This window comes from Nocardia sp. NBC_01503, assembly GCF_036327755.1.
Classification (GTDB): domain Bacteria; phylum Actinomycetota; class Actinomycetes; order Mycobacteriales; family Mycobacteriaceae; genus Nocardia.
This window is the reverse complement of record NZ_CP109596.1, coordinates 1,658,365-1,773,707: the sequence shown is the minus strand read 5'-3', so window position 1 is coordinate 1,773,707 and position 115,343 is coordinate 1,658,365. Positions and strand designations below refer to the sequence as shown.

At 67.1% G+C, this 115,343-nt stretch carries 76 protein-coding genes, 1 tRNA gene and 2 pseudogenes (1 of these 79 running past the window's edge); 44 read left to right on the top strand and 35 right to left on the bottom strand.

The genetic code is table 11. The annotated features are described in order from the left end of the window. Positions 1-89: 89 nt before the first annotated feature. The 6 genes from OHB26_RS07850 to OHB26_RS07825 all read right to left on the bottom strand — a co-directional run bounded on the left by OHB26_RS07850 (position 90) and on the right by OHB26_RS07825 (position 6,529). Entirely contained in the window at positions 90-374 is a 285-nt protein-coding gene (locus OHB26_RS07850; protein ID WP_330185534.1) for a hypothetical protein, read from the bottom strand. 153 nt (positions 375-527) lie between these two features. Then, positions 528-1,685 carry a YhgE/Pip domain-containing protein gene (locus OHB26_RS07845; RefSeq protein ID WP_330183543.1) on the bottom strand — a complete coding sequence of 386 codons (1,158 nt, stop codon included), beginning with the start codon at positions 1,683-1,685 and terminating at the stop codon, positions 528-530. 29 nt (positions 1,686-1,714) lie between these two features. Further along, on the bottom strand, positions 1,715-3,088 hold the full coding sequence (locus tag OHB26_RS07840) for a sensor histidine kinase (RefSeq protein ID WP_330183542.1): 1,374 nt from the start codon (positions 3,086-3,088) through the stop codon (positions 1,715-1,717). Between the two features lie 4 nt (positions 3,089-3,092). Continuing rightward, a complete protein-coding gene (locus OHB26_RS07835; protein WP_330183541.1) occupies positions 3,093-3,794 on the bottom strand; it encodes a response regulator transcription factor in 702 nt (233 codons plus the stop codon). A gap of 153 nt (positions 3,795-3,947) precedes the next feature. Further along, entirely contained in the window at positions 3,948-4,334 is a 387-nt protein-coding gene (locus OHB26_RS07830) for a hemophore-related protein (RefSeq protein WP_330183540.1), read from the bottom strand. A gap of 80 nt (positions 4,335-4,414) precedes the next feature. Next, complete coding sequence (locus tag OHB26_RS07825; protein ID WP_330183539.1) at positions 4,415-6,529, bottom strand: AMP-binding protein; 2,115 nt, start codon at positions 6,527-6,529, stop codon at positions 4,415-4,417. A 337-nt stretch (positions 6,530-6,866) separates the two neighbouring features. On the opposite strand from OHB26_RS07825, the gene OHB26_RS07820 reads away from it, so the two are divergent. The 7 genes from OHB26_RS07820 (at position 6,867) to OHB26_RS07790 (ending at position 15,590) form a co-directional block, all read left to right on the top strand. Further along, positions 6,867-11,111: an ATP-binding protein gene (locus OHB26_RS07820; protein ID WP_330183538.1), complete on the top strand. Its 4,245-nt coding sequence runs from the start codon at positions 6,867-6,869 to the stop codon at positions 11,109-11,111. After that, complete coding sequence (locus tag OHB26_RS07815; protein WP_029930951.1) at positions 11,108-11,521, top strand: roadblock/LC7 domain-containing protein; 414 nt, start codon at positions 11,108-11,110, stop codon at positions 11,519-11,521. The genes OHB26_RS07820 and OHB26_RS07815 overlap by 4 nt, the downstream gene beginning before the upstream one ends. Before the next feature lie 7 nt (positions 11,522-11,528). Next, positions 11,529-11,903, top strand: a complete 375-nt coding sequence (locus OHB26_RS07810) for a DUF742 domain-containing protein (protein ID WP_067531005.1) — start codon at positions 11,529-11,531, stop codon at positions 11,901-11,903. Continuing rightward, positions 11,884-12,486, top strand: a complete 603-nt coding sequence (locus tag OHB26_RS07805; protein ID WP_174562575.1) for a GTP-binding protein — start codon at positions 11,884-11,886, stop codon at positions 12,484-12,486. Before OHB26_RS07810 ends, OHB26_RS07805 begins: the two co-directional genes overlap by 20 nt. A gap of 139 nt (positions 12,487-12,625) precedes the next feature. After that, the gene (locus OHB26_RS07800; RefSeq protein ID WP_442942874.1) at positions 12,626-14,173 is read left to right on the top strand and encodes a carboxyl transferase domain-containing protein; all 1,548 of its coding nucleotides are present in this window, start codon (positions 12,626-12,628) and stop codon (positions 14,171-14,173) included. A 138-nt stretch (positions 14,174-14,311) separates the two neighbouring features. Next, positions 14,312-14,626: a hypothetical protein gene (locus OHB26_RS07795; RefSeq protein WP_330183536.1), complete on the top strand. Its 315-nt coding sequence runs from the start codon at positions 14,312-14,314 to the stop codon at positions 14,624-14,626. Positions 14,627-14,729: 103 nt separating this feature from the next. Continuing rightward, positions 14,730-15,590 carry an aldo/keto reductase gene (locus OHB26_RS07790; RefSeq protein WP_442942873.1) on the top strand — a complete coding sequence of 287 codons (861 nt, stop codon included), beginning with the start codon at positions 14,730-14,732 and terminating at the stop codon, positions 15,588-15,590. A gap of 13 nt (positions 15,591-15,603) precedes the next feature. Here OHB26_RS07790 and OHB26_RS07785 read toward each other — a convergent pair whose 3' ends face one another. After that, the gene (locus tag OHB26_RS07785) at positions 15,604-16,233 is read right to left on the bottom strand and encodes a TetR/AcrR family transcriptional regulator (RefSeq protein ID WP_330183535.1); all 630 of its coding nucleotides are present in this window, start codon (positions 16,231-16,233) and stop codon (positions 15,604-15,606) included. Between the two features lie 87 nt (positions 16,234-16,320). Here OHB26_RS07785 and OHB26_RS07780 point away from each other — a divergent pair, with 87 nt between their 5' ends. Beyond that, positions 16,321-17,346 (top strand): NAD-dependent epimerase/dehydratase family protein, encoded by a 1,026-nt coding sequence (locus OHB26_RS07780; RefSeq protein ID WP_330183534.1) that lies wholly within the window; start codon positions 16,321-16,323, stop codon positions 17,344-17,346. Between the two features lie 103 nt (positions 17,347-17,449). Here the strand turns inward: OHB26_RS07780 and OHB26_RS07775 are convergent, their stop codons facing one another. After that, positions 17,450-18,649, bottom strand: coding sequence for an FAD-dependent oxidoreductase (locus OHB26_RS07775; protein ID WP_442942872.1), 1,200 nt, complete (start codon positions 18,647-18,649; stop codon positions 17,450-17,452). Between the two features lie 34 nt (positions 18,650-18,683). Here OHB26_RS07775 and OHB26_RS07770 point away from each other — a divergent pair, with 34 nt between their 5' ends. The 4 genes from OHB26_RS07770 (at position 18,684) to OHB26_RS07755 (ending at position 23,334) form a co-directional block, all read left to right on the top strand. Continuing rightward, positions 18,684-19,409 (top strand): enoyl-CoA hydratase, encoded by a 726-nt coding sequence (locus tag OHB26_RS07770; RefSeq protein WP_330183532.1) that lies wholly within the window; start codon positions 18,684-18,686, stop codon positions 19,407-19,409. A 41-nt stretch (positions 19,410-19,450) separates the two neighbouring features. Next, positions 19,451-20,572: an MBL fold metallo-hydrolase gene (locus OHB26_RS07765; protein ID WP_330183531.1), complete on the top strand. Its 1,122-nt coding sequence runs from the start codon at positions 19,451-19,453 to the stop codon at positions 20,570-20,572. Positions 20,573-20,611: 39 nt separating this feature from the next. Beyond that, the gene (locus tag OHB26_RS39690; protein WP_442942988.1) at positions 20,612-20,929 is read left to right on the top strand and encodes an antitoxin; all 318 of its coding nucleotides are present in this window, start codon (positions 20,612-20,614) and stop codon (positions 20,927-20,929) included. Positions 20,930-21,057: 128 nt separating this feature from the next. Beyond that, positions 21,058-23,334: an ATP-dependent DNA ligase gene (locus tag OHB26_RS07755; RefSeq protein ID WP_330183530.1), complete on the top strand. Its 2,277-nt coding sequence runs from the start codon at positions 21,058-21,060 to the stop codon at positions 23,332-23,334. Here the strand turns inward: OHB26_RS07755 and yczE are convergent. Further along, positions 23,273-23,944, bottom strand: coding sequence for a membrane protein YczE (gene yczE / locus OHB26_RS07750; protein WP_330183529.1), 672 nt, complete (start codon positions 23,942-23,944; stop codon positions 23,273-23,275). The genes OHB26_RS07755 and yczE overlap by 62 nt on opposite strands. Before the next feature lie 306 nt (positions 23,945-24,250). On the opposite strand from yczE, the gene OHB26_RS07745 reads away from it, so the two are divergent. Next, positions 24,251-25,528, top strand: a complete 1,278-nt coding sequence (locus OHB26_RS07745; RefSeq protein ID WP_330183528.1) for a lipase family protein — start codon at positions 24,251-24,253, stop codon at positions 25,526-25,528. A 47-nt stretch (positions 25,529-25,575) separates the two neighbouring features. Here the strand turns inward: OHB26_RS07745 and OHB26_RS07740 are convergent, their stop codons facing one another. From OHB26_RS07740 to OHB26_RS07730, 3 genes are all read right to left on the bottom strand, one after another. Further along, the gene (locus OHB26_RS07740; RefSeq protein ID WP_330183527.1) at positions 25,576-26,208 is read right to left on the bottom strand and encodes an ammonium transporter; all 633 of its coding nucleotides are present in this window, start codon (positions 26,206-26,208) and stop codon (positions 25,576-25,578) included. A 167-nt stretch (positions 26,209-26,375) separates the two neighbouring features. Then, positions 26,376-27,140 (bottom strand): energy-coupling factor transporter transmembrane component T family protein, encoded by a 765-nt coding sequence (locus tag OHB26_RS07735; RefSeq protein ID WP_330183526.1) that lies wholly within the window; start codon positions 27,138-27,140, stop codon positions 26,376-26,378. Beyond that, positions 27,137-29,212 (bottom strand): ABC transporter ATP-binding protein, encoded by a 2,076-nt coding sequence (locus OHB26_RS07730; protein ID WP_330185532.1) that lies wholly within the window; start codon positions 29,210-29,212, stop codon positions 27,137-27,139. Before OHB26_RS07730 ends, OHB26_RS07735 begins: the two co-directional genes overlap by 4 nt. A 130-nt stretch (positions 29,213-29,342) precedes the next feature. Between OHB26_RS07730 and OHB26_RS07725 the strand changes: the two genes are divergently transcribed. Beyond that, positions 29,343-30,257 (top strand): cation diffusion facilitator family transporter, encoded by a 915-nt coding sequence (locus OHB26_RS07725; protein WP_330183525.1) that lies wholly within the window; start codon positions 29,343-29,345, stop codon positions 30,255-30,257. Positions 30,258-30,267: 10 nt separating this feature from the next. Here OHB26_RS07725 and OHB26_RS07720 read toward each other — a convergent pair whose 3' ends face one another. Further along, positions 30,268-30,498: a DUF397 domain-containing protein gene (locus OHB26_RS07720; RefSeq protein WP_330183524.1), complete on the bottom strand. Its 231-nt coding sequence runs from the start codon at positions 30,496-30,498 to the stop codon at positions 30,268-30,270. 4 nt (positions 30,499-30,502) lie between these two features. Beyond that, the gene (locus OHB26_RS07715) at positions 30,503-31,387 is read right to left on the bottom strand and encodes a helix-turn-helix domain-containing protein (protein ID WP_330183523.1); all 885 of its coding nucleotides are present in this window, start codon (positions 31,385-31,387) and stop codon (positions 30,503-30,505) included. A gap of 205 nt (positions 31,388-31,592) precedes the next feature. Between OHB26_RS07715 and OHB26_RS07710 the strand changes: the two genes are divergently transcribed. Then, on the top strand, positions 31,593-32,069 hold the full coding sequence (locus OHB26_RS07710) for a hypothetical protein (RefSeq protein WP_330183522.1): 477 nt from the start codon (positions 31,593-31,595) through the stop codon (positions 32,067-32,069). A gap of 361 nt (positions 32,070-32,430) precedes the next feature. On the opposite strand, the gene OHB26_RS07705 is transcribed toward OHB26_RS07710, so the two are convergent. Beyond that, positions 32,431-33,882, bottom strand: a complete 1,452-nt coding sequence (locus tag OHB26_RS07705; RefSeq protein ID WP_330183521.1) for a flavin-containing monooxygenase — start codon at positions 33,880-33,882, stop codon at positions 32,431-32,433. Between the two features lie 98 nt (positions 33,883-33,980). After that, the gene (locus tag OHB26_RS07700; protein WP_330183520.1) at positions 33,981-34,580 is read right to left on the bottom strand and encodes a Uma2 family endonuclease; all 600 of its coding nucleotides are present in this window, start codon (positions 34,578-34,580) and stop codon (positions 33,981-33,983) included. 125 nt (positions 34,581-34,705) lie between these two features. Between OHB26_RS07700 and OHB26_RS07695 the strand changes: the two genes are divergently transcribed. After that, positions 34,706-35,773 carry an AraC family transcriptional regulator gene (locus OHB26_RS07695; RefSeq protein WP_330183519.1) on the top strand — a complete coding sequence of 356 codons (1,068 nt, stop codon included), beginning with the start codon at positions 34,706-34,708 and terminating at the stop codon, positions 35,771-35,773. On the opposite strand, the gene OHB26_RS07690 is transcribed toward OHB26_RS07695, so the two are convergent. The 4 genes from OHB26_RS07690 to OHB26_RS07675 all read right to left on the bottom strand — a co-directional run bounded on the left by OHB26_RS07690 (position 35,754) and on the right by OHB26_RS07675 (position 39,856). Further along, the gene (locus tag OHB26_RS07690; protein WP_330183518.1) at positions 35,754-36,533 is read right to left on the bottom strand and encodes a metallophosphoesterase; all 780 of its coding nucleotides are present in this window, start codon (positions 36,531-36,533) and stop codon (positions 35,754-35,756) included. The two genes, OHB26_RS07695 and OHB26_RS07690, sit on opposite strands and share 20 nt — an antisense overlap. A 298-nt stretch (positions 36,534-36,831) precedes the next feature. Beyond that, a complete protein-coding gene (locus OHB26_RS07685) occupies positions 36,832-37,602 on the bottom strand; it encodes an RluA family pseudouridine synthase (protein WP_330183517.1) in 771 nt (256 codons plus the stop codon). A gap of 39 nt (positions 37,603-37,641) precedes the next feature. After that, entirely contained in the window at positions 37,642-38,997 is a 1,356-nt protein-coding gene (locus OHB26_RS07680) for a WS/DGAT/MGAT family O-acyltransferase (protein ID WP_330183516.1), read from the bottom strand. A 112-nt stretch (positions 38,998-39,109) separates the two neighbouring features. Next, positions 39,110-39,856 (bottom strand): HalD/BesD family halogenase, encoded by a 747-nt coding sequence (locus OHB26_RS07675; RefSeq protein WP_330183515.1) that lies wholly within the window; start codon positions 39,854-39,856, stop codon positions 39,110-39,112. Between the two features lie 151 nt (positions 39,857-40,007). Here OHB26_RS07675 and OHB26_RS07670 point away from each other — a divergent pair, with 151 nt between their 5' ends. Further along, positions 40,008-40,859, top strand: coding sequence for an LLM class flavin-dependent oxidoreductase (locus OHB26_RS07670; protein WP_330183514.1), 852 nt, complete (start codon positions 40,008-40,010; stop codon positions 40,857-40,859). Between the two features lies 1 nt (position 40,860). Here OHB26_RS07670 and OHB26_RS07665 read toward each other — a convergent pair whose 3' ends face one another. Further along, positions 40,861-41,259 carry a hypothetical protein gene (locus OHB26_RS07665; protein WP_330183513.1) on the bottom strand — a complete coding sequence of 133 codons (399 nt, stop codon included), beginning with the start codon at positions 41,257-41,259 and terminating at the stop codon, positions 40,861-40,863. Positions 41,260-41,374: 115 nt separating this feature from the next. Between OHB26_RS07665 and OHB26_RS07660 the strand changes: the two genes are divergently transcribed. From OHB26_RS07660 to OHB26_RS07650, 3 genes are all read left to right on the top strand, one after another. Beyond that, a complete protein-coding gene (locus OHB26_RS07660) occupies positions 41,375-42,784 on the top strand; it encodes a DUF1254 domain-containing protein (protein WP_330183512.1) in 1,410 nt (469 codons plus the stop codon). A 117-nt stretch (positions 42,785-42,901) separates the two neighbouring features. Beyond that, positions 42,902-44,638, top strand: coding sequence for an aa3-type cytochrome oxidase subunit I (gene ctaD, locus OHB26_RS07655; RefSeq protein WP_330183511.1), 1,737 nt, complete (start codon positions 42,902-42,904; stop codon positions 44,636-44,638). Between the two features lie 78 nt (positions 44,639-44,716). Beyond that, positions 44,717-45,619 carry a quinone oxidoreductase family protein gene (locus OHB26_RS07650; RefSeq protein WP_330183510.1) on the top strand — a complete coding sequence of 301 codons (903 nt, stop codon included), beginning with the start codon at positions 44,717-44,719 and terminating at the stop codon, positions 45,617-45,619. A 6-nt stretch (positions 45,620-45,625) separates the two neighbouring features. Here the strand turns inward: OHB26_RS07650 and OHB26_RS07645 are convergent, their stop codons facing one another. Further along, positions 45,626-46,075, bottom strand: a complete 450-nt coding sequence (locus OHB26_RS07645; RefSeq protein ID WP_330183509.1) for a MarR family winged helix-turn-helix transcriptional regulator — start codon at positions 46,073-46,075, stop codon at positions 45,626-45,628. Positions 46,076-46,150: 75 nt separating this feature from the next. On the opposite strand from OHB26_RS07645, the pseudogene OHB26_RS07640 reads away from it, so the two are divergent. The 3 genes and pseudogenes from OHB26_RS07640 to OHB26_RS07630 all read left to right on the top strand — a co-directional run. Beyond that, a pseudogene (locus OHB26_RS07640) lies at positions 46,151-46,738 on the top strand (MFS transporter); the annotation flags it as partial. Positions 46,739-46,872: 134 nt separating this feature from the next. Next, positions 46,873-60,303 (top strand): non-ribosomal peptide synthetase, encoded by a 13,431-nt coding sequence (locus tag OHB26_RS07635; protein WP_330183508.1) that lies wholly within the window; start codon positions 46,873-46,875, stop codon positions 60,301-60,303. A 15-nt stretch (positions 60,304-60,318) separates the two neighbouring features. Beyond that, complete coding sequence (locus OHB26_RS07630) at positions 60,319-60,747, top strand: hypothetical protein (RefSeq protein ID WP_330183507.1); 429 nt, start codon at positions 60,319-60,321, stop codon at positions 60,745-60,747. Here OHB26_RS07630 and OHB26_RS07625 read toward each other — a convergent pair. After that, complete coding sequence (locus tag OHB26_RS07625; protein ID WP_330183506.1) at positions 60,702-62,960, bottom strand: M28 family peptidase; 2,259 nt, start codon at positions 62,958-62,960, stop codon at positions 60,702-60,704. The genes OHB26_RS07630 and OHB26_RS07625 overlap by 46 nt on opposite strands. A 182-nt stretch (positions 62,961-63,142) precedes the next feature. Beyond that, positions 63,143-63,904, bottom strand: a complete 762-nt coding sequence (locus OHB26_RS07620; RefSeq protein WP_330183505.1) for an SDR family oxidoreductase — start codon at positions 63,902-63,904, stop codon at positions 63,143-63,145. 117 nt (positions 63,905-64,021) lie between these two features. On the opposite strand from OHB26_RS07620, the gene OHB26_RS07615 reads away from it, so the two are divergent. From OHB26_RS07615 to OHB26_RS07595, 5 genes are all read left to right on the top strand, one after another. Next, positions 64,022-64,858, top strand: coding sequence for a helix-turn-helix transcriptional regulator (locus OHB26_RS07615; protein ID WP_330183504.1), 837 nt, complete (start codon positions 64,022-64,024; stop codon positions 64,856-64,858). Between the two features lie 14 nt (positions 64,859-64,872). Beyond that, entirely contained in the window at positions 64,873-66,453 is a 1,581-nt protein-coding gene (gene hutH, locus OHB26_RS07610; RefSeq protein ID WP_330183503.1) for a histidine ammonia-lyase, read from the top strand. 112 nt (positions 66,454-66,565) lie between these two features. After that, positions 66,566-67,222, top strand: coding sequence for a hypothetical protein (locus OHB26_RS07605; protein ID WP_330183502.1), 657 nt, complete (start codon positions 66,566-66,568; stop codon positions 67,220-67,222). A 79-nt stretch (positions 67,223-67,301) separates the two neighbouring features. Then, a complete protein-coding gene (locus OHB26_RS07600; RefSeq protein WP_330183501.1) occupies positions 67,302-67,733 on the top strand; it encodes a DUF6636 domain-containing protein in 432 nt (143 codons plus the stop codon). 198 nt (positions 67,734-67,931) lie between these two features. Beyond that, positions 67,932-69,014, top strand: a complete 1,083-nt coding sequence (locus OHB26_RS07595; RefSeq protein ID WP_330183500.1) for an ATP-grasp domain-containing protein — start codon at positions 67,932-67,934, stop codon at positions 69,012-69,014. A gap of 151 nt (positions 69,015-69,165) precedes the next feature. On the opposite strand, the gene OHB26_RS07590 is transcribed toward OHB26_RS07595, so the two are convergent. After that, on the bottom strand, positions 69,166-69,738 hold the full coding sequence (locus OHB26_RS07590; RefSeq protein WP_330183499.1) for a TetR/AcrR family transcriptional regulator: 573 nt from the start codon (positions 69,736-69,738) through the stop codon (positions 69,166-69,168). A gap of 72 nt (positions 69,739-69,810) precedes the next feature. Here OHB26_RS07590 and OHB26_RS07585 point away from each other — a divergent pair, with 72 nt between their 5' ends. The 3 genes from OHB26_RS07585 (at position 69,811) to OHB26_RS07575 (ending at position 72,234) form a co-directional block, all read left to right on the top strand. Next, positions 69,811-70,386 carry a dihydrofolate reductase family protein gene (locus tag OHB26_RS07585; RefSeq protein ID WP_330183498.1) on the top strand — a complete coding sequence of 192 codons (576 nt, stop codon included), beginning with the start codon at positions 69,811-69,813 and terminating at the stop codon, positions 70,384-70,386. Positions 70,387-70,513: 127 nt separating this feature from the next. After that, positions 70,514-70,933, top strand: a complete 420-nt coding sequence (locus OHB26_RS07580; protein WP_330183497.1) for a YciI family protein — start codon at positions 70,514-70,516, stop codon at positions 70,931-70,933. Positions 70,934-70,944: 11 nt separating this feature from the next. Then, on the top strand, positions 70,945-72,234 hold the full coding sequence (locus OHB26_RS07575) for an RNA polymerase sigma factor (RefSeq protein WP_330183496.1): 1,290 nt from the start codon (positions 70,945-70,947) through the stop codon (positions 72,232-72,234). A gap of 22 nt (positions 72,235-72,256) precedes the next feature. Here the strand turns inward: OHB26_RS07575 and OHB26_RS07570 are convergent, their stop codons facing one another. From OHB26_RS07570 to OHB26_RS07555, 4 genes are all read right to left on the bottom strand, one after another. Further along, positions 72,257-72,541 (bottom strand): hypothetical protein, encoded by a 285-nt coding sequence (locus OHB26_RS07570; RefSeq protein WP_330183495.1) that lies wholly within the window; start codon positions 72,539-72,541, stop codon positions 72,257-72,259. Between the two features lie 184 nt (positions 72,542-72,725). After that, positions 72,726-74,165 carry a short-chain fatty acid transporter gene (locus tag OHB26_RS07565; protein ID WP_330183494.1) on the bottom strand — a complete coding sequence of 480 codons (1,440 nt, stop codon included), beginning with the start codon at positions 74,163-74,165 and terminating at the stop codon, positions 72,726-72,728. Between the two features lie 92 nt (positions 74,166-74,257). After that, on the bottom strand, positions 74,258-75,202 hold the full coding sequence (locus OHB26_RS07560; RefSeq protein WP_330183493.1) for a serine/threonine dehydratase: 945 nt from the start codon (positions 75,200-75,202) through the stop codon (positions 74,258-74,260). 69 nt (positions 75,203-75,271) lie between these two features. Further along, positions 75,272-75,850, bottom strand: a complete 579-nt coding sequence (locus OHB26_RS07555) for a carboxymuconolactone decarboxylase family protein (protein ID WP_330183492.1) — start codon at positions 75,848-75,850, stop codon at positions 75,272-75,274. A 71-nt stretch (positions 75,851-75,921) separates the two neighbouring features. Here OHB26_RS07555 and OHB26_RS07550 point away from each other — a divergent pair, with 71 nt between their 5' ends. The 5 genes from OHB26_RS07550 (at position 75,922) to OHB26_RS07530 (ending at position 82,254) form a co-directional block, all read left to right on the top strand. Further along, a complete protein-coding gene (locus OHB26_RS07550) occupies positions 75,922-78,855 on the top strand; it encodes an AfsR/SARP family transcriptional regulator (RefSeq protein ID WP_330183491.1) in 2,934 nt (977 codons plus the stop codon). Positions 78,856-79,061: 206 nt separating this feature from the next. Beyond that, entirely contained in the window at positions 79,062-79,580 is a 519-nt protein-coding gene (locus OHB26_RS07545; protein WP_330183490.1) for a carboxymuconolactone decarboxylase family protein, read from the top strand. A gap of 146 nt (positions 79,581-79,726) precedes the next feature. After that, entirely contained in the window at positions 79,727-80,074 is a 348-nt protein-coding gene (locus tag OHB26_RS07540) for a DoxX family protein (protein WP_330183489.1), read from the top strand. Between the two features lie 130 nt (positions 80,075-80,204). Beyond that, entirely contained in the window at positions 80,205-81,140 is a 936-nt protein-coding gene (locus OHB26_RS07535) for a hypothetical protein (protein ID WP_330183488.1), read from the top strand. A gap of 10 nt (positions 81,141-81,150) precedes the next feature. Continuing rightward, positions 81,151-82,254, top strand: coding sequence for an FAD-dependent monooxygenase (locus tag OHB26_RS07530; protein ID WP_330183487.1), 1,104 nt, complete (start codon positions 81,151-81,153; stop codon positions 82,252-82,254). 87 nt (positions 82,255-82,341) lie between these two features. On the opposite strand, the gene OHB26_RS07525 is transcribed toward OHB26_RS07530, so the two are convergent. From OHB26_RS07525 to OHB26_RS07515, 3 genes are all read right to left on the bottom strand, one after another. After that, positions 82,342-82,414 (bottom strand) — tRNA-Arg (locus tag OHB26_RS07525). Between the two features lie 73 nt (positions 82,415-82,487). Continuing rightward, positions 82,488-82,871, bottom strand: a complete 384-nt coding sequence (locus OHB26_RS07520) for a DUF5313 family protein (protein ID WP_330183486.1) — start codon at positions 82,869-82,871, stop codon at positions 82,488-82,490. A 201-nt stretch (positions 82,872-83,072) separates the two neighbouring features. Further along, positions 83,073-84,542 carry a flavin-containing monooxygenase gene (locus tag OHB26_RS07515; protein WP_330183485.1) on the bottom strand — a complete coding sequence of 490 codons (1,470 nt, stop codon included), beginning with the start codon at positions 84,540-84,542 and terminating at the stop codon, positions 83,073-83,075. A 511-nt stretch (positions 84,543-85,053) separates the two neighbouring features. Here OHB26_RS07515 and OHB26_RS07510 point away from each other — a divergent pair. The 3 genes from OHB26_RS07510 to OHB26_RS07500 all read left to right on the top strand — a co-directional run bounded on the left by OHB26_RS07510 (position 85,054) and on the right by OHB26_RS07500 (position 90,309). Then, positions 85,054-86,691, top strand: coding sequence for a long-chain fatty acid--CoA ligase (locus OHB26_RS07510; protein WP_330183484.1), 1,638 nt, complete (start codon positions 85,054-85,056; stop codon positions 86,689-86,691). Between the two features lie 237 nt (positions 86,692-86,928). Beyond that, positions 86,929-88,548, top strand: coding sequence for an acyl-CoA synthetase (locus tag OHB26_RS07505; RefSeq protein ID WP_330183483.1), 1,620 nt, complete (start codon positions 86,929-86,931; stop codon positions 88,546-88,548). 84 nt (positions 88,549-88,632) lie between these two features. Continuing rightward, a complete protein-coding gene (locus tag OHB26_RS07500) occupies positions 88,633-90,309 on the top strand; it encodes an HNH endonuclease signature motif containing protein (protein ID WP_330183482.1) in 1,677 nt (558 codons plus the stop codon). Between the two features lie 1,135 nt (positions 90,310-91,444). Here OHB26_RS07500 and OHB26_RS07495 read toward each other — a convergent pair. Next, a complete protein-coding gene (locus OHB26_RS07495; protein ID WP_330183481.1) occupies positions 91,445-91,867 on the bottom strand; it encodes an EF-hand domain-containing protein in 423 nt (140 codons plus the stop codon). A gap of 143 nt (positions 91,868-92,010) precedes the next feature. Here OHB26_RS07495 and OHB26_RS07490 point away from each other — a divergent pair, with 143 nt between their 5' ends. Further along, the gene (locus tag OHB26_RS07490) at positions 92,011-93,369 is read left to right on the top strand and encodes a serine/threonine-protein kinase (protein ID WP_330183480.1); all 1,359 of its coding nucleotides are present in this window, start codon (positions 92,011-92,013) and stop codon (positions 93,367-93,369) included. 56 nt (positions 93,370-93,425) lie between these two features. Here the strand turns inward: OHB26_RS07490 and OHB26_RS07485 are convergent, their stop codons facing one another. Together OHB26_RS07485 and OHB26_RS07480 are read right to left on the bottom strand one after the other, a co-directional pair. Further along, the gene (locus tag OHB26_RS07485) at positions 93,426-93,818 is read right to left on the bottom strand and encodes an SCO5389 family protein (RefSeq protein ID WP_330183479.1); all 393 of its coding nucleotides are present in this window, start codon (positions 93,816-93,818) and stop codon (positions 93,426-93,428) included. A gap of 57 nt (positions 93,819-93,875) precedes the next feature. After that, positions 93,876-94,919: a nitronate monooxygenase gene (locus tag OHB26_RS07480; protein ID WP_330183478.1), complete on the bottom strand. Its 1,044-nt coding sequence runs from the start codon at positions 94,917-94,919 to the stop codon at positions 93,876-93,878. 285 nt (positions 94,920-95,204) lie between these two features. On the opposite strand from OHB26_RS07480, the gene OHB26_RS07475 reads away from it, so the two are divergent. From OHB26_RS07475 to OHB26_RS07460, 4 genes and pseudogenes are all read left to right on the top strand, one after another. Continuing rightward, positions 95,205-95,963 (top strand): M23 family metallopeptidase, encoded by a 759-nt coding sequence (locus OHB26_RS07475; protein WP_330183477.1) that lies wholly within the window; start codon positions 95,205-95,207, stop codon positions 95,961-95,963. A 50-nt stretch (positions 95,964-96,013) separates the two neighbouring features. Then, positions 96,014-97,003: a helix-turn-helix transcriptional regulator gene (locus tag OHB26_RS07470; protein ID WP_067571801.1), complete on the top strand. Its 990-nt coding sequence runs from the start codon at positions 96,014-96,016 to the stop codon at positions 97,001-97,003. Positions 97,004-97,204: 201 nt separating this feature from the next. Continuing rightward, positions 97,205-104,575 (top strand): amino acid adenylation domain-containing protein, encoded by a 7,371-nt coding sequence (locus tag OHB26_RS07465; protein ID WP_330183476.1) that lies wholly within the window; start codon positions 97,205-97,207, stop codon positions 104,573-104,575. A gap of 232 nt (positions 104,576-104,807) precedes the next feature. Then, a pseudogene (locus OHB26_RS07460) lies at positions 104,808-115,343 on the top strand (amino acid adenylation domain-containing protein) (its annotated part continues 3,147 nt past the right edge of the window); the annotation flags it as partial.

Here is a 115,343-nt window from a genome sequence, read left to right as displayed (position 1 = left end):
CCGGGATGCGTGGGTGCGGCTGTGCCCGCCCTGCGGAAGTAAGGCGGGCACCTGCCGGGCAGAGCTGCTTCGAGGAGTCCGGTTCGGCGCTAGGAGCCGACGATGGTGTTCATGATGGTGCCCGCGCTGGTGGCGGTGGCGCCGCCGAGCATGGCGTTGGCGACCATCTTGGGCGAGCCCGCTCCGCCGCCCCACTTCTCCCAGGCGAATTTGCCGCCGCCGTAGGTGATGGCGGCAATGCCGGACATCTGGGTGAACCAGGTGAAGTAGCGGAACATCTTCATCATCTTGTCGGCCATGGGTGGGGTTTCGGCCGTGGGATTGCCCATCTGGGCCAGGACTGTGCCGTACATGTCGTGCGCGGCCAGCAGCATGCTCACGATCGTTTCCTCTCCGGTACCGGGGGCGCTGAGGGGTGGAGCCGTGGCGCGGGTCAGGCGGGAGCGTCAAAACAGATCGATTAGAACAATTCGGTCATCATCTTAGCCTGGCAAATCGCCGAATGGTTGCCGATTGTTTGCCAACTTTTACTTGCGCACGATATCCACCGGATCCGACAGCGCCGACGCGATCGCCGACTGCTGCGGTACCCCGCGCTGCGGCAGCGCGTTCAAGGCCGCGGTGGCCTGATTACCCAGTGTGGTGGTGACGCTCTGCAACTGGGTCACCCCCGAGCTGAGCGCGTTCAACGCGCCCAGCAGCTGGGTCTTGCCCTGATCGGCCAGGGCCGGAATGCTCGCGGCCAACTGCCCGCCCTGATTCAACTGCGCGCTCGCGTCGCCCAGTCGGGTCGCGCCCGACCGCAGCAACTGACCGAGCTGGGTCTCGGGGGTGACGGTGGTGCCGACCAGCTCGCCCACCCCATTGAGCTGTGTCCCGGCCTGATTCGCGACGGTCTGCAACCCCTGCAACTGACCGATGATGCTCGCCAACTGCGGATCATTCGCGAACGGCAGCCCCTGCAGCAGCGGCACGATGGCATTGATCCCGGTGCTCAGCTGATCCGCCGCCTGCGAGACCTGCCCGACGGTGACCCCGGTCGAATCCAGTGCCGTGGCAAGGTCGTTGGCCTGTGTGGTCGCCGCCGACACGGTGCTGTTCAGCTCGGTGATGGCAGAAGTGATCTGTCCCGCACCGACTTTGGCCTGATCGAGGAAGGCCAGCATCTCATCGGCCCCGGAGCCGAACTGCTGGGAGGCGTCGGCGGCGGCCTGGACACCCGCGTTCAACAGCGTGCTGGTGAAGGCGACCTGCTGCATCTGCCCGCGCGCGTTGTTCATGGAGGCGAACAGGGTGTCCATGCCGGAGGCGCTGATCCGCTTGGTGACGTCATTGACCGCGTCGTTCACCGTCTCGGCGTCGGCCCGATCATTGGTGGTCACGGTGACCTGCGCCTTCTTCGGTTTATCGGTACCGAGGGAGGCGATATCGGCGGAGAGGTCGGTGGGCAGGGTGATGATCACCGCGTAATCGTCGGTACTGGCCGAGTCGACCACATCCCATTCACGAGTTCCGCTGTCCTGCAACGCCCTTGCGATTTTCGCGCCGGTCGGCCCGGTATCGCCGTTGATCAGCGCCACTCCACTCGGAGCGGACTGCGGGCGGAAGTAGGCGACCGCACCGGCCGCGACCGCGGCCGCGATCAGCACGACTAACAGGACCGAGGCGCGACGTTTTCCCAACACTGTTCAGACCGTACTGGTATCAATTGCGGTCAGCTCTGGCGTTTGTCTGAGAGTTCGGTAAAGACCGGATTATCGGGCAACTCCAGTACCAGGCGTACCCCGCCGAGTAGTCCATCGTCGAAATAGGCTCGCCCGCCGTGCAATTGGGCCTGCTGCGCCACCAATGCCAGGCCGAGTCCGGATCCGCCCTTGGCGGCCTGACTGCCCCGCGCGAATCGCTCGAATACCGCGACGCGCTCGGCGGTGGGAATGCCGTGCCCATTGTCGTCGACCGAAATGACGATGTGCCCGTAAGGATCTCGATGTGCGGAGACCAGCGCCTCGGTCGCGCCGCCGTGCCGGGCGGAGTTGGCGAGCGCGTTGTCTATGGCCAGGCGCATACCGGTCGGCAGTCCACGCGTGACGAGTTCGGCATCGGTATCGATGCGCACCTTCAGATTCGGGAAATGCCGATTCGCGTCATGCGCGGCGGCGTCGATCAATTCGGCCACATCGGTGGCGACATGATCGCGGGCATTGGTCAGATCGCCCGCGGCGAGCCGCTCCAGCGCGGCCAGGGTGGACTCCACCCGATTCTGGCCGCGGTGCAGATCGGTGAGGATCTCCGCGCGCTGGGCCTCGTCGAGGTCGAGGGTGCGCAGCACCTCCAGATCGGTGCGCATGGCGGTGAGCGGGGTGCGCAGTTCATGTGCGGAGACGGCGGCGAAATCGCGCGCGGTCTCCAGTGCGGCCGCGGTCTCGGCCTGGGCCCGGTCGATACGCTCCAGCATGGTGTTGACCGCATCGGCGAGCTGTTCGGATTCGCGCACACCGTGCCCGTCGACCGGTAGCGGCCCGCCGGGTTCGCCGTGCCGGTCCAGCTGCCGGGTCAGATTCTCGATGGGCCGGACCGCGCGGCCGCCGAAGAGCCAGCCCAGTCCGGCCGCCGCGGCGACGGCGATCAGCGCCGCCCACAGCACCCAGCGGCGTTGCGCGGCCGTGGTCTTCTCGTTCTCTGTGGTCGGAATACCAAGGGAGACAACGCGTCCCGAGGGCTGATTCTGTGTGGTGGTGAGTACCCGATAGGTATTGCCGTCCACCGTCACGGTGTGATTGCCGACCGGCAGCGATGGCAGCTGCACCGAGGTGCTGGCCAGCGACCCGTCCGCGTTTCGCACGGTGAGCGCCATATCGTTGGTGGGACCGAGTACGCCGAGCACGGTCACCGCGAGCACCGGTTCGATGAGCACCACCCGCGAGGTGACAGCCAACTGCTGGTCGGCTTGCGCGAGATTGTTGCGCTCGATGGCGTAGACGGTGAACCAACTCAGCGCCGCCACAATGATTGTCGCGCCGAGTGCGGCAGCGCCCGCGACGCGCGCTCGCAGTGAGTACGAGCGTCGGCGGCGTCGGCGGCGGTTCATGGCGTCATTTCGGTGCGCGTAAGACGAATCCGACGCCGCGAATGGTGTGCAGCAGTCGGGGGGTGCCGTCGATCTCCATCTTGCGCCGTAGATAACCGACGAAGACATCGACGACATTGGTATCGGCGGCGAAGTCGTAGCCCCACACCAACTCCAGGAGTCGTTCCCGGCTCAAAACCACTCCGGCACTGCGGGCCAGGGTGGAGAGCAGTTCGAATTCCCTTTTGGTGAGCTCGATTTCATCGCCGTGCAGCAGTGCGCGATATCCGGCGACATCAACCTCCAAGGGCCCCACGGTGATTGCGCCGGGGACCGAAGAAGCGGGGGTATCGCTGCGCCGCCGCAGCAGCGCCTTGATGCGCGCCACGAGTTCGGCCAGGACGAATGGTTTCACCAGGTAGTCGTCGGCCCCGGATTCGAGTCCGGCGATGCGATCGTCGACGGAGTTGCGCGCGGACAGCACGCAGATCGGCACCTCATTGCCCATGGCCCGCAGCGCGGTGACCACACCGGCGCCGTCCAGGATGGGCATATTCATATCGAGTACGACGGCATCGGGCGCGGTCTCGTTCACCGCGCGCAGCGCCTGCGCTCCGTCCCGGGCGATGACGACCCGGAAGCCGGAGAGCCGGAGCCCGCGTTCGACCGAGACGAGAACGTCCTCATCGTCGTCGACGACCAGGACAGTCGGTAACGCTGTGTCCAATATGCCCTCCGCTTCGCTCCGGGCGGGTTCGCGGCCCGGGAGTCTCGATTCTTCCCTCCCTCCGCTCCTCCGCTACGCTCCCCCGCTCCGCTCAGTCCAGAACCGAGACGGCCGCGAACCGGGGGCGCGCACCCTCAGTATGTCCGGCGATCGTCAGTAGTTGTGGCAGGTGTCGGCGACGGTCTGAATGGTGGCGGCGATACCACCCGCGCGCGGGTCGCTGGCGGCGTTGTTCGCGGCATCCGGGTTGTCGCGAACGTAGGCGTCGAATTCGGCCTGACGCTGGGCGGGGGACTGGTTGAACTTGGCCTCGAGTTCGGCCTTCTGCGAGGGGTTCTGATCCAGCAGCGAGGCCAGGGCCGGGGCCTTGTCGTGCAGTGCGGCGTCGACCTGGGCGAAGGTGCAGGTCGAATTGAGTAGGGGTGCGGCCAGATCCAGCGGGCTCGCGGAGGCGGTGGCGGGTGCCAGTGCGATCGCCACCGTGGCGAGGGCACCGGCTCCGAGGGCTGCGGCGAACCGGGGATTACGGACGAGACTCATGCCACGGACGCTAGGGCATGGGGATGGGAGTCGCGTGAACGATCTCTGAGAAAACCTTGAGGGTGCCGGATTCGCCCCGGTCAGCTGGTGGATGCCGGGTCTGCGGAGGGCTCGTTGGGGTCGATCCGCCGGAAGGGGGTGGTGGCGGCGACCGCGGCATCGGCGGCGGCGATGCTCTCCTTGTCCTCCATGAGGGTCACCGCATCGCGGATCTGCTTCTCCAGCGTTGGCAGCATGGCGGCGTCCTCGATGGTGGGCGGTACCTCGAAGTTCTCGCCCGCCGCGATCTGACGCATGGTGCGACGCAGGATCTTTCCCGACCGTGTCTTGGGCAGCGCGGTCACGACCACCACGTCGTAGAGGGTGGCGATGGCGCCCACGCGGTCGCGTACCCGCTCGATGATCTGCGCGCGCAGCTGTTCGGCCTCGATATCGACCCCGGCCTTGAGCACCACGTATCCGATGGGCCGCTGGCCCTTCAGCTCATCGGGCACCCCGACCACGGCGGTCTCGGCGACCAGCGGATGTCCGGCGATGGCGGCCTCGATCCCGCCCGCGGAGAGGCGGTGCCCGGCCATATTGATCACATCGTCGCTGCGACCCAGCACGAACAGATAGCCGTCCTCGTCGAAGAAGCCGGAGTCGCCGGTCAGGTAGTGCCCGGGATAGGCGGAGAGATAGGAGCGCTCGAACCGCGCGTCGTCGCGCCACAGCGTGGTCAGTGTCCCCGGGGGCAGCGGCAGCCCGATGACGATATTGCCCTCGGTATTCGGCGGCACCGCATTGCCTTCGGAGTCCAGCACCCGCAGCCGATATCCGGGCACCGGCACCGAGGCCGAGCCCGCCTTGATCGGAAGCTGTTGCAATCCGAGCGGATTGGCGCAAATCGGCCAGCCGGTCTCGGTCTGCCACCAGTGGTCCACCACCGGGCAGTCGGGGCGATCGGCGAGCAGGGTGTCCACGGACCATTCGTAGGTGGCCGGATCCAGCCGCTCACCCGCGCAGAAGAGCGCGCGCAGCGAGGAGAGATCATGCCGCCGAGCCAGTGCGGCCTCCGGATCGGCGCGGCGGATGGCGCGCAGAGCCGTTGGCGCGGTGAACATCACATGCACGTTGTATTCGTCGATGAGCCGCCAGAAGGTGCCCGCGTCGGGGGTTCCGATGGGCTTGCCCTCATAGAGAATGGTGGTCGCGCCGACCAGCAGGGGTGCGTAGACGATGTAGGAGTGCCCGACGACCCAGCCGATATCGGAGGTCGTGAGCATGACCTGTCCGGCGTCGACGTCGTAGATATTGCGCATGGACCAGGCCAGCGAGACCGCGTGCCCGCCGTTGTCGCGCACCACGCCCTTGGGCTTTCCGGTGGTGCCGGAGGTGTAGAGGATGTACAGCGGATCGGTCGCGGCGAGCGAAACCGGCGCGGCCGGTTCGGCATCGCGCATGGCCTCGTCCCAGTCCAGCCAGTGCGCGGCCACCGTCTGCGAGGAGTCCGGCAGATATTCGGTGGCGGCCTGTGCGGCGGGAAAGCGCAGCTCCGGGAAGCCGTCACGCTGTTTGACCAGCACATTGCGGGGTGCGGTGGTCTCCGCGATATCCAGGGCCTGCAACACGATCGGCGGGTACTCGATGCGGCGGCCGGGTTCGAGTCCCCCGGAGGCTGTGATGATCAGCACAGGCTCGGCATCGTCGATGCGGGCGGCCAGTTCGTGTGCGGCGAAGCCGCCGAAGACCACCGAATGCACCGCACCGATTCGGGCGCAGGCGAGCATTGCGATGACGGATTCGGGAATCATCGGCATATATATGACGACTCGGTCGCCGGTACGCACCCCGAGTCGCAGCATGGATCCGGCAAATCGGGCGACTTCGTCCAGGAGTTGTGCGTATGTGTAAACACGCCTGGTGCCCGTCATAGCGGAGTCGTATATTAGGGCGGGCTGATCAGCGCGACCCCCCTCTTGACCGCCGGAAGTGCCCTCCGAGGGTGTGATCTCGCGCACATGCCGATCGAGAGCGTTGTAGGAGGTGTTGAGGCGAGCGTCCGGAAACCAGCGGGCCGTCGGGCGCGCATTCGAGTCGAGAATCTGGGTGGGCGGCACATCCCAGCTGATGGATTCGGCCGCGGTGCGCCAGAACTCCGAGGGATCGACCAGGCTCAATTGATACGCCGGTCGGTACTCCTGCTTCGCGTTCAACCCGGTGACTCCCTAGCTCCGCAGCACGCATGTGAAGGGCATGGATGCCCGCCTCGATAGATCAGCCTGATTGTGGCAGACTTCACGCGACGTCCGGGCGGACGCCGCGACCTTTGATTTTGCCTGCAAACGGCTGGTCAGAGACCGGTGGTTGCCAAGAGGTCACACAAGAAGTTATTGATCCGTTAGAATCGCATGTCACATATTTCGGCCGTCATGGACGCAATTTCTCGGCCAGCCGCAGTTCTCGGCCAGTTCCGTCTGTCGAGCCCAGCGTGCGATCGCGGAGGCTCGCCGATGGCGCGTGGCTTGGGCCAGTTTGGAAAGTGAGTGGGAGATGCGTGACCCCGCAAGGTCCGGCAGCAATAAGCGCTGGGCGCTGAGCAACTGGGACCTGCGATGGAAGGTGACGGCGGTCCTCGCCGTCCCGCTTTTGGTCGCTGTCGTGCTCGGCGCCTCCAGGATCTCGGCCGAGTTCGCCGATGCGAGCCGGCAGTCGACTGCCGTCGATCACGTCGGGGTCATCCCGGCGATCACGGGTCTGAGTGCCGCCGCCGGTCAGGTCGCCTCCGGCCAGGCCATCATGATCTCTCCGACGCAGTCCATGACCTCGGATCCCGAGCTCGCCAAGTTGGACACCGCGATTCAGTTCGCCGAGAAGGCCGCACCGCGGCTGAGTGATATTCCGACCGCGCGGGCCGCGCTGGACGAGATGATCGTGGGCGCCAAGGCCATTCGCGCCAATGGTTTGAATCCGACCAAAACCGTCGCCGACGCCACCAATGCCACCGAGAAGATTCGCGGTAACAGCGTCCGGACCGTGGAGAGCATTGTCGCCTCGGTCGCCGACAAGAATGTCGACCAGTCCAAACTGCGTCTGGTCGATTCGCTCAATACCCGCGCCATCATGGTCGGTGAGATCGCGGGTATCGCCGAGGCGCTACGCGGCAATGCCAAAGACGGCATGCGCGATTTCACCGTCAGCGCGAACACCGAGCGCCAGATGCTCGCGGTGCTCGGGCACCGCTTCGCCGATGGTGACGCCAGCATCGCGGATCTGAACCGACTGGTCGACACCCGCCTGCAGCTCACCACCGGCGCTCAGGCCAGTGCGGGTTCGCTGCCGATCGCGGAGTTGAAGGACTCGCTCGAACAGAGCATCAACCTGTACCAAACGATCGTGAACAACTCCACCAAGGACATTGTGTCCCGGGTGGATACGCTGGCGAGCACCGCGCGCACCGATGCCATCCGCTACTCGGTGATCGTCATCGCCACCATCCTCGGCGCGCTCGCGCTGGCCGTGCTGATCGCGCGCGCGATGATCGTGCCGCTGCGCCGACTGCGCCTGGCCGCGCTCCGAGTCGCCGAATACGACCTGGCGCAGGAGGTCTCGCAGCTGCGAGAGGGCGCCGATCCGGAAGACGTGCCGCTCGAGCCGATGCCGGTGCACACCGATGAGGAGATCGGCCAGCTGGCTCGCGCCGTCGACGATATCCACGGGCAGGCGCTGCGCCTGGCCGCCGACCAGGCCGCCATGCGTACCCAGGTCAACGATATGTTCGAGACCCTGGCGCGGCGCTCCAAGTCGCTTGTCGATCACCAGCTCTCGCTCATCGAGGCGATGGAGTACGACGAGAAGGACCCGCGCCTGCTCGAGAACCTCTTCCGCCTGGACCACCTCGCCGCGCGTATGCGCCGTAACGGTGACAACCTGCTGATTCTGGCCGGTACCAAACAGCGTCGCACCAAATCGGCTCCGGTCGAGATCGCCGACGTGCTGCGCGCCGCCATCTCCGAGGTCGAGGACTACGAGCGCGTCAAGCTCGGCGCGACCCCGCGCGGTGCGCTCACCGAACCGGCCGCCTCCGATATGGCGCATCTGTTCGCCGAGTTGCTCGACAATGCCCTGCGCGCCTCGCCGCCGGAGACGGATGTGAAGTTCACCTTCGCGCAGGCGCACGATCAGGGTCTGCTCATCGAGGTCGCGGACCGCGGTATCGGTATGCCCCCGGCCGAAATGGCCGAGATCAACCGGCGTTTGGAGTCCACGGCCGAGGTCGGCCCGGATACCGCGCGTCATATGGGTCTGTTCGTGGTGGGCCGCCTGGCCGAGCGCCACGGTCTCAGCGTGCGACTGCGCCCGACCTTCGATACCGCTCGCGATCCCGGCGTCACCGTGACGGTGCATGTGCCCAAGCCGCTCATCGTGGCGGCGGGCGGGGCCATTTCGGTACCGCCGCAGGGTAATCCGCAGCAGCCGGGCCCGGCCCAGCAGCAGGGTGCGGGCAATCAGGCCGGTACGCCCTCCTCCATGCAGATGCGCGCGGTCACCCGTACCGCGACCGGCAATGTCATGGTCACGGTGGATCCCGGTGTGAGCGGGCCGATTCCGGCGGGAGCGCCCGGCGCGCCCGCTCCGGCCGCCGCCTCGGGTGCCCCGTCGACCGGTCTGCCGCAGCGCCAGCCCGGTACCGCCGTTCCGGGCGGACTGCCCGGCAACGGTGGTGGCCTCAACGGTGGTGGGCTCGGCGGTGGTCTGCCGCAGCGTCAGCCGGGTGTGAACGGTCCGACCCTCAAGCACACCGTTGCCACGCCTTCGGTGGACAGACCCGGTGGCCTACCCCAGCGCGACCCCGGTGCGAACAGCCCCTCGGGGCCGGGTGCGCAGCCGGGCGCGAATCTTCCGCAACGTCAGCCGGGCGAGGGTCCGGCACGACCGGGCGGCGGTCTCGCCGCCAATATGCTTCGCCGTCAAGGCGGTCCGGGTGCACCGGGCGGATTGCCGCAGCGTCCGGGTGGCCCCGGCGCGCCGGGCGGTCCGGGTGCACCGGGTGGTCTCGGTAATTCGGGTGGTCCCGGTAAGCCCGGGCTGGGTGGCCCCAATGGTCTCGGCCAGGGTGGTCCGGGTGAGTCGGGTCTGGCGCAGCGCGGTCCGGTACCGCCGCAGCGAGATGGCTTGGCGCCGCGCGACCCGTCGACCGGTCTTCCCCAGCGCGGCGGAGCGGATTCCTCCAACGGCTCTGCCTCCGGCGGTCTCCCGCAGCGTGATTCGTCCGGTGGCTCGGCCCCCGGTGGGCTGCCTACCCGTCAGCCGGGTGCCAATGGCGCATCGGGGCGTGAGCCCAGCGTCGGTCTGCCGCCGCAGCGTTCCGCTCAGGGTGGTCTGCCGACTCGTGAGCCGGGTGCCAATGGTGCGCCTTCTCGTGAGGGTCTACCGCAGCAAGCGCGGGGAGGCGGAGCGGGCGAGGCTGCTTCGGGTGGCTTGCCGCAGCGGGATTCGGGTCCGACCAATCGGCCGCAGCCGCCGCAGCGCGGTGGAGTGGACGCCGGTTCGGGTCTGCCGCAGCGCGGCGGAGCCGATGCACTCTCCGGTGGGTTGCCGCAGCAAGCGCGGGGTGGCGGAGCGGATTCCGGTCCCGCGAACCGGCCGCAGCCGCCGCAGCGTGGTGGAGTGGACGCCGGTTCGGGTCTGCCGCAGCGGGGTGGAGCCGATGCACTCTCCGGTGGGTTGCCGCAGCGTGATGCGGGTCCCGCGAACCGGCCGCAGCCGCCGCAGCGTCCGGGTGCCGACCCGCTCTCGGGTGGTCTGACCCAGCAAGCGCAGAGAGGTGGAGCGGATCCGGCCGCGGGCGGTTTGCCGCAGCGGGATGCGGGTCCGACCGGTCTGCCGCAGCGGGATACCGGTCGCCATGGCCTACCGCAGCGTGACTCGGGTCAAGCGCTGGGAGGTGGAGCGGCGCAACGGGATTCCGCCGCCGGTGGTCTGCCGACGCGTGAGCCGGGCGCGAACGGTCTGCCGCAGCGCGGTGGGGCCGATCGGTCCGGTGGGCAAGCGCTGGGAGGTGGAGCGGCGCGTCGTTCGCCCGGTGGCAATGGCGCACCGCAGCAGGAGGCCGGGTTCGGCGGACTTCCGCAGCGGGCTCCCGGCGGTCTCCCGCAGCGGGATCCGTCCGGTGCGCTTCCGCGGCAAGCGCGGGGTGGCGGAGTGGACGGTGGTCTGCCGCAACGAGATGCCGGTGCCACGGGCCTCCCGCAGCGTGGCCCGAACGGCCTGCCGCAGCGTGATCCGGGTGCGGGTTTGCCGCAGCGTCCGGCTCCGCTGCCGGGGCTCGGTTTGCCGCAGGGTGATTCGGGCGATCCGAAGGACCGTGGGCGGCACAGCTTCCGTTCGAATCCGCAGAAGGCGGCCTCGTTCTTCCAGACCCGGTTGCAACCCGCCGGTGAGTCCGAGCCGTCTACGGGTACACCGATCTTCGCTGAGATGATGTCGGCGTGGCTGTCCGATCCGAGTGCGGAGCGATCCCATGTGGCCTCGTCCTTCGAGTCACCGGGTGACGAGGGTTGGCAGGCCGCGCAGCGTGCCGTCGAGGCGGAACCGCAGCGGCGTACCGCGGTGGGTCTGCCGCAACGTGATCCGGGTAACCGACTCGTGCCGGGCGGTGTGAACGGAAACGCTGACAAGGCGGCCCATCGCGACCCAGAATCCATCAGGTCGAGTTTGAGCAGGCATCAGCAGGGTGTCCGGGATGGCCGCGCGATGAAAGAAATGAACCTAACCGGAGATAAAGGAGACCGATGAACCCCGATCTAGGTGGTACGAAGCGTCAGCTGGATTGGCTGGTTTCGAATTTCGCCAATGAGGTTCCGGGCGTTGCACATGCGGTTCTAGTTTCGGCCGACGGCCTGCTGATGGCCGCGAGCGCGCAGCTGCCCGTGGATCGTGCCGAGCAGCTGTCGGCTGTGACCGCGGGCCTCGCGAGCCTGTCGGTGGGTGTGTCGAACCTGTTCGAGGGTGGCACCGTCTTGCAGTCGGTGGTCGAGATGGAGCACGGCTACCTGCTCCTGATGGCCGTCGGCGACGGTTCCTACCTCGCGGTGCTCACGAATACCTCGTGCGACATCGGACAGGTTGGATACGAGATGGCGTTGTTGGTCGAGCGAGTGGGCCAGACAGTCCAGGCCACACCTCGCGTCACGATGGGTTCCTGATGGCGGGATGGACATAGACAACGAACGCGTCGGTAGCGCCGAGCCGAGCCTCGTCCGCCCGTATTCCCTGACCGCCGGTCGTACCCGGCCGAAGGTGGAATTGGCGTTGGAGGCGCTCGTCGCATCGCATCCGGTCGCCCTCGAGCGGCAGTTCGAACTCACCAACATCGAGACGTCAATCGTGGAGTTGTGCAGAGAATCGCCGTCTGTCGCCGAGGTCGCCGCGCGCCTGGGTATCCCCATCGGGGTTGCCCGGGTGCTGGTCGCTGATCTGATCGAAGCCGGCCATGTACGGGTTTCGGCGACATTGAAAGACGATTCCAGCGACGATGAACGTCGCGAGCTGATCGAAAGGGTTCTCAGTGGACTCCGGCGTATTTGATTCGACGACACAGGTCGATACGCGCACCAGCAAGCCCACGTCGGCCAAGATCGTGGTCGCCGGTGGCTTCGGTGTGGGTAAGACGACCCTGGTAGGTGCCGTCTCGGAGATCGTTCCGCTGCGCACCGAAGCTCTGGTGACCAATGCCAGTGTCGGCGTGGACTCCCTCACGGGCGTTCCGTCGAAGGCCACCACCACGGTGGCCATGGACTTCGGCCGTATCAGCCTGGCCGACGACCTGGTGCTGTACCTGTTCGGCACGCCCGGCCAGTACCGCTTCTGGTTCATGTGGGACGACCTGATCCGCGGCGCCATCGGCGCGGTGGTTTTGGTCGACACTCGCCGCCTCGAGGACAGTTTCGCCGCCGTCGATTACTTCGAGGCGCGGAACCTACCCTTCCTGGTGGCGATCAATGAATTCGATGATGCCCCACGGTATCCGGTGGAGGACATTCGTCAGGCGCTCGCGGTGCCGGCCGATGTCCCGATCCTGTCGATGGACGCTCGTCGCCGGGAACCGGTGAAGCAGGCGCTGGTCGCCGTGACGGAGTACGCACTCCGCAAGGTTGTGCAGGGCTATTAGTTCGCGGCCCGGCTCGAATCTGGACTGACCGGAGGGTGCGACGAAGGAGCGCCCGTAGGGAGGGAAGATTCGAGCCTCCCGGGGCCGCGAACACGCGTCGCCGCAGGCGGCGCGAATAGACAGAGTTATGCTCGCGCGCGTGACGATCTCGGCGCGGGAATTGCTCGGCGAGTTGCTCGATCCCGGTTCCTTCGAGAGCTGGGATCGACCGCCGGTCGCTGTGGCGACCTCCGCTGCCTATCGGGCGGAGTTGGACGCGGCCGAGCTGGTGTCGGGCACCGATGAGTCGGTGCTGACCGGTGTCGGGCTGCTGCGTGGGCGGCGGGTGGCCGTGATCGCGTGTGAATTCTCTTTTCTCGCAGGGTCTGTCGGGGTGGCGGCGGCCGAGCGCATTGTGTGCGCGGTGGAGCGGGCGACCGAACTGGGTCTGCCGCTGCTGGCCTCACCGACCTCGGGTGGTACCCGAATGCAAGAGGGCACAGTGGCTTTCACGCAGATGGTGAAGATCGCGGGTGCGATCGCGGTGCACCGATCCGCCGGGTTTCCCTATCTGGTGTATCTCCGCAATCCGACCATGGGTGGCGTCTTCGCCTCGTGGGGATCGTTGGGGCACATGACATTTGCCGAACCCGGCGCGTTGATCGGATTCCTCGGACCGCGTGTCTACAAGGCGCTGTACGGGCGCAGCTTCCCCGAGGGCGTGCAGACCGCGGAAAACCTGTATCGCAATGGGGTTATCGACGGTGTGGTGCCGGTATCGGTGTTTCGCCGGATCGCGCACCGGGCTTTGAACGTACTGTGCGACGGCCCGCAGCCGCTGCCCGAAATGGACGGCGATACACGCGATTTCGACAATGGGGTGGGGATACTCCAGGCCGGGCACGAACTGCGTGGTCCGGCACTGCAGGTGGGGAACGATGTGCCCGCCTGGCAGTCGGTGCTCATCTCCCGGCGTGCTGATCGGCCGGGTATTCGGGAGTTGCTCCGGCACGCCACCGATCGAGTTCCCTTGTCCGGCACCGGACAGGGGGAAGCGGACCGCACGGTCGTGCACGCGCTGTCCCGGCTGCGCGGTCAGCCCTGCGTTCTGTTCGGCCATGACCGCGCGGGCCGGTCGCCGGAGCAGGCCATGGGCCCGGCCGCCCTGCGCGAGGCCCGCCGCGCCATGCACCTGGCCGCCGAACTGCGTGTACCGCTGGTCCTGGTGATCGACACCATCGGCGCATCGCTCTCCCGCGAGGCCGAGGAGCGCGGTCTGGCCCCCGAAATCGCCCGCTGCATCGCCGATCTCGTCACCCTGGACACCCCGACGGTTTCGGTCCTGCTCGGTCAGGGCAGCGGTGGCGGTGCGCTCGCGCTGCTCCCCGCCGACCGGGTGCTGTGCGCCGCCAACGGCTGGCTGGCCCCGCTGCCGCCCGAGGGTGCGAGCGCCATCGTCTACCGGGACACCCTGAATGCCTCGAAAATGGCTGCCGCGCAGGGCATTCGTGCCACGGAACTGAAGTCGAACGGCATAGTCGACAGTATTGTCCCCGAGTATCCCGACGCCGCCGACGAACCCGTGGACTTCGCGCTGCGGATGGTCGCGGCCATCGCCGCCGAGGTTGCCGAGCTCACCGCCGAGCCGCCGGCGGAGCTGCGGTCCGCGCGCCATCTCCGCTACCGCCGCCTGGGTCTGCCGGACTGAGTACCCGCCGATCTTGCTGCCGTAGAGATTGGGGTCTCACCGGAATTCCCGCCCATAACTAGCGTACCGAAGCGAAATATATGAAAATGCTTGCGGCGTAATGCTATTGCCTCGCGAGTACTGATCGCGGAGGTAATCATGCGTCGTACTGCTCGTCTCGTCATGATCGGAGCGGTCGCGGCCGCGGCGTTGACCACCGGCGCCGCGGCCGCCTCGGCGGATACCGGTTCGGCCAATCCCGGTTCGATCGGCACGCTTTCGGCGAATACGGGTTCGAGCCCCGGGCTGGGCCTGAGTCTGCTGACGGCGGGCTCGTCGGGGACGGGTTCGTCGATCGGCGGCAACTCACTGCCGTACCTGATCGAGCAGCTGCTGATCAACAGCGGTTCGTTCACGCGCTGCCAGCTCGTCACCACCGACGATCCGTCCTGCTTCTTCCCGGTCCCGCACTGATCTTCGCCCGCTGCTGGAAGTTAGCCCGCTCACATATCGGATATCGGGGCTGACACGCGCGGGCGCGTGGTTGACGCCCCGGTGCGGCGCTCCTACGGTCGGAATGGTGACTTACCGGAGCGAGACCAGCGCAGTCCCCTCGATCGTCCTCAATGACGGCCATGTGATGCCCAAACTCGGCTTCGGCGTGTTCAAGGTCGAGGCGGGCAGCACGGTCGACACCGTAGCCACCGCATTGCGGGTCGGGTACCGGAGTATCGATACCGCGGCCATCTACGGCAATGAAGCGGAGGTGGGCCGGGCCATCGCCGAATCCGGCCTGCCCCGCGACGAACTCTTCATCACCACCAAGCTGTGGAATCGCTTCCAGGGTTACGACTCCACCCTGCGTGCCTTCGACGAGAGCATGAAGCGGCTGGAGCTGGATGTTCTGGATCTCTATTTGATTCACTGGCCGATTGCCGACTCCGGTTTGTATGTCGACACCTTCCGGGCGCTGCAGGCGCTCAAGGCGCAGGGGCGGATCACCTCGATCGGCGTCTCGAACTTCACCCGGGCGCATCTCGAGCGCGTCATCGAGGAGACCGGCGAAACGCCGACGGTGAATCAGATCGAGCTGCACCCCTACCTGACGCAGAACGAGCTACGCGCCTTCCATGCCGAGCACGGCATCATCACCGAGGCGTGGAGCCCGTTGGGTCGGGGTGCGGAGCTGGAGGATTCCACCATTGTCGCCATCGCCGAGGAGACCTCTCGCACGCCCGCCCAGGTGATCCTGCGCTGGCATATGCAGCTCGGCAATGTGGCGATCCCGAAGTCGGTGACGCCCGATCGAATCGCCGAGAACTTCGAGGTCTTCGACTTCGAGCTGAATCAGGATCAGGTCGCGCGCATCTCGGCGCTGGACAGCGGTACCCGTATCGGCCCCAACCCCGACGAGTTCCAGGTCGACGCCCCCGAGTAACCCGAGGTTCGGCCTACTCGGAGCGGGGCCACCGGCTGTCGATCAGATCGGTGAACAGCCGGGTGACCCGATCGGAGAGCTCGACCGCGGTGGTTCCCATTTGCGCGGAGCGCAATTCGAGCTTGCCGTCCAGGGTCAGCGAGGCCAGGCCGTGTGCCAGGCTCCACAGCGCCAGGGCCAGCGTATCGGCCTCTTCGGAGGGCAGTCCGCCGCTGCCGGTGGCGTCCGCCACCGCCTGTTCGAGCACCGCGTAGGCGGCATCTCCGGCCGTGGCCGTGGCCGGATGTTTGTCCGGTTCATAGAGTTCGGGGCGGAACATGAGCCGGAAGTAGGCGGGGGAGTCGCGCGCGAATTCGACGTACGCGACGGTCATGGCGATGAGCGCCTCGCGTGGTCCGGACGCGCCCTCGCGGACTGAAATCATCCGTGCGCCAAGCTGTTCGAAGCCGCGTGCCGATATGGCGGCGAGCAGGGCCGCGCGGTCGGTGAAGTGGTGGTACGGCGCGCCCGGGCTGACCCCGGCCTCGCGGGCGACCCGTCGGAGGCTTACCGCGGTCAGGCCCTCGGTTTCGATGAGTCGCACCGAGGCGCGCAGCAACTCCTCGCGGAGGTCTCCGTGGTGGTAGCGGTCCTTGGTCGGCATGGGATGAGCGTAAGGGGTTGACTTCGGCGCGCCCTTGAATCTATACATTGTTCAGATTCTAAACACTGCTCAGATTGGGGCCAGCTCATGTCGGATCTCGTTCTCGTCACCGGTGCCTCGGGTTACCTCGCGGGGCATGTCATCGAGGAATTGCAAGGTCAGGGCTATCGCGTACGCGGCACGGTGCGCTCGCTCGCCCGCGCCGCCGAACTCACCCACCTGTCCGGGGTCGAGTTCGTCCAGGCCGATCTCGACTCCGATGCCGGCTGGGCCGAGGCCGTGGCGGAGTGCCGGTTCGTCCTGCACACCGCATCGCCGTTCCCGGTCGCCGAACCCGAGAGCGATGACGAACTGGTCCGCCCGGCCGTGGACGGCGCACTGCGGGTGCTGCGCGCCGCGGCGGCCGCCGGTGTCGAGCGGGTGGTGCTGACCTCGTCGGTGGCGGCCGTCATGATCGGCAATCAGGGGCGGCTCAATACCGAGGCCGATTGGTCGGATATCAACGCCTGCAATGCCTATGAGAAGAGCAAGACCCTGGCCGAGCGCGCCGCATGGGATTTCGCCGCCGCGCATCCGGAACTCGAACTGGCCGTGATCAATCCGGGCATGATCCTGGGCCCGATCCAGCGCGCGGCCTTCGGTACCTCGGTCGATGCCGTGCGTATTCTGCTCGCTCGCGAAATGCCGGGCATTCCCGACTTCGGTTTCGCCACGGTCGATGTCCGGGATGTGGCGATCGCGCATCGGCTCGCCATGGAGCTGCCGCAGGCCGTGGGCAACCGCTATATCTGTGCGGGAGAACAGGTTTCGCTACCGGAGATGACGCGCGTCCTCGCCGCCTCCTACCGTGTCCCGACCCTGGTGCTCCCGGATTGGCTGGTACGCCTGAGCGCCCGTTTCAACCCCGCCGCCCGTACCGCCGCCCGCTACCTGGGCCGTACCGAGCGGGTCAGCGCCGCCCGAGCCACCGCGGATCTGGGCTGGACCATGCGTCCGGTCCGGCAATCCCTCCTGGACACCGCCGCGAGCCTGATCCACTACGGCATCGTCCTCGACCCGGGAGCCCCGCGCGGCACGGCCGCCCGGTCCGCACCCCGCCCGGCAATCGCCTGACCCTCGCCGAACCCGCATCGCCTGGTCCCGTCGCGTCGAGTCGGGATCGCGTGGCCCCCGTCATCCCGGCACGCTTTTGGCCGGGATCCACCCCTTCGAACGGTCAATCAGTGTGCAGCCCAAGATATTTGGTGAGCTCGACCGCAGCGGCCCGCCCCGCGCGATTCGCCCCGATGGTGCTGGCCGACGGCCCGTATCCGATCAGGTGAATGCGCGGATCGGCCGCCACCTGGGTCGCGAGCTGTCCGGTCATGGTGATGCCACCGCCGGGCCCGCGCAGCCGCAGCGGCGCGAGGTGGTCCAGGGAACTTCGGAAACCGGTGGCCCACAGAATGACATCTGCCCGCCGGAAGGTGCCGTCGGCCCAGCGGATTCCGTCGGGTTCGATGTGATCGAACATGGGATGCCGGTTCAGTACTCCGCGAGCGCGGGCAGTCCGCACGCGGTCGTCCTCGGGCAACCCCGTCACCGAGACCACCGAGCCGGGTGGGAGTCCGCGCCGAACCCGATCCTCCACCATGGCCACGGCGGCGCGTCCGGCATCCGGGCCGAATTGGACATTGCGGAATACCGGTTCGCGCCGGGTGACCCAGGTGGTGTCGGCGACTCGCGAAATCTCGTCCAGGAGTTGGATTGCGGTGATACCGCCGCCGACCACGACCACCCGCTTGCCGGCGAATTCGTCGGCGGTCCGGTAGTCGTGCGCGTGCAGTTGCCGTCCCGTGAATTCGCCGGCCCCGCGATAGAACGGAATGAACGGCTTATCCCAGGTCCCGGTGGCATTGATGAGCCCCCGGGCGCGAATCCCGCTCTCCACGACCGGATTGACGACCGCCCGGTCCGCGTAGTCGAGCCCCATCGGCCGCACCTCCGCGTGCAGCAACCCGTCCACCTCGGCATCCGGACAGGTGGCCGCCGTCGCCCGATCGCACACCACACTCACCGAGACCGGCCGATGCACCCGCAGATCGAACCGCTTCTCGTACAACTCGAAGTAGTGCGGCACCGCCGAAGCCGCCTGGGCGTTCTCCGAGCCCTCCGGCAGTGTCTCCTCGAAGGACATTCCGGGCAGATCGTGCACCCGGTTCACTGTGCTCAATGTCAAAGAGGGCCAGCGGAACTGCCACGCACCGCCCGCCGCGGGGGAGTGGTCGACAATCAGAAAGTCCTGTTCGGGCCGTAATCCGAGCCTGCGCAGGTGGTACCCGACCGACAACCCGGCCTGGCCCGCACCGATCACCAGGATCTCGACATCGGGTGTTGCTGTCACGGACCCGACGGTACGCCCGCTTACAGTGAACATGTCCATGGGTACGCAGCACAGTGGGGAAGGACAAATGCTCGGAGTCAGCCGAGATGGCGACGTCGTCACCATCGAATTGCAGCGTCCACAACGACGGAACGCGCTCAACGAGGAACTCGTGGGGCTGTTGCGCGACGCGATCGAGGAGGCCGCGGGGTCGGCTCGAGTGATCGTGCTGACCGGGCAGGGCCCGCTGTTCAGCGCGGGCGCGGATCTGGACGGGGTGTACTCGGACAGCTTCCTGCACGCACTGCTCGCCATGCTGCGCAGCATCGAGACCGCGCCGGTGCCGGTGATCTCCGCCATCAACGGCGGTGCGCTGGGCGCGGGTGTACAGCTGGCCATCGCCTCGGACCTGCGGGTCATGACCCCGGAGTCGTTCATCGCCATTCCGGCCGCGAAACTCGGTATCTCCGTGGATCGTTGGACGGTGAAGCGACTATCGACGCTGATCGGTCCGGGTCCGGCGCGCACGATTCTGTTGGGCGCGGAGCGCGTCAGTGCCGAGGATGCCTACAACTTCGGCTTCGCCAACAAGATCGGCACACTCGCCGACGCGCAGATGTGGGCCAAACAGATCGCCGAGCTCGCGCCGCTGTCACTGCGGCATATGAAGCTGGTCTTCAATGACGACGGCACGCGCGGTGACGACACCGCCGAGCAGACCGCGGCGCTGGCCGCGGCCTGGGCCAGCGCGGATGCGCAGGAGGCGCGCGCGGCCCGCCTGGAGAAGCGCGTCGCGAGGTTCGTGGGCCGATGAAGGGGGAGCGCGTGGGCGCGAATGCGCGGAGACTGGCCGGTATGGCTGCGGGTGCATTCGGAATCTCCTGGGTGGTGCGGGCGGCGTGGGGTATCCCCACCGCCATGGGCGCGTCGATCAATACGATCGCGTCGACCGCCACCGGGGCGACAACCTATCGGAACAAGCAATTCCACAACACCGAACCGAGTTCACAGCTCACCGGTTCCGGGCTGGAGCTGTTGTATCAGCTTCTGACACAACGCAATACGGGCAGGCCGCCGGGGCGGATCCCGCTGGAGACACCGGTGGTGCCCGAGCAGGCCGCCGATCTCGCGGTCACCTGGTACGGACATGCCAGCTGTCTGGTCGAGGTGGACGGCTACCGGGTGCTCACCGATCCGGTCTGGAGCGAACGGGTTTCCCCGTCGCCGCTGGTCGGCCCGGCCCGGTTGCATCCGGTGCCGACGCCGCTGGAGGCGCTGCCGCCGGTGGACGCGGTGCTCATCTCGCACGATCACTATGACCATCTGGACCGTGAGACGGTCGACGCACTGGTCAAGACCCAGGACGCGGTGTTCATCGTGCCGATCGGCATCGGCGCACATCTGCGGCACTGGGAGGTGCCGACCGCGCGCATTGTCGAATTGGATTGGGGCTCTTCGGTTTCCCTCTCCGAACTGGAGCGCGCGCACGCCGACGGCACCGATCTGGTCATCACCTGCTCCGAGGCCAGGCACTTCTCCGGTCGCGGCCTGGTACGCAACACCACGCTGTGGGCGTCCTGGTCCATCGCCGGTCCGACCCGCCGGGTCTACTTCGGCGGCGATACCGGTTACACCAAGGCGTTCGCGGAGGCGGGCGCGCGTTTGGGCCCGTTCGATCTGACCCTGCTCCCCATCGGGGCGTATGACCGGCACTGGCCGGACGTGCATATGAATCCCGAGGAGGCGGTGCGCGCACACGCCGATCTGTGTGTCGGCGATCCCGGATACGGGGTTTTGGTCCCCATCCATTGGGCAACCTTCAATCTGGCCTTCCACGGCTGGTCGGAGCCGGTTCGCCGGATGGTCACGGCGGCGCATGAGGCCGCAACCACGGTCGCCGTGCCGAAGCCGGGACAGCGGATCGACCCGATTGGCCTCCCAGCAGGAGATACGTGGTGGGAAGATGTGCGCGAATGACCGAAGACCGAGAGTGAAGGAGCAGGGACTGTGAGTCTGATGGACACGCTCAAGGGACTGGTCGGCAAGGGCAAGGAAGTGGCGGCCCAGAACGCCGAGAAGATCGAGAACGCGGTCGACAAGGCCGGCGGTGTGATCAATGACAAGACCGGGGGCAAGTACTCGTCGCAGATCGACAAGGGTGCCGCCGCGGTGAAGAACGCGATTCCGACCGATGCTCCGGCGGAGGGTGCGTCCGCGCCCGCCGCCGCGCCCGCACCGGCCGAAGCCGCAGCCGAACCCGCACCGGAGCCCGCTCCGGAGCCGGCGCCCGCGCCTGCTCCGGAACCCGCGCCGGGGGATCAGCCGCCCGCGTAGTTCCGATAGGTCGATGCGGGCCGTTCGGTTCCGGGGCAGCGCTCCGGTGACCCGAACGGCCCGTTGGCTTTTGGTATGCGAGCAGCGGGGTGCCGGAGATTACCGGTATTCGGCTCTAGACTGCTGGCATGGGGTCCCGGCGGGATTTCGGGGGTATCGAGGTTGGGCTCACCAACCTCGACAAGGTGCTGTATCCGGCCACCGGGACCACCAAAGGGCAGGTCATCGATTACTTCACCGCCGTCGCCCCGGCGCTGCTACCGCATATCGCACTGCGCCCGGTGACGCGTAAACGCTGGCCCAATGGTGTGGAGGCGGGCTCGTTCTTCGAGAAGAATCTGGCCGAGCACGCACCCAAATGGCTGGCGCGGCGCACCGTAGAACATTCGGACCGGCCGGTTGTGTATCCGCTCATCGATTCGGTGGCGGGTATGGCCTGGCTCGGACAGCAGGCCGCACTGGAATTGCATGTGCCGCAATGGCGTTTCGACGGAGCCGAGCGCGGGCCCATCACGCGACTGGTCTTCGATCTGGACCCCGGACCGGGCGCGGGATTGTCCCAATGCGCGGAGGTGGCGCTGATCCTGCGCGATGTGGTGCGCGAGGTCGGGTTGGACGCGTACCCCGTGACCAGCGGTTCCAAGGGAATTCACGTCTACGTGCCGCTGGATCGCAAGATCGGGCCGACCGGCGCGTCCGCCATCGCGAAACAGGTGGCGACCAATCTGCAACAGCTGCGGCCGAAACTGGTGACCGCGAATATGGCCAAGTCCGAGCGCGCGGGGAAGGTGCTGCTGGACTGGAGCCAGAACAATATGGCCAAGACCACGATCGCGCCGTACTCGCTGCGCGGGCGCACCGAGCCGTGGGTGGCCGCGCCGCGAAGCTGGGATGAGATCGAACAGCGGAAGAAGTTGCGGCACTTACGCTTCGAGGAGGTGCTCGAGCGCTGGCAGCGGGACGGGGATCTGCTCGCCGGGCTCGACGAGCCCATGCCCGAACCGGTGGCCGGACCCGATCGGTTGCGGACCTATCGATCCAAGCGTGACGCGGAGCGCACACCCGAGCCGGTGCCCGCTACCGCTCCCGCGCCCAGCGCCGGGAATCGCTATGTGATTCAACAGCATCGGGCGCGGCGACTGCACTGGGATGTGCGGCTCGAACGCGACGGGGTGCTGGTGTCGTGGGCGGTGCCGAAGGGGCCGCCGGTCGATACCCATGAGAATCGGCTGGCGGTGCGTACCGAGGATCATCCGCTGGAGTATCTGGAGTTCCACGGCTCGATTCCCCAGGGGGAGTACGGGGCCGGGGAGATGACCATCTGGGATTCCGGGACGTACGAGACCGAGAAGTGGCGCGATGACGAGGTCATCGTCCGGCTGCACGGTGAGCGGTTGGATGGGCGCTACGCGCTCATCCGGACCGATGGGAACCAGTGGCTCATGCACCTGATGAAGGATCAGGGCGGTGCTGGAGTAGAAAACGCTGTCGCACACCAGGTTTCCACTCCACGCGATCCGGTGCCGCTACCGCACGGGATCACTCCCATGCTCGCCACCCAGGGTGATGTCGCGACGCTCGACGCCGAGCACTGGGCCTTCGAAACCAAATGGGACGGTTTCCGGCTGCTGGCCGAAATCGATGACGGTGCGGTGATTCTGCGCAGTCGCACCGGGCATGTGGTCACCAAACGCTATCCCGGATTGGCCGTACTGGGCGATGAACTCGCCGAGCATCGGGCGCTGCTGGACGGTGAGGCCGTGGTCTTCGACGACCGGGGCATAGCCAATCTGGGTCTGCTGCGCTCCGATCCGGGGCGCGCGGTATTCGTGGCCTTCGACGTCCTGCATCTGGACGGCACCTCGCTGCTGCGTAAACGCTATGCGGATCGGCGCCTGGTATTGGAGGCGCTGGCCAAACAGGTTCCCTCCCTCATGGTTCCGCCGCCGCTCGGTGGATCGGGTGCGCAGGCGCTGCGCGAGAGTCAGGACCGCGGGATGGAGGGTGTGGTCGCCAAACGCCGCGATTCGGTCTACCTGCCCGGTAAACGCGGACACTCCTGGATCAAGACGCGCAATTGGCGCACGCTGCCGGTGGTGATCGGCGGGTTCCGGCGTTCGGAGAACCGGCAATTCGCCTCGCTACTGGTGGGGGTATGGCATGCGGGCGAGCTGCACTACCTGGGCCGGGTCGGCACCGGATTCAGTGAGCGGGAGTTGAGCGAACTATCGGCTCAGCTCAATCGCCTGGAGCGCAAGAGCAGTCCGTTCGTCAATGAACTCAGTGCCGAGGAGCGCAAGGAGGCTGCGTGGGTGACCCCGAAGCTCACCGGCACGGTCCGCTTCATGAACTGGACAGAGGCCGGGCGACTATGGCATCCGGCATGGATTCCGGAGCCGGACTGAGGGTTTCGGGTCCGTGCACATCTTTGAAGCCGGGTAGACAGCGGTCGACAGAGGGGATGAGCACATGAATGAGCGGTCCGATTCCGAAGGCGTACACCAGGGTTCCGATCCCGACGCTGCCGCCGAGTGTCCAGCCGATCGCCAGTACGGTGACCTCGAGCGAAGTCCGCACAATCCAGACCGGTCGGCCCGTCCGCCGGACCAGTCCAGTCATCAGGCCATCGCGCGGCCCCGGCCCCATTCCGGCCCCGATATACAGCACACTGGCCACCGCGTTGAGCAGTACCGCCGCCAACATGGCCCCGATCCGCACCGGCAGCGAGTCCAGCTGCGGCAGCACATTCAGCCCCACATCGACGGCGACACTGATGACCACCACATTGCTGACCGTCCCCAGGCCCGGCCGCTGCCGCAGGGGAATCCAGGCCAGCAGCACCACGGCCCCGGTAATGGCCACCACGGTTCCGAAGCTCAACGGCACATTCCGGGCGACCCCCTGATGAAAGACATCCCAGGGATCCAACCCGAGCGCCGCCCGCAGCATGACCGCCATCGACCACCCGTACAACCACAACCCGACATAGAGGGCGATCAGCCTGCGAACCAACATGGACCCATAGTCCAGCCCACTGGCCCGCGAATACATATCCAGTCAGCTAATCCTGGACCCTTCGCTGTCGAGCCATCTTCGCCCGCCCCTCCCGGCGTCATCACCGCCCGTCATCCCGGCATGCTTTCGGCCGGGATCCACCTCGAACGAATTAGCGCAACGCCTTGGCTACGACGCGCGGACACCGTTGACCTGGCGGTCTGTACGGAAGTAACTTGGGGACTCCGATGCGCCGGAGTAGCAGGTCGGCGTGGTGTGCGAAGCCCTCGGGCCGGGAGCGTCGGCGATTCGACGCTGGAGGCAGCAATGGCGCGATATTGCGCGGCCGGGCACGCGGAATCCTCGCGAGCGAACGTGATTCGCCGACGACTGTCCGGGCGGGTACGTGCGGGATTGGCCGGGCTGGTCGGGGTTTTGATTGCCGTGCTGGTCATGCCGGGGGCATGGGCCGAGGGCGTGCCCGTCCCGGATGAGGATCCGTTCTACGTAGCTCCGTCAGGGCTCGAAGCCAATGTCAATGGGGCGGTGCTGAATTCGCGTCCCATCTCGGTGCTGGGGTTGGGGCTGCCGGTGGCCGGATGGCAATTGCAGTATCGGAGTACGGATTCGGCGGGCGGGGCGGTCGCGGATGTGGCCACCGTGATGACACCGCTGCTGCCCTGGCTGGGCGGGGGTGGGCGGCCGCTGCTGTCGTATCAGGTGGCGGAGGACAGTCTGGGGACACGGTGCGCGCCGTCGTTCGCACTGCGGGGCGGGCGCGATTTCTCGATCGTCAATACCGCCCTGGACATTCCATTCCTCACCGCCATGCTGCTGCGCGGATGGGCGGTGGTGGTCTCCGATTACGAGGGTCCACAGTCGCGCTTCTTCGACGGGGTGAACTCCGGGCGCGGTGTACTCGACGGCGTACGCGCGGCCAGATCGTTTGCGCCGGTGGGAATTACCGCCGACAGTCCGATCGGCGCCTGGGGCTATTCGGGTGGCGCCTTCGCCACCCTCTGGGCCATGCAGCAGCGTGCGAGCTACGCCCCGGAGCTGTGGTTCTCGGGGGTCGCCGCGGGTGGTGTCCCCGCCGATATCGCCGCCATATCCCGAAAGGTGGACGGCGGTATCCAGGCCGGACTCGCGGTGCTGATGGTCGTGGCCTTCGCGCGCATCGACCCGGACTCGGGTCTGGCGGAGGATCTCAACGATCGGGGCCGGGAGCTACTGGTGCGGGAATCCGCTGCCTGCGGTGCGGATATGGTGCTGCGGCATCTCAACCGGCAGTTGGACGAGTACTCCGATACGCCGAATCTGCTGTGGCATCCGCAGTTTCAGGCCGCCACCGATCGGCAGGAGTTGGGCGCGGTCGCCCCGGACATGCCGCTGTACATGTATCACAGCAATGCCGATGACGTAATCCCCGTCGGGGGTTTCACGGCCCTGGTGCATCGCTATTGCGCTCTGGGGGCGAATATTTCGGTCGTGCACTCCGGAATTCCGGGCCATAACCCGGCGGCCGCGGTCGAATCCATCGGAGCCATGAACTATCTCGGTGATCGATTCGCGGGTATCCCGGCGGCCGCCGGTTGTACGGGCTGAAACCGGTTGGGGCACACGCCGCGCGCCCCAACGGATTTCGTACCGGTTTACTTCTCGTTGTACTTCGTGGTGCCGGGCGGCGCGGTGAGCGTGTTGATCAGGTCGATACCGGCAATGAGCAGCGTGGGGCCGCCGACCACCAGGGTGCCGATTATGCCGCCGACCGCGGCGCCGGCGATAACGCTGGCGACAACGCCGGGCCCGGCGACAATGCCGGTGAGACCGACGAGCGCGCCCAGCGCGGTGCCGATGAAGGCGCCGATGGCGGTGGCGATGCCGAACTGGCTGCTGAAAGTCTGCATGGCCAGCGCGTTCTCGGTGGGCGAGGCCACCGGCTTCACCGCGGCCGGACGGGCCGAGGCGACGTCCTTGATCGCGTTGATGGTGAGGGTGTGCTCGCTGTCCGCCAGGCTGGCGGGCATCGAGTACTCGACGCCGTCCTGCTGGAAGGTGAGCGGCAGGCTGACCACCGTATTACCGGCGACATCCTTGACGTTCACGCTCTGCCCGGAGATCTCGAAGGCGCCGTTGGTCAGGGTGGTGACCACGTTGTTGCCGACCAGGTTGGCGGAGTATTCGATCTCGGGAACAGCAGGATCGGCGTGCGCCACCCCGGAACTCGCGATGGCGACGGCGGTGGCGATGGGTGCGGCAACTGCCGTGAACTTGCGCAGCTTCATTGAATGTCCAATCTTCATCAGGTGATCGGGGCAACGCACACCCAACACGAACGATTCCCTACCAACCGGAATCGTGTTGAGCCCCCGTGCGTTTGCGCTGCCCACTGCTACCGACCACGGTAGCTCGCCCCACCGACACGTCGAACCATTATTGACTCGAGTGTCGCTCAAAACAGCAGATCGCTCACGATACCCATCGCACACACAACTGCCAACAAAATCATTGCGACCGCATCCGCGCGCCCCGGCGCCCCGGGTCGCGCTGTCAGTTCGCCGGTACCACCGCGGGTGGTGATGGCCTCGCCGAGCTCGCCCGCCCGGCGGCTGGACACGGCCATACTGGCGGTCAGGATGTCGACCAGTGGGTTCTGCGCGGCCTGATGCAGCAGCGAATCCTTGGGCCGCAGTTTGCGCGCGGCGCGCAGAATCCGGAGCTCCTCGAGCAGTAGCGGCAGGCCGCGCAGGGTCAATGCGACCACCACCGCCCACTCGTCCACCGGAATGTGATGCCGCACCCCCTTTCGGGTCCAGCCGATACGGCGCAGGGGCGCACCGAGTTTCGCGAGGGCGGGTGCGACCTCGCCCATCGGTGTCGTCCAGGCGACCACGAAGGTCGCGCCCAGCAGCAGGAAGCCGAAGAGCACGATCTGCGTGTATCGGAGCAGGGCGTCCAGGCCGACGGGTGCGTTGATGGCGGCGCCGATGAGGATGCCGATCCAGAACCACCACGGGAATCGCGGGAGTGTGCCCAGTGGTAGCCGGGCAGCCAGTCCGATACCGATCAGCGTCACCGTGCCGAGGCCGAGCAGGGTCCAGGAAGGGGTGAACATGAGTAGGACGCTGAAGACGAAGACCCAGATCATCTTGGTGCCCGCCCAGAGTCGATGCACCGGGCTGTCGAGGGGCACCTCGCGCAGAATGACGCTGCTCATCGCCTGCCTCCGATGCGATTCTGTACCGAGTTGGCAGCGGAATAACCTGGGGGAGAGCCGTTTTCGACAATCCTTCCGTCGCGCAGGTGCACGATGCGATCGCAGACGGGGGCGGTATCGGCGACATCGTGCGAGATGATGATCAAGGTGAGCCCCGAATCGCGAAGGCGGGCAAGCAATTCCACTACGCCCGCGCGGCCCTCCGGATCGAGTCCGGCGAGCGGTTCGTCCAGTACCACCACCTGCGGCCGGCTGGCCACGATGGCGGCGAGCACCACGCGTTTGGCCTGTCCGCCGCTGAGGGATTCGATGGAGCGTGAGGCCAGGGCGCGATCCAGGCCGACCGCGTCCAGGGCGCGGGCGACGGCGGCGGTACCGCGACCACCCCAATCCTCTATCTCCCCGCCGACGGTCTGCCGCTGCAACTGCAGCCGGGAGTGCTGAAATGCTAACTGCACCACGCCGATTCGCTTGTGCGCGGGCTTCGCGCCGGTGTACTCGCGCAGTTCGCAGCTGCCGCCACTGGGGATGGTGAGTCCGGCCATGATCCAGGCGAGGGTGGATTTACCCGAGCCGTTGCCGCCGACGACGAGTAGCGCCTCACCGCGCCGCACCGCCAGGTCGATGCCGTGCAGGGCCGGTGCCTCCCAAGGGGTTCCGCGATTGTAGGTGTGCCGCACGTCCTTCAATTCGAGCACGGTGTCACCCATGGGGCGGCGGCGCTGATCGCGGACGGGTCGCGGCCAGGTGGGTAGCTGCTGGACCGAGCGCCCGCGTTGCAGATGCACCACGCGGTCGGCGGCGGCCGCATCCGCCTCGTGATGGGTGACCAGTACGACCGCCATCGGATGCCGTCGCGGCAAGTCCGCCAGCAGGGCGACCAGATCGCGCCGCCCCTCCGGATCGATCATCGAGGTGGCTTCGTCCGCGAGCAGCAGGGTGGGTTTGCGCGCCAAAGCCGCTGCCACCGCGAGTCTTTGCTGTTGTCCGCCGGACAGGGTCGCGGTTTCGCGCCTGCCCATACCCGCGAGGCCGACCTCGCCCAGTAGCGCGTCGACATCGACGGCCGCGGCGGTCTCGGTGGGCAGGCCCCACACCACGTCGTCGGCGACGAGTACCCCGAGGGTTTGGCTCTCGGGGCGCTGCAAAACCATTGCGGTGCCGCCGCTTACGCCGAGTCCGGCCGCGCCCGGGCGGGTGACGGTGCCGCCGGTGGGCGGCCTGCCCGCGAGAATCCGGGTGAGCGTGGACTTTCCGGAGCCGTTATGCCCGACCACGGCCACGAATTCGCCGATGTCCACGGTGAGGTCGATGCCCTGGAGGGCGTCGGTGTGGGTGTCCGGATAGCGGAAGGTGACCTGCCGCAGGGTAATCGGCAGCGGGGCCACCGGCCGGTCGTCGGCGGGTGCGTCGAGTAGATCATCGCGGCCGGGCAGCCAGGCGAGTCGATCCAGGACGGTGCCGAGGACGAACCACGAGACGATTCCGCTGACGAGCATGGCTGCGATGATGCCGCCGCCGATCCAGGCCCACCACCAATGCAGGATCGATTCGGTGTAGCTGGCGATATGCCGGCCGAGTGGTTCCAGCACCGCTTGGCGCGCCGCCAGATTTTCCACGCCCTCGGCGGTGTTGCGGATACTGTCGAACAGCAGGTGGCGTGTCCGGGAGAACAGCAGCAGCATTCCGACGGAGAACGATGCGAAAACCAGACCGGCCAGCATGGACAGTCCGAGTACCGCGGGGAGGCCGCCGTGCCGCCGCTTGACGACTCCGATGATTCCGCCCACCACCGCCACCCCGACCAGATTGGTCGCGGGCACCAGTCCGGCGGCGACGAAGGTGACCAGCGTTCCGGCGATGGTGGCGGTGAAGATGGCGCGCAGCCGATAGCGGTGGGCGAGCAGACCGATGGGTACGGCTGCCACCAATTGCAGGGCGGCGGCGAACGGCACCAGCGAGCCGACCGTCACGAGTCCGACGGTCGCGCCGCCCAGGACCGCGCCGGTGGCGAGTTCGATAGGCCGCAGCGGACCGTGCGGGAGTGCGGACCCGTGCGGCCGGTCCGGCATGGCGCGGCGAGTCTGGGACGAATCGGTCACGCCCACCAGTCTGCCTTCTACCTGGGAGTGCCCAGGCAGACCTGCGTGACATCCACACAATTTCTGCATACATGCGCAACTACGCATATATTGGGGCGCTATGGGGCATGATCATTCGCACGGCGTCGCACCCGAGTCGGCCTCGGGCAAATACCTGAGTCGCCTGGTTCTGGCGCTCGCCATCGCACTGGTCTTCATGCTGGTGGAGTTCATCGTCGCCGTCGCGACGTCTTCCCTGGCCCTGCTCTCCGATGCCGCCCACATGCTCACCGACGTCGTCGGCATCGCCATGGCCCTGTCGGCGATCCTGCTGGCCAAGCGCAGCCGCCCCACCTACACCCGCACCTTCGGCTACTACCGCGCCGAAGTCCTGGCGGCCCTGGCCAATGCCGTCCTGCTCTTCGGCGTGGCCATCTACGTCCTGTACGAGGCGATCAGCCGACTGGGCGAGCCACCGGCGGTCCCCGGCGTTCCGGTGCTGGTGGTCGGCGCCCTCGGCCTGGTCGCCAATATCGTCTCCTTCCTGCTGCTGCGCTCCGGAGCCCAGGAGAGCCTGAATGTCCGCGGCGCCTACCTGGAAGTCTTCGCCGACATGATCGGCTCGATCGGCGTACTGCTCTCCGCGCTGATCACCATCACCACCGGCTGGCGCTACGCCGACATGATCATCGGCGTAGCCATCGGCTTCTGGGTCCTCCCGCGCACCTACCTCCTGGCCAAACGCTCGCTGCGAATCCTGTTCCAGCACAGCCCCGAAGACTTGGACGTCGAGCAGGTGGCGACGGCTTTACAAGCGGTCCCCGGCGTAGCGAACATCCACGACCTGCACGTCTGGACCCTCACCTCCGGCATGGAAGTAGCCTCCGCCCACATAACGGTCACCACGGGCCATTCGGGCGACGAAGTCCTGCGAGCCTCCCAACAGGTCCTGGCCCACGACTTCCACATAGAGCACGCCACCCTCCAAGTCGAAGGCGAGGACTCGGCCCGCCGCTGCTCCGAATTGTCTTGGTAGACAACAATCTCTAGGCATTCGGGCGGTCGAACTCGCCGTCCTTGACACCGCCTGCGAAGGCGTCCCATTCGCTGGGGGAGAAGATCAGAACATGCCCGCCGGGCATCTTCGAGTGGCGGACGGCGACATTCCCATTGCCCAGGAACGCGGCCTCGACACAGTCGGCGTTTCCGCCGCTGCGGTCGCTCTTGAAGAAGCGGGCCTTCGCTAGGTGCGGGTCTTTGCCGGAAGCGTTGTACATGGGGCTATCCCTTCTTGTGTACCTGCCGAAGCAGCGTACGAGTACTGATCTCATCCAACGACTGTCGCCGGATCGCCGCCATCGCGGCGCGATGTTTGGACACATCCTCGATGTCCTCGAGACATGCTGCACCGCTCAAGGATTCGAAATAGACGACCGGCGGCTGACTGCCGCAGCCCATATCCTTCAGATCGAGGATGGTGTACGAGCTCATCGCGACACCCGTGGGAATTCCGGCGGTGAACGGAAGGATGCGCAGGCTGACGTTTGGTTGCTTACTGACCTCGATCAGGTGCCCGAGCTGTGACTCCATCACCACAGGTCCGCCCACCATCGTGTGCGCGACCGCCTCATGAAGCACGGCTGTCAGCTGGACGGGCCGCGTTTTGCGGGTGACTGCTTTCTGCCGTTCAAGCTTCAGCTTCAGCCTTCGGTCCAGCTCGGCCTCGGACTCGTTCGGGAAGTAGAGCCGGTCCAATACTTTCGCGTATTCCACGGTTTGCAGGAGGCCGGGAACGATGTTGTTGTGGTACATCGTCAGTTCCTTCGCACTGGATTCCAGATCCACGTACATCCGGAAGCCACCGGAGATGATGTCGCGCTCCGAATACCACCATGACTTTGCCGCCGCGAGCCCTGCCAACTCGATGAGGTGCGCGGTGGCTGCGTCGTCGATCTCGAGGATCTCGGCTAGCCGCTTGATCTCCGGCTCGCTGACACTGCCTGTTTCGCCGCGTTCGATGCGACCGAGTTTGCTGATGCTCCAACGGATGCCCATCTCTTCGGCGACATCCTTCAAGTCCAGATTCTGCTTCTGCCGGGCATCGCGCAGCGTCAAGCCGAACTGCCGCCGCGCTACTGATCCGGGCACCCGAACTGGTTTCGCCACGATTTCACGCTCCCCGTGTTCACGAGAACTGGCAACGATGTAAAGCCATTTTGGCAATGAACCAGCGGTTTTGCGGCAGTTTCGTGGTTTTGCCACAAGTGCGTTGCCGACATGTCTTGCCGATGGTGTGCTTGTGGTGCGCCCCGAGTGGGTATCGGAATCCTGAAGTAGCAGTAGCGATTCCAGATCCAGTCCGAATGGTTGAGTGGCGACACCGACCCAGGCGCAAGTCATTGGTGTCAGGTCGATCTGGAAGGTTGCGATAGCGATGACGTATCCGGCGAAGCTGTTCCTGGACTGCGATACCGGCGAACCGACGCGCCGGCAGGCGGTGATGTTCGTGTCGGACTCGACCACGGCTCATGCGGCGATCTTTGATTGGCGGGTATCGGTGCGCGCGCGGCATTTCGCTCGGAAACTCTTCGAGCAGTGCGTATTCGGCCCTGATGACCGGGGGTCCCTGGAGTGCTCGCATACTGTGCTGCGGTACCGGGAGGCGGCCGCAGCGGAGGCGGCCTCGTACGATGCGATGAGCGAGGTTGTCTTCGATCTGATTGATCGAGGCGCATTCGAGTGGTCCGAGTTGGCTGGTGAGTTCGGCCTGACCGCTGCGGTCGTGTCGAATCTGCGTGCGCGCCATGCCCTGCTGATTCGAGGTACCGGCGTATCGGAGGCGTCGTAATGCCTTGGGACATATGGATGTTGGTCGCGATTCTTGCGTTGTGTGTAACCGTCATCGGGTGGAGCTGCTGGGGTTTCCGCTGTGAGAATCGCTCGGAGGTTACGCGCTCCGCCGGTTCGCACCCCGTCCTGCTCGCGATGACGACCGGCAGCTATCTGTATATCCCAAGTGCGAGTGGGTATTCCGCTCGCGCACATCGGGCCTGTCACTATCAAGTAAGTCCACTGATCGCTCGGGAGAGTGGTGTTGTCGTCACCGATTCGAATGGTGACCCGCACAGCCTTATCGCCGCGCGTACCGTCGCGGCGGCTGCGGGCATAGCGGCTGACCTGCTGACTCTGGTCGAAGAAGGCGTTGGCGGCTAGGCGACCGGGGTGAGGTTGAAGTCGTAGCGGTGGAGTTTGCCGGTGCGGCGGCGGTAGCTGCGGGTGGTGCCGGGCCAGTTGTTGGTTATGCGGCCGGATTTGGTGCGGTACCAGCTGGTGCAGAAGTTCCAGGGGGTGCGGGCCAGACGGTGTTGTAGGGCGCTGTTGTAGGCGTATTCGTTGTCGGACTTCACTTCCAGGGTGTGGCCCGGGTTTTCGGCCAGGAGTTGGATGGCCTGGCGGATGTAGTGGGCTTGGGATTCGATCATGTAGATGATGGAGCCGACGCCCAGGTTCGTATTCGGGCCGTAGACCAGGAACATATTGGGGAATTCGGGGACCGTTATGCCCAGGAAGGCGTGCGCGCCCTCGGACCAGACGTCGGCGAGATCGCGGCCGCCGCGGCCGCGAATCTTCATGGGCCACAGGAACTCCGTGCCCTTGAACCCGGTGCCGTAGATGATCACATCGGCGGGGTGAACCACGCCGTCGGCGGTGCGGATGCCCTCGGGGACGACTTCGCTGATGGCGGTTGTCTCGACACGCACATTGGGTTGGGTGAGCGCCGGGTAGTAGTCGTTGGAGAAGAGTCCGCGTTTACAGCCGATCGGGTAGTCGGGGGTCAGCTTGGCTCGCAGTTCCGGGTCGGTGACCTGTTCTTCGAGGTGTTTTCGCGCGATGCGGGAGACCCCGCGCACGATCCCGGGGAACTCGACCAGCCCCAGCGCCACGAACTCGGCGATGGCCCACCAGTAGAAGCGTTCCGCCACGGGCAATCCCGGCACATGCAACAGCACCCGCTGATGCACCGGCTTGTAATCGGTGTCGAACTTGGGCAGCACCCAGGCGGCGGTCCGCTGGAACAGCGTCAGCTCGGCCACCTCCGGCTGAATCTCCGGAATGTATTGAATGGCACTGGCCCCGGTCCCTATGCAGGCCACCCGTTTTCCCGCCAGCTTCACCTCGTGATCCCACTGCGCCGAGTGGAAGGATTCGCCCGCGAAGCTCCCGATCCCCGGAATATCGGGCATGGCGGGCCGCGACAACTGCCCCACCGCCGACACCAGAATGTCCGCGGTGCGCGCCGCCCCATCGGCCGTCATTACCGTCCACCGCCCGGTGGTCTCATCGAACTCGGCCTCGGTCACCTCGGCCCCGAACACGATCGACTCCAGCAGCCCATGCCGCTCCGCCACCCCGCGCGCATAGGCGAGAATGTCATCCCGCCCCGAATATCGTTGCCGCCACTTGGGTTTCGGCTCAGTCGAGTACGAGTACAACGGCGAAGGCACATCACAGGCCGCCCCCGGATAGGTATTCTCCCGCCACACCCCACCCAAATCCCCGGCCCGCTCCAGAATGGTCGCCTCCCGAAACCCATTCCGCTGCAGTTCCAAGGCCATCCCCAGCCCCCCGAACCCCGCACCGATGACAATCACCGAAGGCATAAGCCCTCCTCATTCGAAGACCCTCCCACTGTAGGAGTCGCCTCCGCGCCGTGTAGCGGACTCGGTTGGGAGTTCCGGCCAACATCGGCAGCTCGGGGTCAGGCCTGATACAGCGCTTCGAACGTAATCGCCAGTGTCACAGGTGTATCGAGTACCAATTCGCCCCGATGAACCTTGTGTGGCATGTACCGCACCCCGGACCAGTCCAGTCGATACTCCTCGATCCGGTCGATAGCTTCCCAGCTCTTGTCGAAATGCACGATCAGATAGACCGGAATCTCCGCCCGCGCGTACACCAGAGGCTTGATCCCGGTATCGGTGTCCGCGGTCTCCTTCGATACGACTTCGGCGACCAGCAGAATATGGTCCCGGACGGTATTGACATCGTATGGTTCGCAGTCGCTGACGAAGATATCCGGATATCGAACGTTGAGCCGCCGCTCCGGCCGTTTGCTCTCTGCGTCCGGAAACCGCACTGCGACATCGGATTCCACTCGCATACAGATCCCACTGGATCCTCTGGCGCCCTCCAGAGCCGCCGCCAGACGGCGAGTCACCCGGCTATGGGCACGGCTCTGCGCCATCATCCGGACGATCCGGCCATCCTCGATCTCCACATCGCCGAATGCATCCGGCTCCGCACCGAGGAACTCCTCGGCAGTCAGCCGCTCCGCGCCACTGGCATGCGTCGAAGTCATCGTCGGTCTCCTCCTGAAGACATCGCGTGCTGCACTGAGCCTACCGTCGCCGATCGTCCAGGCTCCATGATCGGCGATCGCTCGCCGGGGCTGGTTCAATCGAGAATTTCGGCCATACTCTGAGGATGAGCACGGTGGCGGAGGCGGGGGTCAAGGATTGGGATTTTCCGCGCGGAGTGGCGAGTGTCGCGTTGATGGTGGGGTTCGCCCGGGAGCAGGGGGTGGCGGCCGGGCGGATGTTGCAGGGGAGCGGGCTCACCGAGAAGACGCTCGCCGATCCTGACGCGCAGATCGATGCGCATACCGAGCTGGCGGTGATCAGGAATTTGGTTCGGGAGTTGGGGGATCGGCCGAGTTTGGGGATCGAGGTGGGGCGGCGATATCGGATCACCACCTTCGGGATCTTCGGGTTCGCGTGCGTCAGTTCGCCGACACTGGGGGAGGCGATCGCGTTCGCGCTGCGGTATCTGGAGTTGAGTTTCACGTTCTGTATCCCGGCGACGCGGTGGCAGCCGGGGGAGTTCGTGGCCCGGATTCACGATGAGCGGGTGCCCGCCGATGTGCGGCGATTCCTGGTGGAGCGGGATGTGACCGCCATGCATCAGATGCTGTGCGATCTGCTCGGTCATCAGGTGGAGTTGGTGCGAGCGGAGTTCGACTTCCCGGCGCCGGCGGATATCACGCCATATGTCGAAACCTATGGGCTGCTACCGGGTTTCGATCGGCCGCACACTCTGTTCACGATGGACCCGGCGGTGCTGGAGCGGCCGTTGCCGCAGGCCAATGAGCACACCCTGGCCATGTGCCTGGCGCAGTGCCGGGATTTGGTGTCGCGCAGGCGGGCTCGGACCGGCATCGCGGCGGACGTGCGCGAACTGCTGGTGCCGCGCGGTGGGGCGGACGGGTTCGCCGCGCCACCCGGAATCGACTCGGTGGCAAGGGATCTCAATATGTCGACGCGGACGCTCAGAAGGCATTTGGATACCGTGGGCACCAGCTATCGGCAGCTGCTCGATGAGGTGCGGCGCGCACTCGCCGAGGAGATGCTCACCGCCACACCGCTTTCGGTGAGTGATGTGGCGATCCGGCTCGGCTACGCGGAGGCGTCGACCTTCATCCACGCCTTCAAAAGGTGGACGGGCACAACACCTTCCGCCTACCGCAGAGGTGCGGTCAATCCAGTGGTTCGCTGAGCCAGCCGCCCATGGCGATGGGGCGGAACATGGTCAGCAGGCGGCCGTCCCGAATGGAGTGGAACAGCAGCGTCGGGTCCGGCGCGAAGTCGATCGGCACGTGACCCGGTGCGGCCACCTCCCATTCACAGCCGATGGTGGAGGAGACGCTGGGCGCGACGATCAGCGGCTTACCCGCGAACGTGGTGATCAGCCCGGCATGCACATGTCCGGTCAGCACACCCAGAATGCGGTCGTCACCGGCGACGATCTCGGCCAGCCGGTCCGGATTGGTGAGCCGAATGGGATCGCAGACCGTGCTCTGCACCGGCACCGGCGGATGATGCATGGCGATCAGCACCCGCTCATCGGCGGGCGCGGCGGCGAGTAGCTCGGTCAGGAAGTCGAAGGTCGAATCCTCCAGCAGCCCCTCGGGCTTACCGGGAATGCTGGAGTCGAGCAGTGCGAGGGTGACCCCATCCACGCTGTGCGACTGGTTGATCGGCGCATAGCTCGCGTCCTGGCCGAACAGCACGCTGCGCATATTGCCGCGGTCATCGTGATTGCCGGGCAGCAGAATCACCGGCACATCGGCGACCAGCGCCGCGCGCGCCTGCTGATACTCCTCGATATCGCCCTCATCGGCGATATCGCCGGTCACGATAATGACGTCGGGGCGCTGCGGCAGCTCGGCCAGAAAGGCCATCACCCGTTCGGCGCGTTCATTGTTCCGGGCGCCCATGTTGAAGTGGGTGTCACTGAGCTGAGCCAGCAGAACCATCGGCGTTCGCTTTCTGTGAAGGGCAGCACCATTGCGCCCGCAGCGCCGCGACGACGCGACACTCAATCAGGCTAGATGAGCAGCCACTATGCGGTCTCGGTGAGACTCGCCACCGTATCTATTTGCCCTCCGCTTCGCTCCGGGCGGGGTTCGCGGCCCTGAAGTCCCGGTTCTTCCCTCCCTACGCTCCGCCGCTTCGCTCCCCCGCTCCACTCAGTCCAGAACCGGGACGGCCGCGAACTTGCCGGGTTTTCCATGTTCTCCCGCTGCCGCGTTCTCCTGCTGCCGCTTGCACCGCTCAGTCCAGAAACGGGACGGCCGCGAAACTTGATAGCTGATCCGGATCGAATGTTACGGGCGTCTCTCCGAATTGCCAGAAGTCCGCGCCGGGATCGGCCTCCAGTTCGAGTCGCGGGGGTGTGCGCCAGGAGGCGTCCAATCCGAGTCGCCACGAATGCAGGTAGGTCCGCTCGTGCGTACCGGACCTGTCGAACAGCGGATCGCCGACAATCGCGTGCCCGATCCATGCCAGATGCACGCGGATCTGATGACGTCGCCCGGTGATCGGCCGCAAGGCCAGCACCGTATGCGTCTCGGTGGCGGCGATCGTCGCGAATTCGGTGATCGACGGATAGTTCTTGCCCGCCAGCACATCCCGCTGATCCACGACCCAGGTATCGGCGTCCCGGCGAATGCTCTCGCGGGGCGCGGCGATCCGCACCCGGTTCTTGCGCCCCACACCCAAGGGCAGGTCGATGACCCCGCGCTCGGGGAGTCCGGTGGACTCCACCACCGCCAGATACGCCTTGGCGGCGGTGCGCTTGTTGAACTGCCGCGTCAATTCCCCGTGCGCGGGCAGCTCTTTGGCGAGCAGCACCAGCCCGGAGGTCACCTTGTCGATGCGATGCACCGGGTACAGCGTCTCCCCGGCCGCGGCGGCGAGCTCCACGATGTCGGTGTCGTGGCGCTCGCCGGTGACCGAGATCCCGGCGGGTTTATTGAGCGCGAGGACATTCTCGTCCTCACTGATCAGGCACTGTTTCCGCAGTTCCGGCCAACGCGTATCCACCGTGCCCAGAGTAGAGATCGGGGTGGGGCACTCGTCCACTCAGGCCAGGGCCCGCTCCAACTCGGCCAGTCCGGCCTCCATATGCGCGGGCATCCGGTCGAGGTCGGGCACGGTGCGCCGGCAGCCGACGAATCCGAAATCGAGATTGTCGCCATTGGTGGTGAGCGTGATGTTCATGCCCTGCGATTCGAACGGAATCGACAGCGGATAGTTGCTGTCCAATCGCGCACCCTGCATATAGACGGGTTTACGTGGCCCGGGCACATTCGAGATGACGAGATTGAACGGCATCCGCGGCAGCGCCTCGAACCCGGGCAGCAGCGAAACCCCGAGCGGGGTCATGAGCAGTGCGGACAAGGCCATGGCTTCCAGCTTGGGCAGCTGGGTGAAGACCTGTTTGGCCTCGCGCATGGAGGTGCTGATGGCGCTCAGCCGCTCCAGCGGATCATCCAGGTGGGTGGCCAGATTCGCCAGGCAGGCGGCGACCATATTGCCCTCGGAGGCATCGGCCTCGGCGGCGCTGCGAATATTCACCGGCACCATGGCGATCAATGGTTCGGCGGGCAGTCCGTCATGTTCGATGAGGTATGCCCGCAGCGCGGCCGAACTCATGGCCAGCACCACGTCATTGACGGTGGCGCCGGTGGCGAGCCGGATGGCGTTGATGCGCTCCAGCGGCCAGGACCGTACGGCGATCCGCCGTGCCCCGCCGATGGAGACATTGAACATGGTGCGCGGTGCGGTCATCGGCATGGTGAGGCGTCCGTCGATGGCTCCGCGCAGCGGCGCGCCGATATAGGCGGTGCTTCTGATCATGCGCGGCAAGGCTTTTCGCAGTTGCGACCAGGCGCTCTCGGATTCGGCCGCATCCTTGACGACCGGCGCGGCGCCCCACGGCACCCGCATACGCGAGTCGAAGGGATCGTCGGTGAGGGTGCGCTGCAGTAGCCGCATGGCGGAGACGCCGTCGATGAGCGCGTGGTGCATTTTGACGTAGACGGCGAATCGCCCGTCGTCGAGACCCTCGATGACGCGCGCCTCCCAGAGCGGCCGGTGCCGGTCCAGCAGTTGGCCGTGTAGTCGCTCGGTGAGATCGATCAGATCGTCCATACCGCCGGGCGCGGGCAGCGCACTGCGCCGCAGGTGGTAGCCGAGATCCACATTCTCGGCGTGGGACCAGGTCAGGCTGGAGAAGCCGCCGAGCACGCGACTGGGTTTGCGGCGGAAGCGGGGGCGTACATCGGTGGCGCTCGCCATGGCCGCGAAGGCGTCGCGAATGAATTCGGGTCCGGCGTCGGCGGGCGGTTCGAACAGTTGCAGACCGCCCACATGCATGGGGTGTTCGCGGGATTCGATCGCGAGGAAGATCGCGTCGAGCGGGTTCAAAAGGTCCATCGGTTTCGCCTAACCGGTGGGGCAGCGTCCATCGAAAGACGTACGCACAGACTGCCCGGGGAGTTACGGTCGGCGACGCTGCCCCCCGCTGCGTTGACGGGGAATTACGTTATCACTGTGCTTGATTCGTTATAACCCGAACTTCGGAACGCAAACTACCGGTCTCGTTGCCGTTCGATTGCTCACGCTCCAGATCGTCGACCGAGGCGAAGTGCAGGCCGACCACGGTGCGGCGGCCGTGCGTGAACGGGTGTACACGATGCAGGGTGGTATCGGTGCGCATGAGGTAGAGGTCGCCCGCCTGTAACTCCCAGGAGTGAATCGGATTGCGGGTCAGGGTCCGATGGATATCGCGGTAGCGCCGCTCATGTTCGGTGTGCGCGACGGTCTGTACGAAGCCGCCCTCCTCCAGCGGCGGGCACTCGACCACCAGCACCAGCGCGAAAGCGTAGTCGTCCCAATGCCATCGGCCTGCGGTATCGTCGTGATGCCGCCGCCGTACCGTGAATCGGCGCGGTGTCGAACACGGCAGCACCGGTTCATTGGCTACCTCGGTAAGCTTGTGCCGCAAGGGTTCACAGTCGTACAGCTGCGGAATGCATTGGCTGCGTGCGGCCACCTCGCGTGAGCCGATGTCTAGGGTGCGCCGGGCCGCGGGCTCGGGGCCCTCCCAATCCAGATGGTGATCGACCAGCGCGAGTGCCTCGGCGGCCAGCGTGCGTTTGACCCGATAGGGCAGCAGGAAGCCCAGGCGCGCTATTCCGGTCTCCGCCAAGCGGTCTCGCGCATGACGCAAGGCGGAGGGGTCCACCGCGCCCAAATGTTTCCGGGCGACCTCCACGGTGCTGTGTTGCTGCACCCGATCAATTGTAATCCGTTGCACAGCAACGAATATGGAATCGGATCGCCATCGGATCACGATCGGGTGGCGGTCCGTGACCTGAGCGACTCGCCGGGGTGACGGGCGGGTGATCCGGGGCCGGGTCGGCGGGGGTAGCTTGGAGTTCGCTATGGCTGACTACGGGCATGAGCTGAGGTTCGGGATATTCGTTCCGCCCGAGGCGGCGCGCGGGCAGGCGCTGCTGCGGCTCATTCGCCGCGCCGACGACTCCGGGCTGGAAGTGCTGGCGGTACAGGATCATCCATATCAGCCCGCGTTCCTGGACACCTGGACGCTGCTCTCCTATACCGCCGCCATCACCCGCAAACTCACCCTCATGCCCGCCGTGGCGAATCTGCCGCTGCGCCCGCCCGCCGTGCTGGCCCGCAGCGCCGCCAGCCTGGATCTGCTCAGCGGCGGCAGGCTCGAGCTCGGCCTCGGCGCGGGCGCTTTCTGGGATGCCATCGAGGCGATGGGCGGTGCGCGCCGCACCCCCGGGCAGGCCCTGACCGCACTGCGCGAGGCGGTCGGCGTCATTCGCGCGCTCTGGGGCACGGACGGCCGCCCGTTCCTGAACGGCGAGTTCTACTCCCTGCGCGGTGCGAAACCCGGTCCCGCACAGGCGCATCGGATCGGCATTTGGTTCGGTGTCTACGGTCCCCGAGCGCTCCGCCTCACCGGCGAGCTCGCCGATGGCTGGCTGGGCGGCTTCTCCTATGCCCCACCCGATCGGCTACCCGGCCTGATGAGCGCCATCGACACCGGCGCCCGCGAGGCGGGCCGTATCCCCGCCCTCATCCGCCGCGCCTACATCATGGACCCGTCCATGCCGGTGGCTCAGCTCACCGACGTGGCCCTGGCCCACGGCATCAGCGAATTCCTGCTCCCGGTCGATCCCGACGGCGAAAGGGAGACACAGCATTTCGCCGAGGAGATCGCCCCGGCCGTTCGCGCCGCGGTGGCCGCGGCCCGCGCGGCCTGAGCTACTGCCCGAAGAAGGTGCTGTTCAGGATCTGGCGCAGCGGGGAGAGCGCGCCGTCGTAGGTGACCCGATCGGAGCGGACCGTATGCAGCGAGCTGTCGCCGCGCTTGGGGTCCTCGCAGATGACGCGAATGTGCTTGCCGTTCGGGCGGAGTGGGCCGAGGGTGAGATCGGCGGCGCCGGTCTTGTCGACCACGGCCCAGGGGCCGGCGAGGTTCTTGCCCGCGATCTGGCAGCGGTTACCGGACTTCTCACCGGTGACATGCGCGGTGACGGCGGTGCGGCCCTGGATGACGGCCTTGGGTTCGCTGTTGGCGGTGGCGGCGCCCGCCGCGAGCATGGTGCCGAGGGTACCGATCACGGCGGCGGTGATTGCGCGGTGGCGGAGCGATCGAGACATGGTCCAGATAGTGAAGCGCGTCCTGTGAGGTTTCTGTGAAGTCTCGGGGTGAATTGGCGATGAACTTCGCGCCAAAACCCCTTCCACCTGGTCGGTTTGATACGTTTTAGTGATCATGGACCGCGCCATCAGTCGTCGCGCCATGCTCGGTTTGGCCGCCGCCGCCGGGCTCTCCATCGCCGCGTGTAGCCGTTCCGAGGATTCTTCCGGTACATCCACCACGCCGACAGTATCGAACACCGATGCCGTGGCAATCGCCACCGACGCTTACATATTCGGATATCCACTGGTCCTGATGCACGCGACGGCGGATTCCAGTGGTCCGGTGAACCGTTTCCGGCACGCTCGGGGTCTGCCCACCGCCGCCGATCGCATACTCGTCCGCACCAATCTGGACACCCTCTACTCGACCGCCTGGCTGGATCTCTCCGGTGAGCCGATGGTGCTGCAGGTGCCCGCCATCGCGCACGGCCGCTTCTGGCTCATGCAGTTACTCGATGCCTGGTCCAACACGGTGCACGATCCCAGCAGTATGCGCCCGCGTGACGGCCGCCCCGATCCGCCGTTCACATATCTGATCACCGGTCCCGGCTGGACCGGGCGGGTACCGGACGGCCTCTCGCACTTGCGGATGCCGACCGACACCGCCTGGCTGCTCGGTCGCATACAGGTCGACGGTGTCGAGGATCTGCCCGCCGTACGTGCCATTCAGGACCAATTGCGGCTGGCTCCACTACCGGCCTGGCTGGCCGATCACGGCGCGCCCACGCCAGGGGCGCCGATCGCGCAGGGGCAGGGCTTTCGGAGTTCGCCCGCCACCGAGGTGGCGGCCCTGGACGGGCGCCGCTTCTTCGACCGGCTCTGTGAACTCATGGCCGCGGACGCGCCCGCGGAGGCGGACGCCCCGGCGCTGAAACGCTTCGCCACCATCGGTATCGAACCCGGCGGCAGTGTGGACGCGCTGCGACTGTCGGATCTGGATGCCGCCGCCGCGGATGCCCGCAAGTCCATCGCGAACTATGTCGATCCCGGCGCATACACCGAGAACGGCTGGCTCTTCCACGACAACCTGGGCAGCTACGGCACCGACTACCGGCTCCGCGCCAGCACCGCGCTGGGCGGGCTGGGCGCACAGCCGCGCCGGGACGCGGTGTACCCCACCACCGAGGCGCTCGCCGCCGACAACAATGGCGTCCCGCGGGCGTTCCGGCTGCGCTTCGAGCCCGGACACCTGCCGCCCGCGGACGCCTTCTGGTCGCTGACCGCGTACGACTCGGATAATTTCCTGGTCGCCAATCCCGCGGGTGTCTACACCGTCGGACATCAGGCGCCGCCGGTCGCGGATCCGGACGGCGGGTTCGAGATTCTGGTGCAGCATGCCGATCCGGGACCGACCGTGCCGCACGGCAATTGGCTGCCCATCCCGGCCTCGGGCACCTTCTCGCTGACCCTGCGGTTGTACGCCCCGCGCCCCGAGGCCACCGACGGCAGCTGGAAGCCGCCGCAACTCAATCCGGTGTCCTGACTGTCCGGCCGGAGTGTTCTCTGCCAGAATCGAATTGCTGTGAGTACGCTGAGCGCCGTTCATCGTGGGTTCCGGAGCCGATAGAACCAGCTGCGGACCGACCTCGAGGAGGATGTGGTGACTGCCGTAGCTCCCAAACCGGAGGCGGGATTGACGGCCCAACGGCCGTATCCGGCACGGTTGGGCCCCAAGGGTTCGTTCCTCTACAAGGCGGTGACGACGACCGACCCCAAGGTGCTCGGTGTCATGTACCTGACCACCGCCATCTCGTTCTTCCTCATCGGCGGTCTGCTGGCGCTGCTCATGCGTGGCGAGTTGGCGCGGCCGGGTATGCAGTTCCTGTCGGCCGAACAGTTCAATCAGCTGTTCACCATGCACGGCACGATCATGCTGCTGTTCTACGCCACGGCCATCGTGTTCGGCTTCGCGAATATCATCCTGCCGCTGCAGATCGGTGCGCCCGATGTGGCGTTCCCGCGTTTGAACGCCTTCAGCTACTGGCTGTACCTGTTCGGTGCGAGCATGGCGACGGCCGGTTTCATCACCCCGGGTGGTGCGGCGGACTTCGGCTGGACGGCGTACACCCCGCTCTCGGATATCGTGCATTCGCCGGGTGTCGGCGCGGATCTGTGGATCCTGGGCCTGGCCGTCTCGGGTCTGGGCACGATTCTGGGTGGCGTCAATATGATCACCACGGTCATCTGCCTGCGCTGCCCGGGTATGACCATGTTCCGCATGCCGATCTTCACCTGGAATATCCTGGTGACGAGTGTGCTTGTGCTGCTTGCCTTCCCGCTGCTGACCGCGGCGCTGTTCGGTCTGGCGTACGACCGGCACCTGGGTGGGCACATCTACGATCCGGCCAATGGCGGCGCCATCCTGTACCAGCATCTGTTCTGGTACTTCGGGCATCCCGAGGTGTACATCATCGCGCTGCCGTTCTTCGGCATCGTGACCGAGATCTACCCGGTCTTCAGCCGGAAGCCGATCTTCGGTTACACCACCCTGGTCTACGCCACGCTGGCCATTGCCGCGTTGTCCATCGCGGTGTGGGCGCACCACATGTACGCGACGGGATCGGTTCTGCTGCCGTACTTCTCGTTCATGACGTTCCTGATCGCGGTTCCGACGGGCGTGAAGTTCTTCAACTGGATCGGCACCATGTGGCGGGGTCAGCTGACCTTCGAAACGCCCATGCTGTGGTCCATCGGCTTCCTGGTGACATTCCTGTTCGGTGGTCTCTCCGGTGTCATCCTCGCGAGCCCGCCGCTCGATTTCCACGTCTCGGACAGCTATTTCGTGGTGGCGCACTTCCACTACGTGCTGTTCGGCACCATCGTGTTCGCGACCTTCGCGGGTATCTACTTCTGGTTCCCGAAGATGACCGGTCGCATGATGGACGAGCGCCTGGGCAAGTGGCACTTCTGGGCGACGTTCGTCGGCTTCCACACCACGTTCCTGGTGCAGCACTGGCTGGGTAACGAGGGTATGCCGCGCCGGTACGCCGACTATCTGCCCAGTGACGGGTTCACCACGCTCAATACGATCTCCACCATCGGCGCCTTCATCCTGGGTGCTTCGATGCTGCCGTTCGTCTGGAACGTCTTCAAGTCCTACCGCTACGGCGAGGTCGTGACCGTGGATGATCCGTGGGGCTACGGCAACTCCCTGGAGTGGGCCACCTCCTGCCCGCCGCCGCGGCACAACTTCTACGAGCTGCCGCGTATCCGCTCCGAGCGCCCCGCGTTCGAGCTGCACTACCCGCACATGGTCGAGCGCATGCGCGCCGAGGCGCACGTGGGCTGGGGTTCCAAGTCGCACTATGTGGCCGAGGAGGCGAAGGTCTCCGAGTAGAAATTTTAGGATTGACATACGAATCCCCTCGGTCTAATCTTGTGTCGGTTACAAGATTTTGGTCGAAGGGGATTTCTCATGCTCAAGGTGCGGTTCACGGGAGTTCGCAGGCTCGTCGACGTGGCTCGGCCGGTGCCCGGTCCGGGGCAGTTGCTGGTCCGTTCGGAGCTCGTCGGCGTCCATCTCGGGCTGGTGCGAGCCCTCGCCGCGGGCAATGCCCCGGACCCGGGGGCCGAGATCGTCGGCACCGTCGTCGAGGTCGGTTCCGGGGTCGGCGCCGAGTGGATCGGCAAACGCGTTGGCGGCGTGGTGTTCTCCGGTGCCTACGCCGAATACGCGCTCGCGGCACCGGCATTGACGACCGAGATTCCGGCCGGAGTCCAGGCCGCCGACGCGCTCGCGGTGGTGCGCGGCGGGCTCGTCGCCATGGGGGCGCTGCGGGCCGGACGATTCGCGGCGGGGGAGTCGATCATGATCACCGGCGCGGCCAGTGGAAGCGGTCATCTCGCGGTGCAATTGGCGCGAGCGCTGGGCGCTTCCCGGGTGCTCGCCGCGGTGGGCACCGCCGACAAGGCCGAGTTCGTCCGCGACTGCGGAGCCGACGCCGTGCTCACATATAGCGAACCGTGGACCGAACGTGTGGATGTGATCCTCGACGGTGTGGGTGGTGATCAGGTGCAGCGCGGGGTGGAAGTGCTTGCGCCGCATGGCCGTCTGGTTGCCTATAGTGCCGGTCGGGGAGCAGTGGACGTGAACGGCCTGCTCGCCGATCTGAAGACCGTCACCGGTTTCTCGGTCGGGCTGCTCGCCCGGACCCGGCCCGAGGTGATCGAGTCCTACCGCGCCGAGCTGTGGAAACTGTTGGCGGATGGGAAACTTCGCCCCCGGCACACCGTGCTGTCGCTGGATCGCGTCGACGAGGCGGTGCGGCTCATCGAGACCCGCGGCAATCTCGGCCGGGTGATGGTGCGCACCGCCTGAGGTGAATCACGGTCGCGGCCAGGGTCTTCCGTCGAGGCGTTCGATATCGGTATTGAGCCGCTCCAGATAGCCCGCGAAGGCCGCCACGTCATCGGCCGACCAAGTCTGCATAACCCGTTCCAGCCCTTCGGTATTGGCGGTGCGCTCGGCCTCCAGACCGCGCTCGCCCGCCGCGGTGATGCGGAATTTGCGGGCGATGCCACCGTCCGGATCGGGGATGCGCTCCACCACGCCGGCGCGCAGCAGGGCCGCGGTCTGGCGATTGAGTGTGGAGGTGTCCAGTCCGAAGGCCTCGGCGAGCTGGCCGATGGTCATCGGCCCCTGCACGCTGAGCCGGCTCAGCAGTACATAGGCGCTGCGATCCATCCGGGTGCCATCGCGCCGGTAACGCGTGTTGATGGTGTATCTGCCGAGCAGCATGGTTTCGAATTCGACCCGGTCCGTGGGCTTTTCCATGCCGTCCTTCCGTCGCGACCTGCGTGAGCCTGTCTATCACAGGTGATGTGAGTCACAGCATGCATATGCACAATGCTGATCATCCCGCAGCTGCTGCAGCTGCCGAAGGCCACCGGATACGGCCTGGGGCAGTCGATGTTGGCCATGGGTCTGTGGATGGCCCCGGGTGGTGTGATGATGATGCTCATCTCGCCACTGGGTGCCAAGCTCTCCGCCGTACGCGGTCCCAAGGTGACGCTGGTGGCCGGTGCGCTGGTATTGGCCGCCGGATACGCCTGCTCGACGGTGCTGATGGGTTCCACGTGGGGACTGCTGGTGGCGGTCTGTATCTGCAACTGCGGTGTGGCATTGGCGTACGGGGCGATGCCAGCGCTGATCATGAGCGCGGTGCCGCTGTCGGAGACCGCGGCCGCCAATAGTTTCAATACGCTGATGCGCTCGATCGGGACCTCGTTCTCGGCGGCGATCATCGGCGCGGTGCTCTCGCAGCTGAGTACCACCCTGGGCGGTCATCCGATTCCGACCGAAAGTGGCTTCCGCACCGGCCTTTTCATCGGCGGTGGGGTCGCGGTGGCGGCCGCGGCGATTGCCGCGTTCATTCCGGTCAAGGGTGATAAGGCAATCGGGCGCTCGTCCACCAGTGCGAAGGCCGTGGCAGCCTGATCATTCGTCCACTTACGGCACGCAGGAAATAGCAGCAGACTTCCAGCAACTGTGCGGTACTGTCCGCAGTCGGGGCGCACGCGTATCCAATTGCGCTCCGGCTCATTCCGCCGCTCTCGACTTCGGGAGGGACAGTGCCAGCCCAGTCTCCGGATGTATGCGACGCCGTACCGTTCGAATTGTCCAGCGCCCAAATGGAATTGTGGCTCGCGGACGATATCGGGGCCGGGCTCGGCGCTCATTCGCGCGCGCTCCCCGGTCAAGCCCACTACCTGGAATTGCGTGGTCCGCTCGACGCCGAACTCTTCGACGTCGCCTCGCACCGGGCCTTCGGTGAGTTCGGCGTCGGCAGACTGCGCATCGGTCAGACCGACGGGCGGCCGCACCAGTGGATGGCCCCCGATATCGGCGGCGGACTCGAACGCGTGGACTGCACCGGCGAGCCGGAACCGCGTGCGGCGGCGCTGGAGTGGATGAATCGGCGGCACCGCGAACCCATCGACCTGGTCGACGCGCCGCTGTGGGCGGCCGCGCTGCTGCGGGTCGGACCGGACCATCACATCTGGTACGCCCAGATGCATCACGTCGCCATCGACGGGTACGGCGGATTGAGCCTGATCGCCCGGATCGGGCAGTGGTACGAGGCGCTGCTGAACGGGGACGAGCCCCCGGCGTTCGGTGGGCTCTCGCCCGCGGAGATACAGGCCGCAGATGCCGAGTACCGGGAGTCGCCGCGCTTCGCCGCGGATCGGGAGTATTGGCGGGAACGCTTCGCGGACTGGACCGTTCCGGCTCCGGCGGGTGCGGTGACCCGGGTCCGGCGCGGCGCGCCCGCGCCCATCGCGCTGCGGTCGGCGGGTGCGCTGTCATCCTTCGAATGGGTGGCGCTCGAGCAGTTGGCGCAGGATTGCGCGGTCAGTCCGGCGCAGGTGCTGGTGGCGGCGATCTGCGCCTTCCGTGCCGGTACCGCCGGAACCACCGAGCCGATGGTGCAGCTCGCGGCCTCGGCGCGGACCACCGCGGCCCTGAAGCGCTCCGGCGGCATGCTGGCCAATGTGCTGCCGATCCGGCTGCACTGTGCGGGCGCGGTCACCCTGCGCGAGCTCATCGCGGCGGCGGCGCGCGAGATCACCGGTGGGCTGCGGCATCAGCGGTATCGCTTCGAGGAGCTGCGCCGCGATCTCGGGGTGAGCGCGGATCAGCTGCTCGGGCCGAGTGTGAATCTGATGTTCTTCGATCGCACCAGCCGCTTCGGGCGCGCGGTGGGCGAATACCGCATTCTCTCTTCGGGTTCCGTGGCGGATCTACATTTCAATCTGTATCGCGCAGGGAATGAGGAGGGGCTCTCGGTCGATATTCTCGCCAACCCGGAGCGGTATGACCGGGGAGAGCTGGATGATCAACTGAATCGATTCCTGCTATTTCTCGGCAACCTAATTGCCGCCGATCCGGACCAGCCGGTCGGCGGTATCGGGCTGCTCACCGATGCCGAGCGGGACCGAATTCTGCACGCGCCGAACAGGATCGATGAACCCGATCCGGTGCTGCTACCGGCATTGCTCGCCACCGGGGCCCGGCAGGCCACCGCGACCGCCGTGATCGACGGTGCGACCGCGCTCACCTACGGGCAGCTGGACGCGCTGTCCAATCGATTGGCACGCACGCTGATTCGGCACGGCATCGGTCCCGAGGATGTCGTCGCCGTCCCCGCCCGCCGGAATCCGGAATGGGTGGTTGCCATCTGGGCGGTGGCCAAAGCCGGCGCCGCCTATCTGCCGATCGATCCGGCCCACCCCGCCGATCGCGTGGCCGCGATACTCGACGAATCTCGGGTGCGGATCATGATCGCCACGGACGCGGAACCATGGGCGGACAGGGTCCGCCAGGGACGCGAATGCCTGGCGCTCGATGAGCTGATGGGTGCCGCGGATACGGCCTCGGCGCCGGTCACCGATGCGGAGCGGGTGCGCCCACTGCGGCCGGCGCATCCGGCCTATGTCATCTACACCTCGGGCTCGACCGGTACACCCAAGGGTGTGGTGGTGACCCACGCCGGTCTGGCCGGTTTGCTTGCGGCGCAGGGCAATTACCTGCCCGCCGTACCCGGTGATCGCATGCTGTGTGTGACCACGCCGACCTTCGACGCCTCGATCTGGGAGCTGTTGCTCGCGTTCGTCTCCGGTGCGACGCTGGTCATCGCCCCGAGCGAGGTGTACGCGGGGCGGCCGCTGACCGAGTTCATCCGCCGCGAGCGGGTGACCCATGCCTTCATCACCCCCGCCGTGCTGGCGAGCACCGATCCCAGGGGACTCCCTGCCCTGCAGTATCTTTCGATCGGTGGCGAAGCCTGCCCGCAGGCGGTCGTCGCGGCCTGGTCACCGGGCCGCGCCCTGGTCAATGTCTACGGCCCCACCGAGGCGACCATTGTCACCAACCTCGGCCCGCTCGCCTCGGACCGCCCGATCACCCTGGGCGATACGGTCCCCGGAATGCGCTGCTATGTCCTGGATCCGTGGCTGCGCCCGGCTCCTCCCGGCGTGGTGGGCGAGCTCTACCTCGGTGGCCCGGGTCTGGCCCGCGGCTATCTCGCCAGTCCGGTCCCCACCGCCACCACCTTCCTCGCCGACCCGTTCGGCGCTCCCGGCGAACGCCTCTACCGTACGGGCGATCTCGCCACTTGGAACGACTCCGGCGAACTCGACTTCCGCGGCCGGGTGGACACCCAGATCAAGATCCGCGGCCTCCGAATAGAACTCGGCGAAATCGAATCGGTGCTGGCGGCCTGCCCCGGCGTCGCCCAAGCCGTGGTGATCGTGCATACCGCCGCGGCGGCGGGCATTGTCGCGTACGCGGTGCCGGAGCCCGGTGTCCTGCTCACCACGCGGGAGCTGGAAGTGGCTGCCGCACAGCGGTTGCCGAGCTACATGGTGCCGACGATCGTGCTGTTGGACCGGCTGCCGACTTCGGCCAACGGGAAGGTGGATCGGGCGGCGTTGCCCGCGCCCCTGTCCACGGCAGGCCGCTATCGCGCGCCCGTGACCGCGGCGGAGAAGGTGGTGGCCGCGGCGTTCGCGCAGGTGCTGGGTGGAGCCCGGATGGCCGCCGATGGCACCGCGGTGCGGGGCTCGTCCGGTGTGAACCGCCTCGGTGGTCGGCGCATCGGGCTCGATGACGACTTCTTCGCGCTCGGCGGGGATTCGCTCAGCGCTGCCCTGGTGGCCGGGCGGGTGGCGGCGACGCTGGGGGTGGCAGCCGGGGTTCGGGATCTCTTCGAGGCCGGGACGGTGGCGGGCTTCGCCGAACGGGTGGGTGCGCGGGGTCTGCTGGCGGAGCGGGTGCGGCCGGGAGTGCGCGCGCCGGGCGCGGTGGCGCCCATGTCGTATGCGCAGCAGCGGCTTTGGCTCTCGCATCGAATGGATCCGGATTCGGCGGCGTACAACATGCTGCTCGGATTGCGCTTGTCCGGGGCGCTGGATGTCAGTGCGCTGACCGCCGCGCTCACCGATGTGGTGGAGCGGCATGAGGCGCTGCGGACCTGGTTCCCGGAGGTCGACGGGGCGGTATGTCAGCGGATTTCCCCGGTCGACACGGTGGTGGCGGGGCTGGTGGCGGAAACCGTTGCGGCCCAGGAGGTCGAGCGGACACTGTACGAATTCGGCGGCAGTGGTTTCGATCTCGCCGCCGCCCCGCCGATTCTGCTGCGGCTGCTGCGGATTCATGACCCGAACGGCGTGGCGGAGCAGCATATTCTCGCGGTTCTGGTGCATCATGTGATCGCCGACGGACTCTCGCTCGCTCCATTCGCCCGAGATCTGGCGGCCGCGTACCGGTCTCGGGCGCGCAGTGCCGCCCCGGAATGGGCGCCACTGCCCGTGCAGTACGCGGATTACACCCTCTGGCAGCGCGAGGTGCTCGGCGCGGCAACCGATCCGGAGTCCGAACTGTCTCGACAGCTCGGCTACTGGTCGGAGGTCCTGGCCGGGCTGCCGGTGGAATCCGGTCTGCCACCGCATAAGCCGCGTCCGGCGCAGCCGACGCGGCGGGCCGGGCGAGTGGGTGTGGATATCTCCGGTGCTACCACCGGGGGATTGCGCGAGGTGGCGCGCCGGCACGGCGCGACCATGTTCATGGTCGTGCACGCCGGCCTGTCGGCGGTGCTGGCCGCGGTATCGGGTGGAAGCGATATCGCGGTCGGCACCCCGGTGGCCGGGCGTGGTGACGCCCGCCTCGACGATCTCATCGGCATGTTCGTCAATACGCTGGTGTTGCGGGTTCCGGTGCACGCGGACGAATCATTCGACGGTCTGCTCTCCCGGGTCCGCGATATCGATCTGAGCGCTTTCGCGCATGACGAGGCCCCCTTCGAGCGGGTGGTGGACGCGCTGGGCGTGCCGTGGTCCCGGACCAGGCATCCGCTCTTCCAGGTGATGCTGTCGTTCCGCCCGCGTGCGTACGCCGAATTCGAGCTCCCCGGATTGCGGGTGGAGCCGATCGAAATGCCGTTGCCGCTGGCCAAATTCGATCTCGAGTTCACCGTCGCGGAGTCGGCCGACGGGTTGGCCGTGAGTGTGCAGTACGCCACCGACCTGTTCCAGGAGGGCGCCGTACAGGCCCTGGCTCACCGACTGGCCCGGGTGCTGGACCATATCGCGGGCGATTCGGCTGTCCCGGTCGGGGATATCGATCTGCTCTCCGCCCATGAGCGCCGGCTGCTGCGCGAATGGAATGACACCAGTCAGGCGATCGCGGTCACGCTGCCGCACCTGCTGACCCGTGCGGCGGCCTACAACCCCGATGCGCGGGCGGTGACGGGTGAGGGTGGTTCGCTCACCTACCGCGAGCTGACCGATCGCGCGAACCAGTTGGCGCGCAGGCTGATCGCCCTCGGCGCCGGGCCGGAGGACATCGTCGCGGTGGCGCTGCCCCGCTCCCCGGAGTGGGTGGTCGCCGTCTGCGCGGTCGCGTACACCGGTGCGGCCTATCTGCCCATCGACCCGAACACCCCTGCCGAGCGCATCGGACTGATGCTGGCGGATTCCGCCGCGGCCATGGGGATCACCACCGATCGCCGCCGCGCTGACCTGCCCGCACTGGCGAGCGGCGGCTGGCTGCTCATCGATCCGGACGAGCCGGTGGAGTCGGAGTTGCCCCCGATCACCGATGCCGATCGGGTACGACCGCTGCGCCTATCCCATCCCGCGTATGTCATGTACACCTCCGGATCGACCGGAATCCCCAAGGCCGCCACCATTACTCACGGCGGCCTCGCCGATGTGCTGGTGACCCAGGCGCAGCGCTGTGACTCCGATCCGCAGGCCCGAGTGCTCGCGGTGGCCTCGCCCGGCTTCGACGCCTCGATATGGGAACTGCTGCTGGCCTTGGGATCCGGGGCGACCCTGGTGATCGCCCCGGCCTGGGCGTACGCCGGTGACGCGCTCCTTGATCTGCTGGAGCGCGAGCGCGTTACCCACGCCATGCTCACCCCGCGTGTGCTGGCCACCCTCACCGATCCCGAGCGGCTGCCCGAGCTGTGTCTACTCGCCACCGCCGGTGAGACCTGCCCGCCGGAGCTGGTCGAACTATGGTCCGCCGGAAGGTGTTTCGTCAATGTCTACGGTCCGACCGAGGCCACCATCTGGGCGAGCGTCACCCTGCCGCTGCGGGCCGACACCACCGTATCCATCGGCGGGCCCGTCGTGGGTGCGCGCTGCTATGTCCTGGACGGGCGGCTGCGCCCCGTCCCGCCGGGCGTGATCGGTGAAATTTACGTCGCCGGAACGGGTTTGGCGCGCGGTTACCACCGGCGTCCCGGCTTCACCGCCACCCGCTTCCTGTCCAACCCCTTCGCCGACACCGGTGATCGCATGTATCGCACCGGCGATCTCGGCTGCTGGCGGGGCGATGGCGAACTGGATTTCCACGGCCGCGATGACTTCCAGGTCAAGATTCGCGGCGTCCGCCTCGAACTCGGCGAGATCGAGGCGGCACTCACGGCGCTGCCGGAGGTGAGTGATGCCGTGGTCACCGTGCATACCCCGGCTCCCGCGGCCGGGCAGACCGGGCCGGGTGAGCCGGAACTGGTCGCATACGTGGTGCCGAAGGCGGCGGTCGCGGTGGACCCCGCCGAGGTGCCTGCGGAGTTGGCGCGCGCACTGCCCGATCAGTATCTGCCCGCGACCGTGACCGTGCTGGAACGGCTTCCGCTCACGATCACCGGAAAGGTGGATCGGGCGGCACTGCCCGTCCCGGTACGAACGCCCGAGGAGTTCCGGCCGCCGCGGACCTCGCTCGAACAAGCCGTGGCGCGGGTGTTCGCCGACGTGCTCGGTGTGGATCGGATCGGCGGCGGCGGCGATTTCTTCGCCCTCGGCGGTAATTCGCTCAGCGCCACCCGGGTAGTGGCCGCACTGGGCGCGGTCGGCATCGATCTGGAGCTGCGGTCGCTGTTCGAGGAGCCGACCGTGGCGGGGCTGGCCGGATTGCTGGCGGCGCGGGGGGTGAACGCGCCGTTCGATCCGATGTCCGGTGCCGTGCGCACCAGGCCGGAGCGGGTGCCACTCTCCTTCGCGCAGCAGGGAATATGGCTGCTGGATCGCTTCGGCGCGGGCGCGGCCTATCACATTCTGCTGGCCGTCCGACTGACCGGCGCCCTCGATGTGAGTGCGCTGTCGGCCGCCGTCACCGATGTGCTGCGACGGCACGAAGCGCTGCGCACCTGGTTCCCCGAGCAGGACGGGGAACCGTATCAGGCGGTGGCGCAGGAGGATACGGTCACACTCGAACTGTGCCGGGTGGCGCCGGAACGACTGGATCGGGCACTGGCCGAATTCGAGAGCGAGCCATTCGATCTCGCGACGGCACCCCCGATTCGGGCCCGGCTGTTCGCGATCGAGGAGACCGGAGGCTGCTCCGGTTGGGTGCTGGCCCTGGTCGTGCACCACGTGAACGCCGATGGCTTCTCGCTCGGTCCGCTCGCCCGCGATCTCGCCATCGCGTACACCGCCAGGGCGATCGGCGGTGCGCCCGAATGGTCCGCGCTACCCATGCAGTACGCGGATTACGCTGTAGGCCGGCATGCCGCGCTGGGTGCGGCCGATGATCCGGACTCCGAGCTGAACAGGCTACTGGCGTACTGGGTTCGAGTGCTCGACGATGCGCCGATCGAACTTCCGATCCCGCTGGATCGTCCGCGCCCCGAGCTCGCCCGGCATACCGGTGGCAGCGTAGATGCCGTTGTACCGCAGGATATTACGGACGCGCTCCGGGCGATCGGACGGCGGCACCGCGCCTCACTCTTCATGGTGACGCACTCCGCGCTGGCCGTGTTGCTGGCCCGGCTCTCCGGAACCGCGGATATCGTCATCGGCACCCCGACTGCCGGACGCGAGCATCCGGGCCTCGATGATCTCGTCGGCATGTTCGTCAACCCGGTGGCGCTGCGGGTCCCGGTCGAGGCCGCCGCATCCTTCGACCAGTTGGTGTCCCGAGTCCGCGATATCGATGTGGACGCCTTCGCGCACGCGCGCGCTCCCTTCGAGCGCATAGTCGAGGCGCTCGAACTGCCCCGCTCCGCCGCCCGGCATCCGCTCTTCCAGATCGTGCTGGCCTATCAGAACTTCGGTACGACCGAACTGCGCCTGCCCGGTGTCCGGGTGGAGCCGGTCCCGCCGCGCACCACGAATGTCCGTTTCGATCTGGAATTCGAAGTGGCGGAGCGTGATTCGACTCTCGCCCTGACCCTGCGCTATGACACCGCGCTCTTCGACGCCGAGACGGCGGCGGCGCTACTGGACCGATTCGGCCGGGTGCTGGCCCAGGCCGCCGCCGCGCCGGATCGCCCGGTGCACGCGATCGAGGTGCTCGCGCCGGTGGAGCGCCGACGCATCCTGCACTCCTGGAACAAGACCGGTTGTGCGACATACATCAATCTCCCCGGCCTGATGTGCCGTGCCGTGGCCCTGGCTCCGGAGGCCGTCGCGGTGGCCTGTGGTGATCGCACCCTCACCTATCGGGAGCTCGATCAACAGTCGAATCGCTTGACTCGCAGTCTGATTCGCCGCGGTATCGGCCCGGGCGATGTGGTCGCGGTCGCCATGCGCCGCTCGGTGGAGTGGGTGGTCGCCCTCTGGGCGGTGGCCAAATCCGGTGCGACCTATCTCCCCGTCGAACCCCGCCATCCGCGCGAACGCATTGCCCATATGCTCGCGGATACCGGTGTGGCACTGGGCCTTACCACCGTCGAGGTCGGTGGCGCGCTGCCCGAGTCGCCCTCGGCGTGGCTGACGGTCGATGATCCGGCGACAGCCGCCGAGCTGGCCGCGACCTCTCCGGGCGTCGTCACGGGTAATGAGCGACTCCGGAATCTGCGGTTGCACGACGCGGCCTATGTGATCTTCACATCGGGGTCGACGGGTGTGCCAAAGGGCGTGGTGATCACCCATGCGGGCCTTGCCAATACGGTCGCCGCCCAGGCCGCGAACTGTGCGCCGAGGCGGGATTCACGCGTGCTGGCGGTGGCCTCGCAGAGCTTCGACGCCTCGGTGTGGGAGGTGCTGCTGGCCCTGGGTGCCGCCGCGACCCTGGTGGTCGCGGACCCCGACGTGTATGGCGGGTCCGAACTCACCGATCTGCTGTGCCGGGAACGGATTACGCACGCCTTCCTCACCCCGGCCGTGCTCGCGGGTATGGATCCGGATGAGCTGGCGGCCGCGCGGCTGCGCGTACTGGTGACCGGCGGTGAGGTGGTCACCCCCGCGCTCGCCGCCCGCTGGTGCGCCGGTCGCACGCTGTTGATCGCGTACGGGCCCACCGAGACCACCATCATCTCGAATCTGAGCGCACCGTATGTTCCGGGCCACCGAGTGACGCTGGGTGGCCCGGCGACGGGTATGCGCTGCTATGTCCTGGACGCCTGCCTGAATCCCGTCCCCACCGGGGTGACCGGTGAGCTGTATATCGCGGGCCCGGGTGTGGCGCGCGGCTACCACGCCCGCCCGGACCTGACCGCCCTGCGCTTCCTGCCCGATCCCTTCGCGCCCGGCCGCATGTACCGCACCGGTGATTCGGTCCGCTGGAATGCCGCGGGCGCACTGGAATTCGTGGGCCGCACCGATGATCAGGTGAAGCTGCGCGGTATGCGCATCGAACTCGGTGAGATCGAGGCCGCCGTCGCGAGCGCACCCGGTGTCGCCCGGGCCGCGGTCATGATTCGCGAGGACGTCCCGGGCGACCCGCGCATCGTGGCCTACCTGACGACCGCCGACGCGCCCGATTCGAGTGTCGCGGCGGTGCGCGCGGCGGTTGCGGACCGGCTGCCGGACCATTTGGTGCCGTCCGCCTTCATACGCTGCGAACAGCTGCCGCTGACCGTGAGCGGCAAGGTGGATCGGGCGGCGCTGCCCGCGCCCGCGCTCGAGACCGAACCGTTCCGGGCACCGGGCAGCGGTACCGAACGGGTGGTGGCGCGGGTCTTCGGTGAGGTCCTGCGGGTCGATCGGATCGGCCTCGACGACGACTTCTTCCGGCTCGGCGGCAACTCGCTCAGCGCCACCCGGGTGGCGGCGCGACTCGGTGCGGAACTGGGTGACCGGGTTCCGGTACGCACCATCTTCGACGCGCCGACCGTGACGGCATTGGCCGCGCGCCTGGCGGACGCATCGCCTTCGGCGCGCATCCCGTTGACCGCCATGGCCCGCCCCGAGCGTATTCCGCTCTCCTTCGCCCAGCAGCGGCTGTGGCTGTTGAACCGCCTCGATCCGGAGTCCGAGGCGTACCACATTCCACTCGTACTGCGCCTGACCGGCAGTTTGGATACCGCGGCCATGGTGACCGCGGTGCGCGCGGTCATCGCCCGGCATGAAACCCTGCGGACCTGCTATCCGGAGTCCGACGGTGTGGGATGGCAGCGAGTATTGGCCGTCGACACCGAATCCCGTGCCGGAGCGGTCGAGGACGAGTTCGATGCGGGCGCGGTGCAGGTGCGGACCAACGATCGCGCGAGCGTGGGCGAAGAGCTGTGGGAGTTCTGTTCGCGGCCTTTCGATCTGACCGCCGAGGTACCGGTGCGCACCGCACTGTTCACCATCGACGAGCCCGGCGTGCCCGCGCGGGAGTGGCTGCTGGCCTTCGTGATTCACCATGCCAATGCGGACGGGTATTCGCTCGCGCCGTTGGCCCGTGATCTCGTGACCGCGTACTCGGCCGCATGCCGGGGCATGCGGCCGGAGTGGCCCGAGTTGACGGTGCAGTACGCCGACCACACGCTGTGGCAACGGGCGGTGCTCGGCTCGCCCGACGATGCCGAATCGGAGATGTCACGCCAGATCGCCTACTGGACAGGCACCCTCGCGGGGCTGCCCACCGAGCTCAGGCTGCCGACTGATCGCCCACGGCCGCTGACCGCATCGCACGCCGGTGCGACGGTGACGTGCGAGATTCCGGAGCAGACGATGCGACGGCTGCGCGCTGTCGCGCTCGAACATGACGCCTCGCTGTTCATGGTCCTGCACGCCGGTCTGGCAATGCTGTTGGCGGCGTGGACCGGTGACGGTGACATCGCCATCGGCACGCCGGTTGCGGGGCGCGGTGAGGCGGCGCTGGACGATCTGGTGGGTATGTTCGTCAATACCCTCGTCCTGCGTACGGATGTGCCGGTGGCGCAATCGTTCTCGGCGTTCCTCGAGCAGGTGCGCGGTATCGACCTGGCCGCTTTCGCGCACGCCGAACTGCCCTTCGAACAGGTGGTGGAGGCACTCGATCCACCGCGGTCGCGCGCTCGGCATCCGCTGTTCCAGGTATTGCTGACGCTTCAGAATCTCGGCCCGGTGCGGCTGGAGTTGCCCGGCCTGCGCGCCGAACCGGTCGAGCTGGCGTCGCCGACGGCGCGCTTCGATCTGGAATTCGTTGTCACCCAGTCCGATTCCGGTCTGTCGGTGCGCGTCCAGTACGCGACGGATCTCTTCGATCAGGTCACCATCGCGGCCCTGGCCCGGCGTTACGCGCTCCTGCTCGACCGGGTATGCGCCGATCCGCTGACCTCGATGGCGCGACTGTCGATGCTCGACGCGTCCGAGCATCGCCGAATCATCCAGGACTGGAATCACACCCGCTCGGCCGGCGCCGAACTGCTGCTGCCGGATCTGCTGGTGGCGGCCGTGCGCCGGGCCCCCGAGATCGAGGCCGTCCGCAGCGGCGACCTGGCCCTCACCTATCGTGAACTCGACAACCGCGCCGATGAATTGGCACGCGGCCTCATCGCCGCCGGTATCGGACCGGAAGATGTAGTGGCCCTGGGTATGTCGCGCTCACTGGCCTGGGTGGTCGCGTGCTGGGCGGTCGCCAAATCAGGTGCCGCCTTCATGCCGGTGGATCCGGGCTTCCCGTCCGCTCGAATCGCCGATGTGATTCGGGACGCGGGCGCCCGGGTGGTTATCGCCACCGCACCCGATCGCGCCGCCTTCGCCACGCACTCCGTCGACCTGATTGTCCTGTCCGCCGAGGGAACCCCCGCCGAATCCCGGCCCGACCAGGCGGTCGCGGGCCAGGCCGTCGCCCGGCGGGCGCGAATCGGCAATGCGGCCTACGTCATTCACACCTCCGGGTCGACCGGACTGCCCAAGGGTGTCGTTGTCAGTCATGCCGGTCTCGCGAATATGGCGGCGGCGCAGGCCCACTCGATCGATGTGGGCCGAGGCGACCGCGTGCTGTGCCTGGCCGCACCGACCTTCGACGTATCGATCTGGGAGCTGATGCTCGCGGCCGGTGCGGCGGCCACCCTGGTCGTCGCGCCACCGGACGCCTACGCGGGCGCGGCGCTGGCCGAGTTCATGCGCAATGAGCGGGTGACCCATGCGTTCGTGACACCCGCGGTGCTGGCCTGCACCGATCCGAGTGATCTGCCCGAGTTGTCGGCCATTGTCACCGGTGGCGAGTCCTGCCCACCCGCGGTGGCCGCCGGCTGGGGCCGATCTCATCTGCTGATGAATGGCTACGGACCCACCGAGACCACGGTGCTCGCGGCCATGAGCGCTCCACTGCACGGCGATGGGCCGATCACCATCGGCGGACCGGCGGTGGGGGTGCGTTGTTACGCCCTGGATCGGTGTCTGCGACCGGTGCCGGTCGGTGCGACGGGTGAGCTGTACATCGGCGGGGCCGGGGTCGCGCGCGGCTATCTGCGCCGGAGTGCGGCCACCGCGGCCCGTTTCGTCGCCGATCCGTTCGGACCGCCGGGTGAACGCCTGTATCGCACAGGCGATCTCGTCACCTGGACCCTCGACGGTGAGCTGATTCATCAGGGCCGCATGGACTTCCAGATCAAGGTGCGCGGTATGCGCGTGGAGCTGGGCGAGATCGAGGCGGCGGTGGCGGTGGCGCCCGGCGTCGCCCATGTGGTCGCGGCCCGGGTCGATGGCCCCGCGGGGCCATCGCTGGTCGCCTATGTGGTCGCGGAGGGCGATCGCGTCCTCGATCCAGCCGTGCTCACCAAGGTTGCGGCGCAACGCCTTCCGGAGTATCTGCTGCCGACCGTCGTTCTGCTCGATCGGCTGCCGCTGCTGGCGAGCGGCAAGGTGGATCGAGCCGCCCTGCCCCCGCCGCCGCAGTCCGGAATCGAGTATCGTCCGCTCGTCACCCCTGCGGAAAAGCAAGTGGGAGAGGTCTTCTCGGAACTGCTGGGCGTGGAGCGAGTCGGCCTCGACGATGACTTCTTCGCGCTCGGCGGCAACTCCCTCACCGCCGCCCAGGCGATCGCGCGCCTGGACGGGTCCGTCACCCTGCGGGATCTCTTCGAGGCGCCGAAGGTCGCCGCGCTGGCTCGCCGAATGGATGAGCGATTCGGGGACGCGGTGGCGAACGAGTCGTTCGCGGTGGTACTGCCGCTGCGCCGCACGGGTCCCGAGACGCTCTTCTGTATCCACCCGGGCGGCGGTCTGGCCTGGCCGTACGCCGGCCTGCTCGCCCATCTAGATCCGGAGGTCTCGCTCTACGGCCTCCAGGACCCATGGGTGGTCTGCGATGAGGAGCCGCTCGCCACCCTGGGCGACTATGCCGAGCGCTATGTGGAGGAGATCCTCGAGATCCAGCCGAGCGGCCCGTACCGCCTGCTGGGGTGGTCGCTGGGTGGCCGCATCGCGCACGAAATCGCCGTGCGGCTACAGCTTCTCGGTGCGGACGTGGCACTGCTCGCCCTCATGGATACCGCCGTTGTGGACGGCACCGACCGGCAGTCCACGGCCGATACGGAGTCGGCCTGGGCGGAACTGCGCGCCATGGAGTCCCTCGTGCGGGCGGCCGAGAACTTCCCGGCGGACCTGGTGGAGCGCGCGACCACCGCGCTCACCCGGCAGGTGCCCGGGATCCCGAGCGGGCTGTACGAGGGCGATCTGTTGCACTTCACGGCCACCCGGAACCCTGATCGCGAGCGCTGCCCGGCGGCGAGTTGGACCGAGCACATCACCGGAGCCGTCACCGATATCGCGGTCGATGCCACGCATATGGGTATGGCCGCCGCCGTACCGCTCGAGGTCATCGCACAGACCCTGATCCGGCGGTGGCACCGAGCGTGAGTATCGATCACCGGTTTGTCCGGCTCCGGGAAATCCTCGCTCGCCATGAATGTGCTGTACGACGAGGGCTGTCAGCGCCTGCTGGACGGGCTCTCCACCTACACCCGGCGGCGCATCGGCCAGACCGAGCGACCGGATGTGGATCGCATCGACTATCTGCCCGCCACCCCGGCGCTGCGCCAGCGGCCGCCGCTTCCGGGGCGGCGTAGCACCGTCGGCACCATGACCGAGATGTACAACGTGCCGCGGCTCACCGCGAACCGGCACAGCGCGAGAAGGACATCGTGCTGGACGGACCGCCGAGAAGCGGCATGTGGTCGTCACCGCACACCGACCAGGGTGCGGACATCACGGGGCATGCCGCGCGACAGTCTCACCGGCCGCTACCTGCGCCGCCATCAGAGACCCCGCACCTCGGTGAAGACCACCGCCGAACTGTCCTGACGGAAGTAGGTGTCATCGGGATGGCCGCCGCCCGCACCCTGGGTCAGTTTCGAATCGGGGAGGTAGGTGTAGTCGGCGAGGGTGAGCGCGAGCGCGCCCGCCGGGGCGACCAGCTCGACCTCGATGCCCTCGGCCGGTGGCGCCACGAAGCTGAAACTCTTGTGCGGCACGGGAGTTACCTCGCGACCCGCCACCCGGATCGAGGTGGGAGCGTTCGCCCAGTGCAGATCGATTCGGGTCGCACCGCGCGTGGAGCGCAGCCGCAGTTTGATCGTGCGCTGCCCGGAATCGGTGGCGTCGGAGATGATTTCGGCGGTCGGTGCGGTGAGGTTCTCCACCACCGCCTTTCCGCTGGCCCGCACGCTGGGGAACAGGTCGGCGTAGGGCGCGCCGGGTGCGTGGTCGCTCAGGAAGGTGCGCGTCCAGTCATCGGGCGGCAGCACCGACATCCATTGCGCCTGTTGCCGATCCGCGTCCAATGCGTACGCCACCTGTGCCACGCGCGGATGCTCCACATCGAAGCGGTCCACGGCCTGCCCGACGGCGGTCAGCACGATGGCCAGCACCAGCGCCAGCGCCGGAACGGTCCAGCCGCGCCGCTGCGGCCAACTCCGGATGAGCGTCAGCAGCAGTAATCCGCCGAGCAGCGCCACCAGCGGCACCGCTGTGAACGGCGCGGTCATCAGCCCGGCCTGCATACCGAACCACACATTGCAGCCCAGGAATACGGCCGCCGGGAGCAGCAAGACGGTCAATGCGAGGAGCCGCCAGCGATCCGGCAGCAGGAAGGTCAGCGCCACCCCGAGCGCGGCGGCACACCCCGGAAGTACGAACATCTCGGCCGCGGCGGGGGAGTACACCGTCGTCCCGGCCCCCGCCGCCACCACACCCGTGAGCACCCCGACGGCGGCGGCGGTCGCGCCGAACCAGCGGCGCGCCGAGGCATAACAGGCGGTGAGTACGCAGACCGTCAGCACCAGCATGGCGGCCTGGAAGAACTCGGGCCGATACGGATCCACCGGCCAGGCCCGGTACTCGGGCCGGATGCGCTGCACCAGCCACCACAGCCCGTAGGTCGCGCCCACCGCGAGTGGCGCGGCGGCCAATGTCACCGCGGCGGCACCGATCACACCCTTGATCGAAGCCTCGCCATTGCGCCGCACCTGCCGGATCACCCAGCCGACCAGCAGTAGTGACAGCACCGCGAGCGCGATGATCACCCAGGCGGGCAGCACCACCAGCACCCCGAAAGGCAGTGCGAAATATGCCGGATTCGAGCGATCGGACGAATCTGCCAGATCCCTTTCACCGAAATCCCTTGTCAGCGCGAGCGTATTCTCGCCCAGCTGCTGTACGGTCGCCAGATCCACATGCGCGGGATCGTCTTTGGGATTGTGGTAGTAGGCGCTGTCACCGGCGTAGGCCCAATCCAGTACCGGCAGCCCGGCCTTGTCGAAGGCCACGAAATCGGTGGTGCTGGAGACGCCCGCACCCGCCAGCGTGGTGGTCAGCGAATCGGTATTGGGATACGGCGCGTCCCTGGCCGCCCCGATCAGTCCGCCATCCGGGGAGGTGATCCGCCAGAGCAGCGGTGGCCCGCCCGCACCGCGTGCGTCATGATTGATCACCACGCCATGGCGGTCGTAGTCTCCCGCCGCCACGAAGGCTTCCGCGCCGAGCAGCCCGGGCTCCTCGCCATCGGTGAGCAGGGCCACCACATTGTTGCGCAGTCCGTTCTCGCTGTCGCGCAGTGCGCGCACCGTCTCCAGAATGGCCGCGACACCGACCCCGTCATCATTCGCGCCCGGGCCCGGCGGGACCGAATCGTAGTGCGCCACCAGATAAACCGTGCCGGTCGGATTCGAACCCTTCAGCGTGCCGACGATATTGGCGACCCTGCCGAGTCCGGCGTTATCCGGCTTGAAGTCTCCCGGCCAGCGCCCCACACCCTCGCGAATATCGGTCTCCAGGCCCAGCTTTCGCAGCTCACCCGCGAGATAGTCACGCACCCGGTCATGTTCGGCGGTGCCCACCGGATGCGGTGCGCGGGCTATTTCCTGGACCGTCTTGAAGGCCCGCCCCGCGCTGAACACCCCCGGCGCCGCGGACTCGTCGCGATAACCGTGCGGTTGGCCCTGCCAGGCGGCGGCCACCACCACCGCCAGCAGTATCGCGAATGCCAGCAACCCCGAAAGCCCTCGTCCCACCCGCATGAGATCGATAGTAGGCATGCGGGCCGGGCAATCGGCTCAGCCGCACGCCTGCGGGGTCGGCGGCACGCGGCTCAGCCGCACGCCTGCGGGGTCGGCGGCACGCGGCTCAGCCGCACGCCTGCGGGGTCGGCGGCACGCGGCTCAGCCTCAGTCATGCGGGGTCGGCGGAACGCGGCTCGGCCTCACGCCTGCTGGGTCGGAAGCACGATGAGCTGCCGCAGATTTACGTGCGCGGGACGGCTCGTCGTGTACGCGATCAGATCGGCGATATCGTCGGCCGCCAGCGCGTCGATGGCGGAGAACATGCTGTCCAGACCGCTGCTGAGCGTCGGATTGTCGATATGCGAACCGAGTTCGGTATCGGTCAGGCCGGGTTCGATATTGGTCACCCGGACCCGGCGCGAACCCAATTCGGTGCGCAGGCTCGCCGACAGGTGGGTCAGCGCGGCCTTGGTCGCCCCGTACACCGCGTAATCCGGGAAGGTCACGTGCGCGCCGATGGAGGAGATATCCACCAGATCGGCGGTGCGCCCGGCCGCGGCGGCGGCCAGCAGATCCGGTACGAACGCGCGGATGATGCGCAGCGCGCCGGTGATATTGGTGTCGATCATGCGGACCCACTCGTCCTCACGACCCGCCGCGATGGGGTTGGGCAGCATGACACCGGCCGAGTTCACCACCAGATCCACCGGGCCCAAGCCCGCGTGCACCAGCTCCGCCGCCGCGCTCACACTCGCGGCGTCGGTGACATCGACGGGTACCGCCAGCGCCACCCCGCCCTCGGCCTCGATCTTGGCGACCAGGGTCTCCAGTCGATCCGCGCGCCGGGCCAGCAGCGCCACCCGGGCGCCATTGCGGGCCAGCAGCAGCGCGGTCGCCTCGCCCATACCGCTCGCGGCTCCGGTGATGACGGCGGTGCGGCCGGACAGGTTCTCGTAGCTCATTTGTCTCTCCTTCGCTGAGGTCTGAACCCATCCTGAGTCGGCGGTAGCGGGGCAGCGAGGGGTCCGGTTTTCCTGGGTCCGGCAGTACCAGGATCGGATATCCCTAGGGTGGTGGACATGGACAGCGATCTCGGCGAATTTCTGCGATCCCGTCGCGCCCGCATCCAGCCCGCCGAGGCCGGATTGCGCGAGTACGGCCGCCGCCGGGTGCCCGGCCTGCGCCGCGAGGAGGTGGCGCAGCTGGCCGGGGTCAGCGTGGACTACTACATCCGGCTGGAGCAGGGTCGCGGGCGCAATGCCTCCGATGCGGTGTTGGACGCGGTCGCGCGGGCGCTGCGGCTCACCGACTCAGAGCGGCAGCATCTGTACGCGCTGGCCCGGCCCTCCGGCACGCACCCCTCCGGCGGCACCGGGGTGTATCAGGACACGCTGCGACCGGGGGCGCGACTGGTGCTGGACGCCATTGCCGCACCCGCGTTCGTACTGGGCCGGCGTATGGATGTGATCGCCTGGAATGCGTTGGGCGACAAAGTGTCCGGATTCTCCTCGGTACCGGCGGCCGAGCGCAATCAGGCCCGCTACCTGTTCCTGAACCCGCTCGCCCCGGAGTTCTACCCGGACTGGGAGGCCGTGGCCGTCGAGACGGTGGCCTTCCTGCGCCGCGATGCCGGACTGCATCCGGACGATCCGGCCCTGCACGCCCTGGTCGACGAGCTCACCGAGCGCAGCGTGGAGTTCCGGCGCATCTGGACCGCACATCCGGTCAAGGAGAAGACGCACGGCGCCAAGCGGATTCGGCACACCGCCGCCGGACTGCTCGAGATGGGTTACGAATCGCTGCTGCTCCCGGGTGATCCCGATCAACTGCTCGTCGTCTACACCGCCGTCCCGGGCTCGGCCACCGCCGCCGCCCTGGCGGCCCTGGCAGAAAGCGCCACCACCGCACACGTCTGAGAAAGGAGAGGCCCTTGAGCGCCTCCATCGAACACACCCCGGGCCGGTTCACCTCGAATGACACCGTCACCGTTGGAATCGGACCGGTGACCGTGGCGGAGGTGGTGCGGGTCGCCCGCTACGGCGCGCCCGTGCGGCTGTCGGCCGAGTCGCTGGCGGCGATTGCCGAAAGTCGCACTCGTATACAGGAACTCGCCGATGATCCGAAGCCGGTGTACGGGGTCTCCACCGGATTCGGCGCGCTCGCCAGTAGGCATATTCCGCAGGAGCTGCGAACCCAGTTGCAGCGCAGCCTGATTCGCTCGCATGCGGCGGGTTCCGGTCCGGAGGTGGAGCCCGAGGTGGTGCGCGCGCTCATGCTGCTGCGCCTGTCCACCCTGGCCACCGGGCGCACCGGCGTGCGGCCCGAGGTGGCGCTGACCTATGCCGGAATGCTCTCGGCCGGAATCGCTCCGGTGGTCCACGAGTACGGCAGCCTCGGCTGCTCCGGTGATCTCGCCCCGCTGTCCCATATCGCGCTGGCGGCGATGGGGGAGGGGCAGGTCCGCAATGCCGATGGTGAATTGATTTCCGCCGCGACAGCTTTGGAGCATGCTGGGCTGGAGCCGGTGGTGCTCGCGGAGAAGGAGGGGCTCGCGCTCATCAATGGCACCGACGGCATGCTCGGCATGCTGGTGCTCGCGCTGCACGATCTCGACGGGCTGCTGCGGCTGGCCGATATCGCCGCCGCCATGAGCGTGGAGGGCCAACTCGGCACCGATCGGGTCTTCGCCGCCGATCTGCAGGCCCTGCGCCCGCATCCGGGACAGGCCGTCGCCGCGGCGAATATGACCCGGCTGCTCGCCGACTCCGAGATCGTGGCCAGCCATCGCGGACCCGAGTGCGCGCGCGTCCAGGACGCGTATTCGCTGCGCTGTGCGCCGCAGGTCGCGGGCGCGGCCCGGGACACCGTCGACCACGCGCGCACCGTGGCGCTGCGGGAACTGGCCAGCGCCGTGGACAATCCGGTTGTCACCCTGGACGGCCGGGTCGAATCCAACGGCAACTTCCACGGTGCGCCCGTCGCCTATGTGCTGGACTTCCTCGCCATCGTGGTGGCCGACGTGGCGAGCATCAGTGAGCGGCGCACCGACCGGTTCCTGGATGTGGCTCGCAATCACGGACTGAACGCCTTCCTGGCCGATGATCCCGGTGTGGACAGCGGACATATGATCGCCCAATACACCCAGGCCGCAATTGTTTCCGAGCTCAAGCGGCTCGCCAATCCGGCCAGTGCCGACTCCATTCCCTCCTCGGCCATGCAGGAGGATCACGTCTCCATGGGCTGGTCCGCCGCCCGTAAACTGCGCCGTGCCGTCGACGGTCTGACCCGGGTGCTCGCTATCGAAATACTCACCGCGGCAAGGGGAATTGATATGCGGGCACCGCTGGCTCCGGCACCCGCCACGGCAGCGGTCATCGCGGCCCTGCGCGATCGGGTGCCCGGTCCGGGCCCGGACCGCTACCTCGCGCCCGATATCGAGGCCGCCGTCCGGCTCGCCGCCGCGGGCACATTGGTCGCGGCCGCGGAGGTGGTTACCGGGCCGCTGGGCTGATTCCCCGAGCCCGGGCGGCGGATGCCGGGCAATCGGTATCGGCCCCGTACCGGGCCGGTATCGACTGCACAGCATCCCGCCCGCACACTGTTTCGCGTGGTAAACCGGCATTATGACGGAGGCGGTCGGCACCGGGGCCGCGCCCACGGCGGCGGGGCGTTCGGCGGAATTCTGGGGTTACCTCATGTGGGGCCTCGCGGGTCTGGCCATTGCCGTACCCGAATTGGCATCGGTCTTCCGATTGGCGGGCTGGCCCACCATTTCGGCGACCATCGGACACTTGCAGGCCGAGCACTCCGGGGTGCGGCTGGTGGTGGTTTTCGTGATCGTGGTGGCCGCGTATTACGCGGTCCCGCAGTTGCTGATCAACCCGAAACCGGTGGCGCGCACCGTGGGCGGGCGGCCGGTGACCGCCAACGGGCGGGCCACCACCGATATCGGGAGTGTCGACCTGCTCGGCGTCGGCTACCTCGTATTCGCCTTCGCCGCATTGGTTCTCGGCGTGCTGTTCGCGGCGGGTGCTCGGCGTATGTCGCCCGACTCATATCTCGGCGCGTATGTGCTCTACGGCGTGATCGGCCTGGCGTGGGTGCTGATCCCGAGCGTGCTGTCGCTGGTCTTCAGCAAGGATGTGCCGTTCCCGACGCTCTTCCGCACCATCGGCTATCTGGAGCGGCGTGCGCATCCCGTCGCGGCGGTGCTGCTCGCACTGCTCGTGGTGCTGCTGCTGCACCTGGCGTTGTACCCGTGGCCGCGCGTGGTGAGCTGACTCGTCCCGCACCCGGCCGATGCCCGGCCACTAGGCGAACATAAGCGTTTCGAAATCTCGGACGCTCAGCATGTGATTCATGAAGTCACAGTACTTTTCGACCATCGCGGGGGCGCTCGCGATCGCCGGAGCGGTATTCGGTGTGAACGCCGGAACGGCCAATGCCGACAGTCTTGATCAGTTCGTTACGCCGTCCGGAAATATCGGCTGTCTGATCGGACCGCAGGGTGCGACCTGTCAGATCAGGGAGTTCTCCTACGTGCAGCCGCAGCGGCCGGGCAACTGCCACGGTAACTACGGCGATGTCTTCGGGGTGGAACCCGCGGTGCCCGGCCGCATCACCTGTCACACCGACGCACCGATCGACTTCCATTCGCGCACAGTCGATTACGGTCATCAGGTGCGCCAGGGCAATATCGTCTGCACCGTCTCCATGCGGTACGTCGAGTGCGTCGACGCCACCTCCGGGCACGGTTTCCGGGTCGCGCGCGAGTTCTACGCGGTCTACTGACAGGGCGCGGATGTGGCTGGGCGGCAACGAAACCGGGGGTCATTCTCGCCGAAATGTGCACGTCACCGAACCGGGTTAGGATCCGCGCAGTACCGGATTGCGCCAGGTTTTCACCGCTCGGCGACATGAGCAGGAGGGAGCGGCGCCATCACGCTTCGCATTTGGCTGAGCAGCGCAGGGGCGGCAACGGCTCAGGTCATGCGGTTGTTGCGGCAGAACCCGGACGGGGTCGAGGTCGTCATCCACGCCAGCAATGTGGATCCGGGGGCCGCGGCGCTCTCGGTATGCGATGTGCCGGCCACCGAACCCAGACATGTCGGCAATGCCGAGTACGCCGAATTCGCACTCGACTTCTGCCGCCGGAACCATATCGATGTCCTCATCCCGCCGCGCCGTCTCACCGCGCTGGCGGGGCGGGCCGCGGATTTCGCCGCGATCGGCACCAGTCTCATGTGCTCACCGCTCGCCGCGGTGCGGACCCTGACCGATAAGGTCGCCACCTACGAATCGGCAAGTGCCGCAGGAATTCCCGTGCCGCCGTGGCGGGCGGTCAACGATGCCGAAGGGCTGTACCGGGCGGTCGCGGAGTTGTCCCGCACCGATGAGCACCTCTGCATCAAGCCCAGCGGTGAGTACTCGGCCTTCGGCTTCCGCGTACTCGACGACCGACCACTCACCCTGGCGACGCTGCTGGCCGCACCCCAGCCCATCGCCTCGGTCGACGCGGTCGCCGGTGCGCTGCGGCGCGCCGCCGAACAGGGTGACCGCATCCCCGAGCTCCTGGTCATGCCCTTCCTCGACGGCCCCGAGATCAGCATCGACTGCCTCTCCGCGCCCGGCGGTGAACTGCTGGTGGGCATTCCCCGCTCCAAACAGGGTCGCTTCCGACTACTCCTGGACGACCCCGCCCCCGTGGCCATAGCAGAGCGGTTGGTCCGGCACTTCGAACTCGCCTATCTGACCAATACCCAACTCCGCCACCGCCACGGCGAACCGGTCCTGCTGGAGGTCAATCCACGCCCGTCGGCGGGCCTGTTCCAAACCGCCTTCGCCGATGTGAATCTACCCTGGGCAGCGGTTCGCGTTCTGCTGCAAGGGGATTCGGGCCTTCGTCAGCCACCGCGCCTGGGCGCCTGCCTTGCGGTGGCGGAGGCGGTCATGGAGGTGGCCCCGCGCGCTGTCGTCCCGGATCCTGTTCCCGCACCCGTGATCAGAACCGCGGAGTCGATACTCGCGCCCGTGACGCATACCCCCGGGGCCTTGCCGGTGGGCGTGCCGTAACTCGTTCTTCCGGCTGGCGACCGATCAGGTGAGAGCGGTTCAATCGGTGGCGGTATGAACTCGGCCGGGTCCGCCGCCACTTGGCGACCAGGTGGCGGGCGAGGTGTTCGTGGCGCTGGCGGCCGCATCGGTGGTGCTGCCGGTTCATCCACTAAGCGGGCATCGCGCGCTCCACGACCATCCGGACCAGTTCGCCCGCTCGCTCCTCGGTGAAAACACCGGGGAGCGTTATGCGTTCGACGATAAGCCAGTTCAACGCGAGATACAGCAGCACGACGGTATCCTCATCGCCCGGCTGGCCCGAGCCGTGATAGTTGCCGATATTGAAATCCAGATCGGCGCGCACCCGTTCGGTGAGCAGTGCCTGTAGTTCGGGTCGCCGGGTGGCCTCGAGTCGAAGCTCGAGGATCGCGAGATAGCCGGTGCGGAATCCGGCTACCCGTTCGATCACCTCGGTCATGAGTTCGGTCATGCTCGCCCGGGTCTGCGGTCCCCGCGACTTCGCCATGGTCTCCTCGCTCGGAATCAGGCGCTCGTAGTACCGATGCCCGACCTGCACGAGCAGCTCATCCCGATTGGCGAAGTAGTTGGAGGCGGTCCCGGCGGGCACCGCGGCCTCCTTGTCCACCGCCCGGAAGGTCAGTCCGCGGGCGCCTTCCCGGGCCAGGACCTCGATCGACGCGTCCAGCAGGGCCTGCCGTCGCTCGGGATTCGTGCGAACCACTTGACACCACTCCAACTGTAGTAGTAACTTTCAAACCACTTCAAACAGAGTACTACAGCTGAGGCGGTAACCATGCGAAAGCTTGCCTACTACGTAGGGGTCTCCCTCGACGGCTACATCTCCGGCCCCAAGGGTGAGGCCGACTTCTATCCCGTCGGCGACGACATGGTGGCCTGGATGAGCGAGCAGTACCCCGAGGTGCTGCCGACTCACGTGCGCAAAGCGGTGGGCGTGGCCGTCGATACACCGAACCGTGCCTTCGACACCATCCTGATGGGCCGCAGTACCTACGACCCGGCTCTGGAACTCGGCATCACCAGCCCGTATGAACACATGAAGCAGTACGTCTTCTCCCGTACCCTCCGCGCGGCCGACTACCCCGGGGTCGAGATCACCGACACCGATCCCGTAGCGCTCGTCCGCCATCTGAAAACCCAACCCGGCCTGGATATCTGGCTCTGCGGTGGCGGCAACCTGGCCTCCCAGCTGATCGACGAGGTCGACCGGCTGATCATCAAGAGCTACCCCGTGATCGCGGGCTCGGGCATCGCGGCCTTCTCCGGCTCCTTCAACCCCAGGCAGTTCAAGGTCACTCAACGCAGGGAGTTCCTGAACGGAGCCCAAACCACCTGGCTCGACCGCGCCTGACCCGCTCTCGTGGCACAGAGCCCTCATGGCCGCGAAAATTCTTTCGCGGCCGTGTCGATCTGTCATAGTGCCCATTCGACCTTGGGGTGAGAGGGTCGGGAGGCGACCCGCGACCAGGAGGACGATCGTGAAGTTCATGTTGATCTGGCGGGCTACCGATGAGGGTAATGCGGCCATGATGAGTGCCGACTTCGAGAAGACGCTCGAGATGGTGGGCCGGTACAACGACGAGATGATCCGGGCGGGCGTGCTGGTCGCGGCCGAGGGGCTGGACGCGGCCGAAGAGGGTGTGGTGGTGGACTTCTCATCGGAGCCGCCGGTCGTCACCGATGGGCCGTACGGGGAGACCAAGGAGTTGTTCGGCGGCTTCTACATTTTGAATGTGGCCTCCAAGCAGGAGGCGATCGAGTGGGCCAGGCGGGCGCCGTCGCTCGGAGCCGGATTCAAAACCGAGATCCGGCGGGTCACCACCATCGATGAATTCCCGCAGGACAATGAGTGGATTCAGAAGGAACGGGCGTGGCGCGAGGCCACCGGACAGCTGTGAGTCGCTGACCGATGGTCGAATCCACGGGGCGCGCGGCCGTCACCGCGGTGTGGCGAATCGAGTCCGCGCGGATTGTCGGCGCGCTCGCCCGCTACACCGGGGATTTCGCCATGGCCGAGGATCTGGCGCAGGAGGCTTTGGCCGAGGCGCTGGTGAACTGGCCGCGCGAGGGCGTGCCGCGCAATCCGGCCGGATGGCTGTTGACGGTCGGGCGACGGCGGGCCATCGATGCGTTCCGGCGCCGCGCCGCCCTCGACGATCGGTACTCCGCCCTCGCCCGCGAGCTGGGCGAGGGCGGGGTCGCCGCGGGTGGTCCACCGGCGGAATCCGCTGAGCCGCAATGGGATCCCGATCAGATCGATGATGACGTGCTCGCGCTCGTCTTCATCTCCTGCCATCCCGTGCTCTCGCGCGAGGCCCGGATCGCGCTCACGCTGCGGGTGGTGGGCGGCCTGTCCAGCGATGAGATCGCCAAGGCGTTTCTGACACCCACGGCCACCGTGCAGGCCCGGATCACGCGTGCGAAGAAAACCCTTGCGGCGGCGCGTATTCCATTCGCGGTGCCGTCCGCGCCCGAGCGTGCCGAGCGTCTCGGTTCGGTGCTGAGCGTCATCTACGTGATCTTCACCGAGGGCTCCTCCGCCACCTCGGGCACGGATCTGATCCGATTCGATCTGGCCGGTGAGGCGCAGCGCCTGGCCCGCATTCTGGCCCGGCTCATGCCCGCCGAACCCGAGGTGCACGGCCTGCTGGCGCTGCTCGAGCTCACCGCCGCCAGATTTCCGGCCCGCACCGATGCCGACGGGCGGCCGGTGCTGCTGGAGCAGCAGAATCGCCGCCGCTGGGATCGCGCCGCCATCCGCCGCGGCCGGGCCGCCCTGGATCAGGCCACCCGCATCGGCCGCGGTCTGGGCGCGTACGGCCTACAGGCCGCGATCGCCGAATGTCATGCGGTCGCCGCCTCCGTGGCGGTGACCGACTGGGATCGCATAGTGCTGCTCTACGAGGCCCTGAGTCGCCTCGCCCCCTCGCCGATAGTCGATCTCAATCGTGCGGTGGCGGTCTCCATGGCACAGGGTCCGGCCGCCGCGCTGCGCATTGTCGATGAACTCGAAACCGCTGCGGCGCTGGCGAATTCGCATCTGCTGCCGAGTGTTCGAGGTGAACTGCTGACCCGCTTGGGTCGTACCGAGGAGGCGCGCGTCGAACTCGAACGCGCCATCGCACGCTGCGGTAGCGAACCCGAACGCGCCCTACTGGCCGGCAAACTCGCCGAACTGGGACCGACCCCGTTGCCGTGAAGGGCAATTCGCTGATCCTGGGCTATATCGGCGGCACCCCGACCGGCTGCGCCTGCTGGCCGATGTCTACCGCGAGGTCGGCGCGGCATCCGGCAAATTCCGGCTCGGTATCGCACTGCACTACTTCGGCGCACCCGCCATGGCCGCCGCCACCCACCCCACTACCGCAGACTTCCTGCGCCCCAAACACCCCGGGGCAGGCGGCTTCACGGTCGGCCGCCAACAGTTCGAACACGGTATGCGCCCCGACCAGCACCTGATGATCGGCACCACCGAACACGTCACCGCCAAACTCGCCGAACTCCACGACGCGGTCCGCTTCGATCGCGTCCAGGCCCTGGTCGACTGGGGCGGCCTACCCGAGGCTGCGGTCCGCGACTCCCTGCATCGACTCGGCGAGGAGATCGCACCGGCCCCGCGTTGCCATATCGAAAGTGTCGCCCCCCGCAGCCGCGGTCGGCTGACCATCGGGTGCGTGGCGCGAGACGCGTTCACGGAGTGTTGGGCAGGATTGGCGGCGCATAGTCGAACCTCATGCCCAACAACCGTACGAGCAGAAGCACCACCGGCAGGTGAATGATGAACTGTAGGAAGGTGAATCCGACGAGGTCGCGCGCCCGCAGTCGCAGCACCGCCAGCAGCGGCAGCATGAAGAATGGGTTGATGAGGTTCGGCAGCGCCTCGGCCACATTGTAGATCTGTACCGTCCAACCGAGATTCATCCCGACATCGGTCGCCGACTGCATGACGAACGGCGCCTCGACCAGCCATTTCCCGCCGCCCGACGGAATGAATATGCCCAGCACTACCGTGTAGAGGGCGACGACGATGGCGAAGTGCCCACCCCCACCGATGTGGGTGAAGACATCTGCCAGATGTTCGGAAACGGTATGGCCTCCGCGCCCTTTCGCTTTGGCGAGAATGGCGGCTATCGCGGCGTAGAGCGGGTACTGAACGAGAATCCCGGCGGTAGCTGGTACTGCGAGGGTCACGGCCTGCAGGAACTTTCTCGGCGTTCCGTGCAATGCCAGGCCGAGTATCAGGGAGACGAGCAGATAGCAGTTGAGGCTGCTGACGACCGTGAGTGCAGGTTTTCTGCTCAGTTGGGAGATCAGCCAGCCCGCTGTCATGAGGACGGCCAGGATCGGCAGAATTCGGCTGTACTCGAGCCATTCGCCCGGACGGGAACGCGGCGCGATTTCCGTCGGCTCGTCGTCCAAGTCGATGTGCAGTTCCTGTGCCGTCTCGATCGCCGCCCCCTTCGGCGCGGAGAAGTATGTGATCGCCACGGTGAGCGCCACGATGACGGCGCACATGAACAGTGATTGCCAGGTGAAGATCGTGTGCCTGAAGTCGAGCACGCCGGTGATCTTCAGCAGCGCGGGCGGCAACGAGGTGGCCGTTGCCTGCAGCTGCGCCGCGGAGGACGAGATGCCCAGCGCCCATACCGAACCTATTCCCATGAACGCCGCCGCACCGAGCGCGCGGTAGTCGACGCGCAGGTCGGACCGGCGCGCGATGGCACGGGCCAGCAGACCGCCGAATATCAGACTCAGGCCCCAGTTCAGTATCGAGACCGACATCGACAGCAGCGCAACCAAACTTACGGCGCCGGCCGCGGTGCGCGGTAAGGCGGCCAGCCGGTTGATGAGCCGGGTGACCGGTGGCGAGGTGGCGACGACGTATCCGGTCAGCACCACCATGGCCATCTGCAGCGTGAACGCCGTCAGATCCCAGAAGCCATCGCCGAACGCGTCGACAACCGTCTGTGGCGACGCGCCATTGGCCAATGCCGCGGCGGCCACGAGGATCACCCCCGCGAGCGCGACGACATAGGCGTCCGGAAACCATTTCTCCATCCACCTGCCGAGTGCCTGCGCGACCCGCGCAAGTCCCTTCTCGGAGCCGGTCACTGCTGTTGGAGTCGCCATCGGGGTGTACCTCTGTTTCCACACGCTTCGGGCGCCAACTATGACACGACAACCTCATTCCGGCGTTCTCAGCGCATCCGGACTCGGATCGGTCAGGAGGCGAGGTCGGCAGGATCGGTATTCGCCCCGCACAGCACGATTCCGATCTGCTCCCCGGGTTGTGGCCGGTAGGCGCCGCTGAACAGGGCTGCCAGCGCGGTGGCCGAACCGTGCTCGACGGCGAGGCGGTGGTTCTGCCATAACTGCCAGCGCGCGTTGATGATCGCGGCGTCGTCCACCACGACCGAAGCGTTATCGGCGGTTTCGGCCCAGGCCAGAGCGGCTGGCGACACCCGGCTCGCGCCGAGGGAATCGGAGGCGATGGAATCGATCTCGACCTCCCGCACGGTGCCCGCGACGAGCGCGGCATGCAGCGCCTGGCTGCCCTCCGGTTCGGCCCCGACCACCCGGATTCCCAACTTCTGTGCGACGGAGGCAATTCCGGAGAACATGCCGCCGGCACCGACCGCGCAGATCACGGTGTCCAGGTCCGGTCGCGCCGCGGCAAGCTCGAGCAGAATGGTGCCGGCCCCGGCGGAGGTCAATGTGTCGTCGTGGGTGTAGGCGTCGATGGCCCCGGTATCGTCCTGGAATCGTCGTGCGGCTTGCCGGGCCTCGGCCTTCGTCGCACCCGTCACGCGCACCTCCGCGCCCAACTCCCGGACCCGCCGCACCTTGGCAGGGGAGGTCGAACGGCTCAGGAACACCGTCGCGGGCACACCCAATCGCCTGGCGGCCCACGCGAATCCGATGTCCGCGTTGCCGCCGGTGGCCGAGACGATGCCCGTGCGTGGCATGCGGTCCGTCTCCAGCAGCGCGGCTACCAGGTTCGCCGCGCCCCTGGCCTTGAAAGAGCCGGTGTGCTGCAGGAATTCGAGGGCCAGACTGATCGTGCCGGTCGGTGCCAGATCTGCGTCGGCCTCGATGACCGTGAGGGGCCGGACAATTCCCGCTATGCGCCGGGAGGCCGCGGTGACTTCGTCGAATACCGGGTCCACGAACCCATCACCCCGCACTCCTCGTCATGCCCCGCCTCAATGCCGGAAATGGCGGGCCGGGTGAGGATATCAGTGCTCGAAGTCGGTGTTACCACTCCGCTCGGTGTGCCGCACCAGCGGCCAATCGATCGGCACCCGCCCGGCCAGCGATAGGTAGGAGTCGAACACCGCGAGCGCGATCTCGGCCACAACGTCGACGAATTCGGCGTCCGACAGTGCCGCGCGGGCCGCAGCCACCTCCTCGTCGGTGACCGCTCCACGGCGGCGGACCAGTGCCGCCGCCCAGGCCAGTATCTGAGCCTGCTTCGGATCCGTCGCTGAGCCGGACCGTGCGTCGGTCATCGCCTGCTCGCTCAATCCACCGACCCGCGTGGCGAGGAAGCTGTGTGCCGACAGTACGTAATCGCAGCCGTGCTCCTGCGCCAGCAGTAGGCCCAGGCGGGTTCGGGTGTCCGAGTCCAGAGTGCTTTCCGTGCACAGGGAATCGGCGAGGGCGAGATGGCCGCGCATCGCGGCCGGACTGTTCGCCAGCACCTTGGCGATATTCGGCGTGATGCCGAACAGGCGCTGGGCGGTATCGAACAGGGTTCGTGTCACGCCGGTGGCGGCCTCCGGCTCGATCAGCGGCAGCGGCGGTAACTCGGTCATGAGGCCAGCGTGATCGTGTGCGTTGATACTTTTGCGATGCGTCCGCGATGGGTGTTGTATGTGACACGACAATGGATGTACGTTTTTCGATTCTCGGGCCGGTCGAGATCAGTATCGGCGGCCAGGTCGCGCCCCTCGCGCCGCGCCACCGCGGCGTACTCGCATACCTGCTCCTCAACGCCGATCGTGTTTGCACGATAGATCGACTCGTCGAGGCGGTCTGGGGCCTCGACGAGCCCGATACCGCGCGGGCCCAGATCCACGCCTCGCTCACCGCGATCCGGCGAGTGCTGCGTGCGGCCGATGCCGCGCGGACCATCGAGACCCGCGCGGCCGGCTACGTCGCACATCCGGCATCGGATCAGTTCGATCTCACCGACTTCAACGATCTCGTCGCCGCTGCTGAACACGCGGCAGCACCCCTGGACGCGGTCGCGGGACTGCGGGCGGGACTGGCACTTTGGCGCGGTGACGCGCTGGGCGACATGACCGCCGCTTACGTCGCCGGTGCCCGCGCCCGGCTGCATGAACAGCGGCTCACCGCTATCGAGCGACTGATGGACCTGGAACTGTCGCTGGGTCGGCACCAGCAAGTGCTGGACGAGCTCATCGCCCAGGTCGCCGAGAATCCGTTGCGGGAGCGGCTCGCCGGCCAACTGGTGCTCGCGCTGTATCGCGCCGGACGCCAACGCGACGCGCTCGCCAGCGCTCGCGCACTGCGCACCGCGCTCGTGGAACAGCACGGGCTGGATCCGGGATCGGCGTTCATGGATCTGGAACAGGCTGTGCTGCGTGGCGATCCGGAGTTGCTGCTCCCCGTGGAGCCCATGCCCCCGGAACCGCACCGGCCGCTGCCGCCGAACCCGGCTCGGCAACCGGTCGCCCCGCCTCCGGAGACACCACCGGTCAGTGCGAATTTCCTGCCCTACGATATTCCCGATTTCGCAGGTCGCACAGATGAGTTGGATCGACTGGGCGTACCCGATCAGCAGGGATCAGGCGGCATTGTCGCCATCGACGGCATGGCTGGAGTGGGTAAGACCGCGTTGGCCGTCCATGCCGCGCACCGCCTCGCCGAGCGCTACCCGGACGGCCAGCTGTTCGTCGATCTGCAGGCCTACGCGGCCGAACGTGCGGCCGTCGCCCCGGCTGCCGCCCTGGAAATACTCCTGCGTCAGTTGGGAATCCCCGCTGACCGCATCCCGATCGACGAGGGCGACCGCAGCGCGCTGTGGCGCAGCGAGCTGGCCGGACGCCGGATCGTCGCGGTCCTGGACAACGCCGCCGGTGCCGACCACGTCCGTCCGCTGTTACCCGCCGTCACCGACAGTCTGATCCTGATCACCAGCCGCCGGAGAATGATCGATCTCGATGGCGTGCACGCGGTTTCGATGCCGGTCTTGCCGCCGGGCGACGCCGTCGCGCTGTTCGAACGGATTGTCGGCGCGCGCGCCACAGCCGAGCCGGTGGCGGCGCTGGATGTGTTGCAGCTGTGCGGATTCCTACCGCTGGCAGTGCGGATCGCGGCGGCGCGGCTCCTACATCGTCCACAGTGGAATGTCGGTTATCTGGCGGGACGGTTGCGCGACGAACGGCGGCGGCTGGTCGAGCTGGCCACCACCGAACGCGGTGTGGCGGCGGCCTTCGCGCTGTCCTACGGGCAGCTCGGCCCGGCGCATCAGCGCCTGTTCCGACTGCTCGGCCTGCATCCCGGCCGCGACATCGACCCCGCTGCCGCTGCCGCGCTCGCTGATCTTCCACACGCCGACGACGCCGAACTGCTGCTCGAGGAGCTGCTGGATGTGCATGTCGTCGCACAACACGAACCCGGACGCTATCTGCTGCACGACCTGCTACGCGCCCACGCGACCGCGATCGCGGCGGCCGACGAATCCGATACCGCACGGCAGGCCGCACTGTCCCGGCTGTTCGATCACTATCTGTACACGGCCCGGTCCGCAGTGGATCTGCTGTTTCCGCACAGTGCGACCGATCGCCATTCCTTGCCGCCCGTCACACGGCGAATCGCCGGTGTCGACGGTACGGACGCCGCGGTGGAATGGTTGCACGCCGAACGGGCCAACCTCATGGCGGTGATCGTCCATGCGGCGGATCACGATCGGCCCGAATTCGTTCGCGATGCGGCTGTGACGCTGCGCCCGTACCTGGACGGGTACTTCCGCCATACCGACGCGGCCCGGCTCCATGCGGTCGCGCTGGTCGCGGGGCGGCGGCTGGGTGATCGTTCCGGCGAGGCGCGGGCGCTGGCCGACCTCGGCTGGACCCACTGGCGACGGGGCGAATACGCCGATGCGACAAGATATTCGGAGCATGCGTTGTCGGTGGCCCGGGCGAACGGGGACCGATTCGAGGAGGCGCGCGCGCTCAACACCCTCGGCAATGTCCGTTGGCGGCAACGCGATCCCGCCGCGGCTCGCGAATACTTCCACAAGGCGCTGTGGATAACCCGTGAGATCGGCAACCGCGGTGGTGAGGCGCACGTACTGGGGAATCTCGCCTTGGTCCTCGGCGACGACCGCCATGCCGAGGCTCGCGAACATCTCGAGCGCGCACTGGATTTGCATCGTCAGGTCGGCAACGCGCGCGGCGAGGCGCTGGTCCTGAACAAGCTCGGCACGTTGTACCGCCGGTGTGGACTGACGGAGCCGGCTCGCGAGCATCACAGCCAAGCACTGGAGCTGTATCGCTCACTCGGTACTCATGGTGACGAGGCCGCCGCGTGGAATGGGTTGGGGCATACCGCCCGCGCCCGCGGTGATGCCGCACAAGCGATCTCCGAACATGCCACCGCACTCGAACTTGCGGTGCGGACCGGCAATTCGCCCGAGGAAGCCGACGCTCACGAGGGGCTGGCCCGCGCGCATCATCTGTGCGGGCAGCTGGACCGGGCCCGCGAGCACGCCGAACTGGCGCTGAAGCAGTACCGGGCACTCGGGCTTCCAGAAGCCGACGTTGTTCGGGTCTTTCTGGCTGAACTGTCCTAGCTGGAATCCAAGACGATTCATCGGCGATTCACTCGCGTCGCCGATTCCATCGCGAACGCATCGGCGAAGTATCGACCCGCCGCGGGACGCTCTCATGGTGCGAATCGCGGACTGAATCCTCGCCGATCCGGCGGACCCACGGTCACGATTTCCCGCCCGCCGTACGTCAGTGCGGCGGAACACACACGGCAAGAAGGGAATTCGCCATGTCAACCACTACCGCCATCCCGCAGGAGCGGACCGGCTCACGGCTGCCCAACCCGGCCCAGCTCGTCCCGGAAATGGGTGCGGTCGTTGGTGCGCTGTTCAAGGCCACCGGCAACGGTTCCGTCGAGCAGACCACGATCAGCCTGATCCAGTTGCGGGCCGGTCAGATCGTCGGCAGCACCTATCTGGTGCTGCTGCATGTGGGCGGCCTGCGCAAAGCCGGCGAGTCGGAGGAGCGCATCGCGGCCGTGGCGACCTGGCGGGACGCCCCCTACTTCACCGAGGCCGAACGCAGCGCGCTCGCCCTGGTGGAAGCGGTCCTGCAACCCGCAGCGGATGGCGAGCGGGTTTCCGATGAGCTGTACGCGCAAGCGAGTGCCCATTTCGACGACAAGGCTCTGGCCACCCTCGCGATGGCCATCGGTCAGGTGAACTTCTTCGTCCCGGTAGCCCTCATCGGTAAACCGATCCCCGGAGTCTCACCCGCCGGGCAGTGGACTCCCGTTGTAACACAGTAGAACTCGGAGGTCTCGGTCCGAGTCCATTCCGCCGGAGTCGACCCGATCGGTTATCGGCAGGCGCGTCGATACGTGCGCCTGCCATTACCCACAACGCGTGGGATCAATTCCCGGACAAGGGAATACGTAGTTACAAGGAGAGAAGAATGCACGTCGCCTTCATTGCCGTCACCATTATCGCCGCCGCCTGGGTCGGGTTCTCCGCGTTCTCGCTGTTGCGGGGAGCGAAGTTCGTCACCGATCCGCTGGTGGAATACGGTGTGCCGCAGAGCTGGTGGACCATGCTGGGCGTGCTCAAGGCCGCGGGCGCGATCGGAATGATCGCGGGCCTGTTCATCCCGTTGCTCGGTGTCGCCGCCGCGATCGGATTGATCCTGTACTTCGCGGGCGCGGTGATCACCATCCTGCGAGCGCGCTCGTACAAGACGGTCGCGTTCCCACTGCTGTATCTCGTCCCGGTCGCCGTGGCATTGGGATTGGGAGCCGCGGCCTGAGCGTCCGGCCGAGATTTCCGACACCGCCGGTTCACACGGCGATCCACCACGGCATCCGAATGTTCGAGGAATAGCTATGACCCCGCAGGCACCGCTCGACAGCGAAGCGCCTCCATCACCATGGTCGACGGTGGCGCGAGCAATCGCCCTGCTCACCGTAATCACCAGCGTGCTGCTCACCGTTTTCGCATGGCCTTCGGCGCGGTCCTCGGTACACGATGTGCCGATCGCCCTCGCCGGGCCGGCGCCCGCGGTCGCGCAGGCGCGCACAGTGCTCGATCAACGCCTGCCGGGCGGCTTCGACGTCATCGAAGTCGCCGACACCGCGACCGCGGAACAACTCGTCCGCGACCGCCGGGCATTCGGGGCGATCGACCTCAGCTCCGGCTTTCCGCAGGTGATCATCGCCTCCGCCGCCAGCACGGCGGTCGCGCAGACGCTGCAAGCCACGGCGGCCAGCATCGGTCGGGCCGGGACCGGTGCTCCGGTCCGCGATCTGGCCGCTCTGCCTGCCGATGACCTGCGCGGCGCGGGCCTGGCTGCGGGAACCCTGCCGCTGGCCATGGGTGGTCTGCTGGCCGCGGTACTACTGGTCAAACTGGTCCGCGGCGGGCTCCGCAGGTTCGTCGGCGCATTCGGCTTCGCGGTGACGGGAGGCTTGGCGGCCGCGGCCATTCTGCAATGCTGGCTCGGCTCGCTGAGCGGCTCATATCCGGCGAACGCCGGCGCGATCGTCCTGACCATCGCGGCGATCGCATCGACTGTCCTCGGACTCGAATCCCTGCTCGGATCCCTGGGAATCGGGATCGGCGCCATCGCCGTCATGCTCATCGGCAATGCCTTCTCCGGCACGGCGACCGCACCGGAGATGCTGCCGGGCAGGTCCGGTGCACTCGGGCAGTTGCTGCCTCCCGGAGCCGGTGGTCGGCTGCTGCGCTCTACCGCATTCTTCGACGGCCGCGGTGGCGAGCACGCCGTCATCGTTCTGGTCGTCTGGATCATGCTCGGAGCGGCGCTTTGTCTGGCCGGTGCGCTGCGAAAACGGCCTCTTGGGCCACTGAAATGAAAGGAACGACATGTCCAAAGCGGTCATAGTCGGCGGCGGTATCGGTGGTCTCGCGACAGCCATCGCGTTCATGCGGCGCGGTTGGGAGGTCGAGGTGTTGGAGCGCTCGACCCGAATCGAGGAGGTCGGCGCCGGATTATCGTTGTGGCCCAACGCGATTCGCGCATTGGATGCGCTCGGTCTCGGCGAAGCCGTGCGCCGCCAGGCCCGGGAGCAGGGGGCGGCCGGGATTCGTGGCAGTAGGGGAAACTGGCTTTCCCGGACCGACACCGATGCCGTCCGCGTGCGTTACGGCAATCCGGTCATGATGCATCGCGCCGACCTCCTCGACATCCTGCGCAGGGCTATCCCGGAATACGCAGTGCGCAAAGGTATTTCGGTGACCACGGCAGAGGTTGACGGTACCGTGGTGCACTCGGCGGGAACTTCGACCGGGGATGTCGTCGTGGGCGCGGACGGCATCCACAGCGTGGTCCGCCGTGCGGTCTGTGGTTTGATCGAACCCCGATACAGTGGATACACCGCGTGGCGAGTGATCGTCACTCCCGCCGAGCCGGTTGCCGATATGGGCGAAAGCTGGGGTAGTGGAGAGCGTTTCGGCTACAGCGCACTCCCCGATGGCCGGGTTTACTGCTTCGCTACGGCCGATATGGCCGCGGACACTCGGGGCGGTGGACTGATCGAGCTGCGTACCCGGTTCGGCTCTTGGCATGAGCCCATACCTGCCCTGCTGGCCGCAGCCGACGAAACGGCGATCCTGAAGCATGATCTCTACGACTTGCCACCCCTGAAGACCTATACAGCGGGCCGGATCGCGCTGATCGGTGATGCCGCGCACGCCATGACGCCGAACCTGGGGCAGGGCGCCTGCCAGGCGTTGGAGGATGCCGTGGTGTTGGCGCACGTCGCCACTCGGGATGACGACCTGACGCGCTACGACAGTCAGCGCAGGCCCCGAACCCAGATGATCGTCAAACGCTCCCGGTTGATCGGCTCAGTCGGTCAGCTCTCCTCACCCTTGGCCGTACTGGCCCGCAACGCGCTGTTACGTTCGACCCCGCCGTCGGTGCAGTTCAAATCGCTCGCCCGGGTCCTCGATTGGGAGTGCTGCTGACCCGCCCGGTACCCGGGGGCCACCTCGGCGGCACGGGCCTACCTGACTACGAGCATGTGAAGTGCGCGAATCCGATTGTCGTTCTTGTGCCCTCGGCAGGATTCGAACCTGCGACCTACCCTTTAGGAGAGGGTTGCTCTATCCCCTGAGCTACGAAGGCTGGACCGGTGGCCGGTGGGCGACCCGAACGTCGGGGAGTCTACCTGGTCGGGCGGCAGGGGGTCGCATTCATATCAGTGCGGGTGGTTCACGGCGTAGCGGGCGCGTTCGGGCGCGGTGGCGTGCAGGACGCCGGGGGCGTCCAGGTCGGCGGGGAGGCCGTGCTGGGTGAGGCGATGCGCGCGATTGGGAGCCATATAGGCGGCGCAGTAGAACAGGGCCAGGATCAGCGACAGCAGGATCATGGTGGCGCGGATCCATGCCGGGCCGGGGAAGAACAGGGCGAAGGCGGCGAAGATGGGCAGGAACGGGACCATGCCGCGGATGAGATGCCTTGTGTAGGCGTGCTTTCCGGTCAGGTCGTGCAGAACCCAGTCGCGGAGGTCGTCGGGCATGGGACGGCCCACGGTGTAACCGAGCCACTCGGGGAAGGTGGGGCGGCGGCGCTGGATGGTCATGATTCGCTCCTTTCGAACGCTGGATCGGCCGGTTCCGATTCGAGCGTGCGCCTGCCGCCCGCGTTCGGGTAGCGGGTCCGGTTCTATGCGGGCATAGACCGGAGCTATGGGCTAATGCTTGGTGCCCACCGCGAGGACGTAATCGGCCCACGGTCCACAGGCGAGTACGCCAGGTGTGGGCGAGTCGAGACCTCGCGGTACTCAGCGCCGGGCGGCTCGCTCCTCGTCATAATCGGACGGTTTGAAAGTGCTTGTCTTCCAGCGGAACAGCACCGTCGCCCCGGGCCAGTTATTGGTGATCCGTCCCGAAGCGTTGCGATACCAGCTGGAGCAGAAGTTCCAGGGAGTGTCCTTCAGACGGCGCTGCAACCAGTCGTCCCAGGACTGTTCGACCTCCGGCTTGGCCGCCAGGAACCGCCCCGGCCGCGCCGCCAGATACTCCGCGACCTGCCGGATGTACCGCGCCTGTGACTCCAGCATGTAGATGATCGATCCGGACCCCACATTGGTATTCGGGCCGTACATCATGAACAGATTCGGGAATCCGGGCACCGACATGCCGAGGTACGCGCGCGCACCCTCCGCCGACCACTCATCGGTCAGCTTGCGCCCGCCCAGACCATAGATGTGCATGGGCGCAAGGAATTCCGTGCCCTTGAACCCGGTGCCGTAGACGATCACATCCACCGGATGCTCGACGCCGTCGGCGGTGCGGATACCGTTCGGCGTGACGGCCTCGATGGCGGTGGTCTCCACATGAACGTTCGGCTGCCCGAGCGCGGGCAGGTACTCGTTGGAGAAGAGTCCGCGCTTACATCCCGCCGCGTAATCGGGAGTCAGCTTGGCGCGCAAGGCCGGATCCGGTACCTGCGCCCGCCGATGCCGATCCGCGAGGGCGATGACCGGCGTCTTCATGGCCGGAATATCGGTGAGCGCCAAGGCCAGTACCTCGAAGAATCCCCAGATGGCGAATCGCTCCGCCAGCCGCGTCACCGGAACGTGCTTGAACATCGCCTTGTGCAGCGCGCTGTACTCGGTATCGAACTTGGGTAGCACCCACGCCGCGGACCGCTGGAACAGCGTCAGTTGCGCGACCTTCGGCTGAATCGCCGGAATGTATTGAATGGCACTGGCTCCCGTGCCGATGCATGCCACCCGTTTGCCGGTGAGGTCCACCGAGTGATCCCATTCGGCCGAGTGGAAGGCCGCACCGGTGAAGCTTTCGATCCCGGGCAGATTCGGCATGGCCGGGCGGGAGAGTTGCCCCACCGCGGGGATCAGGATATCGGCGATATGGGTGACGCCGTCGGAGGTGCGCACACGCCAAATGCCGGCCTGCTCATCGAATTCCGCCTCGGTGACCTCGACGCCGAACTCGATCTTGGCGGGCAGGCCGTGCTTCTCGGCGACCCCGCGCATGTATTCGTGGATATCGGCCTGATGTGAGAACCGCCGTGGCCAATCGCTTTTCGGCTCGAACGACCACGAGTAGAGCGGTGAGGGCACATCGCAGGCCGCGCCCGGATAGGTGTTCTCGCGCCAGACGCCACCCAGATCGGCGGCCTTCTCCAGGATGGTGAAGTTGGTCAGGCCGTGACGCCGCAACTCGAGCGCCATGCCGAGTCCTGCGAACCCGGCGCCGATGATCAGGATGGACGGCTCACGATTCATGACTCGACATTAAAGCTATCGGCGCTGGTCACGCAGACGTCGACGGTCATCAAATCGGCATTTTCGGCCATTTTCGCGAAGTGGGTTTGCGGTAACCCGAGTTAACCGACCCTCACCGGGATCCTTCTGGGACGGTGAACGCCGTCTGACCTGCGTCGCTGTCCCCGACTGGACAGCCGACGGTCCCACTACATATATTCACGGAGAATCGTGCTCCAATTTGCTTGTCCTGGTTAGTGATTGGCTATTCTGCGGCGCCGCAGGGGGCGTCGTTGCAAGCCTGATCCTGGCCCGGACCTCGATGCCGGCGGGTCATCGCGAAGGCGGTGGCAGGTCGGCGACGATCGCGGGCGGCGGAAGTGGGGTCCGTCGCCCGCGATCAAAAAAGCGGGTTGCCGCGATCGGGTTGCCATCGGTTGGCCCCCGAACCGGCCATGTCCGATTTCGGCTATCCTGCCGGGAAGTGACTCAGTTCACTCTCCAGTAGGGATATGTAGGGAGCGGTTGGGAAATGTTGAGCACCATGCAGGACGAGCAGCTGTCACTCGCGACACTGCTGCGATACGCATCCACCTTCCAGGGCGACAGCACCGTCTCGACCTGGACCGGAGACGGAGTCCGCACCCAGACCTTCCGGGAAATCGGCACGGACGCCGCCCGCCTCGCCAATGCCTTGCGTGACCTCGGCATCGGTGAGGGCGACCGGGTCGGCACCTTCATGTGGAACAACAACGAGCACATGGTCGTGTACGTGGCCGTGCCCGCCATGGGTGCGGTACTGCACGCGCTGAATATCCGGCTCTTCCCGGAGCAGCTGGTCTACGTCGCCAACCATGCCGAGGACCAGGTGGTCATCGTCGACGGCACACTGCTGCCGATGTTCGCGCAGTACCTGCCGAACCTGAAGACGGTGCGGCATGTGATCGTCGCCAACGGCGATGCCTCGGCCCTGACCGCCCCCGCGGGCGTGCAGGTGCACTCGTACGCGGAACTGCTTGCGGCGCAGACCGATACCTACGACTACCCGGTCGTGGACGAGCGCTCCGCGGCCGGTATGTGCTACACCTCGGGCACCACCGGCGACCCCAAGGGCGTCGTCTACTCGCACCGCTCGAACTTCCTGCACGCCATGCAGGTGTGCGCGCCCAACGGTATGGGCTTCAGCGAGCGGGACACCGTACTCGCCATCGTGCCGCTGTTCCACGCCAATGCCTGGGGCCTGCCGTACGCGGCCATGATGTCCGGTGCGAATCTGCTCATGCCGGATCGCTTCCTGCAGCCCGCACCGCTGCTGGAGATGATGGCCGCGGTCAAGCCGACCTTCGCCGCGGCCGTGCCGACCATCTGGGGTGGCGTACTGGCCGGACTGCAGGCCGCGCCGCAGGACATCTCGCATCTGCGCACCTGTGTGGTGGGTGGCGCGGCGGTACCGCCGTCCATGATGCGGGCCTTCGAGGAGCGGCACGGTGTGAAGCTGCTGCACGCCTGGGGCATGACCGAAACCTCCCCGCTCGGCTCGGTGGCGCATGCCCCGGCCAGTGCCGAGGGTGATGAGGAGTGGGCCTACCGGTACACCCAGGGGCGTTTCCCCGCGGGCGTGCGGGCGCGCCTGGTCGCCGATGACGGCACCGTGGTCCCCAATGACGGTGTGGCGCTGGGTGAGCTGGAGGTGCGCGGCCCGTGGATCACCGGCTCGTACTACTCGCCGACCGGCGCCGAGGTCGATCCGGACAAGTTCAACGACGGCTGGCTGCGCACCGGTGATGTCGGCAAGATCAGCCCCAATGGGTATCTGACGCTGGTGGATCGGTCCAAGGACGTCATCAAGTCCGGCGGTGAGTGGATCTCCTCGGTGGATCTGGAGAATGCCGTGGTGGGTCATCCGGCTGTCGCCGAGGCCGCGGTCATCGGTGTTCCGGACGAGAAGTGGGATGAGCGGCCGCTGGTCGCGGTCGTGCTCGCGGCCGGGGCCGAGGTCAAGCCGGAGGAGCTGCGCGACTTCCTGGCCGACAAGTTCGCCAAGTGGCAGTTGCCCGAGCACTGGGCCTTCATCGAGGAGGTGCCCAAGACCAGTGTCGGCAAGTTCGACAAGAAGCGGCTGCGGGCGCAGTACGCCGATGGCGCGCTGACCGTCACCACGCTGTCCTGAGTTCTGGTCCGGCCCGCACCCGCATGCTCGGGTGCGGGCCGACGCATGTCCCGGGTGCGAGGTTGCGGAACGGGTACCTCTGGCGCCGGTGGATCCGTACCGTTAGTTTGAGGGCGGATGCCCGCAGTGGGGTGTATGCAGTGCCGGGGTGGACGAGGAGGTCCGTGTGAAATCGGTGTGCGCACAGGGGAAGTCGGTGGCCGAACGGCGGTTCGGGCGATGGAATGGAGTGCGGGGATGACACTCGGACTCATTCGATCGGTGGGGGAGCGGGCCTATCTCGAGCTCGAATCCGCGCGACTGTTCCTCGATGCCGGGCTGGCGCGAATCGAATCGCCGACGGTGCTGCTCTCCGCCGCCACCGCCATGCTGCGGTACGGAACGATCGCCGCCGGACTGCGTCTGTCGGCCGCGCGGTACGGCGGGCGGACCGCGCTGATCGACGAGCTCGGATCGCTCACCTTCGCCGAATTGGAGGACCGGTCCAACCGGCTGGCCAATGCCTGGCGGGCGCGTGGGCTGAAGCCCCGTGAGGGCGTGGCGATTCTGGCGCGCAATCATCGCGGCCTGGTGGACGCCATTTTCGCGGCGTCCAAGTGCGGGGCGCGGATCATCCTGCTCAATACCGATTTCGCCGGACCGCAGATTCGGGACGTGGCTACCCGCGAGGGCACCGATCTGCTGGTGTACGACGCCGAGTACGCGCACATGCTGGACGAGGTTTCGCCCCGGCGCGGCCGGTATCTGGCATGGACGGACGAGCCCGCCGCGGAGAGCCTCGCCGAGTTGATCGCCGATGGTTCACCCGACGCGCCACCCGCGCCCGGGGCCGAACCGCGCATCATCCTGCTCACCAGCGGGACCACCGGCACACCCAAGGGAGCGCCGCGGCCGGAGCCGAAATCCCTTGCCTCCCTGGGTGGATTGCTCTCCAAGGTGCCATTCCGGGCGGGCGAGGTGACCGAATGCTGCGCGCCCATGTTCCATACCCTCGGATTCGCCTGCGGCATGCTGACCCTCGGCTTCGGATCCACCCTGGTGATCCGCCGGAGGTTCGACCCGCAGGCCGCCATCGACAGCGTGGCGCGGCATAAGGCCACCACCATGATCGTGGTCCCGGTCATGCTGAGCCGGATGATCGACCTCGGCGGTACGGGTGTCACCGGGCGCGACCTGTCCAGCCTGCGCATTATCTTCGTGGCCGGATCGCAGCTGGGCGCGCAATTGTGCCGGGAGGTGACCGCCACCTTCGGTCCGGTGGTCTACAACCTGTACGGATCGACGGAAGTGGCGTACGCGACCATTGCCACACCGGAGGATCTGGCCGTGGAACCAGGCTGCGTCGGCCGCCCCGTACTCGGTGCGCGAGTGGAGATCCTGGACGACGAAGGCCGCCGACTACCCGCCGGTGCGACCGGCCGCATCTTCGTCGGCAACGTAATCCAATTCGAGGGTTACACCGGCGGCGGACACAAGGAGATCATCCGCGGCCTCATGTCCTCCGGCGATGTCGGCCACTTCGACCGCGCCGGAAGGCTTTTCATCGACGGCCGTGATGACGACATGATCGTCTCCGGCGGTGAGAACGTCTTTCCCGGAGAGGTGGAAGAGCTCCTCTACACCCACGCCGCCGTCCGCGAAGTCGCCGTACTGGGCGTCCCCGACGACCAATTCGGTTCCCGGCTCAAAGCTTTCGTAGTTGTCCACGAAGGCCAATCCTTCAGCGCGGAGGATGTCCGCGACTTCGTGAAATCCAATCTCGCCAGATACAAGGTCCCCAGGGAAGTTGTATTCATGGACATACTCCCCCGAAACCCCACCGGCAAGGTGCTGAAACGCAAATTGCTGGAGACATAAATGAAAAGCTGTCCCGTCTGAATATGCTTGTATCACAATGGAATTAGCCTTTCCCGTCCTGTTCTATCACGGTAGAATAAAGGCATGAATTCGGGAGGGACCACCGCACTCGTGAGCAGCGCTTCGGCGCTGCTCGCCGCGGTGGACGGCCTCCTGGACGCGTCCCTGACTCCGCATTCCGATGAGGAATTCATCGAGGTAATGCGGGTGGTGGAAACGGCGATCCGCGCACTGGAGGCGGTCAAACATCGTTTCACGGTCGAGACCGGTACCCGCTGCCTGGCCGCGCGTGCGGGTGTGTCGACCCCGGTCAAGTTCCTGGAACAAACCTTGCGCCTGTCCCATGCCGAGGCGACCGGGCGCTGGAACACCGCGAAGCTGGTGTCGCCCCGGGTGTTTCCCACCGGCGAGCTCGACCCGATACTGCCCTTGGTTGCCGAGGCTCAGCGTGCGGGTGCGATCTCGGCTGATCACACCCGGCACATCGTGGCCGCGCTGCACAAACTCCCCGACACCCTCCCGGATGAGAGGAAGGAGACCGCCGAACGGATCCTGACCGACTACGCGCGCGCGGGTTTGCCCGATGCCCTGCCGCGGTTGGGGAACGAGATCCTGATCCGGGTGCATCCCGACGGCGAGTTGGCCGCCGAGCGTGATCGTCAACGTTTGCGTGGGTTGAGCATCGGGCATCAGCGGGTGAACGGTATGTCCCCGGTGTCGGGGGAGATCACTCCGGCGTTGCGTGCGGTGTTGGATCCGATGCTGGCCAAGTGGGCGCGCCCGGGCGTGTGCAATCCCGAGGACACCGACAGCCCTCGTAGCACCGCCGATGCCGCCGACCGTGGGGTGTTGGCGGCGGCGGCCAAGCGTGATGGCCGCACCGCCGCGCAACGCAATCATGATGCGCTGCTGGGTTTCCTGCGTTTCGGTGTGGATCCGGCCATGCTCGGCAGCCATCGTGGTCTGCCGGTCGCGGCGGTGTTGAGTATGTCGGTGGCCGATGTGGAGCGTGGTGCCGGTATCGCGACCACCGCGACCGGGGGCACCCTGTCGGTGTCCGAGGCGTTGAGATTGGCTGCCACCGCGACTGATTCGAGTACTTTCGTGGCGGTGCTGGACAAGGCCGGGGCCCCGATCCACCTGGCCCGGGTCCGCCGCACCTCCACCGCGTCTCGCGGGAAGGCGGCCCGCACCACCGGCGCCGCATCCGGCGCGGCCTGTAGCGCGACGCCGGTCACCACTCGTGGTGCGACGCCTGCCGCGGTCGGTGCCGTATCGGCCAGTCCCGCATCCGGTTTCAGCGTCTCCGACCTGCCCCTGCACCTGGGTGAGAACGAGCGCTTGGCCACCGGAGCCCAACGGTTGGCGTTGATCGCCGCCGAGAAGGGCTGCACCCGACCGGGATGCAGCGCGCCCGCCTCGCTGTCGGCGGTGCATCACATCACCGAATGGGTCAAGGGCGGGCCGACCGATATCGAGAACCTGACACTGGCGTGCGATGCCTGCCACGGCCTGGTCCACGACGGCCCCGGCGGATGGAAAACCGTGGTCATGGGCCCCGACACCGACTACCCCGGCCGCACGGGGTGGATCGCACCCCCGCACATCGACCCGAGCGGCACACCCCAAGTGAATCACCGGCACCATCCGGGAGAGTTGACGGCCGCGACCCTGGCCCGTATCCACGCCCGTGACGAACGCGAGCGGGCACGGCTCGAGGAGTGGCTCAACACCCGCAACACCTCCCACACCCGGCGATAGCGACGCTGAGCAGCCTGTACCACCGACAGGGAACCCACCCGCCGGTGCTACAGGCGTGTTGTGTGGCCCTTCGCTCGCATTCAGGTCGGTGATGGGTGGAGCTTCTGACGGTGCGATACGTGTTTACACTTGCGCGCCTTGCTTGTTCGCCCATGCCTGCCGTTGCTGGTGTCCATGGCCGTGGCGGGGTTCGCTTCGGCTTCGGCGGGGTGGGAGCTGAGCGCATGGGAACCGTTGCGGCATCACCTGCATGTGTCGTGGGGTCTGCTGATGTGCGTGGGCTTTTCGCGGCTCGGGTGCTCACCCGTGGGTCGTGGTCCATCGCAAGGCCAGTGGGCTACCACCCGGGGCCTTCGTAGCACACTCGCCCGAATCACCCGCGGTCCCAGCGGGGTTCGGGAGGACAAGCAAAACAAACACGGCAGTGCTGGTGGCGTCGCCTGCCGTACCCCACTGTCGCTCCCCCATCGAGCGCGAATACTCGCGACCCAGCCGGGCTGGATGGCCGTGGTTACCTTCAGAACCACAACCCGAAAAGACAAGAGCGAACAAAGACCCCACCCCAAGACGCCCAGACGAGAAGAACCACCACCCTCGAGACCTTGGACGTGCGACAAGGGGGTGCTCATGCAGGGACACGCCGGAGATCGCCGCACCAGTGCCCCCTGATCGCGTGTCCAGGGGGATTCGGGCGTCGAGCAGGAACTGATGTACGCGACACGCCGGGGTTCGGTGCGTGAGTTCCTGGTGAGCGAACGGTCCAGGTCGTCGGAGGCTCCGAACGGGATGTGACGGAGTGCTTCGGGGTCCTGAAAGTGTTGTGGTGGTGGGGTTTCGGGCCCTTGGGCCCGTCTTTTCTTCTTGTCCTGGCGTCTTTTGTCTTGGTCCTTGTTCTTGTTCTTGGTTTTTGGGGTTGTGGTTCTGAAGGTTCCCACCGCCACCCGGCCAGGCTGGGTCGTGAGGGTGCGGCTCCCGATCGGGGGAGCGACAGCCGGGTACGGCAGGCGAGGCAACCACACTGCCCGTTCCGCTTTGCAGCCCGGTTGAGCAAAGGCAACACCATCCCGCGAACCGACCACACACATGGGTCGGCCACCCCTGTCCAGTACGCCGACAGGGCAGAGGAGAAATCGAACTAGCCGCCCAGCCGAGCAAGGAGCGCGGCGAACTCCGCACGGGAGAGATAGCCGTCGCCGTCGGAGTCCGCCGCTGCCAGTAGGGATTCGGCGGTTTCGTCGGTGAGCCCCGGGCAGGTGCGCAGCAGCGATTCGAGTTCGTCGAGTTCGATCAGCTGATTGCGGTTCACATCGAAGGTGTCGAAAGCTGCGTCGGAATCGGTGATTTCGGGGTCGCGGCCCAGCCTGGCGGCGTCGAATTCCGCGCGGGAGATGAGCCAGTCGCCGTCGGTATCTGCCGCTGCCACCAGGCGTTGTACCGCGTCGGCGTCGATTTCCAGGCCCAGGGCGGTGATTCCGGCGAGGATGTCGTCGGCGGAGATGAGGCCGTCGCCGTCCTGATCCCACAGGTCGAAGGTATCGGTGGGTTCGGTGCTCGCCACGGGTGCTCCTCGCGTGCAGATTGTGGTGTCCGGCAGCAGGATTGCGCACCGATGGAGTAACGGTCAAGAGCCAGGGATATACGTCACCGCTTGGTCGTATGCTGAGTTCTTGCCCGGTACGGGCTGATCGAAAGGATGACAGGGTGTTGGGGGACGGCACGCTTGGTCATTACCGGCTCGTCATGCTGCTCGGGCAGGGCGGGATGGGGCAGGTTTGGGCAGCTCACGACACCCGGATCGGGCGGGATGTCGCGCTCAAGGTGCTGCCGGTGGAGCTTGCCTCGGATCCGGACTATCGCAGGCGGTTCGAGCGTGAGGCGCAGTTGGCCGCTCGGCTGCGCGGACCGCATATCGTGCCGATCCATACCTTCGGGGAGCTGGATGGTCGCCTGTTCATAGACATGGAACTGGTAGACGGTACCGATCTCGCCGATGTGCTTGCCCATCGTGGTCCGCTCACGCCTGCGCGGGCCGTCGACCTGGTTGCCCAGATCGCCGAAGCGCTCGACGTCGCGCATGAGGCTGGGCTGATCCACCGGGACGTGAAACCGTCCAATGTTGTTGTGCTACCAGGCGGTTTCGCCTACCTGATCGATTTCGGGCTCGCACGCGAAGTTGGGCAGACGGCGTTGACCTCCACCGGGGTGACGATTGGAACATGGGCCTATATGGCTCCCGAGCGCTTCTCTGGTGTGGACGATCTCCGCTCCGATATCTACTCGCTCGCCTGTCTGCTGTTCGAATGTCTCACTGGGAAAAGGCCTTTCGGTGACAAAGACGCTGCGCAGCAGATGCTTGCCCACATGTCCGCCCCGCCGCCGTGCGCCAGTGCGATCGCGCCCGCCGTGCCCGCGGCCCTGGACGTGGTGATTTCCCTGGGTATGGCGAAGAACCCCACCCACCGCCCAGCGAGTGCCGGAATGTTCGCCGAGGCGGCGCGCGGAGCCCTGGTTGCGTCGACAGCGCCACGCCATGCTCCCGCGCCGATGTTGGCACCCGGCGCACAGCGGCAAACGCCCGGAACGCAGACTCGTGCGTCTGCACCGCATGGCCCTTGGCCAGCCGCACAGAGTCTTCCGCAGCCTAGTCACCCGCCTGCGGCGCACAGTTATCCGCGAGGAGGGCCTGGTTATCGGCCCGGGTTGCGGAGGCCGCTCCCGATGGCTCAGGGTTATTCACCGATCGGTGGGCGGGCCATGCCGAGCATGCCGCCCTTGGGGGTCCAACTGTCCTATCCGCAGACTGCTCATGGAGACCTCCGGCGGGATGGAAGTCCAGTGCTGCGGCCGCCGATCACCGCATGGCGGGTGGTGTGGTGGATCGTATTGGGGCTGTGTACGACGTTTTTCGGGTTTCTGTCGCTGGTTTGCATATTTGGACTGATCTCCGACACCAAAATGGCGCTGGCAGGTCGGATTGCCATCAATGTCGTCATGGATGTGCCCACTACGCTGTTCGTCTGGTTGGCGGTGTTGGAGTTCCGGAAGTTCCGCCGACGATGAGGCCACGCGCAGCGGCGCGACCGGAGTTCTCCGGTCGCGCCGATAACCTTGCGCTGTCAGCAGTTACGCAGTTCCGGGCTCTGATTCAGGAGCTGGGCCCGGGTGGAGATGAAGGTGCTGTAGGTGTCTCCGCCGACCGAGGCGAGCGGGAAGGCCGCCACCCGGTGACAGTTCTGGAAAGCGAGCTTCACCCCGAAATGCCGTTCGAGGCCGCCGCGAATGGCGTCGGAGGCCATGGCGCGCAGCAGTTGGCCGCGGGCTACCTCATCCGGCGGCGGGATCACATTGTCGGCGTATTCCTGTGTGCCGGAATGCAAGTCGGCCGCCACCCGGCTGACGACCTCGTAGGCGTAGGGCAGTGAACTGCGGACACATTCCACGAACTCGTCATCGCTGACTTCACCGCGTTCGGCGCGCTCGAGTAGTGCGCTGGGTACGTCGAGTGACATATCGCTCTCCTCATGGGATGGCGGATGGTGTCAGCTGATTCTAAACGAAACCCGTTGTCAATAACCCTGGATTCGCAACGAAACCGTCCTATTCAGAGCGACTTTCGCCTCTTGCGACAACTGCCGGACCAGCTCGCCCGCCGGTAGCTCCCGTGTCAGCGAATGCGCCTGACCTGCCCAGAGATTCACCTCATCGGCATTGCCCGCGGCCCGCGCGGCGGCGCGTAAAGGTCCGGTGGCGTAATGGATTTCGGGATAGGCGGCGGGGGCGTTCCGGTGCTCGAGCATGAACTTGTTGCGCAGTCCGCGCGCCAGGCGGCCGGTGAAGGCGCGAGTGAGCATGGTCGGTGTGTCCAAGGTGACCGCGTCGCGGATGAGCGGTGCCGTCCCGGCCTCGGTGCAGCGCAGGAAGGCGGTGCCGATCTGTGCGGCGGCCGCGCCCGCGGTCAGGACGGCGGCCAGGCCCGCGCCGGTGGCGATACCGCCGGCCGCGACCACGGGCAGATCGACCGCTGCGGTCAGTAGTTGCAGTAATGCCAACAGCCCCAAGGGGTCCGCGGTGTCGTCCTCGGGCCGGTCGGCGAAGCTGCCGCGATGGCCGCCCGCCTCCGAGCCCTGGGCGATGAGCACGTCGGCTCCGGCCTCGACGGCGATGCGCGCCTCGGCCACCGAGGTGACGGTCACCCACACTTCGGTGCCGACCTCGTGCAATCGCGAGATCTCCGGTGCGGATGGGCATCCGAACGTGCAGGAGACCGCCCGCACCGGATCGGAGATCAACAGATCGAGCTTGGCGGACCAGGCGTCGGTATCGAATTTCGGTTCCCCGACCGGGAATTCGCGCGCGAGCTGATCAACATACTCACCGAAACCGGTCACAGGACTTGGTGCGGAGGGGTAGAACAGATTCACGCCGAAGGCCGCGGAGGTGAGGGTGCGTGTCTGCTTTATTCGCCCACCGAGATCTTCCGCGCCCAGATATCCCGCGGCCAGGAATCCGAGTCCGCCCGCATCGGAGACCGCGGCCGTCAATTCGGGTGTGGACGGCCCGCCCGCCATGGGGGCCAGCACGATCGGCGTATTCAGCTCGTCGAGTAGCACATTCCTCAGTGTGCGCTCTCGGGTAACGGCTGTGATCAACCGGTATCCCGTATCACCTGGGGCTGTCGAACTCAAGGTTGCGGAATGGTCACGGGTGAGTATTGTTTCCATCACAGCGATGCCGAATCGTTACCGGACCATTGAGCGCTAGGACGAGCTTTGTCGCACCACAGAGAGACCGCGAACTCCGTATCCGTTATGGACTTGCTTGGTGATTGTGGTGCCGGTCGTGCTGGCGCCGTCGCACGTAAACGGCACCGGGCCGAATCCCCCACCGCTGATCGCGTGAAAGTCGCCGCCGGAGTCGCTGTCGCCGCGAGTGCCCTCATCGGCACCGCGACGCAGATGGTTCCCGCGCTGGCACACGCCGCGCCGATCGCCCCCAATCATGAGGACAAATCGGTCGGACAGGATCTCGCACTGCGCGACGTTGCGCAGTCGGTCAAGCAGGCCGCCGATGTCGCCGCCCCTGCTCCCGCTCCGCAGGCTCAACCCATCGCGGATGGTGGTAATCCCGTCGCGGCGCCCGCGCCCGCGCCCTTCGGTCTGCAGAATCTGCCGCCGGAGATCGCGAATCCCCTCGCGCAGGCCGAGGCCACGCTGAAGGACCTCCAACAGCGGATCGCCCCCGCCCCCGCGGTGAAGCCGGTCGATGTGGGCGTCATCAGCTCCGGCTTCGGTGCGCGCTGGGGCGCAATGCATTACGGCATCGACTTCGCCGACGCCATCGGCACGCCGATCCACTCGGTCATGGGTGGCACGGTGGTGGAGGCCGGTCCGGCCTCCGGATTCGGGCTCTGGGTGCGCGTCCTGCAGGACGACGGCACCACCGCTGTCTACGGCCACGTCAATGACATGTACGTATCCGCCGGACAGCGGGTCAATACCGGCGATGTGATCGCAACCGTCGGAAATCGTGGCAACTCCACCGGTCCCCATCTGCATCTGGAGATCTGGGATGCCGCCGGAACGAAGATGGATCCGCTTCCATGGCTGGCCAGCAAGGGCGTCATCATGGCGCAGCAGTGGGGCCCGGACCAGTAGAGCGTTCACCGGCCTCCGCGAACGGGCGTTTCCCGGACCGGCGGGTGCCGGTGGGCGCTGTTACCACACTCGATGATCTCTTCGACCCTGCCTCGCTGCACGGCCGCGCCTACGCGGTGCTCGTACAGCATCCGCGTTCGACCGCGTTCGAAGTGGCCGAGCGCCTGGGTTGTCCGCCGCGTATAGCCGAGGCGGCCCTGGAGGCGCTGTGCCATCTCGAGGCCGCGGTGCGGTTGACCGAGAACAATGGCACCGTGCGCTGGGACGCACATGCTCCGGAAGCCTTGTCCGAGGCCGAGACTCGGCGTCGCAATGGTGACATGCTGCGTATGCAGTCGGCCGCCGCGCGACTGGGTGAGACCTTCCGTTCGGTGCGCCGCACCACCGATGCCGACGGTGCGGTGGTGGCGGTCTACGAACGGCGTCAGCTGCTCGCCGATTTCGAGGATCTCCAGCACACCGCGCATACCTGCGTGAAGGTGGTGGAGCGCGGACCGTTCCTGTCGGATGTGGAGACCGAGGAGCGGATGTTCGAGCTCAAATCGGCGCGCATCGCCGCGGGCATCGACTACCGCACGCTCTACCAGGAGACCATCTACCAGGACGCGGAGCGACTGCGGCATGTGCTGGCCACCAATGCGGCCGGTGCACAGGCGCGTACGCTGCCCGATCCGCCCATGAAACTGATCCTGGCCGATGACCGCCGCGCGGTACTGGTATTGCATACCGATGAGCGCCGCGGTGATCCCATGGGTGTGCGGGTCGGACCGTCGCCCACGCTGGATCTGCTGGTCAAGACCTTCGATTCGCTCTGGTCCATGTCCACGCCGATCTCGGTGAACCCCTCCGAGGCCCTGGACGAACGCGACCGCGCGATCCTGACCCTGATGAGTATGGGCGCGACCGACGACACCATCGCCCGTCGCCTCGGATTGTCCCGGCGAACGGTGGTGCGGCGCACCGCCAGTCTGCTGGAGCGCCTCGGCGCGAGCACCCGCTTCCAGGCCGGGGTGCAGGCCACTCGGCGGGGTTGGCTGTAAATGCCTGTGGCTCAGGTCACATGCCTGTAGCGCCCCTGCCTGGTCACCGATAGTCACTGAGCTCGAGCCGTTATCGCGGCTCCGCGAGCCCGATATGATTGCTCGGTCCGCCGACCCGCGCCGCCCTCGTCGTCGAATCCGGGGTCGGTCGAAGGTCTTCGGTGTGTGGACCAGTGAGACCCGAGAGGTGAATGCACTCGAATGGATACTGCCCGCCGTACAGCTCGCGGTAATCGTCGGCGTCGGTCCGGCAGCCCTCTCTTCGGGCAGCTTCTCACCGCCGCGGTCGAGTCCGCGGCCGATGCCATTGCCATCCGGTTCAATCCGACCGGTGCGCCCGCCGATCAGCGCGAGATCAACTATCGCGACCTGGACGCGCAGTCGTCCCAGCTGGCGCGGGAACTGATCGAGCGCGGGGTCGGACCCGGCGATATGGTTGCCATCGGCATCACCCGCTCCATCGAATCGGTGCTGGCGGTCTGGGCGATCGCCAAGACCGGTGCCGCGTATGTGCCGGTCGATCCGGCCTATCCGCCCGATCGCATCGAACATCTGCTCACCGACTCCGGTGCGGTGCTGGGTCTGACCACGCGTGCGCATCGCGCCGCGCTGGGCACGGCCACCTACTGGATCGAATTGGATGATCCGGTGCGGGCCGAGCAGATCGCCGCGCATCCCGCACACCCCATCTCCTACGCCGATCGGGTGCGGCCGCTCACCGAACAGCATCCGGCGTATGTCATCTACACCTCCGGGTCGACCGGTAAGCCCAAGGGCGTGGTGGTCACGCACACCGGTCTGGCCGGACTGGTGGCGGCCGAGCGCGAGCACTACGACGTCACCGCGGATTCCCGCGTGCTGCACGTCTGTTCGCCGAGCTTCGACGTCTCGGTGCTGGAGCTCATGCTGGCGTTCACCGCCGGTGCCACACTGGTGATCGCGCCCGCCGGAGTCTTCGGCGGTATCGAGCTGGCGGAACTGCTGGGCCGCGAACGGGTTTCGCACGTGCTGATCACCCCGGGCGCGCTGGAGTCGGTGGATCCGGCCGGATTGACCGACCTCAGCACGGTTGTCGTCGCCGGTGACAAGTTCGGGCCGGAGCTGGTGAGCCGCTGGGCCACCGGCGAGCGCTCCTTCTACAACGGATACGGGCCGACCGAGGCGACGATTCTCGCCACCAGTAGCGCACCGCTGCTGCCGGGGGAGGCCGTGACCATCGGCTCCGCGGTGCCGGGCGTCGGCGCGTACGTGCTGGACGCACGGCTGCGGCCGGTGCCGGACGGCGTGGTGGGCGAGCTGTATCTGTCGGGTCCGGCGCTGGCGCAGGGCTATAACCGTCGACCGGGATTGACGTCGGAACGTTTCGTGGCCAGTCCGTTCGGTGAGGCGACCGGGGCGCCCGGGGCGCGGCTGTACCGCACCGGCGACCTGGTCAAGCGCACCGCCGCCGCGGGCGGCGAATCGGATACCGGCGGGGTCATCGAATACCTGGGCCGTTCGGACTTCCAGGTCAAGATTCGCGGTCTGCGGATCGAGCTCGGCGAGATCGACAACGCGCTCACCGCGCACGCGGATGTGGATTACGCGGCGACGCTGGGTAAGACGCTGCCCTCGGGTGCGGTCGCGCTGGTCTCCTACGTATTGCCGCGTCCGGGAACAACTCTCGACACCGCCGAGCTGGCCGCGTTCATCGGGGAGTCGCTGCCCGCGTACATGGTGCCCGCCGCGATCGTGCTGCTGGACGAGATCCCGCTGACGCCGGTCGGCAAGCTGGATCGAAATGCCTTGCCGGAGCCGGTCTTCGCCGCCCGCGAGTTCCGTGCGCCCGCCACCCCGACCGAGGAGGCGGTGGCGCAGGTCTTCGCGACGCTGCTGATTCCGGACAGCCCGGACGCGCGGGTCGGTGCGGACGACGACTTCTTCGAGCTCGGCGGTAACTCGCTGCTGGCCGCGCAGGCCGCCGCGCGCATCGGTACCGCACTGGATGTGCGGGTTCCCGTGCATGTGCTGTTCGAAGCCTCCACGGTCGCCGCGCTGGCACAGCACCTCGACGGCGGCGCGACCCCCGCCGCGACGGGACCGGCGCTGGGTTCGCTGCCGCGCCCGGATCGGATTCCGCTCTCCTTCGCGCAGCAGCGTATGTGGTTCCTGAACCGCTTCGATCCCGACAGCGCGGTGGACAATATTCCGCTCGCGGTGCGGTTGAGCGGCGCCATCGATGTCGAGGCGCTGCGGGCCGCGGCGCGCGATCTCGTCGTGCGACACGAGGTGCTGCGGACCATCTATCCGGAGGTCGACGGCGAGGGCTACCAGCTGGTGCTGCCCGTCGATGATCCGCGCGCGGTGCCCGAACTCGCGCTGGTCGATATCGATCCCGCCGAGATTCCGCAGCGGGTGGCCGAAATCGTCGGCGCCGGTTTCGATGTCACCGTCGCACCGCCGATTCGCCTGCGGCTGCTGCGTCTCGCGCCGCAAGAGCATGTGCTGGTCGCGACCGTGCACCACATCTCGGGCGACGGCGTGTCCATGGGCCCGATGGCCCGCGATCTGGTCACCGCCTATGCCGAGCGCGCCAATGGCCGCGAGCCGGCGTGGACGCCGCTGGATGTGCACTACGCCGATTACGCGGTGTGGCAGCGTGCCACCCTCGGCAGCGAGGACGATCCGGAATCGTTGCTGGCCCAGCAGATCTCGTACTGGCGTGCCACCCTGGACGATCTGCCGGACGAGCTCGTCCTGCCTTCGGACCGCCCGCGTCCGCCGGTTGCCTCCTATCAGGGCGGCACCTACGGCTTCCGGATCAGCGATGAGGTGTACGCGGCGGCGCGGCGATTGGCCGAGACCCGCAACACCACACTGTTCATGGTGGTGCACTCGGCGCTGGCCGTACTGCTCGCGCGGTTGTCCGGCACCCGGGATATCGCCATCGGTACGCCGGTGGCCGGGCGCGGTGCGGCCGAACTCGACGATCTCATCGGCATGTTCGTGAACACGCTGGTGCTGCGCACCGATATCGACCCCGCCACCAGCTTCGAGGATCTGCTGAAGCAGGTGCGCGACACCGACGTTCGCGCCTTCGGCCACGCCGATGTGCCCTTCGAACGCCTGGTGGAGCTGCTCGATCCGGCGCGTTCGCAGGCCCGCAATCCGCTGTTCCAGGTCATGCTGGCCTTCCAGAACATGGCCCCGACCCGGCTGGAGCTACCCGGTCTGAGCGTGGCGGGCGCGGATCTTGAGATTCCATTCGCCAAATTCGATCTGCAGTTGACCATGCAGGAATCGCAGGACGAGCGCGGCGACGCCAGCGGACTCGCGGCCGAATTCTCCTATGCGCTGGACCTTTTCGACGAGTCCACGGTGGCGGTGTTCGCCGCGCGATTCGAGCGGATTCTGGCCGCGGTGGCCGCCGATCCCGGCGCGTCGGTCGGCGATATCGCCCTCTTCGATGCCGTCGAGCGGCAGCGGGTGGTGCGCGACTGGAATGCCACCGGATTCGATCTGGAGGCGGCCGTCGGTCTGCCGGAAGGCATTTCACCGACGCTGGTCTCGATGTTCGACGCACAGGCGGCGGCTACGCCCGACGCCATCGCGCTGGTCTTCGAGAACGAACGACTCACCTATCGCGAGCTGCAACAGCGAGCCAACCGGATGGCGCGCAGGCTCATGATGGGGCAGTTCGCACTGGGGCCGGAGGCGTTGGTGGCGCTTGCCATCCGGCGTTCGACCGAGCTCGTGGTGGCCATGTACGCGGTGGTGCAGGCGGGTGCGGCCTATGTGCCGATCGATCCCGATCAGCCGCTGGATCGCATCGGGCACATTCTCGATACCGCGCAGCCGCGGATGATCCTGACCACGCACGCGGATGATTTCGCCTCCGGACGCACCATCACCACGCTGAAGGTGGAGGAGCTGGAGCAGGCGGCGCAGAGCCTGGACGGTGGCCGGATCGCCGATGCCGAGCGCAATGAGCCACTGCGGCCGGACAATACGGCCTACGTCATCTTCACCTCCGGGTCGACCGGTAAGCCCAAGGGCGTGGCGGTCAGTCACCGCGCGATTGTGAATCGCCTGGTGTGGATGCAGGCGCAGTACCGGCTCACCGCCGATGACGCTGTGCTGCAGAAGACTCCGGCGACCTTCGACGTGTCGGTGTGGGAGTTCTTCTGGCCGTTGCAGGCCGGTGCGCGCCTGGTGGTCGCCAAGCCGGACGGGCATCGCGATCCCGCCTACCTCGCACAGATCATTGCCGAACAGGGCATCACCACGGCGCATTTCGTGCCGTCCATGCTCTCGGTCTTCGTGAGCACGCTCGGCGGCTCGGACACCTCCGGGCTGCGGCTGCGGCAGGTGTTCGCCTCCGGTGAGGCGCTGCCGGGCGGTACCGCGCAGAAGCTGCGCGAGCTCACCGGGGCACGGGTGCACAATCTGTACGGCCCGACCGAGGCCGCGGTCGACGTCACCTATCACGAGGTGACCGATCTGGACGGCGTCACGGTGCCGATCGGCGCACCGGTCTTCAATACTCAGGTTTACGTGCTGGATTCGCGGCTCAATCCGGTGCCGGTGGGCGTCGCGGGTGAGCTGTATCTGGCGGGCGCACAGCTGGCGCGCGGCTATGTGGCGCGGCCGGATCTGACCGCGGACCGGTTCGTGGCCGATCCGTTCGAACACGGCGAACGCATGTACCGCACCGGCGATCTGGTGAAGTGGGATGCCGCCGGTGAACTGGAGTACCTGGGGCGCACCGACTTCCAGGTGAAGCTGCGCGGTCTGCGTATCGAACTGGGTGAGATCGAGGCGGCGCTGCTGGCGCGGCCGGGCGTCACGCAGGCGGTCGTGGTGGTGCGCGCGGACCCGCACGCGGGTGATCAGCTGATCGGCTATGTGGTCGCGGGCGAACTGGACGCCGCGCGCCGGGTTGCCGTCGCCGATGAGCTGAAAGCTGCTCTGGCACAGGCGCTTCCGTCGTACATGGTGCCGTCCGCACTGCTGGTGCTCGACGAGTTCCCGCTCAATTCCTCGGGCAAGCTGGATCGAAAGGCGTTGCCCGCACCGGTCTTCGAGGCCAAGGTGTTCCGGGCTCCGGCCACGCCGATCGAGGAGATCGTGGCGGGTGTCTTCGCGGAGCTGCTCGGCGCCGAGCGGGTGGGCGCGGATGACGACTTCTTCGAGCTGGGCGGTAACTCCCTGATCGCCACCCGGGCGGTGGCGCGGGTGAACGAGGCCCTGGACACCAATGTCGCGGTGCGCGAACTCTTCGAGACCTCAACGGTTTCGGGGCTCGCCGCGCGCATCGTCCCCGGTGCCGGGGTGGGTGCCCGCCCGCCGCTGGTGGCGGGGGAGCGGCCCGCGCGGGTGCCGCTGTCGCTGGCGCAGCAGCGCATGTGGGTGCTGAACCAGTTCGATCCGGATTCCCCGGCCTACAACATCCCCATGGCCATTCGCCTGCAGGGCGCACTCGATGTGCCCGCATTGCGGGTGGCCGTCGAGGATGTGCTGACCCGGCACGAGGTGCTGCGCACCCGCTATCCGGAGTCGGCTCCGGGCGCACCGGCGTACCAGGAGATCCTGTCGGTGGCGCAGGTGCTGCCCAATGGTCTCGAGGTGGAGCGGGCGCGGGATATCGGCGCGCGCGTCGGCGAGCTGGTCTTCACCGGATTCGATGTGGCGCAGCAGGTTCCGGTCCGCGTGCGGCTTATCACCGGTGACGATCCGGACGACTACCTGCTGGTGCTGGTGGCGCATCACATCTCCGCAGACGGCGCTTCCATGGCTCCGCTGGCACGCGATCTCATGACCGCCTACCTGGCGCGCGCCGCGGGTCAGGATCTGAACTGGACGCCGCTGCCGGTGCAGTACGCCGATTTCGCGGTATGGCAGCGCACGGTGGTCGGTGTGGACTCCGACGAGAACTCTCCGGCCGCAAGGCAATTGGCGTTCTGGCGGGAACAGTTGGCCGCGCTGCCGACGGGCCCGAGCCTGCCGACGGACCGTCCGCGCACCGCCGCCTCCACCATGGCGGGCGCGTTCCTGGACTTCAACCTGCCCGCCGAGGTGCACGCCGGGCTGAATCGTATTGCGCGCCAGCACAATGCCTCACTGTTCATGGTGGTGCACGCGGCGGTGGCGGCCTGGTTGGCGCGTCTGTCGGGCAATGGCGATGTGGTGATCGGCACCGCGGTGGCGGGTCGTGGCGAACGCGCACTGGACGATCTGGTCGGCATGTTCGTCAATACCCTGACCCTGCGCACCCCGGTCGATATCGCCGCACCGTTCGACACCCTGGTGGCGCAAGCGCGCGAGACCGATCTGAACGCCTTCGCCAATGCCGATGTGCCGTTCGAGCGGGTCTCGGAGGTGGCGGCCGCAGGCCGTACCGCCGCGAATCCGCTACTGCAGGTGGTGCTTTCGCTGCAGAACACCGAAACCCCGGTACTGGAGTTGCCCGGTCTGCGGGTCTCGGCCATCGATACCGAGCTGGCGGCGGCCAAATTCGATCTGCAGATCAGTATGGAGCCGCAGCCCGGCGTGGACGGTGCGCTCGGTGATCTGGATGTCATCTTCGCCTATGCCACAGACCTTTTCGACGAGCCGACGGTCGAAGCCTTCGGCCGGGTGCTGGAGCGGATTCTCACCGCCGTGGCGGCGGATCCGCATATCGCGGTCGCCGATATCGCCCTGCTCGATACACCCGAAACCGGTGTGGCACAGCAGGTCTCGGCGGAGCCGGAGCCCGGTATCGCGGCCACCCGCGGTGCGGCGCTGACCCAGGTGCTCACCACCGCCGTCGAGGACGATCCGGACGGCCCGGCCCTGGTGTGGGGTGATGAGACGGTCACCTACCAGGAGCTCGACGCTCGGTCCTCGCGGCTGGCGCGCGTGCTCATCGCGCACGGCAGCGGTCCGGGTGCGGGTGTGCTGGTGCATCTCGAGCGCGGTGTGGAGCAGGCCGTGGCAATCTGGGCGGTGCTCAAGGCGGGTGCCATGCTCGTGCCGCTGGCCGCGGCCGAGGCGCCGGGCTTGGATGTGAAGGTCGGTGTGACAATCGATTCCGTGCCGGCGACCGTCTCGGGCATCGACTGGCTGGTGTTGGACGATCCGGAGGTAGCGGCGCAGATCGCGGCCGAGTCCAAGCGGCCGGTCACCTACGCCAGTCGTACCCGGGCGCTGCGCGGTGAGGATGCCGCCTATGTCTCGGCCGGTCGGGCGCTGACCTATGACGGACTCGCCGCCGCGGTCGATCGGGTACGCACCGCAACGGATCTCACCTTCGAATCCCGGACATTCCACCGCGGTGCACCGGATGCGGCGCTGTCGCTGGTGGAGTTGGTCGCGGTCGGTGTGGTGGGTGCGTCGGTGGTGCTCGCGGCGGAGTCCGGAGAGCTGTCCGAGGCGCTGGCGCAGGAGTGGGTCACCCATCTGTTCGTGGATGCCGCGGGTGTGCCCGCGTTGCGCGGGGCCGTCCCGGAGGATCTGGTGGCCCTGGTGCTGGAAAGCGTTTCCCATTCTCATGATTGGGAAAACGTGAACTCTATCACTCTCTCTGAAATACCTCCAGGTCACAAGGTTTGAGAGGTGCCCGCGGTCCGTCGTCACAGGCGGATCGCGCCCACTATCCACATATTTTTTCCGGGCTGTTCGCAATCCGGGGTTACGCTCCGTGAGCTGGCAACGATAGGCGGCCGGCCCGCGTACTCTCGACCCTGTTCGGCGTGCGTGGAAGCACGGGGAACAGGATAGGTCGGAACAATTAAATGATTTGGGTGGGCGGGGAACAGCACTGCGAGATTCCGGCGGTGCTGGCATGACCCTTACGGATCGCACTCGGCCGCAGCGATATCGGCGGTCGCGCATTGCCACATTGCCGCAGCTCATCACTGCCGCGGTGGAAGTCAACCCGACGGGGATCGCACTGATCCTCGCCGATGCCACCGCGACGCGGGCTCGGCTGAGCTACGCCGAACTCGATGAGCGTTCGAATCGGCTGGCACATTTGCTGATAGATCGCGGCATTGGCCCAGATGATCTTGTCGCGGTGGCGATCCCGCGATCGGCGGAGTCGGTGATCGCGGTCTGGGCCGTTGCCAAGACCGGTGCCGGATTCCTGCCCGTCGACCCGAACTATCCGGCCGATCGCGTTCTGCACATGGTCACCGATTCGCGGGCCACACTCGGACTCACGGTGTCGGACAGGCGAGCCGCACTGCCGGACGCGGTGTCCTGGCTGGAGCTGGACCGCCCCGAATTCGCCGAAGTCACCCATACCTTCCCTGCCGAAATGGTCACGAACGCCGACCGGGCGCGGTCGCTGCACGGTGCGCATCCGGCCTACGTCATCTACACATCGGGTTCGACGGGTCTGCCCAAGGGTGTCGTGGTCACCCATGCCGGTTTGGCGGGACTGTGTCAGGAGCAGCGCGAGCGGTTCGCGATCACGGCGGAATCGCAGGTGCTGCACGTGGCATCACCCTCGTTCGACGCCTCGGTGTTCGAAATGCTGATGGCGATCGGTTCGTCGGCGACCCTGGTCGTGGCCGCGCCGGAGGTGTACGGCGGTGACGATCTGGCGGCGCTGCTGGCCCGCGAGGCCGTGACCCACGCGGTGATCACCCCGTCGGTGCTGACCTCCATGGACCCCATCGATCTGCGTGAGCTGCGCGTGGTGCTGGCCGCCGGTGAGGCGTGCCCGCCGGAGCTGGTGCGGCGCTGGGCGATCGCGGGTGAACGCCGTCTGTTCAATGGCTACGGACCCACCGAGACGACCATCTGGACCAACTGCGCCGAGTTGCTCCCGGACCGGCCGGTCACCATCGGCGCGGCCATTCGCGGTGTGACCGTTCACGTGCTGGACGAGTCGCTGCGGCCGGTGCCGATCGACGAGCCGGGTGAGCTGTATGTGGCGGGTGCGCTGCTGGCGCGCGGTTACCATCGGCGGCCGGGGCTGACGGCGGCCCGATTCGTAGCGAATCCCTTCGCGGACAACGGCTCCCGGTTGTACCGCACCGGTGATCTGGTGCGCTGGACCACCGATGGGCAGGACCTCGCCGCTCCGCGCCTGGAGTATCTGGGGCGCAATGACTTCCAGGTGAAGATCCGCGGTCTGCGGATCGAGCTGGGGGAGGTCGACGCTGTACTGGGCGGACATGAATCCGTTGATTTCAGCGTCACCATGGGTCATGAACTCGACAGTGGCGCAACGGTATTGGTCTCCTATGTGCGCGGCCGCGACGGTTCGGCCCCGCGCGAGGCCGAGCTGATCGCGCTCGCCGAGCAGCGGCTGCCCGCGCATATGGTGCCCGCGGCCGTCGTGGTGCTGGACGAGGTCCCGCTGACGCCGGTCGGCAAGCTGGACCGATCGGCACTGCCCGCTCCGATCCTGCGCGGTACCGTCTATCGTACGCCGGAAACCGCTGTGCAACAGGCGATAACCGAGGTGCTGGCGCAGGTGCTGCCGGTGCCGCGGATCGGCCTGGACGATGATCTCTTCGCGCTTGGGCTGGACAGCATCACCTCCATTCAGATCGTGTCCCGGGCGCGGGCGCGCGGCCTCGTCTTCAAACCCAAGGACCTGTTCGCGCACCGGACGGTGGCGGCGCTCGCCGAGATCGTCACTGTCACAGCGGAACCGATGACGACGCCGGAGCTCGGCACCGGTCCGCTGGTGCGGCTCGACGAGGCCGATCTCGAGCGACTACGACATACCTACCCGGCCATGTCGGATATCTGGCCGCTCACGCCCCTGCAATCGGGCATGCTCTTTCACGCGCTGCTCGCCGAATCCTCGGTCGACGCGTATATGACGCAGTTCAGCGTGGATCTCGGCGGTGAGATCGATATCGCCCGGCTGCATACGGTCGCGCAGGCCGTCCTCGATCGGCATGTGAACCTGCGGGTGGTCTTCGCCCAGGATGCGCACGGCGAGCCGATCCAGGTCGTGCTCGACGAGGTCGAAGTACCTTGGCGCTACCTGGATCTCGGCGACGGTGAACCGTATGAGCCCGATGCGAAGACCGCCTGGTTGATGGCCGCGGATCTGGCCGCGCACTTCGATATGGCGGCCGGGCCGCTGCTGCGCTTCACGCTGGTGCGGGTGGCTCCCGGGCGCTACCGGCTGTGGGTCACCAGCCATCACATTCTGCTGGACGGCTGGTCGCTGCCGCTGCTCATGCAGGATATGTTCGCGCTCTACGCGCTGGGCGGCGATATCGGCGCGCTGGCACCGCCGCGCTCGTACCGGGACTATCTGGCCTGGCTCGCGGCGCAGGATCAGGACGCCGCGCGGGCGGCCTGGCGGCAGGCACTGGCGGGCTTCACCGAACCGTCGCCGCTCGCGCCGGTCGACCGGTCTCGTGAAATCTCTTCGGGGATAGGTGAATTCGGCTTCGAGCTCGCCGAGGACGAGACCGCCGCGCTCGGCCGAGTGGCCAATGCCGCGGGCGTCACGCTGAATACCGTTGTCCAGGCTGCGTGGGGTCTGCTCATCGGCCGCAGCACCGATCGCGAAGATGTGGTCTTCGGTGCCACCGTCTCCGGTCGCCCCGCCCAGCTGACCGGTGTCGAATCCATGATCGGCCTGTTCCTCAACGCCATTCCGGTGCGGGTGCGACTGCGCCCCGCCGACACCCTCACCGAGGTGCTGCGGCGACTCCAGGACGAGCAGGCCGCGCTGCTGGACCACCACTACCTGGCGCTGGGCGAGATTCAGGAAATCGCCGGTATCGACGGCATATTCGACTCGCTGGTGGTCTTCGCATCCTTCCCCGTGGATGCCGCGGCGCTGGACGCGGCGGCGGCCCCGATCGACGAGGTCGGGCTGCTCGGCACCGCCGCGGTCAATGGCACGCACTATCCGGTGACCGTCATGGTGACGCCCGGCAGCACGCTGCGGGTCAACCTCAAGTATCTGCGGGACCTGTTCGACGAGCCCGCCGCCGCGACGCTCGCACAGCGATTCGCACTGCTACTCAACCGATTCGGTGCCGAACCGCAGGCCCGAGTCGTCGAGGTGGACGCGTTGCTGGCGAGCGAGCGGGCGGCACTGGTGACGGCGAACGACACCGAAATCGCCGAGCTGGCAGATGATTCGACGCTGCTCACCCTGTTCGACGCGCAGGTGGCGCGGACGCCCTTCGCCAACGCGGTGATATTCGGGGACCGTACGCTTACGTATACAGAGTTGGATACGCGCTCGCGAGAACTCGCGCGGGAGCTCATGTTGCGGGGCGTCGGTCCGGAGTCTCGGGTGGCGGTGGCCATGCGGCGTGGTATTGATCTGGTTGTTGCGGTTTATGCGGTGTTGCGTGCGGGTGGTGCGTATGTGCCGGTGGATCCCGATCATCCGGTCGAGCGTAATGAGTATGTGCTGGGGAGTGCGGCACCGGTCTGTGTGCTGACTCGGGCCGGTGAGGGTTTCGAAACCGATTCCGGTGTACCGCTTTTCTTCGTCGAGGCGCTCGCGGGTGCGAGTGAGATCGAGTTCGTCGGGTCGGCGTCGGTGCGGGCGGACAATGCCGCGTATGTGATCTATACCTCGGGGTCGACGGGTCGTCCCAAGGGTGTGGTGATCACTCATAGGCAGATGGCGAATCAGTTCCGTTGGGCGCAGCGGACGTATCCGCATGGTGCGGGTGATGTGGTGTTGCATAAGACGCCGATTACTTTCGATATTTCGACGTGGGAGTTGTTCTGGCCGTTGCAGACCGGTGCGGCGGTGGTTATCGCGGAGCCGGATGGGCATCGTGATCCGGGGTATATCGCGCGGATGATCGGCGAGTACGGGGTCACCTCGGTGCATTTCGTGCCGTCGATGCTGGAGGCGTACCTCGATCTTCCCGCCGTTGACAACCCTGCGCTGCGCTGGGTATTCGCGGCGGGTGAGGCACTCTCGGCGCAGACCGCGCGCAGGTTCGCGGCCACGCTCCCGGAGACGGATCTCGTCAACTGGTACGGCCCGGCCGAGGCGACCGTGGTCACCGCGCATCCCGCCGAAAGGGCTGCGGGCGTGGCGGTTCCGATCGGCAGTCCGGTCGCCAATACCCAGGTGCTGGTACTGGACCGTCAGTTGCGGGCGGTGCCGGTGGGTACGGCCGGTGAGTTGTATGTCGCCGGAGTTCAGCTCGCGCGCGGGTACGCGGGTGCGCCCGGGCTCTCCGCGGAGCGGTTCATCGCCTATGAGAATGGTGCGCGGCTGTATCGCACCGGTGATGTGGTGCGTTGGGTCGCGGATCCGGCGGGGAGCGGTCATGCGCTGGAGTATTTGGGTCGCAGTGATTTCCAGGTGAAGTTGCGTGGTCAGCGGATCGAGCTCGGTGAGATCGAGACGGTGCTGTTGAGTCATGCGGCGGTGCATCGGGCCGCGGTCACGCTGGTGCGTGCGGCGACCGGTGATCGGCTGGTGGCCTATGTGGTGCTCGAATCCGGTGCGGTGGTGGCGGATTCGGATCTGCTGGCGCATGCTCGTGCGGCGTTGCCGTCGTACATGGTGCCCTCGACGGTGGTGCGCTTGGTGGCGATGCCGCTCAATGCCAGTGGCAAGCTGGATCGGAAGGCGTTGCCGGAGCCGGAGTTCCACGCGCGTGCCTATCGTGCCCCGTCGACTCGGGGTGAGCGTGCGGTGGCGGAGGTGTTCGCGGCGGTGCTGGGTGTGGAGACCGTCGGGGCGGATGACGATTTCTTCGAACTCGGCGGCAACTCGCTCAGCGCCACCCAGGTGGTCGCCCGTTTGGGCGCGGCTATCGGGGCTCGAGTGCCGGTGCGGCTGATCTTCGATGCTCCGACCGTCGCCGGACTTGCCGAATACCTGTCTCAGCAGCGTGATTCGTCCTACGCGCCGCTGCGCCCGATGGAGCGGCCGGAGCTGATCCCGCTCTCCTATGCCCAGCAGCGCATGTGGTTCCTGAACCGCTTCGACACCGCCTCGGGCACCTACAACCTGCCCACCGCGCTGCGCATCACCGGACCGCTGGATGTGCCGGCCCTGCGCGCGGCGGTCCGGGATCTGGTGGAGCGCCACGAGGTGCTGCGCACCATCTACCCCGAACGGGTCGGCGTCGGCCACCAGGTGATCCTGGCCGCCGATGATCCCGAGGCCATGCCCTCCATGCCCATGGTCGATGTGTCGGAAGCGGAGATCGTGGCGACGGTGGCCGAGGCCGCAATGGCCGCCTTCGATGTGACACTCGCCCCGCCGCTGCGTATTCGCCTGCTGCGCTTGGGAACAGACGATCATGTCCTGGTCTGCGTGGTGCACCACATCGCCGGTGACGGGTTCTCGGCCGGACCGCTGACCCGCGACCTGATGACCGCGTACCTGAGCCGGATCCAGGGCCGCGAACCCGAGTGGACACCCCTCGAGGTGCAGTACGCCGACTACGCGCTGTGGCAGCGTGAAATCCTGGGCAGTGAGGGCGATTCGGAGTCCCTGCTCGCCCGCCAGCTCGACTTCTGGCGCACCGCCCTGGCCGGTCTGCCCGATCAGCTGGAGTTGCCCGCCGACCGTCCCCGGCCCGCGGTATCCAGCGGTCACGGTGGGACCGTGCTGTTCGAGATCGATCCGGTGGTGCACGCCGGACTGCATCGAATCACCCAGGAGCACAACGCGACGCTCTTCATGGTGTTGCACGCGGCACTCGCCGTACTGCTCGCCAGATTGTCGGGTACCCGCGATATCGCCATCGGCGCACCGATCGCGGGGCGCGGCGCGGCCGAGCTCGACGATCTGATCGGCATGTTCGTCAACACCCTGGTGCTACGCGCCGAGGTCGATCCGGCCGCCGGATTCACCGATCTGCTCAGTGCCGTGCGCCGGACCGACCTCGCCGCCTTCGAGCACGCCGATGTGCCGTTCGAACGGATTGTGGAGCTGCTGGATCCGCCGCGCTCACAGGCCCGGCATCCGCTGTTCCAGGTCTCGCTCACGCTGCAGAACCTGGCCCGCGCCGAGCTCACCCTGCCCGGAATCTCGGTCGCCGCCGTCGAGCTGGAGCTGCCGGTCACCAAATTCGACCTGGATCTCACCCTGGTTGAGGTGGTCGAAGACGGTGTGCAGCAGGGCATTTCGGCATCATTCGACTATGCCACCGATCTGTTCGACGCCGCCACCGTGCGGCAGTTCGCGCGGCGATTCGTGCGGCTACTCGAGGCCGTCACGCGCACCCCGGAGCTCGCGGTGGGTACGCTGTCGATTCTCGAGGATGGCGAATATGACTGGCTGACAAGGACTTCCGAGCCGAATGCCGCTGCCGCCCGGCTACTGCCGGAGTTGTTGACCAGGGGCGTCGAGCTGGGCCGGGACCGGATCGCGGTGCGTGCCGCCGGAAGGTCGTACACCTACGGTGAGCTGGACGATTATTCGTCCCGAGTGGCGCGGATGCTGATCGGGCGCGGCGTGGGCCCGGAAGCCGTGGTGGCGCTTGCCATCGGCCGGTCCTACGACATGATCGCGGCGGTCTGGGCGGTGGCGAAATCGGGCGCGGCGTATGTGCCGGTGGACCCGGGCTATCCGGTCGACCGGATCCGGCATATGGTCACCGATTCCGGTGCGGCCGTTGGACTTACGCTGTGCGATTTCGCGCGCGAGCTACCGGGTGACCTGGAGTGGCTGGCGCTGGACGATCCCTCGATCGTGCGGGATTACACGGCGGAGTCGGCCGCCGCCGTCACCGACGCGGATCGGGTCGCGGTACTGCGGCCCGAGCAGGTCGCCTACCTGATCTACACCTCGGGCTCGACGGGGCTGCCCAAGGGGGTGAGCGTCACCCACGCCGGTCTCGGCCCGCTGGTCGACTTCGGTGTCGAATTCTGCGATGTGACCGCGCGGGACCGGTTCCTGCACGTCTGTTCGCCGAGCTTCGATCAATCCGTGGAGGAGTGGCTGTACGCCTTCTCCACCGGTGCGACGCTGGTGATCGTGCCGGCGGGCACGGTGGGTGGCGCCGAACTGGGTGACCTGCTGCGCACCGAACGCGTCACGCACATCATGGTCACCCCGGGCCTGCTGGGCACCATCGATCCGATCGGGTTGGACGAACTGCGGTTGGTCGGCACCGGTGGTGAGGCGACCAGCGCCGAACTGGTGGCGAAGTGGGGTACCGGTCGCCGGTATCTGAACAGCTACGGGCCGACCGAGGTGACCATCGGCTCGACCTACGTGCGACTCACCGCGGCGGATCGGATCACCATCGGAGCGCCGGTGCCGGGCATCTCGGCGCTGGTACTGGACGAGCGGTTGCGGCCGGTGCCGCCGGGTGTCGCGGGTGAGCTGTATCTGGCCGGCGCGGCACTGGCCCGCGGATACCGCGGGCGGGCCGGGCTCACGAGTGAGCGGTTCGTGGCCTGCCCGTGGGGCGAGCCGGGAGCGCGCATGTACCGCTCCGGCGATCTGGTGCGCTGGGTCCCGGTCGGTGCCGGCTGGGAACTGGAGTACCTGGGGCGCACCGACTTCCAGGTGAAGATCCGCGGCTACCGCATCGAACTCGGCGAGATCGACGCGGTGCTCGGCGGGCATCCGGAGGTCGATTTCGCGGTCACGCTCGGACGTGAGAATGCGGCCGGGGCAACGATATTGGTCGCCTATGTGCTCGGACGGTCGGTCGATGCGGCCGAATTGCGGGAGTACGCGAGCCGATATCTGCCGTCGCATATGGTGCCCTCGGCGGTGGTGCTGCTCGATGAGATTCCATTGACGCCGGTCGGCAAACTGGATCGTGCGGCGCTGCCCGAACCCGAACTGGAGCAACGCGAATACCGCGCGCCCGCAACCTCTCTCGAAGAGATCGTGGCCGGAGTCTTCGCCGAGCTGCTCGGCGTGGAGCGGGTCGGGCGGGCGGACGACTTCTTCGAACTGGGTGGTAATTCACTGATCGCCACCCAGTTGGTGGCGCGACTCGGGACGGCCCTGGACACCCGGGTGCCGGTGCGCGCGGTCTTCGAGACCACCACGGTGCGGACCCTCGCCGCGTTCCTGGCGACCCAGGAGGGCGTCGGCGGGCGCATCGCGCTGGTGGCGCAGCACCGGCCGGAGCTGATTCCGCTGTCGCTGGCACAGCAGCGCATGTGGTTCGTGAACCAGCTCGACACCGCGAACTCGGCGTACAACGTGCCCGCGGCGCTGCGGTTGCACGGTGAACTCGATACCGCCGCGCTGCGGTCGGCCGTGCGCGATGTGGTGGCCCGGCACGAATCACTGCGGACGGTGTATCCGGAGTCGGACGGGATCGCGCACCAGGTGGTGCTGCCGATCGAGACCGCGGCGCCGGATCTGGAGCCGGAACCGGTCGCGGCGGCCACGCTGCTCGCGCGGGTGACCGCCGAGCTGACCACCGGCTTCGATGTCACATCGCAGATTCCCTTGCGAGCCAAGCTGTTCCGAGTCGCGGACGCGGACGGCGAGCCTGAGCACGTGGTGCTGTTCGTGGCGCATCACATCAGCGCGGACGGCTGGTCCATGGGGCCGCTGGCCCGGGATGTGATGACCGCGTACCTCGCGCGGAGCAATGGCCTGGCCCCGCGATGGGAGCCGTTGCCGGTGCAGTACATCGACTACACGCTGTGGCAGCGTGCGGTACTGGGCACCGAAGCCGATCCGGAGAGCCTGATCTCGGCACAGCGCGACTACTGGCGCGACGCGCTCGCCGGACTGCCCGATGAGCTGAACCTGCCCGCCGATCGGCCCCGCCCGCCGCGGCAGTCGTTCGCGGGCGGACAGGTCGTCTTCCGGATCGACGCCGATCTGCAGCAGCGGCTGCGGGCGCTGGCGCGGGCGCGGCACGCGACCCTCTTCATGGTCGTGCACACCGCGCTGGCGGTATTCCTGGCCCGTATGTCGGGGACCGAGGACATCGCCATCGGGACGCCGGTCGCCGGTCGCGGCGCGGCCGAGTTGGACGACATGATCGGAATGTTCGTCAACACCCTGGTGCTGCGCACCCGGGTCTCGGGGCGGCTGAGCTTCGCCGAATTGCTGGCGCGGACCAAGGAGAGCGATCTGGCGGCCTTCGCGCATGCCGATCTGCCGTTCGAGCGATTGGTGGAGCTGCTCAACCCGGAACGCTCGACCGCCCGCAATCCGCTGTTCCAGGTCATGCTGGCCTTCGAGAATCTGGCGGAAAACAGCTTCGAACTGCCCGGATTGCGCATCAGCGCAGTGGATTCCGGCGTGCAGACCTCGCAGTTCGACCTCTCGCTGACCGTGCGCGAGAGCCCGGATGACTCCGGAATGGACGCGGTATTCACCTATGCCCGTGACCTTTTCGACCGGGAGACGGTGGCCGAGTTCGCGGAGCGATTCGTGCGGCTGCTCCGGGCCGTCACGCACGGCGGCGACACCCCCGTCGGCGATCTGCCGCTGCTCTCCGATCTGGAGCACGCGGTGCTCACCCATATGCACGACGACGAGGTGATGGCCACCGCACTACTGCCGGATCTGCTCACCGCCGGTATGAAACTGGGCCGCGACCGCACCGCGATCCGCTATCGCGGTCATTCGATCAGCTACGGCGAGCTGGACGATTACACCTCGCAGCTGGCGCGGGTGCTCATCGAATATGGTGTCGGGCCCGAGCGGTTGGTCGCCGTCGCCTTCCCGCGCTCCTTCGAGACGGTGGCGGCGGTACTGGCCATCGCCAAGGCCGGTGGCGCGCATGTACCCGTCGATCCGGCCTATCCGGCGGATCGAGTGCGGCATATGCTCACCGATTCCGGTGTGGTACTGGGTATTACGGGACTTGCCTACCGTGATGCGCTGCCGGGCGGGGTGGAGTGGCTCTGCCTCGACGACGCGGCGGTGGACGCGCGCTGCCTGGCGCAATCCACCGACCCGGTGACCGACGCGGATCGGCGCACTCCGCTGCGCATGCGGCATCCCGCGTACGTCATCTACACCTCCGGCTCCACCGGAATGCCCAAGGGCGTCACGGTGACCCACGCCGGGCTGGGCGGACTGACCGATTACGCGGTGGACCGCTACGGCATGCACGCGGGCGACCGGGTGCTGCACAACTGCTCACCCAGCTTCGATCCCTCTGTGCTGGAGTGGATCTGCGCCTTCTACACCGGGGCGACCCTGGTGATCGCGCCCGCGGAGATCATGGGCGGTCCCGAACTCGGTGAGCTGATTCGCGCCGAGGAGGTGGACCACGCCCTGCTCACCCCCGCGGTGCTGGGCACCCTGGACCCGGCCGACCAGGACCGGCTGCGCATGCTGTCGATCGGCGGCGATGTGACCACGCCGGAGCTGCTGGCCAGATGGGAGCCGGGGCGGGTATTCCACAATGCGTACGGGCCGACCGAGACCACCATTATCTCGACCTACGCGCGGCTGCGGCCGGGGCGGCACATCACC

What these genes read in the sequence shown, in the direction of transcription:
- OHB26_RS07850 (WP_330185534.1), bottom strand. Translation starts at nt 374, where the DNA reads ATGCTGCTGGCCGCGCACGACATGTACGGCACAGTCCTGGCCCAGATG.
- OHB26_RS07840 (WP_330183542.1), bottom strand. Translation starts at nt 3,088, where the DNA reads ATGAACCGCCGCCGACGCCGCCGACGCTCGTACTCACTGCGAGCGCGC.
- OHB26_RS07830 (WP_330183540.1), bottom strand. Translation starts at nt 4,334, where the DNA reads ATGAGTCTCGTCCGTAATCCCCGGTTCGCCGCAGCCCTCGGAGCCGGT.
- OHB26_RS07820 (WP_330183538.1), top strand. Translation starts at nt 6,867, where the DNA reads ATGCGTGACCCCGCAAGGTCCGGCAGCAATAAGCGCTGGGCGCTGAGC.
- OHB26_RS07815 (WP_029930951.1), top strand. Translation starts at nt 11,108, where the DNA reads ATGAACCCCGATCTAGGTGGTACGAAGCGTCAGCTGGATTGGCTGGTT.
- OHB26_RS07810 (WP_067531005.1), top strand. Translation starts at nt 11,529, where the DNA reads ATGGACATAGACAACGAACGCGTCGGTAGCGCCGAGCCGAGCCTCGTC.
- OHB26_RS07795 (WP_330183536.1), top strand. Translation starts at nt 14,312, where the DNA reads ATGCGTCGTACTGCTCGTCTCGTCATGATCGGAGCGGTCGCGGCCGCG.
- OHB26_RS07790 (WP_442942873.1), top strand. Translation starts at nt 14,730, where the DNA reads ATGGTGACTTACCGGAGCGAGACCAGCGCAGTCCCCTCGATCGTCCTC.
- OHB26_RS07785 (WP_330183535.1), bottom strand. Translation starts at nt 16,233, where the DNA reads ATGCCGACCAAGGACCGCTACCACCACGGAGACCTCCGCGAGGAGTTG.
- OHB26_RS07780 (WP_330183534.1), top strand. Translation starts at nt 16,321, where the DNA reads ATGTCGGATCTCGTTCTCGTCACCGGTGCCTCGGGTTACCTCGCGGGG.
- OHB26_RS07775 (WP_442942872.1), bottom strand. Translation starts at nt 18,649, where the DNA reads ATGTTCACTGTAAGCGGGCGTACCGTCGGGTCCGTGACAGCAACACCC.
- OHB26_RS07770 (WP_330183532.1), top strand. Translation starts at nt 18,684, where the DNA reads ATGCTCGGAGTCAGCCGAGATGGCGACGTCGTCACCATCGAATTGCAG.
- OHB26_RS07765 (WP_330183531.1), top strand. Translation starts at nt 19,451, where the DNA reads ATGGCTGCGGGTGCATTCGGAATCTCCTGGGTGGTGCGGGCGGCGTGG.
- OHB26_RS39690 (WP_442942988.1), top strand. Translation starts at nt 20,612, where the DNA reads ATGGACACGCTCAAGGGACTGGTCGGCAAGGGCAAGGAAGTGGCGGCC.
- OHB26_RS07755 (WP_330183530.1), top strand. Translation starts at nt 21,058, where the DNA reads ATGGGGTCCCGGCGGGATTTCGGGGGTATCGAGGTTGGGCTCACCAAC.
- yczE (WP_330183529.1), bottom strand. Translation starts at nt 23,944, where the DNA reads ATGTTGGTTCGCAGGCTGATCGCCCTCTATGTCGGGTTGTGGTTGTAC.
- OHB26_RS07745 (WP_330183528.1), top strand. Translation starts at nt 24,251, where the DNA reads ATGGCGCGATATTGCGCGGCCGGGCACGCGGAATCCTCGCGAGCGAAC.
- OHB26_RS07740 (WP_330183527.1), bottom strand. Translation starts at nt 26,208, where the DNA reads ATGAAGCTGCGCAAGTTCACGGCAGTTGCCGCACCCATCGCCACCGCC.
- OHB26_RS07735 (WP_330183526.1), bottom strand. Translation starts at nt 27,140, where the DNA reads ATGAGCAGCGTCATTCTGCGCGAGGTGCCCCTCGACAGCCCGGTGCAT.
- OHB26_RS07730 (WP_330185532.1), bottom strand. Translation starts at nt 29,212, where the DNA reads ATGCCGGACCGGCCGCACGGGTCCGCACTCCCGCACGGTCCGCTGCGG.
- OHB26_RS07725 (WP_330183525.1), top strand. Translation starts at nt 29,343, where the DNA reads ATGGGGCATGATCATTCGCACGGCGTCGCACCCGAGTCGGCCTCGGGC.
- OHB26_RS07720 (WP_330183524.1), bottom strand. Translation starts at nt 30,498, where the DNA reads ATGTACAACGCTTCCGGCAAAGACCCGCACCTAGCGAAGGCCCGCTTC.
- OHB26_RS07705 (WP_330183521.1), bottom strand. Translation starts at nt 33,882, where the DNA reads ATGCCTTCGGTGATTGTCATCGGTGCGGGGTTCGGGGGGCTGGGGATG.
- OHB26_RS07700 (WP_330183520.1), bottom strand. Translation starts at nt 34,580, where the DNA reads ATGACTTCGACGCATGCCAGTGGCGCGGAGCGGCTGACTGCCGAGGAG.
- OHB26_RS07695 (WP_330183519.1), top strand. Translation starts at nt 34,706, where the DNA reads ATGAGCACGGTGGCGGAGGCGGGGGTCAAGGATTGGGATTTTCCGCGC.
- OHB26_RS07690 (WP_330183518.1), bottom strand. Translation starts at nt 36,533, where the DNA reads ATGGTTCTGCTGGCTCAGCTCAGTGACACCCACTTCAACATGGGCGCC.
- OHB26_RS07680 (WP_330183516.1), bottom strand. Translation starts at nt 38,997, where the DNA reads ATGGACCTTTTGAACCCGCTCGACGCGATCTTCCTCGCGATCGAATCC.
- OHB26_RS07670 (WP_330183514.1), top strand. Translation starts at nt 40,008, where the DNA reads ATGGCTGACTACGGGCATGAGCTGAGGTTCGGGATATTCGTTCCGCCC.
- OHB26_RS07665 (WP_330183513.1), bottom strand. Translation starts at nt 41,259, where the DNA reads ATGTCTCGATCGCTCCGCCACCGCGCAATCACCGCCGCCGTGATCGGT.
- OHB26_RS07660 (WP_330183512.1), top strand. Translation starts at nt 41,375, where the DNA reads ATGGACCGCGCCATCAGTCGTCGCGCCATGCTCGGTTTGGCCGCCGCC.
- OHB26_RS07650 (WP_330183510.1), top strand. Translation starts at nt 44,717, where the DNA reads ATGCTCAAGGTGCGGTTCACGGGAGTTCGCAGGCTCGTCGACGTGGCT.
- OHB26_RS07645 (WP_330183509.1), bottom strand. Translation starts at nt 46,075, where the DNA reads ATGGAAAAGCCCACGGACCGGGTCGAATTCGAAACCATGCTGCTCGGC.
- OHB26_RS07625 (WP_330183506.1), bottom strand. Translation starts at nt 62,960, where the DNA reads ATGCGGGTGGGACGAGGGCTTTCGGGGTTGCTGGCATTCGCGATACTG.
- OHB26_RS07620 (WP_330183505.1), bottom strand. Translation starts at nt 63,904, where the DNA reads ATGAGCTACGAGAACCTGTCCGGCCGCACCGCCGTCATCACCGGAGCC.
- OHB26_RS07615 (WP_330183504.1), top strand. Translation starts at nt 64,022, where the DNA reads ATGGACAGCGATCTCGGCGAATTTCTGCGATCCCGTCGCGCCCGCATC.
- OHB26_RS07605 (WP_330183502.1), top strand. Translation starts at nt 66,566, where the DNA reads ATGACGGAGGCGGTCGGCACCGGGGCCGCGCCCACGGCGGCGGGGCGT.
- OHB26_RS07600 (WP_330183501.1), top strand. Translation starts at nt 67,302, where the DNA reads ATGAAGTCACAGTACTTTTCGACCATCGCGGGGGCGCTCGCGATCGCC.
- OHB26_RS07595 (WP_330183500.1), top strand. Translation starts at nt 67,932, where the DNA reads ATGCGGTTGTTGCGGCAGAACCCGGACGGGGTCGAGGTCGTCATCCAC.
- OHB26_RS07585 (WP_330183498.1), top strand. Translation starts at nt 69,811, where the DNA reads ATGCGAAAGCTTGCCTACTACGTAGGGGTCTCCCTCGACGGCTACATC.
- OHB26_RS07575 (WP_330183496.1), top strand. Translation starts at nt 70,945, where the DNA reads ATGGTCGAATCCACGGGGCGCGCGGCCGTCACCGCGGTGTGGCGAATC.
- OHB26_RS07565 (WP_330183494.1), bottom strand. Translation starts at nt 74,165, where the DNA reads ATGGCGACTCCAACAGCAGTGACCGGCTCCGAGAAGGGACTTGCGCGG.
- OHB26_RS07555 (WP_330183492.1), bottom strand. Translation starts at nt 75,850, where the DNA reads ATGACCGAGTTACCGCCGCTGCCGCTGATCGAGCCGGAGGCCGCCACC.
- OHB26_RS07550 (WP_330183491.1), top strand. Translation starts at nt 75,922, where the DNA reads ATGGATGTACGTTTTTCGATTCTCGGGCCGGTCGAGATCAGTATCGGC.
- OHB26_RS07545 (WP_330183490.1), top strand. Translation starts at nt 79,062, where the DNA reads ATGTCAACCACTACCGCCATCCCGCAGGAGCGGACCGGCTCACGGCTG.
- OHB26_RS07540 (WP_330183489.1), top strand. Translation starts at nt 79,727, where the DNA reads ATGCACGTCGCCTTCATTGCCGTCACCATTATCGCCGCCGCCTGGGTC.
- OHB26_RS07530 (WP_330183487.1), top strand. Translation starts at nt 81,151, where the DNA reads ATGTCCAAAGCGGTCATAGTCGGCGGCGGTATCGGTGGTCTCGCGACA.
- OHB26_RS07520 (WP_330183486.1), bottom strand. Translation starts at nt 82,871, where the DNA reads ATGACCATCCAGCGCCGCCGCCCCACCTTCCCCGAGTGGCTCGGTTAC.
- OHB26_RS07515 (WP_330183485.1), bottom strand. Translation starts at nt 84,542, where the DNA reads ATGAATCGTGAGCCGTCCATCCTGATCATCGGCGCCGGGTTCGCAGGA.
- OHB26_RS07510 (WP_330183484.1), top strand. Translation starts at nt 85,054, where the DNA reads ATGTTGAGCACCATGCAGGACGAGCAGCTGTCACTCGCGACACTGCTG.
- OHB26_RS07505 (WP_330183483.1), top strand. Translation starts at nt 86,929, where the DNA reads ATGACACTCGGACTCATTCGATCGGTGGGGGAGCGGGCCTATCTCGAG.
- OHB26_RS07500 (WP_330183482.1), top strand. Translation starts at nt 88,633, where the DNA reads ATGAATTCGGGAGGGACCACCGCACTCGTGAGCAGCGCTTCGGCGCTG.
- OHB26_RS07485 (WP_330183479.1), bottom strand. Translation starts at nt 93,818, where the DNA reads ATGTCACTCGACGTACCCAGCGCACTACTCGAGCGCGCCGAACGCGGT.
- OHB26_RS07465 (WP_330183476.1), top strand. Translation starts at nt 97,205, where the DNA reads ATGGATACTGCCCGCCGTACAGCTCGCGGTAATCGTCGGCGTCGGTCC.